Consider the following 108,969-nt stretch of genomic DNA (forward strand, 5'->3'; position numbering starts at 1 on the left):
CAAAGACCGCATCGACGCGGTGCAGTACAGCAACGACAGCGGAAAGACACCGAACCAGCCGAAAGCCCGACCATTCACGTCTGACCCGCCGCAACTCGCGCTTGAATTCCCCGAACTCGCCGCCCCGGCAAACCCCACCAAAAGTACGAGCCCCCGCGACCGCCCCGCCGCACCCCCACAGCAAAGACGCCATGACTCCGTTCATCACGCTGTCCATTGGTGCAGCGGCCGTTGCTGAGGCCAGAGGGAGCGGTTGTCTCGGGCTCAAAGGCTCCGACGGTTCTTGATCCCGATCAAGGTGCGCACTGACTTGGAGCCGACGACCCCGGCCAGAAGGGCCATCAAGGGGAGAACCACATCCGTCAAAGGGTCGCGTATGGGCCTGTAGACAGCCGTGCCATCTTTGATCTCGATGAAGCCGAGCGGGCGGGCCTCCGCTCCGCCCCCTCCTCCGCCGCCTTCGCCGGTCTTGGCGGCGCTGATCTCGCGTCCGGCGCCGCCGCCGAATCCGAAGCCGACACGGGCGACGGGGATGACGGTGATGCCGTCCCGGGTGATCGGTTCGCCGTACACCGCGGTCACGGAGGCCCGGCCGCCGAGCTTGTCGGCCAGGCGCTCCAGCAGTGTGACGGAGGCGTGGGCGGCGGTGAGGTCCCCGAGCGGGACGGAAGCGGGGGGATTTTCGGTGCTGCTCATCCCGGGCCTGCTTCCTGGGTGCGCTCGGCGGTGCCGAGGATGTGGGTGGCGGCCGGGGAGGGGAAGCGGGTGGGGGGAAAGGCGAACTTCTCCACCTGTGTGAGGGTGAACCCGGCTTCGGTGATGGCGTATTGGGTGTTGCGGCCGGTGTGGCAGCCGCCGCACAGCACCGGCCAGATGGTGGCGTCCACGATGCGCTGGGCGCGGCGCATGCCGGGCGTGTCAGCTTGTACGTGCTCGAAGAAGCGCAGGTGCCCGCCGGGCCGCAGGACGCGGTGGATCTCGGCGAGCGCGGCCGTCTGGTCGGCCACCGAGCACAGGGTCAGGCAGACGACGGCCGCGTCGAACGAGGCGTCGGGAGCGGGGAGTTGTTCGGCCCGGCCGTCCACGACCTCCACATCTGCTGGTGCGGTGCGCGCTGCTCCCTCGGCGAGGGCGCGCAGCCGCGGTTCCGGCTCGATCGCCAGGAGCCGTTTCACCTCGGGCGGATAGTGCGCGAAGTTCAGTCCGTTGCCCGCACCGATCTCGATGACCTGACCGGACAGGCCGGCCAGGAGGCGCCGTCGGTGCTGGGTGATGCCGGCCTTTGCCAGGCCGGGGCCTGCGACTTTGGCGTAGAAGCGGGCGAACAGGGGGTGGCGGACGCTCTGCGAGGCCATGACGGGTCACCGACTTCCTCTGAAGCAGTGCTGATAGATCGTCGCGGTACGATATTTAGCGGAGGTGCTACATAGTGAAGCCACTTCACGATATGCCAGACTCTGCTGCTTCTGCCAGCGTCTCGCTGGACCGGCTCTTTGAGCTTGCCGAGGTGCTCGGCGCGATGATGCAACGCGGCGTGGCGGAACGTGGCCTGACCACGGCGCGCGCGGGCGTGTTGTGGGCGCTGTTCCACGAAGGCCCGATGACGCAGCGAGACCTGGCCCGACAGCTGCAGGTCACTCCGCGCAACGTGACCGGTCTCTTGGACGCGCTGGAGAACGACGGTCTGGTCGCGCGGGGCTCCCATCCGACCGACCGGCGCGCGACCCTGGTCTCCCTGACCGAGGAGGGACGCTCGACCACGCGGGCGCTGCGCGGAGGGCGGGACGAGCTGGCCGTCGCCCTGTTCGGCGACATGCCGGAGTCGCAGTTGGACGTCGTCCGGCAGGGACTGGAGACGGTGATCGGGAGGCTGCGGGCCATCGATCCGACAGGCCGCTGACCCGGCAGCCGGCCCTCCCCCTCCACATGTCTATGCCGCGCGGCAGCACGGCTGATGACTCGTTTGACCGGACGGCGCGACCGCCGCTGTGCAGCTCACTCGCAGCAGGTGCAGCCCGGCGTGCAGCCGCCCTCGTCCGACTCGGCGCCGGCCGGGGCTGCGACTGCGGCGCCGACGGGTGCACAGCAGCCCTTGCCTTGCCAGGCGTCGCGGCCCTCCTTGGTCGCGACGGCGGCGATGGCGAGGGCTGCGATCGGGTCGGCCCAGGACCAGCCGAGTGTCGCGTTGAGGACCAGGCCGACCAGAAGGACGGCGGACAGGTAGGTGCACAGCAGGGTCTGCTTGGAGTCGGCGACCGCGGAGGCGGAGCCGAGTTCTCGTCCGGCCCTGCGCTGGGCAGCGGAGAGGAACGGCATGATCGCCAGTGAGAGGGCGGCGATGACGATGCCGGTAAGGGAGCGGTCGGCTTCGCCGGTGCCGGCAAGGGCGCGGGCGGCGTCGACGGTGACGTAGGCGGCGAGGGCGAAGAAGGAGACGGCGATGATCCGCAAGGTGGTCTTCTCGCGGGCCTCGCGTACGCCGTGCTCTGGGGCGGAGAACTGCCAGGCGACCGCCGCGGCGGAGGAGACCTCGATGATCGAGTCCAGGCCGAAGCCGACCAGGGCGGTGGAGGAGGCCAGGGTGCCGGCGGTGAGGGCGACGATCGCCTCGATGACGTTGTAGGTGATCGTCGCCGCGACGAGCAGTCGTATCCGGCGGGCCAGCACGTCGCGGCGGGCTGGAGAAGGCCCGAGGGATATCGCGGTCATCATCAGCAGCAGCCCTTCGCGGCGGCGTCCGGGCAGGTCTTGTCGGCCTCCACGGCGATCACTGCGGCCTTGAGATCGTCCAGGGCGTGTCCCAGACGTTCATCGGCCAGTTCGTAGCGGGTGCGGCGTCCGTCCGGGACGGTGATGACCAGACCGCAGTCCCGCAGGCACGCCAGGTGGTTCGACAGGCGGGTACGGGAGATCGCGAGCTGGTCGGCGAGATCGGCCGGGTAGGCCGGGCTCTGGCGCAGCGTGAGCAGGATCCGGCAGCGGATCGGGTCGGCGAGCGCGCGACCGAAACGGGTCAGTACGTCGATGTCGGAGGCGACGGTCAGCATGAAAAGGACAGTACAGGGTTTCCTGAATTCAGGAAACCCTGTACTGGTCGACCGGGTGCGGACTCAGTGGGCGTCGGGGCGGTGTTCGCTGATCCAGCGCGCGGCGAGCAGGCCGGAGGCGGCGGTGAGGACGGCGGCGGCGATGACGGTGGCGTTGAGTCCGAAGGCGTCGGCGAGGATGCCGGCCACCAGGGCGCCGGCGGCGTAGCCGATGTCGCGCCAGAAGCGGTAGGTGCCCAGGGCGTTGGCGCGCCAGGCGGGGTGGGCGTGGTCGGAGACGGAGGCGATCAGGGCGGGGTAGACCATGGCGGTGCCGAGGCCGAGGAACACTGCGGAGAGGATCCCGGCGAGCAGGGGGCGGTCGAGCAGCGTGAGGGCGAGGACGAACCCGGCGGCCTGGACGAGCATGCCGGTGACGATGAGGGGTTTGCGGCCGATGCGGTCGGCGAGGTGGCCGGTGGGGATCTGGCCGAGGCCCCACAGGATCGGGTAGAGGCCCTTGATCAGGCCGACGGCGGCGAGGCCGAGGCCGTGGTCGGTGAACAGCAGGGGGAAGACGCCCCAGGTCAGGCCGTCGTTGAGGTTGTTGACCAGTCCGGCCTGGCTGGCGCCGCGCAGGGAGCGGTTGCGCCAGGACGTGCGGGCGAAGGTGGCTTTGAGGCCGGTGTCCTCGCCGGTGGGCAGGGGCCTCGTGTGCTGGGCGAGTTCGAGGGCGACGTGGGCGGCGGTGTCGCGGACGACGAGGGACAGGGCGAGTCCGGCGGCGACGAAGACGACGCCGATGAGTTCGGGGGTGGGGCGCAGGCCGTGGGTGGTGGCGAGGTAGCCGGTGAGCAGGGCGGTGGCGCCCACGGCGGTGTAGCCGGCGGCTTCGTTGAGGCCGGTGGCCAGTCCCCGGCGGGCGGGGCCGACGAGGTCGATCTTCATGTTGACGGTCATCGACCAGGCCAGGCCCTGGTTGAGACCGAGCAGCACGTTCGCGGCGACGATCCAGCCCCAGGAGGGCGCCCAGGCGAGGGCGAAGGGGACGGGGATGCCGATCAGCCAGCCGGTGACGAGGAGTTGCTTGCGGCGGAAGCGGGATGTGAGGGCGCCAGCGGCGAGGTTGGTCAGGGCCTTGGTGACGCCGAAGGCAATGATGAAGGAGAAGACGGCCAGGTCGCTGGTGAGGCCGAAGACTTCGGTGCCGATCAGCGGGACCGTGGTGCGTTCCAGGCCGACCAGGCCGCCGACGCAGACGTTGACGACGACGAGCAGGGTGAACTGGAGCCAGTTCTCCCGCAGGCCCAGGCGGATGGGCCGCCCGGACGCGTCGGTCGGTGCGGTAGTTGCGGGAGTGGCGTTCACACGCTGATGCCCTCGGTGTCCTGGGTGAGCCGCCGGCCGTGGGCGGCTGCGTAGTCGGCCGGTCCGCCGTCGAGGACGGCGATGTCGGTGTGGCCCGCGCGTTCTAGCAGGCTGGCGGCGGTCATGGCGCGCTCGCCGTGTCCGCAGGCCACGACCGGCCCCTCGGGGGCATCGATGGCGTGAGCGGCAAGGCCGCCGAGCTCGATGTGCACGGCGCCGGGGACGTGCCCGGCCGCGTACTCCGCTCCCTGCCGTATGTCGAGGTAGGGGCGCATCCCGGCGCGGTCGGCGGTGACGAACGCGGTGGTGGCCTGCTGGTTGCCGTCGGCCAGCCAGGCGGGCATGCCGCCGGTGAGGCGTCCGGCGAGACGCTCGTAGCCGATCTTGTATGCCTGCCAGACGATCTCGTTCAGGTCCTGGTCATCGCCGGTGACGAAGGCGAGCGGGGCGGTGTCGGGCAGGAGCCAGCCCAGCCAGGTGGCGAACTGGTCGCGCAGCGGGATGGAGAGCGCGCCGGGGATGTGGCCGGCCGCGTAGTCGGCCGCCGGGCGCACGTCGATGATGTATCCGCCGTCGGCGAGCAGGGATTTGACCTGTCTGGCGTCGAGGGAGGGCAGCAGCGGGGCGGAGGCGAGGACGGCGGGGCCGCGCCGGTTAGCCTCGGCGAGCCGGTCGAAGTAGGCGGGATAGCTGCCCAGGCCGGCCACCAGCAGACGTACGAAGACGTCTTCGTCCGGGGCGGCCAGCAGCGCGTTGGTCTGCTTCTGCGCGCCGATGGTGGAGGTGCGCTCGCTGCCCGGCGGGGCCGAGCAGAAGGATCCGGCCCCGTGGGTGGGCCAGAGGGCGACCTCGTCCGGCAGCGCGGCGAGGCGCCGAAGTGAGCGGTACTGGGCGCGGGCGAGTTCCTCGGTGCGGGCGGCGCCGAGGAGGTCGGTGCGGGCGGCGGAATTCACGATCAGCGAGCCGCCGGTGAAGACGCCGAGTTCGCGGTTGCCGTCCAGGAGCAGGAAGGACAGGTGCTCGTCCGTGTGGCCGGGGGTGGCCAGGGCCCGCAGAGTCAGGCCGCCGAGGTCCGTCTCGTCGCCGTCTTCCAGCGGAGTGTGGGGGAAGGCCCGCCGCCCTGCGCCGGAGGCCAGCACAGTGGCCCCGTGGTCGTGACCGAGCTGCACGGCCCCGGAGAGGAAGTCCGCGTGCAGGTGCGTGTCCGCCGCGTACGCCACGCTCAGGCCGCGCCGCCCGGCGGCCTCCCGCAAGGCGCGCAGGTCGCGGCCCGCGTCCACGGCCAGGGCGCGGCCGTCGCCGAGGTCGACGAGGTAGGCACTGTTGCCCAGACCTTCGTCGACCAGCGGTATCAGGTGGTCGTCGGCGAAGCCCATCGGGTCCTCCAAGATTCGGATGCGAGAGGGCGGGTGGTCACCGCCCCCGCCATCACCTACACTATTCCATGGAATTATGGAGGATGTCATGGCGGGAAACACCACGACCGGTACGAAGGCGCGGCTGTACGACGCGTTCGCGGCCAGCGGCAAGGCGCTGGCCAGCGGAAAGCGCCTGGAACTGCTCGACCTGCTCGCCCAGGGCGAGCGCACGGTCGACGCCCTGGCCAAGGCGGCCGGGCTGAACCTGACGACGGCCTCGGCGCATCTGCAGACCCTCAGGCAGGCCGGATTCGTCGCCACCCGCCGCGAGGGCGTGCGCATCCACTACCGGCTCGCCGGCGACGACGTGGCCCAGCTGTTCGCGCTGCTGCGCAAGGTCGCCGAAAACCACCAGGCCGCCGTACCCGCGGCCCGGGACGCCTACCTCGGCGAGGACGGCGCAGCCGAGGTCACCCACGAGGAACTCCGCGCCCGTGTCGCGGCCGGGGACACGGTTCTGCTGGACGTGCGGCCGGTCGAGGAGTACCTCGCCGGGCACATTCCGGGCGCGGTCTGCATCCCGGTCGATGAACTGGCCGACCGGATCGGCGAGTTGCCCGAGGAGACGGAGATCGTCGTGTACTGCCGGGGCGAGTACTGCGTGCTCGCCTACGACGCCGTACGGCTGCTGACCGGCCACGGCCGCCGCGCGATCCGCCTCAACGACGGCATGCTGGAGTGGCGCCTGGCCGAACTCCCCGTCGCCGCCGGGGACCTGGCATGACCGGCAGCCTTCCGCCGGTACATCCGGGGCTTGCCGGCCGACCTGTCTACCTCGACTACAACGCCACCACGCCTGTCGACCCACGGGTAGCCGAGGCGATGCTGCCGCACCTGACGGACTTCTTCGGCAACCCCTCCAGCAGCCACCCCTACAGCGCCGAGCCCCGGCACGCGCTAGCCGAGGCCCGCGCACAAGTCGCCGCCCTGATCGGTGCCCGCGCCGACGAGATGGTGTTCACCGCCTCCGGCTCCGAAGCCGACCTGCTCGCCCTGCGCGCGGCGCTGTCCTCGCCTCCGGCCGTACGCACCCGCACGTGATCACGCAGGTCACCGAACATCCGGCGGTCCTGCAGACCTTCCGCGCGCTGGAGCGCCTGCACGGCGTGCGCGTGACGGTGCTGCCGGTCGACGGGGACGGGCTGGTCGACCCGGCCGCGCTTGCCGCCGCCCTCACGGAGGAGACGGTGCTGGTGTCGGTGATGGCCGCCAACAACGAGACCGGCGCGCTCCAGCCGGTCACCGAACTCGCCGCCCTCGCCCATGAGTACGGTGCGCTGTTCCACTGCGACGCCGCCCAGGCCACCGGGAAAATCCCCCTCGACGTCGCGGCCCTGGGGGTGGACCTGCTCACGGTGGTCGGGCACAAGATGTACGCCCCGAAGGGCGCCGCCGCGCTGTACGTGCGCGACGGGGTGCGACTGGAGCCGGTGGTCTACGGGGGCGGCCAGGAGCGCGGGCTGCGGGCGGGGACGGAGAACGTGGCCCTGGCCGTGACCCTCGGCACCGCCGCCCGGCTGGCCGCCGACGACCTGGCCGACGGTGCTCACGTCCGGATCGCGGCCCTGCGCGACGACCTCCATCGGCGGCTGGCGGCGGCGCTGGCGGGCCGCGTCCACCTCAACGGCCCCGAAAAGGCGCATCTGCCGAACACGCTGAACGTCTCCGTCGACGGCGTACTCGGCCATGAACTCCTCGCCGCCGCTCCGCAGATCGCGGCCTCGACCGGGTCGGCCTGCCACAGCGGCACCCACACCCCCTCGCCGGTCCTGACCGCAATGGGCCTCGATCCGGCCCGCGCGCTCGGAGCGGTGAGGTTGTCCCTCGGCCGCTGGAGCACGCCCGGGGACATCGAGACGGCGGCAGGCGCACTCATCAAGGCGGCTGCCGCGCACTGACCGGGCCCACCGGCCCGTCATCGATCCGACGAAGAGCAGGAGAGGCATGACCGACCCCACCGCGCAGGGACTGTCCACGCGCAGCGTGCACGCCGGCGAACACCGCGGCTCCGAAGGGGCCGTCCACACCCCGCTCTACAACCATTCGACGTTCGCGTTCGACTCCACCGCAGACCTCCTGGACGTCGTCGAGGGCCGCAAGCCGGGCAACCTCTACACCCGCTACGGCCTCAACCCCACCATCCGCTCGCTGGAGGCCAAGCTCGCCGACCTCGAAGGCGGCGAACAGGCGCTGGCGTTCTCCTCCGGCATGGCCGCCGAGGCCGCCACGTTCCTCGCCCACTGCCGCACCGGCGACCACATCGTGTGTATCGGCGAGGTCTCCGGCGGCACCTTCGAACTCCTCGGCGACAACCTGCCCCAGGTCGGTATCACCACCATCTTCCTGCGCGCCGACGAGCTCGGCCGGCTGCCCGAGGTGCTGACCGACCGCACCCGGATCGTGTTCTTCGAAACCCCGGCCAACCCCACCCTGACGGTCTTCGACATCCAGGCCATCGCCGAACAGGCCCGCACGGTCGGGGCGTTGACGGTGGTGGACAACACCTTCGCCACCCCGTCAACCAGAACCCCCTCCAGCACGGCGCGGACTTGGTCATCCACTCCGCGACCAAGTACCTCGGCGGGCACTCCGACCTGACCGCTGGCGCACTGATCGGCCCAGCCGAACACCTCGCCCTGGTGGCGGGGTGGCGCAAGAACCTCGGCCAGATCATCGCCCCCGAGACCGCGTTCCTGCTGGCCCGCTCCCTGCGCAGCCTCCCCGTCCGGGTCCGCGCGCAGAACGACACGGCCGCGGCCGTCGCCGCCTTCCTCCTCGCCCATCCACGCGTGGCCCGCGTCCACTACCCGGGCCTGGCCACCGGCGAGCAGAAGCGGATCGTGGACCTGCAGATGCGCGCAGGCGGCGGCATGCTCAGCGCCGTTCTCGACGCGGACGCAGCCACAACCGCGGCGGTGGTGGACCGGCTGACACTGTTCGCCATCGCTCCCAGCCTTGGCGGCGTGGAAAGTCTCGTCACCCAGCCGATCACTACCACCCACCACGGTCTGGACCCCGACGAGCGGGCAAAGCGCGGCATCGCCGACAGCATGATCCGCCTGTCTGTCGGCCTGGAAGATGCCGACGACCTCATCGCCGACCTCGCCCAGGCCCTCGACGCCACCTGACAGCCTGCCCCTTCCTGCCGCCGGTCCGGAGCTGGGACCGGCGGGAGGTCTGTACGCCCCGTCGCTCCTGCTGGGCACGACCAGCCGTTGCCCAGCCCACCCGCTGCCATCCGGAAGAGACATGACCAGTACCGCACCAGCCAGCACGACGGGCTCCATACCCGACGCCGAACAGGCACAACAGCGCATCCTGCGTGTCCTGGTCGCCTCCCAAGTCCTCAGCGACGCCGGTCTCGCCGCCGGCGTCACCGTCGGCGCCCTGCTCGCCCAGGACATGCTCGGCACCACCAGCCTCGCCGGGCTGCCCAGCGCCCTGTTCACCGCCGGATCCGCACTCGCCGCCGTCGCCGTCGGCCGCATCTCCCAGACCCGCGGCCGACGCCCCGGACTGGCCACCGGCTACCTCACCGGAGCCGTCGGCAGTGTTGGCGTCATCACCTCTGCCGCCCTGGACAACCCCGTCCTGCTCTTCCTCGCCCTGTTCGTCTACGGCGCCGGCACCGCCACCAACCTCCAGGCCCGCTACGCCGGAGCCGACCTCGCCCAACCCAACCGCCGCGCCCGCGCCGTCTCCACCGTCCTGGTCGCCACCACCCTCGGCGGCGTCGCAGGCCCCAACCTCGCCGCCCCCACCGGCGACCTCGCCGAGACGCTCGGCATCCCCAACCTGGCCGGCCCCTTCCTGCTCTCCGGAGCCGCCTACGCCCTCGCCGCCCTCGTCCTGGCCATCTGGCTACGCCCCGACCCGCTGGTCATGGCCCGCACCCTGGCCGCCGCGGAGCAGAAGAACACCACCACCACGGATACAACCGCACCTGCACACGCGCGCCGCGGAGGCGTCGTCATGGGCGCGCTCGTCATGGTCCTCACCCAGCTCGTCATGGTCGCGATCATGACGATGACCCCGGTCCACCTGCACGACCACGGCCACGGCACGGCCGCCTCCGGCCTCGTCATCGCCATCCACATCGGCGCGATGTACCTGCCCTCCCCGCTGACCGGTTGGCTCGTCGACCGCTACGGCCGCATGAAGATCGCCGACGCCTCCGGCCTCACCCTCTTGGCCGCCGGCATCCTCGCCGCCACCGCACCCGGCGACTCCGTCGCGCTCCTCGCGCTCGCCCTGGCCCTGCTGGGCCTCGGCTGGAACTTCGGCCTCGTGGCCGGTACGGCGATCATCACCGACACCGTGCCGCTCGCCACCCGCGCCAAGACCCAGGGCATGGTCGACGTCTCGATCGCCATCGCCGGCGCCACCGGAGGCATCACCTCCGGCATCGTCGTCGCCGCCACCAGCTATCCCGTCCTCGCCCTCACCGGCGGCGTTCTCGCCCTTGCCGTCCTGCCCGCCATCGCCGCCACCGCCTACCGCCGATGACCCACACGACCCCTGACCCGGGCGCCCCGGAACATCACTGTCGACGGCACCGGGCTGCTCTGCGTCACCCTCCTGCTCCGCCTCCGCAAGGAGATCGACGGTGCCGGGCCGGCCACTACCGTCCACGTCATCGCCACCGACCCGGCAGCCCCACTCGACCTGCCCGCCTGGTGCCACATGACCGGCCACACCTACCTCGGCACCGTCCCCGGCGACCGGCCGACGTACGCCTTCCGGCTCGCCGCCGGGGCACGCGCGACCCTCCCCGACGCGCCGTGGCACCCGGCCCAGCCCGACTCCTGAAGGGGTGCGGAGGATCAGAGGCGCTCAGTAAGGAGCGACAGGTCGGTCGGGCCCACGTCGGTGCGTATCCGCACGAAGCGAACCGGGTGGCGGTAGCGGCCTGCGTCGATGGCAGTGTCGGCGACAAACTCGGCCATCAGGTCCGGCTGGACGGGGTGGAATTCCAGCTCACCCCGGGTTCCCCATCCGGTGCTTTCTCTGTCAAGTTCAGCGTGTTGCGGTAGGGGATGCCCCAAGCCTGCAGAAGGCAAGACTGCCGCGCTGACATCCTCCGCTACTCGGTGATACTGTGTAGTGGTACTCGGTACTACGCAGTACCGCTAGACCGAGGAGGACTCGCGATGGACGACCTGACGGAGATGCTGAAGGGCACGCTCGAAGGGTGCGTGCTCGAAATCATCGGCAGCGAGGAAACCTACGGGTACGCCATCACCCGTCAGCTGAACGAGCTCGGCTTCGCCGACGTCGTCGAGGGGACCGTATACACCATCCTGCTGCGACTGGAGAGGAACAAGCTCGTCCAGGTGACGAAACGGCCATCCGGGGTCGGACCGCCGCGCAAGTTCTACGCGCTCAACGACGCCGGACGCGAAGAACTCGCGAAGTTCTGGACGAAATGGCAGTACGTCTCATCACGCATCGACAGGCTCAAGGAGGGCGGGAGATGAACTTCTGGGAGACCATCACAGGCAGCGATCTCACCAGGGATTGGAAGGCGTTCGAAGCCCGGGCCGAGGCCCTGCCGGACGACTACCGGGCGGCGTGGGATCAGATCAAAATCCACCTCCTTCCCCATGGGGACTTCACCGGCCGCAACCTGATGCCGATCCTCGACGCCGCCCTGGGGTTGCTCGAAGAAACAGCGGCGGAGGGGCAGAGCGTCCACGAGGTGCTCGGCGACGACATCCAAGGCTTTTGCACGGCGCTGGCCGGTGGGGAAGGGGCTCGAACCTATCGCGACCGGTGGCGCGAGCAGTTGAACAGGAACGTCGCAAGGAAATTGAGCCGGCTGGGAGGCTGACGTGGGCATCCAGGACATCATCGAGGGCAAGAAGCAGTGGCGGGCGCACATGGCCCGGGTCAAGGCACTCCCGCCGGACTACCAGATCGTCTACAAGGAGATGCAGAAGTACCTGTTCAAGGTCGGACCGGTCGACCTGCCTGATGGGCCCCTGCTCCCCGGGATCGTCGACTTCTTCGAGGAGGGTGTCGCCGCGGGCAAGGGGGTCTTGGAACTCATCGGCAACGATGTCGCCGCGTTCTGCGACGACCTGGTCAAGGACTCACGCACCTATGCGGACGTCTACCAGGAGTCCATCAGCAGCGAACCCGGTACGGCCGAAAAGTAGCACCCTCGCCTCATGCCAGTGGGCGTAGTAGCCCGCACGCGCGGTGCGTTCACCTCGGCGCAGCACGAACAGGCGCGGGCCGACCGGCCACCAGAAGCCGCCGTAAATCCTGTCCGCCGAGGTGGTCGAGCAGGCTGGTGCTGCCTGGCTCAGTCCTGCCATGCCCCCGGCGAGCAGGTCTCCGGCGGCGGGCCACTCGACACCATTCCCCAGGACGACACGACTGACGTGTAGCCACGGACAGTCACTCAATCCGGGTTCCGAAAGCTTCCACTCCTCCTGCGTCTCCAGCCTCCGAAAGGAAGCCATCATGCCTTCATCTGGCATGCCCACATCCAGGCAAGGTGACGGTCATCCGTCACCGACCGCCGTCTCCGCCGTCGGGCTACGCAAGTCCTACGGCGAAAAGCTCGTCCTCGACGGTATCGATCTGCGCATCTCGGCCGGGTCTGTGTTCGCGCTGCTCGGTCCGAACGGCGCCGGGAAGACCACCGCCGTCAAGATCTTGTCCACGCTCATCACCGCCGACGCCGGAGACCTGCACGTCGGCGGGCACAATCTGGCCGCCGACCCACAGGCGGTCCGTGCCGCGATCGGTGTCACCGGGCAGTTCTCCGCCGTCGACGGCCTGATCACCGGCGAGGAGAACATGCTCCTCATGGCGGACCTGCACCACCTGTCCAAGCGCGAGGGACGGCAGGTCACCGCCGAACTCCTGGAGCGCTTCGACCTGGTGGAGGCCGCGAAGAAGCCCGCCTCGACCTACTCCGGCGGCATGAAGCGCCGCCTCGACCTCGCCATGACGCTGGTCGGCAACCCGCGGATCATCTTCCTCGACGAGCCGACGACAGGGCTCGACCCACGCTCCCGCCACAACATGTGGGGCATCATCCGCGGCCTCGTCTCCGACGGCGTCACCGTCTTCCTCACCACCCAGTACCTGGATGAGGCCGACGAACTCGCCGACCACATAGCCGTGTTGAACGACGGCAAGATCGCCGCCGAGGGCACCGCCGAGGAGCTCAAGCGGCTCATCCCGGGCGGGCACATCCGGCTCCGCTTCACCGACCCGGTCGCGTATCAGTCCGCCGCTGACGCCCTGCGCGAGGTCACCCGGGACGACGAGGCACTGTCGCTGTCCATCCCCAGTGACGGCAGTCAGCGCGAACTGCGCTCCAATCTCGACTGGCTCGACTCCGCCGGCATCGAGGCGGACGAACTGACCGTCCATACCCCCGACCTCGACGACGTGTTCTTCGCCCTGACCGGCCCAGCCAATGTCCCCCACCAGCCCAAGGAGTCTGTCCGATGAGCTCCCTCGCTCTCGCTGTACGCGACTCGAGCACGATGCTGCGCCGCAACCTCCTGCACGCATGGCGCTACCCGTCCGGGACCCTGAACCTGCTGCTCACGCCGATCATGATGCTGTTGCTCTTCGTCTACATCTTCGGCGACGTGATGAGCGCCGGCATCGGTGGCGGCGGCGCGGACCGCTCCGACTACATCGCCTATATCGTCCCCGGCCTGCTGCTGATGACCGTCGGCAGCACCGTGATCGGGGCCGCGGTGTCCGTCTGCGTGGACATGACCCAGGGCCTCACCGCCCGCTTCCGCACGATGGCGGTCTACCGGGGCTCTCTGCTGGTTGGGCATGTCGTCGGCGGCGTGCTGCAGTGCGTGATGAGCGTGGTCCTCGTCGGCGCCGTCGGGGTGGCGATGGGCTTCCGGTCCACGGACGCCACGACACTGGAGTGGATCGCGGCGTTCGGGCTGATCACGCTGTTCGCCCTGGCACTCACCTGGATCGCGGTCGGCATGGGCGCGGCCAGTCCGAACCCCGAGGCGGCCGGCAATATGGCCATGCCGCTGATCCTCCTGCCGCTCATCTCCAGCGCATTCATCCCGGCCGGAACGATGCCGGGCTGGTTCCAACCGATCGCCGAGTACCAGCCCTTCACCCCCGCCATCGAAACCCTCCGTGGCCTCCTCCTCGGCACCGAAATCGGCAACAACGGCTGGATCGCGATCGCCTGGTGCGTCGGCCTGATCACGCTCGGCTACCGCTGGTCGACAGCGCAGTTCAACCGCGACCCGAAGTAGCCGAGACGACCGCGCTGGCCGCCTCCGTAAAGCCGCCGAAGGGGCCGTGTCGGAGGACGTGTGCGGTCACCCGTTCCGGTGGCTGAGGCTGAGTGGGAAGAAGGCCGACGACGGGTCCCGGTGCGGCCAGTTGCTGGCGGAGTTGGCGGTTTTCCAGGGTGAGTTGATTGACTACCCGAACGAGGTTCACGACGTCTGCTTCCAGCTGCACGAGCTGCTCATTGTCGGACGCGCGGAGCTCCTTCAGCTTGACGATTTGCTTGCGGAGCCGTCGTTCCGCGTCAGTGGGCTGACCTCGTTCCCTGACCTTGGCGTAGAAATCGTTCTTGAGATCGGGATGGCGCTGGGTGAGGGCGTTGCGCGGCACTTGGGCTTCTTGGGCCAGAGCGACGATCGTCAGTGCGCCGTTGGAATGCCGCGGGGTTCCGGCGAGTATGCGGTCCATCGCGGAGCGGATACGTGCGCGTTCATCGGGGGCCGGGGTCATCGGGTCGTCTCCGAGGTTGTGATGCTCTGGTCGTGGTGCCGTTGGGCGTGCGTGCGGAGTTTGCTGGCGTTGCGGCGAAGGCGCTCGGCCAGTGGGGGCGGCAGATGGGTGGCGCGTAGTTCGAGCTGGTGAGTCCCCGCCGGAACGCCCAGTCGTATAGCCGGGTCAGTGCCGCGAGTTCGCGGTTCCACTTCCCCGCGCCGACTCGTCCGGGGTTCTGTGCCGAACGCACGCGCCAGTCGTGGAAGTCGAGCAGATCGTCCGCCGAGGCCTGAGACCAGAGCTTTCCCCGGTTCCACAGAAAATCGAAGAAGATCCGGTAGTCGGACGTGTAGTTGCGCTTCGTCTCGTGTTCCAGGAGGACAAAGCTGGAGCGGCTCAGGTACTCAATCAGCAGCTCATCGACCCGGTAGTCAGGGGACAGCAAGATCGGATCGCCGAGGTGCATCCCTACCCGCTCCTCGCGGCCGGATAAGTCGTCCCACCCTTCCAACATCGAGAGCTGACCCGCGTCCACGAACCTCGTCGTGGGCACCCAGAACACACGCCACCCCGGCATTGCCCCGCCCCTCTTGCATCGGCTTCAACACGCCAATACAACAGGGAAGGTGCTGAAGTGCCGACCGTGCCAGGGGTGTTCGGGGCATGAGGGTGCCAGCTGCTGGCCCAGATCGCGACGGATCGCTGTGTCAGCGCGTACCCCGGCGACGAGGTTCGGCTGGACAGTGACGTACCGGAGCTTGTTCCCAGAGCCCCATCCAGCGCTGATCTGCATTCCCGTCCACGGATGCTCGGGCCCGCCGGGGGTCAGCGCGGCCCCCAGCTCGCGCCGGCGCCGCGCGGCGGGGCCCGGACGGTTGCGGCGAGGGCGAGCGGCACGGGGAACTAGCCCGCCAAGGGTGACCCGGCACCGTGAACTAATTGGGGAGGCGCAATGCTCAAGCGCGCACGCTGCGAATCGTCGAGGAAGCATTGAAATGCGGGGACGGCACGCTGCGGCTGATCGTCTTCATGGGAGCGGCCACCTGCGCCGCACTCACCCTCGGTGGTGGCGCCTGGCTCGCGGGTCTGCTGTAGCGGTGCTGAGGCGCGATCCAGATTTTTCGGAGTTCGGCGGTCTGAGGATGTCGAGAACGTGCCACCGGCTCCGTCCCAGGGACATCAGCGGCCACCACCGGCCGCACGAGGAAGAGGGAGAAACCAGCATGGCGATTCAGCGGATGGACAACGTCGGCATCGTCGTCGAGGACATGGATGCCGCCATCGCGTTCTTCGTGGAACTCGGTATGGAGCTGGAGGGCAGGGCGGAGGTCGAGGGCCTCTTCGCCGACCAGTGCACCGGACTCGACGGCGTCCGCTGTGACATCGCGATGGTCCGGACCCCAGACGGTCACAGCCGGCTCGAGCTGGCGAAGTACCGCAGCCCCGCGGTGATCAGCACCGGGCCGCGCAACCGGCCGCACAACATTCTGGGCACGCACCGCGTCATGTTCGCCGTCGACGACATCGAGGACACCGTTGCCCGCCTGCGCCCTCACGGCGCCGAACTCGTCGGCGAGATCGCCCGGTTCGAGGACAGCTATCTGCTCTGCTACCTCCGCGGCCCGGAGGGCATCATCGTCGGACTGGCCGAGCAACTGCGCTGAGAAGGAGGAACCGAACCATGCAGCCGAACGAGTTCATCGAGGTTCTGAACCGCCCGATGAGCCAGGAGCGGCTGGCCGGTGACGTGACCCGCCTGGCCTACGTCGCCAAGGACGGAACCCCGCGCAACGGCGTGGACCGCGGAGCTGATCGGATACGGTCGCAACGACGCCGGCGTCGCCGCATCCGGCCGGCAGGAAGGGGCGGATCCGATGACCGCCGATGCGGGGCTCCCCTCGGTCAGAGAGTCCCTCCAGCTCGCGCTCCTGGCGGAACCCGAGGGCAGCCCGCCGGTCGACGAACTCGCCGAAGCCGCAGCCGACCACTACCACCTGAACTACAGCAAGCACCCCGTCCCGATGCTGTTCAGGAAGGTCCGCGCGGCCCGCACCCTGCTGGCCGGGGTGCTCCCCGCCGGCACGGACGGCACCGAACTGCACCGTCAGCTCGGCCGGCTCTCAGGGCTGCTGGGCAACCTGGCCTTCCACCTCGACGATCCGGCCGGCGCACACACCCACCTGGGCACCGCCGTGTCGTACGCCAACCAGCGCGGTGACGCCGCGCTGGCGGCGTGGGCGTACGGGGCGCAGAGCATGGTGGCCCGCCACACCGGCAACCTGACGGCCGCCTTCTCCTACGCCGAGCGCGGCGCGGCCCCCGCCGGTTTGGTCCGTGCCCAGATCCACGCCTGGGCGCTGCTGCCCACCCTCGCCCAGCAGGGCCGCGACCGGGAGGCGAGCGCCGCCCTTGATGTCGCCTTGACCGAACTCGAAGCCGACCCGGCCGGCCAGGCCCCGGGCCGTTTCGGCTTCGACGAGCCCGAACTCGCTCTGCACCAGGCGGAGGCGCACCTCACGCTGGGCCGCAGCGAGCAGGCCCGCACCCGCGCCGAGGCCTCCACGGCCGCCTGTACCTCCGGCACCCCCGGATGGGCTGCCGCCACCCTCGTCCTCGCGCAGGCCGAAGCCTCCGACCAGCCGTCCGATGCTGCGCAGCGCGCCCTGGACGTCCTCGACCGGGTGCCGCCGAGCCGCCTGCGCGCCACCGCCTGCACCCGGCTGGAGCGCCTGAACGGCCTGCTCGCCGCCCGTCCCGCCGAGTACGTGGCCGATCTGCGCGAACGCCTGCGCACCCTGCCGCCTCCCGTTGACGCGTCCGGCGCCGCATCGGCGTGACGCCGTTGCTGGGCATCCGACGGCGGCCGCGGTCAGGGGTGGCGGAAGCCTCGGTCGGGGTCGCGGGCCTGATCCGGGTCAAAGTCTGCGAACCAGTCGTGCGGGGCGAGATTGACCATGCCCAGTGACTGATGGATCTCGTTATCAGGCTGCTCGATGCCGTCGAGGGAGTGGTCGAACAGCATCAGCACGTCGTGGTCCTGTTCTCCGAGCGGTGGAGTGTTCACGTCGTCCATGAGCTGGTGAGATGCGTAGCGTATGTGTCAGTGGCGGGGGAACATTCAAGGCTGACGTCGAGGTGGCATCAGCCGATCGGGCAAGTGGGTGCGCTGCCCCAGGCTCGCCCAGGAGTCGTCAAGTCCCTTGGGAGGAGAGCCAGTCGGGGTCGCACAAAAGGAGACCGTCATCGGGGGCAATGGGCAGCGCGTCGCCGGTCAGAGCCGCGTCGGCGAGGCGGGCGGGCAAGTCCCCGCAGGGCAGTTCGAAGAAGGAACTCGGCGTGCTCGGCCAGGGAGGGCGGGAGGCAGGGGCGGTGCGCAGGGCGTCGAGTGTCAGCAGGTGCGTCGTTTCCTTGAACGCCTCGTCGGTGAACACGCTGAAGATCCGTACCGGTTCGCCCAGATTCTCCCAGCCGACCAGGTCCAGGAGTCCGGGCGCGACCTGTAGCGCGGGTGTCTCATCGATTCGCAGACGCAAGGCGATCAGCCGCCTGGGCCCGTACGGAAAGGCGACCAGGATCAGGGATCGCTCACACACCGTATCGAGCAGCCACAGGGCTTCCTCTGAGCGGTCCTCGATCATAGAGCGTGAGCTCCTTGGCCATTCGGCCGCGCCACTGGAGACGAGAGCGTGCACCAGTTGCGGCTCGAGGAGGCGCAGGGCCAGGTCGCGGCCGAGAGTGACGGTGCTCGGGTCGGCTGCCGCGTTGTCCTCGGCCCGGTCTGGCAATCGGCCGATCACCAGCCGCGCGCGGGCGCTGTAGTCCACGGTGCGGCGCAGGAAGTCGTCGCGCAGCGGCCCGGTGGCGGTCGGGCGTGACAGGAGGGAGTCCGCGAGCCCGCGCAGCGCCCTGCCGTCGTCGTCCTGGAGGGGTTCGGGCTTATGGGCGTTGTCCAGGAGCGAGTCGACCTTGCCCTGGAGCACGCGGTGGGCGCTCTCCGTCGGCACCTGCGCCCGCGCCTACGGCACCGCCTGCACCCACGAGCACGCCTGCGTACGTTTGCGGCGTTCGAAAGGAGTCGGCCTTCTGGCGGATCGACGTGCCGCCGCTGAGCGTGGCCGAGTTCAGCGGCCGCGCCGGGCGTTGGAACGTGGCACTCGGCGGACCGCTCGGCCGAGCCGGCGACGGCTGAGAGCCCCCGTGCCATTCGTGCCCGCGTCAGCTGCCGCCCGCTCCGAGCGCCGCCAGCAGCACCAGCACCAGCGTCGCGGCGCCCAGGAGACCGTGGGCGGCCACCACGAAAACGGGCAGGTGTCGCTCCGCGGGCGTGGTCTCTTCCCCGGCCGCGGCCGAGGCGGCGGTCCGGTGCACGGGGATCCAGCGGGCGAACATGGTGAAGCCGAGCAGGGCGACGGCGACGAGGATGCCGAAGGACGTCCACGCCAGGGCTGCCCGGTCGGCGGCGAGGTAGATGATCCAGACGACCAGTCCGGCTGCCGCAAGCAGGAAGTGGCCGAAGACCATCGGCGCCGGGAAGCGGGTCGCCCCGGTCTGCTGTTGCCGCAGGCCGCCGCGGGAGATCCAGCGGGCCAGAAGGACGAATCCGCCGAGGGCGGTGACCACCCGGCGACGAGAGCGGCGATGTCCATGTCGTTCTCCAGTGGTTCCGATGTGCGGGTGTGGTTGGGGCCGTACCGGCCGGGCTGCCGTCAGGAGCGGTATCGGGTGCGGTAGCCCTCGGCCTGCACGGACTCCTCGGCCACGCGCACGCCGTAGCGGTAGGCGCGCTTGCCGCCGAGGTAGCCGGACAGGCCAAGGGCGGCGAGCGAGACGGCGGAGAGCGCCAGCTGCCCGTATCCAACGCCCTGCCCCTCGGGGTATCCGCCGCCCTGCCGCCAGGCGAAACCGGCCGCGTACGCGGCGGTGACCGTCAGGTTCAGCGCCATGTGCACCAGACCCGTACGGAAGGCCGGGGTGCCGCTGGGGATGGCGAACAGGTCGAGGAAGCCGACACACGCCGCCGCCAGCGCGCCCAGCACACCGATGGCGATCAGCCAGACCGATTCGTGGGCCAGGAAGGCGGGCCGGTTTCCGGCCGGCATTCGGTGCGGTCCTGGCCTCCGCCGGGTGACTCGGTCGTCTGGGGGTGAGGAGCGATCCTCCTATCCCGGTGGCCGGCAGTTTTCTTCGGTCGACGAGTCCGACCCGATGGCGAGTCACACAGACGGGGCGGGGCCCAAGGCTCCAGCAATCCGGGAGTCCTGGGCATTTAGGGCCCACCCGCGCCCCCTGCCGCAGGCGCGCCAATCGAACGATTCCGCGCTCAGCGCTCCTTCAGGACATCACCCACCTATTCCTCAATATTCAGGTGATTTCCTTCACCACACTAATTCATTGTTCAACTACATGTCGATGCGTAGCTTTGACAGCGCCTAAAGAAAGGCAGGTCCGCCGTCGCAGCCATGGAGCGGCGGACACTGCGAGGAGGAAAGACCATGAAGAAGCTCATGCGGCGTATCGCGACCGCGAGCGTTTCCGCGGCATTCGTCGGAGGCACGCTCCTCGCCACCAGCGGCTCCGCGGCGGCGGCCACTGTTCCCGATGGCGGGCTCACTCCTGCCCGGGTCGTGGTGACCGCGGACACGAAGACCATCAGCCTGGACGGCGGCCAGGTCGCGAAGCACCGCCTCGACCCCTGGGTACAGGGCCAGCTGCTGGCGTTCAACCCCTGGATCCAAGATCAGCTGGCGCTGTTCGCGCACTACGGCGACCTCGGTCATCGGTAATGCGCGATCGACTCGCCCGGGAGCGCGTGTACGTGGCGATATGTCCACAGGCTGCGGGCCTGAACCCGCGCGAGGAAGGGCGATGATCCGCTTCGAATCGGTGAGCAAGGGCTACCCCGACGGGGCCCTGGCTCTGAACGACCTCAGCTTCGAGGCCGGGTCAAGAGAGATCACGGTCCTGGTGGGCCCTCCGCGTTGCTACGCATGATCAACCGCAGGCTCGAGCCCGACGCGGGCCGGGTCCTGCTGAACGGTCGGGACACCGCCACCATCGCCGCGCACGAACTGCGCCGAGGCATCGGTTACGTCATCCAGCAGGCCGGGCTGTTCCCGCACAAGACGGACCTGGACAACATCGCCACGGTTCCGCTGCTGACCGGCCGTGCCCGGCGTCAGGCCCGGGCCCGCGCCGCGGACCTGCTGGAGCTCGAGGGGCTGCCGGCCGAACTCGGCCGTCGCTACCCCACATAGCTTTCCGGCGGGCAGGCCCAGCGCGTCGGGGTCGCCCGCGCCCTCGCCGCAGATCCGCCGGTGATGCTATGGACGAACCCTTCAGAGCCGTCGACCCGGTGGTCCGCGGACAGCTCCAGACCGAACTGCTGCGCCTACAGAGCAACCTCGGCAAGACCATCGTCTTCGTCACGCATGACATCGACGAAGCAGTCAGACTCGGCGACAAGGTCGCCGTGATACGCGCCGGCGGGATTGCGCTTCGCCATGCCGAAGATCCTAGTGCTGCCCCGCAGAAGCACGTGGAGAGATGTTGATTCGCAGGGTGGGGTCTGGTCCGAGAGGTAAATCATGATCATGGATCGGCTCACCTTCGGCGGCAACATCATCGAGACCGGCACGGACTCCTACCGCCTCGCGCACGCCAAGGCCCAGCAGGGCGGCGGCTGACTGATGACCGGCAGAGGGATCACCGGAGCGTGAACGACGCTCGCTGCTGCCACCTTTTCCCGTCGTGGACCACGAGATCGACCGACGACACGCGGGCAGTGACGGGAAGCCGGCTGCGAACAGCGGCCTCGGCCTCCTCCAGCACGGCATCGTCTTGCCCCTGGGCGATGGTCAGATGCGGGATGACGTCGTCGAACTGCCCGCCGAACGGCGGCGTCTCCGGCCACCGGTGCATGATCGCCTCGGTGAGCCGGCGGAACGGGATGTCCGGTTCGGGGACGAGATACAAGATCCCCGGGAATCGCCCGCAGTGTTCGAACCGGGCCTCGAAATGCCGGTGACGCCCGATCACTTCGCCGATGGCAGCGCAAGCATCGCTGTCGATGCGGCTCTCATCGAGGAATGGGAAGAGGACGGTGACATGGGCCGGGACACCCGCACGGGCTGTGGGGTCCAGCCGGTCACGCCACGCTTGAACAGCAGGTTCTGCCTCGGGGACCCTCACGATGAGTCCCGACTGCCCTGCCTGAGACTCACCGGAGTCGCCGCGTGCCATCGCACATGTGTATCAGCGAGCTCAGAACGGCAGCGACCCGATTACGACCGCGGCCGGTTGAACCCGCGGTCGACACCCACCGCGATCGTCGCTCAGGTGGGACGTTCAAAGAGCGTCATCAACGGAGTGCAGCGAGGGCACAGGCACGGTCCGCCACTCCACGGTGGTGCACCGCAACACGCCCACCGCGCGCAATGTGTCCCTGGTCGAGATGGCCGAGGGCTTCGTCGTACGTGGCCCGGTCATAGGCCCGCCCATCGGCATCCACAGCGGGGACCGGGTGCGGCTGTCCACCGCCAAGGACGCGGTCCGGGGCGAGCCGGTCTTCCAGCTCCTCGACGAGCCCTACCAGGCCTGGAGCTGACGATACGTCACCCGCTACGGGGCGAGCCGCACACGGATGCCCAGCGTCCCGTCCAGTCCCCGGCGCAGCCGGCTGTCGAAAATCATGAGGCGGCCGAGGATGCCGTACTTGCGGGCGATGAGTGAGCGGTAGCGGGCGCTGGTCGCCGCGTCGGCGATCTCGGCGGTGGCCGGGACCGGGTCGCCCGTCGGGTTGCCGCGCAGGTCGCAGGGGCCGATGAGGATGTCGCCGCGTGCCCGGATCCGCTTGACCTTCCAGGAGTCGGCGGGGGTCCGCACGCCCAGCGTGTCACCGTCGCGCACCACCCACACCGGGGTGGCGACCGGGGTGCCGTTCTTGCGGTAGCTGGTGACCAGCAGGTACTTGGCGGCGCCGAGCCGCTCCAGCAGCGTGTCGTCCATGATGCGTTTCTGCTCCTTGCTATTGCGTTCGAGGTCGTTGGCCACTTGGGCTGCGTACTGCGATGTCAGTTCGGAGGCAGCCGTCATGCTCTCGGCCTGAGGGAAGTACGAATGCAGCTCGATTTGATTGAGGACGGGCGTGCTGCCGGTCTCGTCGAGCAGCTGGGTCAGGGTGCGGCGGGTGAACTTGGAGACGCCGATGGCCGACCGGCACCACCCTCGAACTCGCGCATGGGGATGCTTTCTTCCGAAGGGTGCCGGACGGCGGCGCGCGTGAGGTCGCCAGGTGGAAATGCGCACCACAGCCCGGAGCCGGGATGGTTCAGTTCAGCGGGTCGTCGAGGACGGCCTTGCGGTGGCTGAACGTCTCGACGGAGTAGCGGCCGTGGTAGTTGCCCATGCCGCTCTCGCCGACACCGCCGAAGGGAAGCGTCGGCACGGCGAGGCGGTGCAGCGCCAGGCCGAAGTTGAGGCCGCCGGAGGAGGCCTCGGCGGCGAGGCGGCGCTTGGTGGTGTCGTTCTCGGTGAAGGGGTACAGGGCAAGCGGCTTGTCGCGCTCGGTGATGCACGCGATCGCCCCGTCCAGGTCCGCCACGGTCAGGATCGGCAGGATGGGGCCGAAGATCTCCTCCTGCATCACGGGCTCGTCGGGCCGGACATCGGCCAGCACGGTCGGGGCGATGTACGTGTCCGCGCGGTCGGTCTGCCCGCCGGTGACCGTACGACCGGAGCCCAGCAGCGCGGACAGCAGGTCGAAGTGGCGCTCGTTGATGACCCGTCCGTAGGCGTCGGACGTCTGCGGGTCCTCACCGAACAGCCCCTTGATGGCGACGACCAGGGCGGCCTGCAGTTCGGCCGCGGTGGCCGGGGAGCCGTCGAGAACCCGGGAACGCGTCGGCGTTGCCACTCGTCACCCGGCTGACTCAGCCACATCCACCTCACCCCGCCGGCGCGCTGATCTCCCTTTTGAGAATCTTGCCGCTGGGGCCGGTCGGCAGCGCGTCCACGAGCCACACCTCGCGCGGGTACTTGTACGCCGCCACCCGCTCCTTGACGAACTGCCGGAGCTCGTCGGGCGTGGCCTGCGCCTTCGGGCGAAGCACCACCGCGGCAGCGATCTCCTCGCCCAGATGTGCGTCGGCCACGCCCACCACCGCGGCCAGCGCAACGGCCGGGTGCTCGTGGAGCACCTCCTCGATCTCACGCGGGTAGACGTTGTAGCCGCCGCGGATGATCATGTCCTTCTTGCGGTCGACGATGTACAGGTAGCCGTCCTCGTCCTGGCGCGCGAGGTCGCCGCTGCGCAGCCAGCCGTCCGGGATGGCGGCCGCCGTCTCCTCCGGGCGGTTCCAGTACCCCTTCATCACGTTCGGCCCGCGGACGGCCAGTTCGCCGATCTCGCCCTGGGCCACGTCCTGGCCCTTGTCGTCGAGGAGCCGCACCTCCACGTCCTTGATCGGGGTGCCGATGGACCCGGCCTTGCGCGGCCGGTCGGGGTGGTTGAAGGTGACCACCGGACTGGTCTCGGACATGCCGAAGCCCTCCAGCACCACGCAGCCGAAGCGACGCTCGAAGCCGTGCAGGATCTCCACCGGCAGCGAGGCACCGCCGGAGACGCACATCCGCAGCGTCGACACGTCCGCCTCCGAGGGGTGCTGGAGCAGCGCCGCGTACATGGTCGGTACGCCCTCGAAGATCGTCGCCCGGTCGCGGGCGATGGCGTCCAGCACGGTCTGCGGGTCGAAGCGGGGGATCAGGGTGAGCGAGGCGCCGGCGCGGGCGGTTACGCTCATCGTGCAGATCTGGCCGAAGATGTGGAACAGCGGCAGACAGCCCACGACCACGTCCTCCGCCGTCATCCGCTGCACATGGACCGCGTTGACCTCGGTGTTGTGCCGCAGCCCGGCGTGGGTCAGCGTGGCGCCCTTGGGGCGGCCGGTGGTGCCGGAGGTGTACAGCAGCACAGCCGCGTCCTCGCCGTCCGGCTCGCTCACCTCCGGCAGCGGCTCGTGACCGTCCAGCAGTCCCGCGAAGGCGGCGGGCTCGACGGCCATGTGCCGCACTCCGGCAGCGGTCGCGCCCTGCGCGCCCTCGCCCGGCGCCTGGTGCCACTCGAAGAGCATCACCGCGCCGGAGTCGCGCAGGTGGTACTCGGTCTCCCGGGTCTTCAGCAGCGGGTTCATCGGCACGACGACCGCTCCGGCGCGCAGCACGCCGTAGTACAGGACGACGAACTCGGGAACGTTGGGCAGCATCAGAGCGACCCGCTCTCCCGGTCGTATGCCCTCGGCCCGCAGCAGCGCGGCGGTTCGGGCGCTGCGCTCGTCGAGCTCCGCGTAGCTGGTGACCTGGCCCCCCAGGCGCAGTGCGGGGCGTTCCGGCTGCCGTCGTGCCGTCTCCACCAGGAACTGAGCCAGATTGGCCATGACCGCCTCCACGAACGTCACCGTCGAAATCCGTTGTTCACGTTGACGACATCGTGCAGATTTCCGTGCCGACGGCCTATGTGCGGTATGACAGCGCGTGCCCTCCCAGATTGTTCCTGATGACAAAACATGGGCATTAAGCTGCTGGAATGGACATCTCGGGGGTGGTCTCGGCGCTTCATACGAGGCTGCCGGAACTGGGCGAGCGGATGGCGCAGCGCATCCGCTCGGACGTCGATGCCTACAAGGACGAGGCGCTGATCCCCTTCGACTCGCTGCGCCGCTCGTGCACCGCCAACGCGGACCTGCTCCTGAAGCAGCTCGGCCGCGCGGGCGCGCAGGACCCGAGCCCGGCCCGGGAGACCGGGCGCCTCCGCGCCGAGCAGGGCGTGCCGCTGGCGGACACCCTGCACGCGTACCGGATCGGCTTCGAGCTCCTGTGGACGGAGGTCCTCGCCGAGGCACGCACCCATCCCGAGGTCTCCGACGCCCAATTGGTGTCCCAGTCGGCGGAGATCTGGGCGCTGTTCGGCCGCTATGCGGAGGCGGTGGCGGCCGCCTACCGGGAGACGACCGCCGAGCTGACCTCGCGGCGTCAGGCGCGCCGCTCGGCACTGGTGGAGGCGCTGTTCACCGGCGTCATTGCCGACCGCACGCTGTGGGAGGCCGCCCGCGAGCTGGGTTTGCCCGACCGCGGGCCCTACGTGGTCGCCGCGGCGGCCGCCGACGCTCCCGGCGAGGAGCCGCTGGCGGGGACGGAAGCGGCGCTGCGTCAGGCCCAGGTCCACTTCGCCTGGCGGCTGCTGCCCGACCAGCAGATCGGTCTGGCCGCCCTGCCCACCGCGACCGCGGAGGACACCTGCCTGCGCATCCTGCGCCGCGCGGGCGCCCGCGTAGGTATCAGCCCGTGCTTTCACTCGCTGCGGGACACCCCCCAGGCTCTGCACTTCGCCCGTCTGGCACTGGCCGGCCTCCCCGGCACCGGCCCCGGCGTCGCGCGGTTCGACGACGACCCGCTGGCGATGGTCGTTGCCGCCGCCCCGGCCGAGGCGGCGCACCTGGTGGAGGTGGTCCTCCAGCCCCTGCTCGATCTCCCGGCCGCCGAGCGTGCCCGTCTCCTTCAGACCCTGGAGCACTGGTACGCCGCCGCCGGCTCCGTCACGGACGCGGCGCGGAGTCTCTTCGTCCACCCCAACACCGTCCGCTACCGGCTGCGCCGCGTCGAGGAGCTGGCGGGCCGCTCCCTGTCCGATCCGCGAGCGGCGGCGGACATCGGCGCGGCGCTCCTTGCGGTCCGCCGGGCGGCGCGTCATTGAGTGACGTCATTCAGTAACTCGACTGCGTACTTCTACTGGCACCCTCGCCCCAGTCGCCCCGTAGGGTTCGGCGGGCCGGGCGAGTGGCCCGCCGATTACCGAGGTGGTCGCAGGTCAGGACGACGAAGAGTGCCGTGCGAGCCGCACGCCCCAGTGCTCTCCCTCGGCCTTCTCTACGGTGTGCTTCACCTTGGATCGGTTGATGTCGACGGGCAGGACCGGTACGCCGCGGCGGCGGGCGTCGGAGACGAGAACGCGCTTGGGCCACATGCCGGGGTCGTGTTCGAGGCGGCCGACCAGAAAGAATGCCGGGTAGTGCGCCTTGAGCCAGGCGCTCTGCAGGGCCGGTACGCCCTCCAGTCCGCCTTCCTGAAAGCGCATCACCCCGCCGCCCCGTACGCCGGGCTGCTGGAGCACGATCCGGGCATGTGGCCGCGCCGGGTCATCGTCGCTGACGCCCGCCGCCACGGCGTTGCGGTGCTGAACGTCGACTCCCGTGCGCAGCACAGTGTCGAACAGACACCGCGGGGCTGGGGCGTGCGGCTGGCCCTGTCCACGGTCAAGGGCATCAGTGAAAATGAGGTCGCCCGCCTGGCGGCGGGTCAGTCCTATGCGTCGCTGCAAGATCTGTGGGGCGCGGCCCTCCCTTCCCATCGCGCAGCGGCTGATCCGGATCGGTGCCTTCGACGCCCTCGCCGCGGATCTGACCCGGCGGGACCTGCTGCTGCAGGCCACCGAGCTGCACCGGGAGTTCCGCGCCCGCGCCGCCACCGACGGGCAGCTCCCGCTCGGCGGCGAGCTCGTCACCGCCGACCCCAGCGGGCTGCCGGAGATGACCGTCCGCGACAAGCTTGGTGCCGAGCTGGACGCCCTGTCCATCGACGTCACCCACCACCTGATGGAGCACCATCACCGGCTGCTGCGGGAACTCGACGCCACCGACGCCGCCCACCTGCCTGCGCGCCCTGTATCCCGGGCAGAAGGTGCTGGTGGCCGGTGTGCGGGGGTCCACACAGACCCCGCCGTTCCCGTCCGGCAAGCGAGTCGTCCTCGTCACCCCCAAGGACGGCTCCGGCCTCGTCGACATCGCGTTCTTCGAAGACAGCCGACGCCTGTGCCACACCGTGTTCCACTCCGGGCTACTCCTGCTGCGCGGCAACGCGAAGGCCGGGACCGCGCCGCACCGTCGTCGGCGAAATGGCGTAGGACCTGGAAGAAGTCGCCGCCGCCCGACGCGACCACGGCCGCCAGGCCGCCCTGCACCTGCGACGGCGGCCGTCCTGCGGCTGGCAAACTTCGAGGAAGCCGGACTGACCGCGTCAGCGCGATGTGTCCCGGTCACCTCGATGGCGCAAGGTAGCCAACCGATGTCGCACTCCGTCGGCTCGTAACCAGCCGTAACCGGCGTCCTGGAGTAGCCTGAGCAATCCTCCGAAGTCGCCGTCTGTCCAGCCTGATGTATGCCGTGCCAAGAAGGCATTCAGGTAGGGAGCGGCGTCTTCGTCCCAGTCGGCTGGTTCGCGGGCGCGCAGGTCCCAGTCGAGTTCCCACAGCTGGAGGGTGCCGTCGCTGCTTCCGGACAGGGCGAATCGTCCGTCAGGCGTCCATGCGGCGTCACGGATCTGCTCGCGATGTCCGGCTTGCAGGGCACGCAGGGAGCGTCCGCTGTCGACGTCCCAGATGCGGACGGTGCCGTCTCGCCCAGCAGACATCGCGAAGCGGCCGTCCGCGCTGAATCTGACGACAGAAGAGGTGCCGGGCTGGTCGTCGAACGTCCGAATTAGCTCGCCGCTGGCTATGTCCCACAGCCGGATGGAGCGGTCCGTGGGCTTCACCCGATCGACGCAGCCATGGGCGGAGAGCAGTGACCGGCCGTCCGAGCTCACGCACACTGAGCTCACCGAGCCGTCGTGGCCGCCGATGATGCGGCTGGCCCGCGTCCATTCGGTCTCGGGGTATGCGCGCAGAACGCGCAGGCAGCGTCCGGTGTCGAGTTCCCACAACCGAATTTCCCCGTCGTTACCGCCGGACACAGCGAGGTGTCCGTCCGGTCCGATCCACACCGACTTAATCTCGCCCAGGTGTCCGTTCATCGTGCGCAGGCAGCACGATGTGTCCACATCCCATAACCGAACCGTGCCCCTCCCATGGCCAACCAGGGCCAGCCGTCCGTCGGGGCTGAAGCGGGCCGGGGCGGTTTGGTAGCCGCCGCCGAGCCCCTCGTACGCTTCCGGCGCCAGAAGGTGACCCAGGCGTTCACCTGTCTCGGCCGACAGCACTTCGACCGTTCCGTCCATGCTTGAGACCAGGATCCGATGACCGTCGGCGCTCAGCGCGATCGAGTGCGCCATAACCGATGAACGGGTCTTGATGACACGCTGGCACTCGCCCGCAGACAGGTCCCACACACGGACTGCCCGGTCGCCGCAGCTGGTCACCGCCGTCTGCCCGTCAGCGGACAGGTCGACTGCGCCGACGTAGCAGTGCTCGTTGAACAGTTTGGATGGCCATCCCCCACGGAAGCCGACGCGGATCGCCGACCGGCCGAAGGCCCGCCATGCGGCGACGGCGCGAGGCGCCCGCTCGTGGCCGGGAACAGACCGCATCTGTTTCAGCAGACCGAGCGCGACGGTAAATTGTCCATCGGCCTGGGCCAGGGATGCTTCGCGGATTGTGACGTCCACGGAGTCCGCCAACCGGTCCAACACCGTATGCCGGCGCGGCCGGCTCGGCTGGAGCCCGGCTTCGTAGCCGCTGGGCATGGTCCATCGTCGCAGGGTGTTGTCCTCGCTTGCGGAAACACCGTGTCGGCCGTCTGACGCGCAGTAAACGGCGACCACCTCGCCGCTGTGGTCGCGGAACGTTCGCAGGCACCGGCCGCTGGCCACATCCCAGAACCGCACACTCCCGATAGGACTGCCGGAGATCGCGAATCGGGCGTTGGCGCTCACGGCGACCATGTGGTCGCGATCTGCTCCGTCCACTTCGCTGACACGTTCCGCAAGTACGCGGGCTCGTTTGCGAGCCTTCCAAAGCTCCAAGGTCCGGTCGTCCGGCCCAGATGATCCCTGGTCGTTCAGGTTCCGACGGATTCCGGTCGCGACGTCCCAGAGTGTCTCACCGGCCAGGATCCAGCGACCGTCGCTGCTCACTTCGGTGAGCAACTCGTGGCGCTCGTTGAGCGTTGAGCGCCTACGCCCCGTATGCACATCCCAGATCTGGGCGCCCCCGGCCGTATCCACCACGAGCAGCCGGGTGTCCTCAGTGATGCGTGCTGTCCAGAAGCTCCGCTGGAAGTCGTCGATCGTCAGGGTCTGCAGGCACCGGTTGTTGGCGAGATCCCAGAGCCGAAGGGTGAACGTGCGATCCGCGATGACCGCGAACCGTCCGTCGACGCTGATGTCGAGGGAGGTCAGCTGCCCCAATCCGGGGCCCTTGGTTTCCCACCGCACTGCGCCGGTACGGAGGTCCCATAGCCGCACCTCACCTTCATACTCCGCGGTGAGCGCCAGCCGCTCGTCAGGCGTGAGATGGACCCGGAGCCTTCCGTGCCCTGACCTTCCAGGGCGTGAACACCAGGGAATCTGCCGCGTTTCGACGCACTCGGCGCTCACGAGGCGGCCAGATCGCAAGTCGTCCAGGGCGGCCGAGACGTCCGACTCCTCGGGCACCTCACGGTGAACGCCTTCAAGGATGCTTTCCGCCGTGTCGAGGTCGCCGCGCTCCATGTGCACCTGTGCGAGCAGGAAACGCGCCTCCCAGAGGTTGCCGGTGTCGGCGCGCACGGCATCGAGGTGGGCGACAAGTTCCTCGTCGGTGATCTCGCCGCTCCGCCATCGTGTCAGGCCGAAGTTGAAGGTGGCCCGCAGATGCTGGGGATCGGCTGCCAGCGCAGCTCGAAACGCCTCCTTGCCGTCTTTGGGGCGACCGAGGTCAAGGAGTGACAGTGCTCTGTTGTTCAGCTCGTCGGCGCGGAGATCGGACGGCTTCGGCGGCGTGCGTGGGTAGTCGCGACCCGTGACCTGACGGTAGATATCGGTTAGCTGGGCGGCTACATGAAGCATTGATTCCGGACGGTCCGCGGGATCCTTCTTCAGACACCGCGAGAGCAAGTCGCCGAGGTCCGGTGGCATGAGGGAAAACCACGGCTCGTCTGGACCTCCGGCCCGCAGCGCCGCCAGCGCCCGGCCTGCTCCTCCACCAGTTCTCCAGGTGCGTTTGCCGGTGAACATCTCCAGGACCGACACCGCGAAGCTGTAGACGTCGGTGCGTCGGTTCAGCCTCTCGCCCACTGCCTGCTCCGGCGACGCGTACGCCGGTGTCAAGCCGGCTCGGCTCACCAGAATGCTCATGGCGCTCGGTCCGTCGCTGCCTGAACTCCCGGTTGTCGGCGAGGCGGGCCTCTCACCCGTCGGGAGCCACGACATGTCGGACACCGTTTGCCTCGCCTGGTGTTCGAACGGGTCCTCAGGGTGCCCGTCCGGGCAGGCCAACGACGGGACGAACTCTGCCTGGAGTTGCGACTTGAGCGGCATGGGGCCCGTTTTGTTCGGTCCTGCGGGTCCGAGTACCGGCGGGGAAGCTGGTGAAACGGCCGCCCGGGCACGGGCCAGCCCGAAGTCGGTGACTTTGACTACGAGGTCGCCGCCGGCAGGATCGAGGAGAACATTGGCCGGTTTCACGTCCTGGTGTACAAGGCCCCGGCAGTGCGCGTAGTCCAGCCCCCAAGCGAACTGGATCGCCACGTCCAAGACGCGTAGTGCCGCCTCGGCAGGCAAGCCGTGATAGAGGTGGCGGTCTGCGATCCAGCGGTGCAGGCTGCCGCCGGGGACATACTCGGCGAACACCATCGGCGTGCCGTCGAGCTGCCGGACATAGTGGCAGCAGCAGACGTTGGGATGCAGGCCAAGCGATACCCAGGTCTCTGCTTCGTCGACGAACTGCTGTCGCTGCCCGGAGTCGAGCTGGGCGTCCGGACGGGGGAGCTTCAGTGCCAAGTCAATTCCCCACTGCAGGTGCCTGACTTGGTAGACCAGCCCCATCCCCCCTTTCCCCGCAAGCCGCACCACCTCGTACCGGCCGGCGACGATATCGCCCGGTTGCCACAGCGGACTGTCCGTGGCCGCGGGCATCTCAGTCCTCCTCGTCCAGGAGACACAGGTCGTCGGGTATCAGAGTGGCGTTCTTCAAGAGCGCCAGGATGAGGTTGTCGTTGAGTGTGTTTCCCACGGGTTCGCCGATACCGTCCTCACGGAGGAGCCCTGAGACTGGGTTCTTGCCGCCCGACAAGCGCTTACGGACCGCAGCGACTGTGTGCTCGGCGATCCTGGGCGTCCACGGCCGGAATGGGGCTACCCGGTTCAGGTCGTCGGACACCTGCTTCCACGACACCGGCTGCGGGCTTCGCTCATTGCGCAGATAGCGCTGGGCCAGCACAGTGATGACCAGCCGCTCGGCATGACTCAAGTCGTAGACATCGGAGGCGACGGTAGACAGTTGTGAATTGCCGTCCTGCTCGATGCCGAGGTACCCGACGATGTGGACCTCGAGAAGATGTGACCTGTACTTCGGCGTCTCGATCGTCAGCGGTGTGTAGCCCGGCACCAACTGCAATTCGTGCCCGCGCAGAACCATGTCCGCCCCTGGCAAGTGGATCGGCCTCCTACCCTCGTTGCGCAGCCACCACTGGTAGCCGTCACAGATGAAGACCCCATGCAGCCTGCTCACGAAGGGGTCCTCGGCTCCAACGGCAACATGGACATCGTGAGCTGCGCGCCCGAAGTGAAGCGTGAACTTACGCAGAGGCACCGCGAACCCGCCTTGCGCGGACTTCACAAAGATCGTTCCCGGCGGCGCCGCCGCCGGCACTCCACGGGCCAGGCTGGGCATCGAGTCTGGCAGTGCCTGCGGAATGAATCCCCTTGTCTCCAAGTCCGTCCCCGTTGCTGTAGTCGGATCGTCCTTGCTCCCACCGTACGATTTCGCCTTTGGGACCGGTCCCGCCGGAGACCGCTGTGCCTTGCTCGAAGCCAGGGTTCGACGTTACTTCGGTACCGGTCCCGGCCGACCGCCTTTCCAATGACCCCATGAAGAAGCGGAACAAGCTGTACACGGCAGTCGGCATCGTGGTCGGCATCGGGTTCAACGCGCTCGCGGTCAGTGATCTTTCAGCGATCGATACAGGGAACGCGACGCACGAACTCCTGAGTTCTCTCATGTGCTGGACCGCGAGCGGCATCCTGGCGTACTTGGACTCTCGAGATCACGACCGTAGCGACCCTGACAAGTGACCGAGCTACCAGCGGCGGCTTCGTGCCAGGCGAGGCTGCGGGTTGAGGTGCGCCAGGTCAAGGGCGGGCCTCTTCAGAGCAGCGCGACGCTTGTTCACTCAACGGTTGTCCGGTCGCAACCTGCACTGGTAAACGAGCGTGTCCGGGCCCTCGACCGACTGGGAGTTCTTCGACATGGACGTCCCAACTTCGGTCGGGGGTCCACCGGTTACGCCGTGATCCGGCCACGGTTACCGATCCGTCCGGCTGGTATAGCGACCCGCCGGGGCGCGGTGCAGCCAGCCTCGCTCTGCGAGCCGCTTCAGCTTCGCGCGCACCGCCTCGACCTGCCCAGTGGCCCGAGCGGAAGATTTGAAGCACCCGGCACAGCCGCTGGACGCCGAACTCGCCGGCATGTGCGGAGATGAAGTCCCAGCGGCGAGACCTCACTTCATCTCCTTGGCAAAATACTGGGCCGCCCGACGCAGGATCTCTCGCTCCAGCTGCCACTCCTTCTCCGCCTTCAGCAGCCGGGCGTTCTCCGCCCGCAACCGGGCCACCTCGGCCTCCTGGTACCCGGCCTGTCCCGAACCACCCGCTGCGGCCTGGCTGCCACCGCTACTGCCCTCGGCCGCTCGCACCCACAGCCTCAGTGTCTCCCGGGTGATGCCCAGGTCAGCGGCGACATCCTTCATCGTCCGCTGTCCCACCGAGGCCCTCCACAACGCCACCGCGTCCGCCCGGAACTCCGGGGTGTATATCCGCCCTGCCATGTGAACCATCTTCCCGGACCATCAAGATCCGCCATCAGAGTGTCCACACCACAGGGGTCACCTCATCACCCTTACACCCGCGATACTTCAGTAGCTCAAGCAACGGCATTGGCCGTTGTCGACCAGGTAGCGGACCGCGTCGACCATCTGCCGGTGGCAGTAGCCCTCCGGCTGCCCGCCCCTTCCCTCCAGCCATCCCGGCACGGGCAACAACGCACGCACCTCGGCCCACTCCGCGTGAGTCATGTCCGACGGATACCCGCGATCGCGCTCCGCTCGGTCGGACGCATTCCCGTACGCGTGAGCCAGACAGTCACACGTCCGGTGGGCCGCGTTGGACTCTGCCGGCGCGAGGGCGTACAACTGCGGCAACAGGGCCTCCTGGTGCTCGTGGCTTCGACAACCTCCGAGCTACCGAGAGGCCCTGCCTCTATGCACGAGACCCCCAGCGATCACCCGATCGAGACATCCGTTCGATCAGCAAGTCCCTTGATCGGTACGACAACGGCTTCTCACACTGACGCGACGTCGGCAAGCCTTTCCGAGTGACATGAGACCGGGCGCAGGCCGACAGCCATAGACGGAAGGCGAGTTGAGCTGCGGTGTCGGAGCATCCGTGAGCAGGCTCGCGTGCCGGGCGAGCCGTCGGCCTTCATCCAGCTCGTTCAGCTCCGCCAGCGACGGCGGTGGCCTCAAGCAGGCCGCCCTGCGGCCTGTCGGCGGTGGCCTCTGATGACCGTCTGAGCACTCATGCCCAACTGCCGCCCGAGGAAAGGGACGGCGTTCCGTTGTGTCCGGTGTGTGCTACGTCTCATCCGCGGGCTGTTACGGCAGAGGGGTGGCTGGTGTCTTGATGCCGAGTCCACGACATGGGGAGAGATGATGAGCGGGAACGCCGAGCGCGGTGGTTGCTGGCGGCGGGTACGGGGGCGTGACGGCGGGCCGGCAGCCTGGCTCGGCGCGATGGTGTGCCGGTGACCGTGGTCGATCCGCGTCCCGAGTTCGTCGAGCGGATCCGTCTGCACCAGCTTCTGACCGGTTCCGATGACACGGTCGAGGGCTTCGGAGACCGCTGGCAAACATCGGGGCGACGGCTCCGGCGAGGATGAATTGGCTGAGATGACGGCGTCTGAGAATCAGACCGATTCTCGGCAGGCTCTGGTGAAGCGCATCGAGAGCCGGGATGCCGATATCGGTACGTACCTTCAACGCGCCCGGCGCCGGCGCGACCGGTTTTCACTGGTGAGCATAGTTGCCGGTGCTGTGGATGACCTGGCTGGGCGTCAAGTACCGCGACTCGGCGGCTGCCCGGCCGATGGACGCGTCTGCGGAGGAGCTGCTGTTCACCGAGGTCGTACCGGACGCCGACCCCGGTCCGGGCACGGACCCGGTCCTGGGTGCGGGCGTCGGCACGCCGGTCGGGCCGGTGGTGTCATGAGCAGCGAGGCGGTCTTTGTCGCGGGATACGTCCTGGCACTGCTCGTGGTGGTGGGGCTGCTGGAGCTCTACGGCCGCCAGTCCACCTGCGCCTTGGCGTCCCGAGTGTTCACCGGGTACCGCCGTGCCGTCCCCGACGCACCCGAACCCGCGGACCCCACCGACTGGCCGTACTCCGAGGTGGGGCGCTTCCACCACGCCCTGGCACTGTGCGCCGCGGCGGTTGCGGTGGTCCTGGCAGCCGCCGAGACCGTCCGCCACCACCGTCCGGCCGAGGTCGCCGTACTGCTCGGCGCCATGCTTCCGCACGTCCTGCTCGGCACTTGGCTGCTTCGGCGGCTGCGGGGGGCGGCGGCAGCTGAACTCACCATCACAGGAGAATCAAAATGAACGCATGGAACCGCGTCCTCTGGCTGCTGGCAGCCGCCGCCGCAGTAGTGGGCCTCACCCTACCGCTGGCCGGGACAGCCGTCACGCTGCCGATTCTGCTGCTGTCGGTCCCGTTCGCGCTGATCGACGGGGTGCGGAGGTACGGGTGGCGGACGCTGCTGTTCTTTCTGATCGAGACCCTGGTGGTGAGCAACTTCTTTGAGGACCTCAGCATTTCCACCGGGTTCCCGTTCGGCCACTACCACTACACGGTCCATCCGCAGCTGATTCATGTGCCCATCTATATCGGACCGATCTACTTCGGTCTGGGCTACATCTGCTGGCAGGTGGCCAACACCTTGCTCGACGAGGCGGACAGCCGTCTGGGCGGCTCGTCCGGGTCGGTCGCCGGCCGGGTCGAGGTGGTGGCGCTGCCGATACTGGCTGCGGCACTGATGACCATGTTCGACCTCGGCAACGACTCGATCGCCTCCACCCTGAAGCGGATCTGGGTCTGGGAACGTGGGGGCGGGGTGTTCGGGGTGCCGTACACCAACTAATTGGGCTGGTGGTTTGTCACCTATGTCTTCTTCCAGATCTTCGCGCTGTATTTGGTGAAGCGTCAGCCGGCGTCGGCGTCGGTGTCGGTGCGGACCGAGGGGCGGGGGGTGTTGGCGCAGAACGTGCTCTTCTACGGGGCACTGGGGCTGAGCTCGGTTCCCTACTTCATCGGCGCCTCCGGTGACATGGTCAAGGACGGGGCCTCGGTCAGCTGGAGCGGGCATGCGATCAACGAGACCATGATGACGATCAACCTGTTCGGCATGGTGGTCGCTGCGTTTCTTGCCGCGGTCAAGCTGGCTCGCAACGACCTGGCCCTGCGACGCTGATTCCCACTGACGCAGAACGGCCGCCGGTCGGCTTTCCGGCGGCCGTTCGCGGTGTTTTCCAGCGAATGCGGTGAGTCCCTTTTCCGCCGCGACGGTGCTCGGTTGTGGCAGAGCCGGTCGGCGGCTGCGGCTGCGGCTTGTAGCAACCATGTGCCGGTGAACGGCCCGTGGCCCCCGGGCAGGTGGTGTCCTGCTCCGGGGGCCACGGTTTTCCGTCGCATTGGGCGACCACGCCCCACTGCTCGGGCGTCACCGACGCAAGCGGGGGGAGGTGGCGACGTGGCACTCCAGGGCGGCGATTCTGCCGTCCATACCTGCCGGATGTGGACCTCACGGGCGTCGAAGGCATGGCCCGTGGCCGGACAGTGCTCACACCGGGGCAGCTGATCCGCTGGGTGCGTCGCGCCCTGGGAATGACGCTTGAGGCTGGTCACCGCTGCGCCATTCCGACATGCCGAGCGATCGGACCACTCCAGATCGAGCACATCAACGACTGGGTCAAGACCCAGAAGCACGAGTTCGAAAACATGATTGTGCTGTGCGCCAACTGTCATGGGCGTAAGGGTGACAGAAGAGGTCAGATCGGTCGGAAGTCCCTACGTCAGCACAAAGCGAACCTTGCTGTCCTGCTGAGCCGGTACAGCGATCTTGAACGGAGAGTCCTGGAAGTCTTCGCGATTCAGCGGCAGTCGCTGCCGGACCAAAATCCCCGAGGCGGAGCGGTGCAGGTGCCCGGCACTCTACGGCTGATGATGACGTACCTCATCAAGGATGGGTACGTGGAGATAGCTCCTGCGGGCACGACGTACGTCGGTACGGTCGACGGCGAGAACATCTTCCGTTTCCTGTCGAGGTCAGGACCCGGGTCCCCGCGTGAACTGATGCCGGGGGTTGGAGTGTTACCGGCTGACCGACGCGGGGGTCGGGTTCTTGGACGCCTGCTTGGGTGCACAGCCGATTGCCCCCTGACGGCGCTTGACGGACTCCACGGAAACGAAATGTGACACCAAACTGCACCCTCCGCCCCGCTCCCACTCGACCGCCGACATCATTGCTGCGACGCCGATGCGGCCGACCAGCCATCCCGTGACAGCGGCCCCGGCGACGCCAGTGATGGCCACGGCCGTGTAACTGGCGGCGAGCAGGTGGAGCGTGTCAAGCCTCGTCGTGGTAGGAGGACTGCGGACGGGGCAGTTGAAGTCGACTCCCCCGGCACCGTTACCCAGACAGACCGTGAGGCAGTAGGTGCCAGTGATGGGGGAGGAGTCCAGCCAGCCGGAGCGTTCTCATACTCCCCGAAGGCCGTACTGTTCAGCGGGCTTGACGGGCCCCCGATGCTGGTCGGCTAGCGGTGCTGGCCAGCGTACGGGGATGGGGCACCGTGGACAGGGCGAAGTCGAGCCGCTTGTCCATCTCCAGCCGGAACGTGCCGCACGGGTTGATGTTCGACCAGAAATGCGCGGTCAGCCCGCGCCGGTCCTCATCCGAGAGCTTCTTGGCCCAGGCCGGTTCAGCAAGAACGCGCTGAAGCAGCAGGGTGTTGATGTGGACCAGGCTGGACTGGAGAAGGTGGAGCGCGAGCATCGAGGTCTCGGCGTGCTCCTTGTTCGGGTCGCCCCGGACTTGTTCCGCACCCGCTTCATGTCGTCTTCGAACAGCGTCCAGACCTCGATCAGGTGCTCCGGCTCCCAGTCCTGCCGCACCCGCACCCCTCCGCCCCGCCCGAGATCACTCCTTCAGTTCAACGAAACGCCCAGCAAGGGGAAACGACGACCACGGCAGTCACACAGCGCTACATGTCCGTTCGCCGTAGCGATACGAGAACAGGGCACTCGGTGGAACGCAGTCTGTTCCTCTTTGAGTGGCCTGACACGACCCCGCAGGAGAGACTGCCGGGCAGGTGACCGTGGCCGATGCCGGTCACGGCCACAACGCCGCCTTCCGGCTCAGGTTGAAGGAACGGGGCCGGCACCACGTCGTGCCCCTCGGCTCCATGAATGTCGCCCGCGCGGCCACCGCTGAGCCGTGTCAGGCCGAATACAGCGAGCTGGGCCCCACTCGCCCGCTACCGCGAGACTCCCCGCCCCTGCCCGACCTCGTCAGGGCCGCGTTACCCCATTCGCGGAGGGAGGGGCGGCGTTTCGCGGCGTTTGATGTGTGCTACGTCTCATCCGCGGGTTGTTACGCCGGACGGGCAGCTGGTGTCTCCATGCCGAGTCCACAACACGAGGAGACATGATGAACGGGAACGTCGAGGTAGTCGTCGTCGGCGGAGGGTACGGGGGCGTGACGGCGGCCAACAGCCTGGCTCGGCGCGATGGCGTGTCGGTGACCCTGGTCAATCCGCGTCCCGAGTTCGTCTCGCGGATCCGCCTGCACCAGCTCGTGACCGGCTCCGACGACGCGGTCGAGGGCTTCGGTGAGGTTCTGGGCGGGAATGTCCGGCTGGTGGTCGACACCGCGACCCGGATCGACGCTGCCGGGCGCCGGGTGTCGCTGGCGGGCGGTGGCACGCTCTCCTACGACTACCTCGTCTACGCGGTGGGCAGCGGCGCCGCCGATCCCGGCGTGCCCGGAGCGGCGGAGTTCGCTCATTGGGTGTCGGACTTCGAGGGGGCGGAACGACTGCGGTCGGCGCTGGATACGACGTCCGCGTCGGCTTCGGTGACCGTGGTCGGGTCCGGCCCGACCGGCCTGGAGACCGCCGCCGAGCTGGCGGAGGCGGGCCGCAAGGTCACCCTGGTCTGCGGCCGTGTGCTCGGCCCCTCCCTGCACGCCCGAGTCCGCCGCCCGGTCGCCCGCCGGCTCGCCAAGCTGGGTGTGACCGTCCTCGAAGGCCCCCGCGCGCGGGTGACGGGAGTGACGCAGGACGCCGTACAGCTCGACGACGGCCGCTCGCTGCCCAGCGCGGTGACCATCTGGACCGCGGGATTCCGCGTCCCGGACCTGGCCGCCCGCAGCGGGCTGCGCACCGACGCCGACGGCCGGCTGCTCACCGACACGACGCTGACCAGCGTGGACGACGAGCGCATCGTCGCCGCCGGGGACGCGGGAGTGATGCCGGACCACCCCTTCCGGATGAGCTGCCAGGCCGCCACGCAGCTGGGCCCGGCAGCCGCCGACACGATCCTGCGCCGGATCGCGGGGAAAACACCCGCTCCCGTCCGGATGTTCTTCGCCGGGCAGTGCCTCAGCCTCGGCCGAAACGAAGGCGTCACCCAGTTCTCCTACCCGAACGACAAGGTGAACGCGCTCCGCATCAGCGGGCGGACCGGTGCTGGCGTCAAGGAGATCGCCTGCCGGTTCACCCTCAATAAGTTGGTGTCCGGGGCACGCAAGGCCAGTTCCCGCGGATCCCACGGCGACAGCACCGACCGCCTGGAAGCGCCTCAGCCGGAACACCCCACGACGCCGCCCGGCACCCGACGCGCGGCCTAGCCGCCAAGTCCCCTTCTTGGGCCGGACCGACCGGTCCGGCCCGAGAAGGACCGAGCCGCAGTGACAAGCACCCAACGCCGCGGTCTCGTATGCCATGGCCGGGCGCCGGGGCGCTATCCCAACAGCCCCCCACCCCACGTGGCCTGATCAGTGGGGAGACTGCTGCCGACAACCCCGTCATCGGACCGGGTACATGTTCTTTGCGGCCTGCTTCCGGCACATGGGGCCAACCACGAGAGAGTGAAGCGCACGACATGAACGACCACGTCACCGACCCCGCGACCGAGGCCTTCGTCGCCCACCGCGACCTGCTGTTCACCGTCGCGTACGAGATGCTCGGATCGGCGGCGGACGCCGAGGACGTCCTCCAGGAGGCCTGGCTGCGGTGGGTCAAGGTCGACCTGGAGCAGGTGCAGGACCAGCGCGCCTACCTGGTACGGATCACGACCCGGCAAGCACTCAACCGGCTACGCACCCTCAAACGGCGCAAGGAGGCCTACATCGGCCCCTGGCTGCCCGAGCCCCTGCTCACCGCGCCGGACGTGGCCGAGGACGTCGAACTGTCCGAGAACCTGTCGCTGGCACTCATGTTCATCCTCGAAACCCTCTCACCGACCGAACGCGCCGTCTTCGTGCTGCGCGAAGTCTTCGACATCGGCTACGACGACATCGCGGCCGCAATCGACAAGAGCCCCGCCGCCACACGCCAGATCGCCTACCGCGCCCGCCAACACGTCGACGCCCGCCGGCCGCGCACATCGGTTTCCCCGGAAGAAACCCGGGCAGCGTTGAATTCGTTCCAGTCCGCGCTCGTGACCGGGGACCTGCACGGGCTGCTCGACGTACTCGCCCCGGATGTTGTTTTCGTCAGCGACGGCGGCGGCCTCAAGCTGGCGGCCTTGCGGCCGGTCGTCGGCGCCGACAAGGTGCTCCGTTACATGGCCGGCAGTGTCGAAAAGGCCGGCGGCACCTTCACCAGTGAGCCCACGACGGTCAACGGCAACCCCGGACTCATCCTGCGCGTGGACGGCGTGATCGACGGCGTGCTGGCCTTCCGCGTGGAGAACGCCCGCGTCACGGGTCTCTACTACGTCCGCAACCCCGAAAAGCTCACCCGCGTTGAGTCCGAAACCCCCCTCACCTCCCGCTGACCGTCTCCCCGCGACACGGCCGACCGAGGTGCGCGGTAGCGCAGGCGTCGCGGAACAAGCCGCTGACCGCCGCCGAGAAGCAAGCGAACCGGCTGGTCAGCCGGGAACGCGCGGCGAACGAGCACGGCTTCGCCGACCTGAAGAACTGGCGCGTACTCACCAAGCTCCGCCTGAACGCGAAGCACGCCACCATCCTCCTGCGTGCCCTCCTCGTCCTGACGAACGCGGAGACGAGCCGCTGACTCGACGCGCCAGACGATCACCCCAGCACGATCAGTCGGACGACCAGCACGAGCACCCCACCCCCGGCTCACACCAGCCCCACTGACCAGCACATTTCAAGATGGCAACGTCTCATTGGTCTCACTTCCGTGTCCCTTGGGCCAGACAAGGCACACGGAAACTGAGAAAGGGTCATTCGTTCTGGACCCTACAGTTCCCCCAGGTCCCGTCCGGGCGGCGGCACTTGACGGACAGCAGAGCGTGCTCGTGCAGGAGCGGCTGGCCAGAGCGGGATACGTAGTGGCGGAACACGGCGACGATCAGGCCCTCCAGGACAGGGGCCTGGTGACGGCCGCCACTCCCCTACCGCACCCGCGCCACCGCCTCCTCCACCCAGGCCAGTGTCTTGCCCCGGGCGATGGTCTGGCCGTCCTCCAGCACGCTGCGCGTGGCGTCGTCGGCCAGAGCCCACAGCACCTGCGCGGACGGCGGCGGCCGCAGCACCAACTCCCCGACGAGCAGCGGAGAGGCGATGTCGCCGACCGGGCGTGCGAGGACGGTCGCCCGCCGTGCGGCCTCCGGGCTCTCCCCCGCCGCCATCAGCCGCGCCTCAATGGCGTCGGCGTCCGGGTGCCGGCCTTCCCCCAGCAGCAGTTCGGCCTCCCGCTCGGTCACGAGGTCGCCGGGCGTGAGGCCGAGCGCGGCCAGGCCCCGGCCGGTCCACCGACCGGGCGGGACACCGGCCTCCTCCTGCGCGGCGGGCAGCGACTTTCCCACCGGGCGGTGGCCGTCGCCGACCATGGCGCCACGGAAGTAATAGCGCCAGCCCGAACCGAGTTGAACCTTCGCAATACTCAGCACCCGCCCCATAAGACACCCAATGTGACCTGCGGAAAAACGGAGAGCGGGGCCGTCCCGCAGAGCGGGAGAGTTCATCAACCCCTCACGTCAATGTCCCGCCAGGCGGGCTCCGGCGCTTGACCAGAGCCAGGCCTCCCGGCGCACCACGGCACAGACCGCGACCCGCGCAACCCTCCCCGCCCCGGAGCCGTGCAAATGCTGCGCTGGGTCTGCCCCTCACCAACGGTGAGGGGCAGACCCAGCGGGACGTCCGCGATGTGCCTCCCGGCAGACCGGTTGTACGGGGCGCCGCCGGTGCGGTGAGTAGGCAGTGCGGGAGCGGCACCTTCAGGAAGCGGTCCGTGAGCGGGCCGTGCCCAAGACGATCGGCGCCTCTCCAAGAGGCCCGTCCTCGATCCAGAACTCCTGGATGCTGAGGATCGTTCGCAGAGCCTGGGCTCATGGCGGCCTGCTGCTCCTGCCACCGCTCGGCAGGCATCCGCCCTTCGGCAGCCGGATCTTGCTGCCAGGCCACCCGTACCGCCGTGCTCCGGCCGGGCACCCGCGCCGGCGTGACACCCCTGGTGTTCTCGTCCGCCACGACCTCGATGTTGAACGGTGGCAGGCCGGCCCGCATCAGAAGCTGTGAAACAACCGCTGATCAGGCTGTCAGTGGTGAGGTGGGCGGGTTCGTGCACCGATGAGAGCGATGTGGGCCGGGTTCGAACGGTTGTGGGCGGACAGCGGTGACGCCTGCATGAGTTTTCGGACGTGCCTGGTGCCCTTCGAAGAGTGGGGCGGACGCTCGAGGCAGGGCGGGCCGAAGTCCTCGCGTTTCGGCAAGGGTTGCCGCGCTTCGGCCCGCGGAGCGCCGCCCCGCCTCTGCAGCCTCTTCAGGGAACGGCAGACTGTGCCACCCGCGGCACGGTGAAGGTCTTCGCCCGCACACGTCACCCGGGAAGCGCTCAGCCCACAACCTGGTGCAACATGCCTCAAACTGGTTCGGGTTGCGGTTCCGGTTGCTGCGCTGGCGCGGCCTTTGGATCCCACAGCTTGGTGGTCCGCACGTAGCCGTGGACCACTGAGGTCATCGCCAGAATGAGAAGTGGTCCAAACACCGACGGATGTTCGGCCATCTCCATCGGCAGATAGCGATATGACACCAAGAGCGCAGCGAAGACCGTCGCGCCGTAGGTGACCAGCTGGATTCCTGGCCGGTCCCAGCCACGGTCGAGCGAGCGCATCGCTGCCTCGATCGTCAGCGCAAAGACCACGCCGGCAACGAGATCCGCGCCGTAGTGGTAGCCGAAGCCCAGCGTTGCGCCGAGCGTCGCAATCAGCCAGAACGTGCCTGCGAATTGCAGAATCCGTGGGCCCTTGCGGGAATGAATGAAGATCGTGGTAGCCCACGCTGTGTGCAGGCTGGGCATGCAGTTGCGTGGGGTGATCTCGTCGAACGGAATCTGGTGCGGGGTATTGATCGGCGGCGGCGTGTCCGGCCACAGGTTGGCCACCGCCCAGTGCCCGCCGTCGGCGCCGTAGGCGAAGATCGGTCCGACCACCGGGAAGATCATGTAGATGCCCGGCCCGAGCAGGCCGATGACCAGAAAGGTGCGCACCAGATGATGGCCCGGGAAGCGGCGCTCGACCGCCACGTTACGCAACTGGTACAGCGCGAAGATGGCCGCTGCCAGCGGGAGCTGACCATAGACGTAGCCGAGAACATGGGTGCCGATCGGGCCGGTGGCCGTGACAATCCGGCCTACCAGCCACGACGGGTTGCCCAGCGCGTGATCGGTGATTGCCACGTACTGGTCGAGCACCGCCGGGCGGGTCTTCGACGTGATGAGCAGCCAGGTATCGCCAGTCTTGTGGCCGGCCACGAGCAGCAGGCCCAGCCCGACGCCCTTCAGCAGCAGGACACGTTCCCGGCCGGTGCGGCGCGTGATAGCGATGACCGCATAACCCAAAATCACCCACAACGCGCCGTTGCCGAAGTTCATCCTGGCGTCGACCGCCCACCGCACCAGCCAGAAGGCGACGTCGATGCCGATCGCGGCACCAGCCGCGATGAACCGTTGCCGCCAGGTGAGCACCACCATCATCAACGCCATACCGGCGTACAACAGCGGCCCCGAATGGGGGGCGAATATCACCTCTCGCGCCTGGTTGGTGATCGGCCCCGGTAGGCCGTGGCGACGCGCGGCGATCTCCAGCGTGATGAGGAATCCGAGGGCCGCCATACCCGCCGTGGCCCACAGCATCGCCCGCGGTTGACGCCACGCAGCGAAGGCAATTCTGCTATTTATTCGCGAAAAGACCCGCAATATTATAGGTATCAATTGTTTGGCCGATTTGTTAGATGTTAGTTAAATAGGTCACTCTTCGTGCCGAATAGCATGGTTTTCCGTGAAGGGCGGGCGATCAGGGCACTCGTCGTGAATTCGATCATGCTAGCGGAGGGGGGCGGGTGGGTTTCGCTGGTCACGGGTGGTGCGAAGGTCAGTCGATCCTGCGCTCGATGGTCCGGCGTCTCGGGAATGCCCATGAAACTCTCGGCGCCCGGCGGGCATCGAGGGCGTCACGGGTTACCCGGTGGCTCTAAGGCGTGTGCACAAGGCCGTGAACTGGCGGCCTGGGCGGGGATGTTGGCATACAGCCAGCACGCCGAGTACAGCGACCAATTCCCCCTTGGCGACGAAGTCTGGACAACGGTCACGTCGACTGGGCCGTCGCCATGTTCGTCGTCGGCCACAACGTCCAGCTGTCCGGACCCGACGGGCAGCGGCTGTGTGTCATTGACCGGCCACTGCATCACGGCCAGTTCCTCGTGGTCCCCCTCGCCCCGGACGAGGGCCTCAAGCCCCGGCCCCGGCAGGCACACACGGGAGCCATCACCCCTTGATCAGCGGTTGTTTCACAGCTTCTTAGCTTGTTCCTTAACCTCGGGCCTGGTCATTTGGTCACTCTTTGGAGTGATCGCAGGGTATGAGGGCGGCCTTCCTCGTGATCCTGAACTCTGCGACGAGATACGGGAGTTCACAAGGCAGGCCGTGGGGATGAGTGTGCTGGCGCAGGGCGGCGAGCGGGACGCGTTCGCGGAGCTGTCACGCTTTCGGACGGCCTTCTACGGGTGTCTGTCCGCGCGGGCCGATGCGTTCTTCGAGCTGACCGATGCGCTGCTGTGCGCGGACGGCCCGACACGGACGCCGGTGGAGCTGTCGCTGATCGCCGAGCACCAGCGCGGCTACGGCTCGCTGTACGGTGCGTTGAACCATGGCCGCCTGGACGTGGGCCGGCTGCGGGATCTCCTGGTGTCGATGCCACTACCGCGTTTCGACGGGCGGATCGTGCTCACCGTGGACGTCTCCCCGTGGCTACGCTCGGACGCCGCATGCTCGCCGGAGCGGCTGTTCTGCCACGTCCATGGCCGCTCCAAAGCGGCCGCGCAGATCATCCCCGGTTGGCCGTACTCCTTTGTCGCCGCGCTGACGCCGGACCGTACCTCGTGGACCGCGGTGCTGGACACGGTCCGCCTCGGGCCCACCGACGACGCGGCGGCCGTCACCGCCAGCCAGCTCCGGCAGGTGGTTGAGAGGCTGATCGCGGCCGGTCAATGGCAAGGCGGCGACCGGAACATGCTGGTGGTGATGGACGCTGGCTACGACGTGATGCGCCTGGCCTGGCTGCTGCGGGACCTGCCCGTCGAGCTGGTGGGGCGCCTGCGTTCGGACCGTGCCCTGCGGCTGCCTGCCCCACCTCGCGTCTACCAGCCCAAGGGCGGCCGGCCGCCCAAGCACGGCCCGGAGTTCAGCCTTGCGAGGCCGCAGACCTGGGCGGAACCGTCGGTGGTAACGGTGAACGACACGCCCCGCTACGGCAAGGCCGAGGCCCGCGCATGGGACCGGCTCCACCCGGAACTACAGCAGCGCTCCGCCTGGATCGACCACGACGGCGAACTCCCCATCATCGAGGGCACGTTGATACGGCTCAAGGTCGATCACCTGCCCGGCGACCGCGACGCGCCACCAGTCTGGCTGTGGTCCTCGACTACCGGCGCCAACCCGGCCGACGTCGACTTCGTCTGGTCCTGCTACCTGCGAAGATTCGACCTGGAGCACACGTTTCGCCTGTTCAAACAGTCTCTGGGCTGGACCCGGCCGCGGCTACGTGAACCGGAGGCGGCGGACCGTTGGACCTGGCTCGTGATCACCGCGCACACCCAACTCCGCCTTGCCGCCCCGCTCGCCACCGACCAGCGCAAGCCGTGGGAGAAGGCCACCCGCCCCGGCGTCGCTCTCACCCCGACTCGCGTCCGGCGCGGGTTCCGACACCTCCGCCCTCACCTGGCCTGCCCGGCCCGCGTGCCCAAACCCAGCCGCCCCGGCCCCGGACGCCCGCCAGGCTCCAAGAACCGGCACCCCGCCACCCGTCACGACGTGGGCAAAACCGTCAAACGCCCGAGCACCCTCTACGAACGAGACCAAGCCAGACGTTAAGGATCAAGCTCAGCGACCAGATGAAGGCGATCGAGTCGAACCTCGCGATGGCTGCCCGGCCACCGCGCTGACAACTCTTCGCGGCCGGAACGCTCACCGCAGAATCAGGAGACCGGGGCCCGGTCCACGCGTCCGCAGCGCTCCCCACACGGGCCGGGTCCCACCCCCTGATGCGCGAGCCCCGCTACCCCTCCGACATGACCGATGCCGAATGGGCCCTGATCGAGCCGCTTTTGCCCGTCCCCGCCTGCCAGAAACCGACCGGCGGACACCCCGAAGCCCACCCCCGGCGGGAGATCGTCGACGGCATCCGCTACCTGGTCGACAACGGCATCAAGTGGAGGTCCATGCCCGCCGACTACCCTCCATGGCGGACGATTTACGGCTTTGCCCGGCGCTGGGCCGCCGCCGGGATCATCGGCATCATCCGCGACCAGCTCCGCCGCAAGGTCCGCCTCGCCAGCGGAAAGACACCCCGCGCGGCCTCCGCGATCGTCGACTCGCAGAGCATCAAGGCCTCCGAGACCGCCGGCAAGGACACTCGGGGATGGGACGAAGCCAAAAAGATCAACGGCCGGAAGCGGCACCTGATCTGCGACAACAGGGGCCTGGTACTGCTGGTGATGGTCACCGCCGCCAACGTGACCGACCGCGACGCCGCGAAGGAGCTGCTGTTCCGGCTCGCTCTCATACACCCCGAGATCGCCATCGTCTGGGCCGACTCCGCATACGCAGGGAAGCTGGTGACCTGGGCCAAGACGTACCTCGACATCACCATCAAGACCGTCCGCCGCCCCCCGGACGCGAAGGGCTTCGTCGTACTTCCCCGCCGCTGGGTGGTCGAACGCTCATGGTCGTGGATCATGCGGGCCAGACGGCACTGCCGCGACCACGAACGCCTCCCCGAGATGAGCGAGTCGCTGATCACGTGGGCTGCCATCACGCTCATGACCCGCCGGCTCACCCGCCGCAAGGCCCGGCCCGCCCAACGGCGTGAGGTCACCCCGTACTACCTCGCGCAGGCAGCCTGAGAAGCGCGAGGACTCCCGGATCAGGAGTGCACAACTCCACCGCCAAGCAGCGGTCGCTCTCGCACTCGATCACGGCGCTTCTTGAATTCCCAATCTGTGCTCCGGGCGTTGGGGGACTTAATTCTTGACACTCCATTAGCCCTGTTTGACCCTTTCGCTCGTTTCATACCGTTTAAGTGCTGTTGCGCCTGTTTAGGTGTTCGCGGCGAAACAGTTCGTCAGCCGGCAAGCGGAAGTGAGGGGTTCTGGATGGTGTGGCGAGAGTGGGTCAAGAGAGGGCCGCGGAGAGTGGCTGCCCTCTCCGCGCTGGTGGCCGCGATGCTGGCTGGGCTTCTGTCCGGAGGGCCGTCCGCGGCGGTGCCCGCGCAGGGTGCTGCTGCGATGGGCGCTTATGTGGTGGTGCTTCATGACTCGGCGCGCGGACAGGTCGACGCGATCGTGCGGGAACACCGCAACCGCTACGGGGAGGTGCCGGGGTTCGTGTACCGGCACGCACTGGTCGGCTATTCGGCCCTGGTCCCGGTGTCCCAGGTGTCGCGACTGCGGAGGGACCCCAGGGTGGAGATGGTGGCACCTGACAGGCCGGTCCACGCCACCGAGCAGAGGCTCTCGATCGGCGTGGACCGCGTGGAGGGCGACAGGAGCAGCACGCGGTCCGGGAACGGGTCCGGGTCGGTGGATGCCGGTGTGGCGATCCTTGACAGTGGGATTGACCTCGACCACCCGGATCTGAACGTGGCCGGCGGGGTCAACTGTGTGAATCGTGGCAGGTCCCCTCAGGACGACGAGGGACATGGCACCTACGTCGCTGGCATCGTCGGGGCCAAGGACAACGACGCGGATACGGTGGGTGTCGCGCCCGGCGCACGGCTGTATGCGGTCAAGGTGCTCAACGCCCGCCTGGCCGGGAGTGACTCCAGGGTTGTGTGCGGGCTCGACTGGGTGGCCCAGCACGCCCAGAGCCTCAACATCAAGGTGGTGAACATGAGCCTCGCGGGAACCGGTCCCGACGACGGGAACTGCGGGCGCAGCAAGCGCGATGTGCTGCACCTGGCGGTCTGCGGGGTCAACGACGCCGGGGTGACGGTCGTGGTCGCGGCCGGCAACGACAGCACCGACTTCGCCAACACCGCCCCGGCCAACTACAACGAGGTCCTCACCGTTACCGCCATGCAGGATGGCGACGGAAAGCCCGGCGGCCGCACCCCTATCGCGTGCCGCCTGCCCAGTGAGGACGACACGTTCACGGACTTCTCCAACTTCACCACCATCGGCTCCCCCGATGCCGCCCACACCATCTCCGCCCCGGGCGTGTGCCTGCGGTCCACCGCCCTCACCAACGGCCCCGGCGGGGGCACCGTGATTATGTTTGGCGGGACCTCGTTCTCCTCACCCCACGTGGCCGGCACCGCCGCCCTCTGCATCACCACGCGCTGTGCCGGAATGACCCCCGCCCAGGTCATCGCCGAGCTCCGCGCCGACGCCGCAGCCCGGCCCGCGAGCTATGGCTTCACCGGCGACCCCCACACTCCGATCGACAACCGCTACTACGGCTACCTCGACTACGCAGGAGGGTACTGACCTGGGCAACCGCGCGGCTCGAAGAAAGGGGTAGGTCGGCCATGTGACCGACCTACCCCTGCCGACGCTTACGGGCCCTCTCTGGTGCGGGTCCACCCTGGTGGCTTCGTTCAACCCCGGCAGGACAGCGGCATGCCCGCATGGGCGTGAGCTGCCTCTGATCGGGCGGGACTTTTCGTGGCACCCGGCGCGCCGTGGCCGCCTGGAGCGCGTATCACGTAAATACCGAATAAGTGACAAATAGTCACTAAAGGTATGTGAAAACCTCAAGGAGACATATGCGCCTCTTCAAGGCCCTGAGGCTGGGCGCGGTCGCCGGTCTGGCCACCGTCCTCACCTGTGGCTCGATCGCTACGGCTGCCGCTTCGACACCCGCCGACTCCCAGACCGGAACGGGCGAGAAGATCATCAGGCTGGTCGCAACCATCAGAGGAGAATGCACCTCCATCGACCAGGACAACGACGGCGAGGACGAGCCAGGTGACGAGAATGTTTGCATCGACGACCTCGCCCGCGATGGCGTCAACGTCGGTCACGACGGCCGCGTCTGCACACTCCTCCGCATCGAACCGGACGGTTCGGGCGAGGAACAGTGCGTAATCACCCTCTCGCTGTCCAAGGGCCAGATCACAGTTCAGGGACTCGACGAATTTCCCGCCAGCGGCACCTTCGAGTACGACAACGCGATCACCGGAGGCACTGGTGAATACCGGGCGGCCCGTGGCTACATCCACGTGGTCGTCAGCGAATCGCAGGCCGATCTGACGATCCACCTCCTCTCCCGCTGACGTCGGGGAACGTCGTGAGCGGGCGGAGGCTTCGGAGCTTGAGAAGCCGCCGCCCGCCCGGGGGGATCAGGGGGCGTCGATGAGGCCGTACTTCGGCACAGTTACCGTGCGCACGCCCGCGCGCCGCCGGAAGCCCTCACAGGCTCGATCGCGGCCTCGCCGGACCGGGGCGGGTCGTGCGGCACGGTGTAGGAGCCCCACATCCAGAGACTCACGACATACCCGAGGGGCAGCCTGCCTGGCTGCCGGCTGGGGGGAGGGCGTGCTTTGCCCTCGTCCGCGTTGCCGAGGAAACACGGCATCGGGCCGTGCCCCCGGCCTCAGCCGATCACCACAAGCCCGGCAATCCCGTTCCACCGGCCGCCCGGCGCCCTCCGACACCACGCCAGCGTAGGGCTCAAGGCTACTCAGGACCCGGGTTCAGACACAGCTTCTCAGGACAGGACGATGGGCCGCTTCGGGACACGCCCTTCGGCGACGGCGGCAACCAGATCAGCGAGGCCTACGGGGTAGACAGTCTCATCCGTGGCCCGCAATTCGGTGATGGTCCACCAGCAATGCTCGCGGATGTTGTCGGGCTGCGTGGCCCGGGTCGGGTCAACGTCGTCCGCCGAGACCCGGATGAGGAAGTACTTCTCGACCTGGCGGACTTCGTGGCCGCCGACCAAGTGATTCTTGCTCCGCTCCGCGAGTTGGGGCCCGAGCTCGACTGCCTTCTCGTCGACGCCGAGCTCTTCTCCCACTTCGCGGAGCATCGCCTCGGTGTAGTCCTCCCCCTCCTCCAGCAAGCCGCCGGGCGTCGCCCAGAAGCCGCCGTTCTCGTCGTAGCGCAGTAGCAGGACGCGGTCGTCGGCGTCGAGGACGATGGCGCGGGCGGCTTCTCTCAGCGGCGGGGTGGAGGTCGTCATGCCCTCCAGTGTGGGTGCTCCGGGCGGGCTGTCAGGGACGGGTGGCGACGATGGCTTCCGTCCGTACGAGCTCGTCGAATGTGCCTGTCGGGCTGAATTCCGTCAGGGCGCGGCGCATGTCGCGCTCGAAGGCGTCCTTCTGATCACCGAGTTGGGCGGGGCTGGAGTAGCTGTAGGAGAACTGCAGGCCGACGACCTGGTCCAGGGTGCGGGTGACCGTGCGGTCCCAGCGGGCGGTATCGATGTTGGAGAACGGGGAGCGGGCCAGCACGTCCGTGGCGCTCCTTGGGGTGGGAGTAGGTGCCGGAGCCAGCCCGGCGCTCGGGGCCGAGGTAGTGGGCGCGGACGTCGGCGATGATCTGGAGCCAGGGGGCGGGCTCGACGTCGCCGGGTGCTCCGCCGGAGGCGAGGACGACGGCGCCGTCCGGGGCGATGAGCTGGTCGAGGTCGCGCAAGGTCTGGTCGCGGTCCATCCAGTGGAAGGCCGCGCCCATCACGGTCAGCAGCACCGGGTCCAGGTCCATGCCGGGCAGGGTGGTGGAGTCGCCTTCGCCCCAGTCGATGTTGGTGAGGTCCTGCTCGGCGGCGAGTTTGCGGCCCTCGTCGAGCATGCCGGGCTCGGGGTCGACGGCGGTGACGTGGCCGACGACCCGGGCCATGGGGAGGGCGAGCACGCCGGTGCCGGTGCCCAGGTCCAGGATGCGCTGGGTGCCGTCGAGAGCGAACCGCGCGGCGAGCATGTCGTACAGGGCGGGGTCGTAGCCGCGGCGGAAGCGCGCGTAATAGGGCGCGGTCGAGATGAACAGCTCGTGAGGGGTGCGGGCGGCGGTCATCGGGTGCGTCTCTCGCTTTCGGGTCGTGGGCGTATGGCGGTGTCATCCCGGCAAACGAGCAGGGTGCGGGGTGAGGTGCTCCCACCAGGTGCGCAGGGGTGCGGCGCCGGCACCTTCGTGCGCGATGGAGCGGTCCGGGTGCCGGTCCGGCCGGCCCAGAGCTGCGATTCGATTGGGCGGATGAGTCAGGCGACAAAGGCTGTGTAGGAGCCAACCGCGAGTCCCGAGAACGTTAGGAGCTGGCGCGGTTTGAGGAGGGTGAACGCCATGTGCATCCCTGAGCCGGCGGCGACGGCGTACGGCGTGGCCGCCGGGATGAGCAGCACGATGGGCAGGGCGATCTCGGCGGTGATGACGGTGACCGCGGTCAGGTGCCACAGGCGGATGTCGCGGGTGGTGAGGTTGCCTGTGTGTCGGTGGACGAAGCCGGGGATGGCGTGCTGGCGGCGGTAGGGGAGCTGGTCCTTGAGCTGGGTGTAGGCGTGCATCCACTGCGCGAGGAAGAGGCCGGTGCGGAACTGGCGGGAGCGGAGCTTCTGGAAGGCACTGTTCCAGTAGAGGTCGGTGGTGATGAGCACCAGGAGGGCCTGTGCCCAGGTGTTGGCCGTGCTGGGGTGGTGATTGATGGTCAGGCCGTGGCCGAGGTCTCCGGCGGCCAAGAGGCACGCGCCGGTCAGGAGCGTGAACCGTACGGCGCTGGGGCTCTTGAGGTAGAGCAGTTCCATGGCGGCCCCGGCCAGGACCATTAGGAGTGATAGCCGGGGTGTGAGGCCGGCAGCCAGGGTGACGGCGGCGGCCGTACGGAGGATCAGCATGGGGCGGTAGACGTCGGCGAGGAGGTGGCCGCGCCGGGGGCCGAAGCGCTGTTGCGCGAGGTTCAGGCTGAGTGATCCGGGTGCGAATCGCCTCCAGCCGCCCTGTCCCACGGAGAGGGCGAACCGCGCGGCGAGGACGGTTCCGTAGACGATGCGGAAGAGCTGGAGCCGTCCGGGATCCGTGGGGCTGCGGAAGCCGGACGCGAGGGCGTCAAAGAACCACACGGCTGTCCCTCACCTCGATCGGCTGCTCGCCCTTGACGGACAGGACACGGCCGTCCCCGTCGATTCGGTCGTACCGGCCGGTGCGGATCAGGTGGTTGATGACCGTCTGGAGCTGCGGCGGGGGGAGTAGGAATGTCCCCGGACTGAGGAACGCATACGGGTTGACAGGCTCGGTCTGGCCGTCCTTGGTGCCGGTGAGGGTGACGATCACGAAGGTGGCCCGGGAGAACAGGGGGTAGCGCATCCAGCGGCCGGGCCTGCGGGTGAAGCCGGTGATCATCCACGCCACCAGGGCCACGGTGCCGGTGAGTTGGGCAGCAGAAAGTACGTCTGCGGGCATGGCAGGGGAACCTCCGGGACGGGAGGGACAAAGTGGTGGCAGAGCCGTTACTCGGGCTTGGGCGGCCGTTGCATCAGTGCGGCGGCGGCCTCATCGAGCGGGGCCTTGCCCTGCAGCACTGCGGTGACCACGGTCGTGATCGGCATGTCGACGCCGTGGGCGCGAGCGAGGTCGAGGATGGCCTCCGCGCTCTTGACGCCCTCGGTGGTCTGCCGGGTCTCGGCGGCGGCCTCGTCGACGCTCAGGCCGTGGCCGAGGTGGGTGCCGAAGGTGCGGTTACGGGAGAGCGGGGAGGAGCAGGTGGCCACCAGGTCGCCCATGCCGGACAGCCCGGAGAGGGTGGTGGGCTGGGCGCCCATCGCGGTGGCCAGCCGCATGCTCTCCGCCAGGCCCCTCGTCATGATCAGGGCCGTGGCGTTGTGGCCCAGGCCCATACCCGTGGCGATGCCGACGGCGAGGGCGATGACGTTCTTCAGCGAGCCGCCCATCTCGCAGCCGATCAGGTCGGTGGAGGTGTAGGGCCGGAAGTACGGGGTGTGGCAGGCCGTTTGGAAGCGGCGGGCGTTGTCCTCATCGGGGCAAGCGATGGTGGCGGCCGCGGGCTGCCTGTCCATGATCTCCCGCGCCAGGTTCGGGCCGGAGAGCACCGCGACCCGCTCGGCGGGCACGCCGGTCACCTCGCGGATGATCTCGCTGGCCCGCAGATGGGTGTGTGTCTCGATGCCTTTCATGAGCGAGACGATGACCGTCTGGGGCTGGATGTGCGGCGTCCACGCCTTCAGGCACTGGCGCAGGGACTGCGCGGGGACGGAGAGCACGAGGAAGTCGGCGCCGTCCAGCGCGGCCGCCGGGTCGGTCGTGGCGGTGAGCGTGGCGGGCAGCTCCATGTCCGGGAAGTAGCCCGGGTTGCGATGGTGGGCGTTGATCGCGTCGGCGATCTCGCTGCGGCGGGCGTGCAGGAGGACGCTGGTGCCGGCGTCGGCGAGGATGGTCGCCGCGGCAGTGCCCCAGGAGCCGGCGGAGAACACCGCCGCACGGGCGGGGCGGTGCTCGCTCACTGCTGGGTCCTCTCGTCCGGTACGCGGCTGCCGTCGGGGTGGCCGGGCCCGGTCATCGTATCGGCCGCAGCACCTCCAGAGCGGTCTGTCGCGGGGCGCCGCAGCGTCAGCAGGACCGCGTGCCGTCCGGGCAGCAGAGGAAGCCTGTGGGTCGCGGTGGCCAGCATGTTCTGCGCTTCGACGTCACCGAAGCTCGCGCGTGAGGGTCTCCGTGTGGCGGATCCACAGCCGGAACACCCTCTCCCATGTTGCGGGTTCGTCCGGGCGTTCGTCGACGTGCTCCAGGACGAGCCCGGCGGCCCGGGCGTGGTGTTCGAAGTCCAGGTCGGCGTCGCGACGTACCGCTCGGGTGAGGGTGAGGCGGCCGCCGGGCGCCAGGAGGCGGCCGAGTTCGCGCAGCGCGCGGGCCCGGTCGGTGGCGAAGGAGAGGGCGTCCACGCACACCACTCCGTGGGCGCAGCCGTCGGGCAGGCCGGTGGCCTCCAGCTGGGCGACGCGGAAGACGGCACGGTCGTCGGGGACGAACCCGGTGGTGCGGGAAGTGGCCTGCGTGATGGCGGCGGCCGCCAGGTCGAAGCCCACCAGACGGACGGACAGGGCGCGGGCCAGCCACAGGCCGACCCCGCCTGTGCCGCAGCCCGCGTCGACCAGCAGCTGGCCGGGCGTCATCTGCAGGCGGGCGACCAGCCCTTGGCCTCGGCGGCCCGGAGCCCGGCGTAGGTCAGTTCGCGCTGGAGGTCGCGTTGGAGTTCGCCGGCGGCGGGAGACCCGGCGGGTGGCACGCTGGTGGACAAGGCGACACCGGCCGATGGCCTGGCGACGCTGGGGGACCTGATCGGCAGTCATCGCCGAAGGCCGACCACCCCACCGTGCTAACCGGCGGCGATCGGCCGGGGGCGAGTTCTGCTATCCGTTTCGGCCGTATCTCGGCTGACCCTCTACGTACATGCCCGGCCGGGCCGCCCCGGGCCGCGGGGCCCCTGAGTACCCTCCGCTCAGCCGGCGTTGAACGCCTCGGCGACGGTCAACGTGTCCTCGTATAGGTGCATGCGAACGATCCGGCCGCCCTCGACCACCAGGTGCATGGCCACCGGTGTGGTGAACTCCTTGCCGCTGGCCACGACGGTGTGCGTGAAGACCGCCAGCAGCACCACGTCACCACCGTCGACGATGACGCGCTCCAGCACGACCTTGCTCCTGCCCTGCGCGAAGTGCGGCCACATCGTGGTGAAGTACGGCGCGACCTCCTCCCGGCGGCTACGGCGCCCGGTCCAGGGCAGCGCGTCACTGCCCGGGACGTGCCAGTCGATCTCCTCGGCGAACAGTTCCTGGATGCCGTCGGGGTCCTGCCTGCCGAGGCGCTCCACAAACTTCTCGGCCACGGTCCGCGAGGTCTGAGTATCTGTTGCCATCGTCCTTGTCCTTTGTCTCTTCGTTTGCATCAGGTGTCGGTCGGGCCTGAGCCCTGGAACAGGAAGTGCTGGCCGCTCAGCGGCCCGCCGAGCCGCATGCGCGCCCCGCCTTCACGCAGCGCGCCAAGGTCGACCAGCGCGAACCCGAATTCGGCTCTTCATGACTCACTCCTTGCTGTGTCGTTGTGTCGAGCCGTTGCCCTGGCGACGGTCGCAAGTACGCGGCTCAGACGCCCTGGAGCGTCGAATGCGTCCCGCGTCGGCGATGTGCCGCCTAGAACTGTGTGGCGCCGCCGTCGACGAATAGTTCCGCGCCGGTGGTGAAACTGCTTTGATCGCCGGCCAAGTAGAGGGCGGTGGCGGCGACCTCGTCGGGACGGCCGGCGCGGCCGAGCGGGGTCGGCGGGGCGAGCTCGGCCGCGGTGGGCCGATCGCCGTGCGGGAAAGCGGCGAGGAGCTCGTCCAGGCACGGGGTCTCGACAGGGCCGGGGGTGAGGGCGTTGACGCGGATTCCGCGGCCGGCCAGCTCGGCGGCCCAGGTGCGGGCGAGGCTGCGGATCGCGGCCTTGGTGGCGGCGTAGACGCCCAGGCCCGGGGCGGCCCGCAGGGCCGAGCTGGAGGAGAGCAGCATCACCGAGGCGCCGGCCGTCAGCAGCGGCAGCGCCTTCTGGACAGTGAAGACCGTGCCCTTGAAATTGATCGAGGCAGTGCGGTCGTACTCCTCCTCGGTGATCGCGCCGAGCGGGCCGTAGTCCCCGACCCCGGCGTTGGCCACCACAATGTCCAGGCGGCCGCTGCGGTTCGCGATCTCGGTGAAGAGCCGGTCGAGGTCGCCGAGGTCCGAGGCATCGCCCTGGATGGCGATGCCGCGGGCGCCGACCTGCGCGACGGCGGCGTCCAGCGCGGCCTTGCGGCGCCCGGTCAGGTAGACGGACGCGCCCTCGGCGGCGAAACGGCGGGCGATCGCCAGGCCGATGCCGCTGGAGGCCCCGGTGACGAGGGCGTTCTTGTCGTCCAGCTGTCCCATGAGACTCTCCAATTCCTTGATGTAACCATTGTTGTTACATTTATGAGTGCAGAATGCAATCTCCCCCGGTCGGGGGAAGTTGACGGCCCGAGGTCAGGCGGCTTTCAGGACGTCCCGCAGCACGTCCTCCAGCGTGGTCTTGGCCAGTTCCCTGCGCAGGGTGGCCTCCACCTCGTCGTACACGGCGGTCATCGCCGGCCCAATGCCGTGGCCCACGACGCACTCGGGGTCCGGTGTCGCGCGGTGCAGGGCGAAGACCGGTCCCGGTTCGATCGCCTGGTAGACGTCGAGCAGGGTGATCGCCGCCAGGTCTCGCGCGAGCATCCAGCCCGCCCCCGCCCCCCGCCGTGAATCAGCCAGGCCGGCCTTGCGCATCTCGCCCAGCAGGCGGCGTATCACCACCGGGTTGGTGTTGACGCTCGTCGCGATCTGCTCGGAGGTGGCGACCTCGTGGCCGCGCCGCTGATACAGCCCGATCCATGTCAGGGCGTGCGCCGCAATGGTCAGTCTGCTGTTGGCGCTCACGTCGGACTCCGCCTCCCTCGCTCCTCCGGTTCCAGTCGTAACAGTAGTTATTACAATGACATGCGGCAAGTTCCGCGGTGCTGGCCGGACCGGCCTCGTCAAGGAGCACGCCACCCGCGAGCACACCATCGCCGAGTTCTTCTCCGTCAGCCGGGCCACCGTCCATCGAGTCCTACAACCGCACCCAGGGCCAGCACCCAAGCAGAAGCCGAACGGCCATAGGGCCCCGCCAACCTACCGCCGGGTCACGGGTCCCCTGGTGTCTGAGCCAGCAGGACTCCAGGGCCGACTTTCCTGATCATGCCGCCTGGCCTTGACTTGCTCCTCGGGTTGAAGCCCGAGGAGCAAGTCAACTAGCGGACGGCTGCCTTCAGTGCTGCCTCGGTGGCGGTAGTGAGTGTTTCCAGGTAGTCGTCGTCGCCGCGGTCCTGCATGAGCAGCATGCGGAAGACGAGCGGTGCGATGAGCAGGTCGGTGCCGAGTTCCAGATCCAACGTGGATGGAAGATCACCGTGGTCAATCGCGCCTTCCAGAATCGCGCGCGCCGCCGCCCGTCGCGGTGCGGTCACTTCCGTGTAGAGCATTTCCGCGAGGGCGCCGTCGCGGCTGGACTCGGCCAGCAGTTCGGTCCCGATCCGGGCAAGGAGCGGATTGGCGAGTTGTCTGCGGAAGGTCGCGAGCAGTTCGCGCAGGTCGGTGTACAAGTCGCCAGTGGCCGGCGTGTGTGGGAGTGTGCCGGTGACCTTGTCGCGGATCAGCTCGGTGATCATCGCCTGCTTCGAGGGCCATCGCCGGTAGAGCGCGGCCTTGCCCACACCGGCACGCCGGGCCACCGCCTCCATCGACAACCGTGCATACCCGGCCTCGGCGAGTTCGGTGAAGGCCGCCTCGGTGATCGCCTCGGTCACCCGCTGTCGCAGGACCGCCCCGCCGGTCGCCGGCCGGCCCTTCTTCTGCTCCGCTGTCATGCTCCCCAGCATAGCGAACGGAACGGTGGCGTTCCATGTGCTAGTCTTGCGAACAAGACGGAACGCATCCGTTCCGTTCCATTCTCGGAAGGGAGCCCACGATGAAATTCCTCTACGACGACGAGTCCTTCTCCTTCGAGGCACTGCGCGCCGCGGGCTACGCCGCCTACGCCGGCGCCGACCTGGGCGAGGTCCTGGTCACCTGCCGGCAGATCCCGGAGGGAGATGAGGAGGCCTGGTCGGCCCAGTGGGCCGCGACGGCGGCGCGCATCGAGCGCACCGGCCGGGACGCGCTGGCCGCCGGCCACCGGGTCAGCGCCCGGGAGGCGCTGCTGCGCGCGTCCAACTACTACCGGACCGCCGACTTCTACCGCCGCGAGGATCCCGCCGCTGACGCCGAGTCGGCGCGGCTGGCCAAGGCCTCCCAGCAGACGTTCGCCGACGCGGCCGCCCTGCTCGACACCCCGGCCCGCGCCCTGCGCATCCCGTACGAGGACACCACGCTTCCCGGCTACCTGTTCCTCGTCGACGACTCGGGCACCCCGCGCCCGACCCTCATCTACCACGGCGGGTACGACTCCACCCTCGAGGAGAACTACTTCGCACTGGCCGCGGGCGCGCTGCGGCGCGGCTACAACGTCATCGCGTTCGACGGCCCCGGCCAGGGCAGCACCGTCCGCGAGCAGGGCCTGCACTTCAGGCCGGACTGGGAGGCCGTGGTCACCCCGGTCGTCGACTTCGCGCTCACCGTGCCCGAGGTGGATGCCGAGCGGCTCGTGCTGGTCGGCACGAGCCTCGGCGGCTACCTCGCCGCGCGGGCGGCCGCCTTCGAGCACCGCCTCGCCGCGTGCGTGCTGCACGACGGCACCTGGGACTTCCACGAAGTCGTCGCCGCACTCGCCGACCGTGCAGCCTCGATGCCCGGCGGCATCGAGGTGTTGATGGCGCACAACACCCAGGTGCGGTGGATCGTGCGCAACGGCCGCTGGACCCTCGGCGTGTCCGGTCTCGACGAGATGGTCAAGGCGACCGAGGCGTACACCATGGCGGGTATCGCCGACCGCATCACCTGCCCGACGCTCGTTCTCGATGCCGAGAACGACCAGTTCTTCAAGGGGCAGCCGCAGCAGCTGTTCGCCGAGCTGACCTGCAAGAAGGAGCTGATCACCTTCCGTGAGGACGAAGGCGCAGGCGAGCACTGCCACGAGGGCGCGATGTTCCTGTTCCACCAGCGCACCTTCGACTGGCTCGACACCCTGCTCGCCGCCTGACCTCGATCCCGCGGGCCGCGCGGGCGGGCCTGCGCCCGGATCAGGTGGCGGCGCTGAGCGCCGACGCACGCCCGCCCGGCCGGCCTAAGCGAGGACGAACTGCTCGCCGCCGACGTCGCCCGGCTCGGCCAGCCGGGCTTCGACACCGTGGTGTTCATCGTCATCCACTACGTGGCGCTCGGCACCCTGCTCAACGCGTACGACGTCCCCGCGGGCCGTGCCGTCGCCTGACTCCTCCAAGGAGGAGGTCATGCCCGATAAGAACTGAGTGGATGTGGTCGGCGACTGCGGCGTGGCGGTCGGCCAGCAGCGGCAACCCACCGCGCGGACGACCATCTCCGCTGAAGAGAGCAAAGGAAATGACGGCTATGCAGCCTCCCCCCGCTACCCCCGTCCCTTCCTGGGTCGTGGGCGACCTCAATGTCCATCGCGTCGGCGAGATCCTCCTGCCGCCGGCGACCGGGCCATGGCTCCTGCCCGAGGCCACTCCTGAGGTTGTGGCCGGCCAGGACTGGCTGCGCCCCCACTTCGCCGACGACGAAGGCATCCTGCACATCGACAGCCACAGCTTCGCGTTTGTCGTCGGCGGGCTGCGCGTCCTCGTCGACACCGGTATCGGCAACGGCAAGCAGCGGGCCAACCCGGCCTGGCACAACCTACAGACCGACTTCCTGGAGCGCCTCACAGCCGGCGGCTTCCACCCGGACTCCGTCGACCTGGTGATCCTCACCCACCTCCACGCCGACCACGTCGGCTGGAACACCCAGGAGGTGGACGCCCGGTGGATCCCCACCTTTCCCCACGCCCGCTACATCACCTCCCGCAGCGAGCGGGAGTTCTGGGCCGGCTACGACATGGACGAGGCCCGCAAGGAGATGTTCCGCGACTCGGTCCTGCCGGTCGAGCAAGCGGGCCTGCTGGACCTCGTCGACGTCCCGCCCGAGGGTGCCGTGATCGCGCCCGGCCTGCGGCTGCTGCCCACCCCCGGTCACACCCCCGGCCATATCGCCGTCGAGCTCATCAGCCAGCGGGAAACGGCGCTGATCACCGGCGACTGCATCCACCACCCGGTCCAGCTCTCCCACCCCACCATCGGCTCCCGCGTCGACATCGACCCGCAGCAGGCCGAAGCCACGCGCCGCCGAGTGCTCGCCTCGCTCGCCGGCACCAACACCCTCGTCCTGGGCACTCACTTCGCGCCGCCCACCGCCGGCCGCGTAGTCACGTACCAGGACGCCTACCGCCTCCTGCCCGTCCCTGCACGCTGACACAGCTCCACCCCGACCCGGAAGACGCAATCATGAGCCAGCCCACCCACCTCGACGTCGAGTTCCCGGCCCCCGACGGCCTGATCCTGCGCGGAAGGCTCTCTCTTCCCGACGGACCTGGCCCGCATCCCGCGATCACCATGGCCCACGGGTACGGCGCAGTGAAAGAACAGACGCTCCTGCGCCTCGCCGACCTCTTCACCGGGGCCGGCTTCGCCGTCCTGGTCCACGACCACCGCACCTTCGGCGCCAGCGACGGCACCCCGCGCCAGGACATCGACCCCTGGCGGCAGATCGAGGACTGGCGGCGCGCCCTCACCTATCTGGAAGCCCGCCCCGAAGTCGACGCCGACCGCATCGGCCTGTGGGGATCCAGCTACGCCGGCGGACACGCCCTCGTGCTCGGCGCCACCGACCGCCGCCTGAAGGCCGTCGTCGCCCAGGTACCCACCATCAGCGGCTTCGAACAGTCCAGGCGCCGCGTCGCCCCCGACAACCTCCCCGCCCTGGAAGCCGCCCTCGACGCCGACGAACGCGCCCAACTGGCCGGTGAACCACCGCACACCCAGGCCCTGGTCAGCGCCGACCCAGCCGTCGCCGCCTCCTACCGGGCTCCGGACGCCGTCAATTACTACCTCCAGGAGCTCCCCGAGGGCACCCGCTGGGACAACTCCATCACCGTCCGCTCCACCCGCAAGGCGCGTATGTACGAGCCGGGCACGTTCGTCGACCGCGTCTCCCCCACCCCGCTGCTGATGATCGTCGGGAAGCAGGACACCGTCAGCCTCACCGACACCGCTCTCGCCGCCTACAACCGGGCGCTGCATCCCAAAGAGCTGGTGATGCTCTCCGGCGGGCACTTCAGCCCGTACACCACCGAGTTCGCTCAAGCCTCGGCCGCAGCCACCGACTTCTTCCGCAGCCACCTGGCACCGAACACGAGCCGACAGGCGGACGCGGCGGATCGCTGACCTCACGTCAGCGGCATGCCGCTGACGGCTGACAAGGTCAAACAAGGCACGCTGTCGCTGCAACGCCGGATAACAGATGGTCATACTCGGCATCCCGCATGCTGCCGGTGAAGCCGTAGGAGGCGGCGTTCAGCTCCTTCTCCTTGCCGGTGACCGACGTCGAGGGACGGATGCTGGAGGTATAGCCGCCCTTGCGGCAGATCGTCGACGCCAGGTTCGACTGGGTGACCGCCAGGGAGATCGCGCCCGGCGTGCACTTCGGGTCCTCCAGCGGTTCGCCCTTCTCATACCGGTAGTGACAGCTGCCTGCCGCAGGCTGCCTCTGCACGGTGTACGTCTTCTGCGGGCCCGCCCCCACCGCGATCGCCAGCCCCGAGCCTCCGCCCTGGGCGCTCGTGCCCGAAGGCCCCGGCGCCGGGGAGCTGCTTGAGGACGAGTCGGAGGTGCCGAGCGAGACGGATGAGCAGCCCGCCAGGAACACCGTGGCGAGCAGCACGGTCGACGCGGTACAGCGGACGGAACGCATGGTGACCCCTCAGGTCAGGCGGCAGCTGAGCAGATGCTGCCCTACCGGGCTGTCGCACTACCGCGCGGGGTGCAGGCGCGAAGGCGCACAGGCGTTACCACGGCCGCGTCACCGACGCGGGTTATCGCCTGCGTGCCATCGGCGCGCACGAGCCCGCCCGGGTGGTCACACAAGACTCAAGGTGCTGCTTGCCCAAGCAACAGCCCGGAAGCCGGCGGGACGTAGCTCTCCGCGTGTACGGCTCGGACCGCAGTGCCAAAGAGGCCCTTCGTCATGCCCTCGGTCGCTCTCCGCGGGTACGGCTCGGACAGCCGCAGCGGCATCAACGCCTCGACGGGGGCCGGTCGCTCTCCGCGGGTACGGCTCGGACACTGTTTGGCCTGCGACTCTATGGTCGGTTTGCCGTTTCGTGTCCGAGGTCGTTGAGTGTGAAGAGCGTCAGCGGCTCGCTCCGCTGAGGTGGCACCGGCCCGGGTGGGCCAGTGTCTTCCCGTTTCATCGCCTCCTGCCGCCCGGCCGGTGGGCTGGGCGGTCTTACGGGGGCTCCGCGGGCGTTTTGTGTCTCCCCTCTACCAGGGGCGACAGGCCGGTCGACGGGGACGGCGTGGCGGGCGATGTTCCGCGCGGCGTTGAGGTCCCGGTCGATCGTGAGGGTGCAGTTGGTGCAGTGGAACGTCCTGTCCGCGAGCGTGAGGCTTGGGTTTTGCCATCCGCAGGCGGAGCAGGTCTTGCTGGACGGCCACCAGCGGTCCAGGACCGCGAGGGTGGAGCCGTACCAGCGAGTCTTGTAGGTGAGCTGGCGGCGGAGCTCGCCGGGTGAGGCGTCCAGGATGGACCGGTTGAGGCCGGCCTTCTGCTTGACGCGGCGGCCGGGCTTGTCGAGGGTGCCACGTGCGGTGCGGGTCATCCCGGCGACGTTGAGGTCCTCGATGGCGATGTCGGCGAAGCGGGTGGCGAGCTGCTTGGTCAGGGCGTGCAGCACGGTGCTGCGGCGCACGGTCACCTCGTGGTGCAGCCGGCCCACCCTCCGCCGCGCTTTCTCCCGCCGCGCCGATCCCTTCTCAGTACGGGCCAGGGCCCGCTGGGCCTTGGAGACCCGGTGCTCGGCTTGGCGCACGTGCCGAGGGTTGGCGACGAACGCCGTGGTCGAGTCGCCGGATTCGAGGGGCTGGGAGAGGACTGCGAGGTGTTTGACGCCCAGGTCGACGCCGACGCGGCCGCGCTCCTGCTGCCGCCGCGTCGGCCGCTCCGGCAACTCCGCGGTGACCTTGCACAGCACCGAGGCGTACCAGCGGTGCCCGGCCCTGGAGACGGTCACTTGGTCGCGCAGCGTCTTCAGCAGGCCCGGGGCCCGGTCGGCGAGCAGGCCGGTGACGGTGGTGACGTAGGCGTGGGCGGTGCCGACGGATATCCCGAAGGCCGTGGCGATCCTCGCGAGGGTGTCGTGGCGGCGCAGGTACACGAGTGTGACCAACGCACGGGAATGCGGCGGGAGTTTGTACCGCCGGTCACCCTCATGGGTGACGATGAGCATCGTGACCCACTCGACCAAGGCGTGTGGGAGGTCGATTGCGGCAGGATGGGGAACCAACAGGGCTCCTGTGCTGCTGAGTTGAGACTTCGAACACCTCCCTCAACAGCACGGGAGCCCTTGCGCCCCGGCTCACGCCAGCTCCGTCCCCCCGATCGGTGGCCGCTCTGAAAAGGCGCCATCAACCGTTTGCTCAGACAGGAAGTTCGGTGATGCTGAGGGCGAAGTCCAAGTTCCCCACCCCATGGTTGGCGAGGCCTACCGTGACCACGCCCGCTCCTTCCAGCCAGTGCGCCATTTTCAGGCCGCCGACGTCCAGCGGGCGCAGCCCGAGGCTCTCGATGAACGCCTCCACACTTGCCTTGGCCTGCGCATTGTCGCCAGCGATGAAGACGTCGGGCCGGCCTTTCGCCAGGACATGGCGGAAGATGGTGTTGAACGCCTTCACCACGCTGGCGCTGGCCGGGGCCGCTTTGGCAACTTCCTGCGCGATCGAGGTCTCCTCGCGGTGGGCCAGCCCGTCGAACGCGGAATTGAAGGGATTGCTGATGTCGACGATGACCTTGCCCGCGAGAGCGTCTCCGTACTGGGCGACGGCCGGCACGACACCGTTGTACAACAGGGCCACGATGACGATGTCCCCGGCCGGGGCGGTGCCCCATTCTCCGGTCGTGACGCCGTCGCCGAGAGCCTTGGCCAGGTCAGCGGCCTTGGACTGATCGCGGCCCATGACCTCGACGGTGTTGCCGCCCGCTATCGCCCGCGCGCCGATGGTGCGGGCCATGTTTCCGGTGCCGATGATGCTGATGTTGCTCATGAGATGTCCTGCCCTGGTTGTGTGTTGTCCGGTTCAAATGGCGGTGGTGCCGCCGTCGGCGACCAGTTCCATGCCGTTGACGTAGCTGGAGTCGTCGGAGGCGAGGAAGAGGGCGGCGGTGGCGATTTCGTCGGGGCGGCCCATCTGGCCGCGAGGGATGAGGGACTCGAACTGGCGCTTGGTGGCCTCGTCGAAGAGTTCTTCCTGCTTGGCGGTGGCGACCTGGCCGGGGGTCAGGACGTTGACGCGGATGCGGCGGTCCTTGAGCTCGTTGAGCCAGATGCGGGCCCAGGCCTGCTGGACGGCCTTGCTGCCGGCGTAGACGCTCCAGCCGGGGAAGGCGCCGAGGGAGGCGTTGGAGCCGGTCATGAGGATGGAACCGCCGTCGTTGAAGAGCGGAAGGGCCTTCTGGACGGTGAACAGGGTGCCGCGGGCGTTGAGCCCGAACCAGGTGTCGAACTGGGCCTCGGTGATCTCGCCGAGCCGGGCAGGCTCGCCGCCGCCGGCGCTGGCCCACAGCACGTCAAGGCTGCCCTTCTCCCGCTTGACGGTGTCGTACAGGCGGTCCAGGTCGTCCAGGTCGGCGGCGTCGCCCTGGACGCCGGTGACGTTGCGGCCGATCTGCTTCACGGCCTCGTCCAGGGCGTCCTGGCGGCGGCCGGTGATGAAGACGTGCGCTCCCTCGTCGACGAACAGCTTCGCGCCGGCCAGCGCCATGCCGGTGGTGCCGCCGGTGATGACCGCTACCTTGCCGTCGAGCTTTCCCATAGTCGCTCCCTTGGGTCGGTGGTGCCGTGCGCACCTGGGACGACGGTGTTATGTACACCGCCCTGTGTACGTACCGTACGGGCCGGGCGACCGGGGCGCAAACTATGTACACCGGTCGTTACCCGGCCGGGGTACCATGGACCCATGACGGAGTTGGAGAAGGGCCCCACGGGCCGCCGCCGCGGCCGGGGCGCCCGCGAGCGCATCCTCAGCGCGTCCCAGCAGCTGTTCCGCGAGCAGGGCATCAACCGCACCGGCATGGACCAGCTCTGCGCGGCGGCCGAGGTGTCCAAGCGCACGGCCTACCAGCACTTCACCGGCAAGGACGAACTCGTCGCCGAGTACCTGCGCCGGTTCGACCCCTCCGTTCTGTCCGGCGTGTTCGACCGCACCGACCTCACGCCCCGCGAACGGCTCCTCGCCGCCTTCGACATCCCCCCCACCACTCCCCTGTGCCCCTACATCGCCGCCGCCGTCGAACTCCACGACCCCCAGCACCCCGCATCCCAGTACGCACGCGACTACAAGAAAGCCGTCGCCGCGCGGCTCGCCGACACCGCCCGCGAAGCCGGCGCCGCCGACCCTGAACAACTCGGCGAGCAGCTCGCGCTGCTCCTCGACGGCGCCGCGGCCCGCACCCGGGTCCTCAACGCCGACGCCTTCCCCACCGCCGCCGCCATCGCCGCCGTCCTCATCGACAACGCCATCCCCGCCACAGCCGGCGATGACCGGCGACGGGAGGAAGTGCCAAGCTGACTTGGCACTACGCGGCCGGGCTGGACGCGCTGCCGGTCGCGCGGCTGCACCCGCTGGTACGCGACATCAGCCGCCCGGCACCTGGCCCGGACCTGCCGGCTTTTACGGAACTGGCCGCCCGCCTGCTGAAGGCCGCAGCAGAAGCCGCCGGGGAGACCGGCGACACCCGAGGACCCACCGACGTGGTCGGCCTGGCAACTGCTGGCCCCGCACGCTGCCGTAGCGCTGAACACCCTCAGCGCTCTGCCGGACAGCTCAACGGCATGGAAGCCCTGTCCGTTGCGGACCTCGTTCTCACCCTGCCACCGTCACCCGATCAGTGGCCACGCTGAAAATGCTCAATGAACATCCATCATCTTGAATTCGCTGGTCACGGGGCTGGTGTGTGGGGTGGGTTGTGTACTCGCGCTGGTCGGGGGCGGTTGTCTGGCGTCAAGATCGTCTGTCAACGCGCGATCTCGATGTTGGTCAGTACGAGCAGGGCGCGAAGGAGCGTGGTGGCGTGACGGACGTGCAGGCGGAGCTTGGTGAGGATTCGCCAGTTCTTCAGGTGCGCGAAGGCGTGCTCGCAGACCGCGCGGACAGACGCGATCAGCTTATTGACCTGCTTCTTCGCAGGGATGAGTGGCTTGGTGCGGGCGGCTTTGTAGCCGGTGATGACCACGGGGTTGTCCGGGTCGTCGTCCAGGCCGACGAAGCCGAGGTCACCGATGGCACCCAGCTCGACGGCCCGCAGGCGCTCGACGATCTTGTTGTAACGGGCGGTGGTGATCTCCGAGGAGCGTCCCGGGCGGGCCGCGGACAGCCACAGCAGTCGGCCCTTGTCGTCGGTGAGGGCGAGGAAGAGCAGGCCGTGGGCCTTGTGTTTGCCGCTGTAGTTGCGGCGGTTGTCCGCTCCGGTGCGGCGCCGGGTGCGGATCAGCGTGCCGTCGATCAGGACGACGTGGCCACCCGTTCGGATGACTTTCTTCAGCGCGCGCTCCAGGCGCTGGGCCCGCGCGGCAAGCAGTTCGATCACCTCCAGGACCCAACGACGCACCGTCGTGGCGGAGATGTGGTTGCCGCCCGCCATGTCGGCAAGCCGCTGGTCATGGCGGAGAACTGCGAGGGCGATCGTGGCTATCTTCCCTGCCGGCAGCTTGCGCCACCGGGAGCGGATCTTCTTCAGATGGCCGCGGAGCAGGTCGCCGAGGAAGGTCAGGGTGGCCGTGGACAGCTGCAGACTGGACTGGTAGACAACCGTCTCAGTGCCCCCGGCGGGGCTGGTTTTCTTTGACATGATGTATCAACTGCCGCCGGGGGCATCGGCGTTACGGCCCGGGCTGTATGCCGTTGCTGGACCACCCTCACAGCGTGGCGGTGAACTTCCCGTCGGCCAGCTTGCGCAGCCAGCCCCGCTCGGCCAGCCGACGCGCGACCCGCTCGGCGACGGTGAGTTCCTCGAGCTCGTCGCGCACCTCTTGAAGCTGCTGGCTCAACTTCTCTGCCTGCAGTTCCAGTTCGGCCCTGCGGGCCGTGATCAGCCCATGAAGGTCCGGTTCCGCATCCCTGGCCACCTGACGCACCTCCCGCCCGGATCGTACGGACAGGTACCTCGCTCACGCCGGGAAATCCGCGGATCCCTGATCACCGAAACGGCAGACTCCGCGGGAGTTCTGCGCGGCGTTCGCCGGACTTGATCGGCGGTTGGAAGACTGGGCGTACCGGAGGCCAGACGTTCCTGATCAGCCCGGACGGCGAGTACGACGTCCTGTTGAGACGTGGGCGGGTCGGCCCGGAGCATCTGCTCTGGGCCGACCCGCCCACGCAATATCAGCTTGCCGCGGGGACCGGGTCGCGGGTTGGTTCGGGCATCGCCTCGGGTGCGGGCGTCTGCTTCGGATCGGGCTCGGCTGTCACCGCAGAAGGAGCGGGGGTGGGGGCGTAGGGGATCTCTCCGCGCAGGACGGCCTTGGCGCGGTCCTCGTCCAGCTCGCCCTCCCACCGGGCGACGGCCAGAGTGGCGACGCCGTTGCCGACCAGGCTGGTCAGGGCGCGGGCTTCGGACATGAACCGGTCGATGCCGAAGATCAGCGCGAGGGCGGCGACCGGGACGTGCGGGACAGCGCTGAGGGTGGCGGCCAGGGCGATGAAGCCGGAGCCGGTGACGCCTGCGGCGCCCTTGGAGGTGAGCAGCATGACGGCGAGCATGGCCAGCTGCTGGGTGAGGCTGAGGTCGATGCCGAGAGCCTGGGCGAGGAAGACCGAGCCCATGGTCAGGTAGATGGCGGTGCCGTCGAGGTTGAAGGAGTACCCGGCGGGCAGCGTGATGCCGACGACCGGTTTCGAGGCGCCCACGTGCTGGAGCTTGGCCATCATGCGCGGCAGGACGGGCTCGGTGGAGGAGGTGCCCAGGACGATCAGCAATTCTTCCTTGATGTAGCGCAGGAAGGGCAGCAGCCGCAGTCCGTTCAGGCGCATCACGCTCCCGAGGACGACCAGGACGAAGAAGAGGGCGGTCAGCCAGAACGAGCCGACCAGCAGGGCCAGATGGCGCAGGGTGCCCAGGCCGTAGTTGCCGATGGTGAAGGCCATTGAGCCGAACGCGCCGATGGGGGCGAGCCGCATGATCCAGCGGATGAGCGTGAACAGGACCGTGGAGAACTTCTCGATGCCCCGGGCGATGCTCAGGCCGGCCTCTCCGCTGGCGTGCAGGCCGAATCCGAACAGCACCGACACCAGCAGCACCGGCAGGATCTCGTTGCCGGTCAGGGCGCTGACCAGGGTGGCCGGGATGATGGCGAGGACGAAGGCGGCGAAGCCCTCGTGGGCCGCGGTCGCCTCCGGCGGCAGGCCCTTGGTGGACAGGGTCGAGAGGTCGACGTGCAGACCGCTGCCCGGCTTGACAACGTTGACGACGACCAGGCCGATCACCATGGCCACGGTGGTCAGCACCTCGAAGTAGACCAGAGCCTTCAGGCTCACGCGGCCGACCGCGCGGGCGTTGCCCATGGAGGCGATGCCGTGGACGACCGTGCAGAAGATGATCGGCGCGATGAACATCTTCACCAGCGCGATGAAGCCGTCGCCGAGCGGCTTGAGGTCAGCGCCGACGGACGGCCACAGCCCGCCCACGGCGGCGCCGAGGAGGACGGCGATCAGGCACTGGATGTAGAGGTGGGACAGCATCCGGCGGATGCGGCCCGGTGGTGCGGTGACGGTACCCGGGGCGGCGTCGTTGCGGCTCATGCGGGGCGTCCTTCCAGGACGGGAACGAGGAGTTCGGCTCGGGCGATACGCCGGGCGGCGCGGTGCAGGAGCACCGTGGGGGACGCGCCGTCCGGTGCGGGGACGGCTTGGGTGGTGACCACGCCGGCGGGGGTGCCCAGGCGCAGCGTGCCGTCGGCGGTCTGCCGGGCGACGCGGTGGGCGAGGGTGCCAGGGGTGGCGGCGGCCGTGGCCAGGGCCACGGCGGAGGTCAGGCCGATCGCCGGGTGCGGGGCGTGCATGGAGACCATGCGCACGGCCAGGTCGTACTCGTCCTGGTTGACGAGTATGCCCTGTGTGGTGCGATAAGGGGCGGGCCGGGCGACGATGCCCACCTTCGGCACCGCGTGGCTGACCGGATCGCCCTCGCGGGCCAGACCCATGGCCAGCGCTGCCTGGCGGCGCAGCAGTGTCAGCGCGGGCACTGCGGTGGCGAACGCGGTGAGGGATTCCGTGCCGTCGAGGCCGAACGCCTTGGCCTCGAACAGCGCGGCCGGCGCGCCGGCGTCCACCAGGGATGCCTCGACGGGACCGTCCGGGCCGGTCAGCTCGTCCAGTGCCCGGCCGGTCGGCAGTGCGCGGCCGGTCGTCGAGCCCGCCGGGTCCTGAAACCCGAGCAGGACCGGCACGCCCGGCGCCGAGGTACCCGGCACCACGGCCGTGCCCTCCTCCGGGGCCACGCCCGCGGGGGTGGGGATCGTGCCGGTGAGGCGGGCCCCGGTGTTGACGTTGAGCATGCGGACGGTGGTGGTGTCCGACGCGATCGGCACGAGATCGTGGTGGACGGCGTACAGGGCCACGGCGGTGGCGCAGTTGCCGCAGTTGCTGGCCCACTCCACGCGCTCGTCGCCGATCCCGACCTGCGCGAAGGCGTACTCGACATCCACGCCGGCCTGGGTCGACGCCTGTACGACGGCGGCCTTGGAGGTGGTGGAGGAAGCGCCGCCCACGCCGTCGATCTGGCGGGGGTCGGCGGCGTTGAAGGCGGCGAGCAGCAGGGCATCGACGTCCACGCCCGTGGCGGCCACGCCGCGGTGGTCGAAGATCCAGCACTTGCTGGTTCCTCCGCGGATCATCTCGCCCTGCAGACGCAGCACAACTGACTCCTCACAGACATGGAAGGGGAAGCCCACCGACGGTCTCGCCGTGCGTGGTGTCCTCCACGGTGGGTTACGGCAGCGTGAAGTACAATCTCGGAAATCTGCATGGCTATTAAGCTCAAGTGAACGCTGAAGGTGGCGGCATGCTCGACGTCCGGCGCATCCTGCTGTTCACGGAGGTCGCCCGGCGCGGCTCGGTGACCGCGACAGCCCGCGCCCTCAACTACACCCCGTCAGCGGTATCGCAGCAGATCAGCCGCCTGGAAGCAGAGGCAGGCCAGCCCCTGCTGGAACGCCACGCCCGGGGCGTCACCCTCACCGACGCCGGACGGGCGCTGGCCGAGCGAGGGCAACGGATCGCACGCGAACTGCAGGCCGCGGAAAACGAACTCGCCGACTACGCCGGCCTGCGCGCGGGCACCCTGCGCATCGGCACCTTCCCCACCGTCGGCGCCTCGCTCCTTCCGCAGGCCGTGATCGCCTTCCGGGACGCCCACCCCGACGTACGGCTGACCGTCCGCAGCGCCCGCATTGCCGGACTCTGGACGATGCTGGAGAACCGGGAGATCGAAATGTCGCTGATGTGGGACTACGACTGGAGCCGAATCGACAGGGAGGACATCGTCATCACCCCTCTCCTCGATGACCCGCCAGCCCTTCTCGTCAGCGACCACCATCCACTCGCCGGCCGCGACGCCGCCTCACTCGCCGACTTCGCACACGACCCCTGGATCACCCGCGCCGAACATCACCCGGTGGCCGAAGCCCTCGTCCGCGGCTGCCGCGCCGTCGGCTTCGAGCCCCACATCGCCTACGAGGCCCACGACTACCAGGAAGCCCAGGCCATGGTCGCCGCCGGCATCGGCGTCGCGCTCGCCCCCACCCTGGCCCTGGAGGGCATCCGACCCGGCGTCAACGTCCTGCCCCTGCAGCCGCCGGCCCCCATCCGCCGTATCCTCCTGGTTCGCATGGCCGACCACTCGCTCACCCCCGCCGCCCTGACCTTCGCCGGACTCCTCCGCGACGCCGCTGCGGCCCGAACCCTCTGACACCGAACCACGCCCACCGGTCATGGAACCGTCGCGCTCACCGCCGCCAATCCAGGCCCCGCTCTTCGGTGTTGGACGTGGGCAACGGGCGGCGGCAAGCAACCCTGGCCATACGTTGGGTTCGTGATCGGAAGGTGCACGGGGTCCGAGGTGGGCGCGGCGAGCGTCGGCTCCGGCAGTGACAGGCCGAAGGCATGGTCGATGTCTTCCACTGCGCCAGGATGGCAGTGGGCGGTCCGCCCAGTCAGCGGATCCGGGGCAGCGCCCTGTCCGGGTGCGCGGCTTGCACGTACTTGACGGCGATCTCGAGGTGGCCCACCTGAAGAACTAATCCCTTGCTAAGAACATCCCGAGCGAGCCTCGTGGTTCCTCGGGCGTTCGAGTCGAGTGCTGGATGGATGCCTTCTGAAGAACGGGCCTTGACGCCTCTCGCCAGACCGGTGACATCCAGCATCGACGTCACATCACCCCTGCCACTCGTTGGTGTTGGTGGGGCGAGCCCACTCCGCGGTGGCCTCTTGAGACGCCCGAGCCGTTCGAGCTCCCGCGCAGACCGAGGCCCGTGGAATGCGCTGGTGCCACAAACGGCTCGTGAGGTGGAGGCACGGCTGCACTGCGGCTGATGCCTGGGATTAGTGCGACGCGTGGCCCGCATGCGCTCGTGACCAGTGCAAACACCAACACATCGGGAAGGAACCATCGTGCTCTACTGCGGAATCGACTGGGCGGAACGCACGCACGACGTCGCCTTGGTCGACGACACCGGCGCGTTAGCCGCCAAGCGGCACATCACCGACGACGTCGCCGGCTACCAGGTACTGCTGGAACTGCTCGCCGAGCACGGCGACAGTGAGGAGAATCCGATCCCGATCGCGATCGAGACTTCCCGCGGCCTGCTGGTCGCGATGCTGCGGCAGGGCAAGCGGCAGGTGTTCGTGATCAATCCGCTGTCCGCAGCCCGGTATCGCGACCGGCACAGTGTCTCGCGCAAGAAGTCCGACCCCGGCGACGCCCTGGTCCTGGCGAACATTCTGCGCACCGACATGCACGCCCACCGGCCCCTACCCGCCGACTCCGACCTCGGCCGCGCAATCGCTGTCCTCGCCCGTGCCCAGCAGGACGCTTTGTGGAACCGCCAGCAGATCGCCAACCAGCTCCGGTCCCTGCTGCGTGAGTACTACCCGGCCGCCTTGGAAGCCGTCGCCGCCTGGACCAACGGTCTGTGCCGCCCCGAGGCTCGCGAGCTGTTGAGGGCCGCACCGACTCCGTCCCAGGCCGCTCGGCTGACCCGCGCCCAGCTGCAGGCCGTCCTCAAGCGCGCAGGCCGCAAGCGCGGCATCGCTGCCGAGGCCGAGCGTCTGCGCGATGTCCTGCGCGCCGAGTGGGCCCACCAGCCTCCCCTCGTCGCGGACGCGCTCGGCAAGCAGACGCTTGCCGTCCTGCTCCAGCTGGAGGCCGCCTGCACCGCCGCCGACCAGCTCGCCGAAGCGGTGGAAGAGGCGTTCCTTCAACACCCGGACGCGGAGATACTGCTGAGCTTCCCCGGGCTCGGCATCCAGCTCGCCGCCCGGATCCTGGCCGAGATCGGGGACGATCGCACCCGCTTCGCCGATGCCCGGGGGCTGAAGGCGTACGCCGACTCCTCGCCCATCACCCGCGCCTCCGGCAAGAGGTCGAGCATCACGCGCCGCTGGGTGAAGAACGACCGGCTCAACCACACCGGGTACCTGTGGGCCTTCGCCGCTCGAAACGGATCAACCGGGGCCAAGGCCCACTATCGCCGACGTCGCAACGAGCACGGTGACTGGCACGCGGCCGCCCTTCGGCACCTGTTCAATCGCATGCTCGGGCAGCTCTATCACTGCCTTCAGAGGCGAGACCTGTTCGATGAACGAACCGCCTTCCCCACTGAACTCGCCGCGGCAGCTTAACGCGTTGGCAACGTGAGGCGTCTGGCGCGTGCTCGGCAAGGTACGCACCAACCCGAAATGGGCGACCGCCCTGGTGAGGGCCCTGCTGGTCCTGACGAACCGGGAAGTCGCCCGCTGACCGATGACCTACGCGAGAGTCATCCGCCCTTGACCAGCCCGTGCACGCCGACGTCCACGTACACCAGACCCATGACCTGCAACACACCGCTTAATGAGACACGCCCTTCGGTGGCGCCGCACGCCCGGCCGCAGGTCACCACGGATCGGGCAGGCCCTCTCCCGTGGTGATCAGGCTGCGCAGGCTGCCGTTGACGTAGTGCAGCCAGGCCGTGGAGCACGCGCCGAAGCACTCGACGTCTGGCACCAGGCCGACGTGGGTGAACCGCAGCTCGGTGCCGCCGGCCGCGGGCACGATGTCGAACACGATCTCGCTGCCGGTCCACTCGCCCGGCTCCGAGACGAAGGCCAGGTGGCTGTCGGTGACCCGCCAGACCACGCGGCGGCCCGGCTCGAGCTCGACCACGCGCTGGAGGCTGTAGTGCTGGGGTGGATGCCGGTAGGTGAACTCGGCACCCAGCTCGTCGGCACGCCCCTCGATCTGGCCCGTCCACCAGGCGCGGACGTCCAGGATGGCGGCGAAGACCTCCTCCGGTGACTGCTCGACCGGGTACGACGTCGAGTAGCCGCGCTCGGTGCGCGCCGTGCTCATTTCGTGGCTGCCCGGTGTTTGTGTCGTCATGAGTGATCGGATCCTTGTCTCTTCGTGCCCATTGATGAGTGGTTGCGGGATCCAGTGCCAGGTGCTGACCCGGACGTCGCTCGGCACGGGCCGTCCCCTGCCGATCTCGACCAGCCGGGGCGCAACCGGTGCGGGATGTCCACCAGCTCGTTTCCTCTTCCTCGGTTTCCGGGTGTGCGCGCCCGCTTCAGGGTGCGGTCGCCCGTCGCCGCCACGGACGTGGCGGCGAGTTGCGAGTGTGGGGGTGCGGTCAGCCCGGCTTGCTGCTCTGGATCCGCTCGGCGATCCGCTTGATCCGCTGCAGCCGGGCGTCCCAGGTCGCGCCGACCGCGGACAGCTGCGCGACCGCACGGGCGAGCTGGGCCTCGTCCACCTCGTAGCGGCGCGCGCGCCCCGCCGGCGTCACGTGCACCAGGCCGACGCGGTCCAGCACACCGAGGTGCTTGGCGACCGCCTGCCGGGTGACGGGCAGCCGCTCGCTGAGCGTGGTCGCCGTACCGCCTCCGTCGGCGAGGAGCAGGTCGAGCATCCGTCGCCGGGTCGGGTCGCCGACCGCGGACCAGAGATCGTCATCGATCGCAGTACTCACGGCCGCGTGACCAGCCTGTCGGCATAGGTGACGAGGCGCGGGAGGAAGAGGTCCCAGCCGCGGACGTGGTCGAGGTAGGCCTCCTCCAGCACGGCGGTCTCCCACCCGCGCTCACGGAAGCCGGTCTCCGCAAAGCGCAGCAGTGTGCCGTCACCGGACGGAACGAGGTCGAAGGTGACGAGGAGGGAGTTGCCTGGCGCAGCCGACTCGCCCTCGTCGTACACCCAGCGGAACGCGAACCGGCGGGGCGGGTCAGCCTCCAGGACGGTGAGCGGCTCAACCTTTGCGTCCGGCGAGGCCGGGTCGCCGAAGGTGACTGCGCCGGTGGCGCCGGGGACCGGGTCGAGCTCGGCGTCGTCGGGCCACCACTCGCGCAGGTGCTCCGGAGAGCTGATCACCTCGTAGACCACCTCGGGGGTGGCGTCAATGCGGAGCTCCCGCTCGATGCTTCCGTACTCCATGTGACCCTCCTGACCTCAACGCAACTGACGGTTGCACGTCAGCGTATCCGGCGCACCCCATTAACGCAACCTTTCGTTGCGCAACCGGTTTCGCTCCCAGGCTCCGAATCGGCAAGGCGCCCCGGTGCAACATCGGTTGCAGCATTGAGCGGTGTGCTGGGCGACCGCGCCGGTCAGGGGCTTGGTGGCCCTGACGAACCGGGAAGTCGCCCGCTGTTAGTGGGTTTCGGCTCCACTTAGCGATCGTTCGGGCATGATCTGTCAGTGTGATTTGGCCCCACCCGTGCGTCGCGGTGTGTGGCTCTGGGGACGGTTGTGCCCGATGAGGGCATCGGTGACGGGGAGATGCGTGTGATCGTCTGGGTGAACGGCGCGTTCGGCAGCGGGAAGACCACGTTGGTCGACGAACTGCGTCCGCGTTGGCCCGAGGCGCTGGTCTATGACCCGGAGATGGTCGGCTATGCGCTGCGCGAGATCGTGGAGGTCCCCACTGGCGATTTCCAGGATCTGCGGTTGTGGCGACGGCAGGTCGCGAACCTGGCGGTGGGACTCGTCGAGGAATACCAGAGGCCCGTCCTCGTCCCCATGACGTTGGTCAACCCAGGGTATGTCGAAGAGATTTTCGGTGCGTTGAAGGACGCGGGGGCCGCGGTCCACCACTTCTTCCTCAAGGTCTCCGAGGAGGTCTTGGTGAAGCGGATCGACGGACGGAGCTTCACGCCGGACCATCCCGAGCAGGATGAGCGGGTCCGGCAGTGGTGCAAGGCCAGGATCGAGCCGTGCACGGCCGCGATGAACACGCTGCCCAGTGACACCGTGTTCCTGGACGGCGAGCTGACCCCGAAGGAGTTGGCCGACGACGTGCTGGCTCGCGTGGGTGGGAGCCCGGGCCGGTAGTTTCGGGTCCTGATGCGTAGGGTCAGCCTTTGCCCTGCTGGTTCTTGGTGTGGGCGAGGCGGTAGGAATCGGTGCCGGTCTCGATGATGTTGCCGCCGAAGGTGAGCCGGTCCACGATCGCCGCGCAGAGCCGGCGGATCAGTGAAGGTCTTCGTCCATCCAGGTGGGGTCGAAGCATGGGCAAGAGACAGCGGGACTGCGTCGGGTGCCGGGCCGAGAAGGTCAATCGCAGCCCTAAGCTCCGCTTTTATCCCTGCGCTCTGCCCGCGGACGGTTGGTTGGGCGAGGTGCGGGACATGGAACGGCCATCGCGGGACTCACCAGGTAGGTGAAGACCAGGGGCCCTGCAAGCTGACGCTGATACCGAGGGACGCATCGACTGTCCATGGTGAGCCTGGACTCCACCGTGTGCCGGGTTCATCAGCACGGGGCCGGTGCCCGCTTCGGACCGCCCCGGGTGACCGGCAGACGGTCCCACCCTGCCCAGCACCGGGAGGATGAGGCCCCGGGCCGCTCACGCGGTGGCCCGACAACCAAGATCCACCTCGTTGGAGAGGGCAGACGCCGCCCGCTGGCACTGCTGATCACACCGGGCCAGTGGGGCGACGCGCCCCAGATGATCCCGGTCCTGGACCGCATCCGCGCCCCCCACGGCAGCGGTGTACCGGCATGGAAAGGGAAGTCAGGGGTCTGGCGTGGCCGGTCGATCCGACGCTGGTGAGTCGCTCGCTGGAAGGTGGTCCTCCGCCCACACGAGCAAGGCGGCTAGGGGGATGAGGAAGGCGTTGCCGTGCGGAGAGAGTGCGAAATGGGTTCGCGACGACGGGCCGGGCTGGACGTTTCGGGCAACGAGGTCGACCGCGGTCAGTTCCTGGAGGCGCTGGGCGAGCATGCGGTCGCTGATGCCGGGGACGCGCTCGCGAACCTGGGCGAAGTCGGCCGGGCCTTTGGCCAGGGCTGCGATGATCAGGCCGTTCCAGCGTCTGCCCAGCAGGGCGAAGGCCCGAGTGACGGCCACAGGGGGCCCGGTCGGCTGCGGGGGTTCGGACCGGTGTGCCGGTTGAGAGTGTTGTGGGTTGGTCATGGTGTGTGTCCGCTCCGGTACGGCGCGAGGCATCGCGGTTCAACGCCTCGCGCCGTACGTCGTTGTCGTGGCTGTGTCGGGATTCGGCCCGTGTGGCTGTCTGCCGGGCCGCGACCCTAGGTAGCGGTGCGGCCCTTGTGGAAGGGGCCGCCTCCTTGGTGAGGTCAGCTCATGTGGACGGCCGCGCCCTTGGTGTGCTGCCGCCGGCGCGCGTTGGCGGCCAGTGCCGCGACCACCGTCCCGGACAGGAACATGGCGCCTGCGGCGACGAAGGCCAGGGTGTAGCCGTGCGTCATCGCCTCACCCGCCTTCGACGCCGGGCCGAAGTCCTTGGTGGCCAGCCCCGATTGCGCGCATGAAACGCTCGGTATCAGCCGTCAATGTCATCGCGACGTGCATGCGCGTGCGCGTGACGCCGATCCGGCGAAGCAGCACCGGACTGCTGATTTGGCATGGCCGGGAGCGACGCTCCGGAAGCCATCTCACCGGTCTCCGCACCGGGGGCTTTCCCAGTGATGCGGCGGCCGAACACGACTGCTGTGAGCCCGCAGACGCTCCACAGGGCGAGGACGGCAAGGTGGCCTGCGCCGCTGTTGCCGTCGAAGTACGCGGTGTCGCGAAGCAGGCTGGCTCCGGCGCCGGGGGGCAGCCACTGGCCCACGTAGTCCACTCCCTTGGGGAGCATCTCCGGAGCGGAGGTGGCGCCGGAGAAGGGGTTCCCGACGAAGACCATGAGCACGGCGCTGAGCCCAAGGCCGGCCGACCCGAGGAGTCGGATCAGCCCGGCAGCGGTGGCGCTGATGGAGAACAGGACGAGCGACAGGACCGCCCACGTGGCCACGTGATCGTGGGGCAGCGCCCCGAGGAAACCCTGGGCCACGAGATAGGCACCGAAGCCCGCGGCGGCGCATGCAACGAGGAGCGTCAGCACTCGGTCCAACGGGCGTCGCAGGCTGCGAGCCATCGCGACAAACGCCCCGATCAGGATGGCGCAGATCGTGAGCGGGAAGACCGCCGAGCTGAACACCACTCCCCTGGGGTCCTCTGCGGCGACGGGCACCAGGTCGAGTGTCCTCACGTGGATCTTCGCCGGGGACTGAGCACCGGCCGCCCCCTGCTGGGCGGCCCGATCGGCCAGCTGCTGTCCGACCTCGCCCAGAAGCTGGGCCACGGAGGTGCTGGCGGCAGAGGCCTCCAGCACGGTGATGCCGTGGCGTGAGATGACGAAGGCGCCGTAGACGTCCCGGTTCTCGATCGCCGACCGCGCGGCCTGCTGGTCGGGGTAAAGGTGGAAGTCGAACGCGGCCGGCCTCTCATGGACCAGTCCCTCCACCGCGTGCTGGCTGGCCGCCCCGGTGCCAACGATCCCGACCGGGACGTCGCGCGGCGCGAACCGTCCCGCCGGCCAGGCGAACACCATCACCGCCAGGGTGATCCCTAGGGGCAGCACCACGGCGGCAACGGCCACTTCCCGCCATGCCCGGTGTCCTGACAACGGGTTCCTCACGGTCAGCCCTCCCATAACAAATGAAATGATCGTTCTCTTAATTCCCCAGTCTGAACCTGATGCACAAGCAACGTCAACAAGAATGTTCGTTTTGTTTTGGTAGGATGACCCCATGCCCAAGGTCACCCAGCAGTACATGGACGCCCGCCGTGATCAGATCCTGGACGCCGCGCGCCGGTGTTTCCTCCGCGACGGTTTCCACTCCGCGTCCATGCAGGACCTGTTCGCGGAGGCGGGACTGTCTGCGGGCGCGGTGTACCGGCACTTCACGAGCAAGGACGAGATGATCCTCGCGATCGCCGAGGAGAACATGCGCGATGTCCTCGATATATCGCTCGCCGTCGCCACGAACCAGCAGGGCCAATCCATGGGGGCAGTCATGGCGAAACTGCTCGACGTGGTTCGGGCCAAGTCCGTCGAGGCAGACCTGGCCGGGCTCGCTGTTCTGGTCTGGGGAGAAGCCATGCGCAACCGCTCGCTGGCTCGCAAGCTCGACCAGCTCATGGCCCGCATGCGCACCAACCTGGTCATCTTGGTTCGCGACCATCAGGACCACGGCGACTTGCCCACAAGCGTGACGGCCGAGGCGATCGCTTCAACGATGATCTCCGTCCTCCCGGGCTACATCCTCCAACTGGCCTTGCTCGATCCGGCTGTTGTCGCCGAGGTGCCTGACGCGGTGCGGGCGTTGTGGCCGGAGCCGGCCGGTGAGCGCTGAGCGGTCTCGCCGCCTCTCGATCAGCGGCACCAGCCAGCCGACGGCCGCCATCGGAACGGGATTTGACGATCCGATAGGCAAGATCCGCAGCTGTGACGGCAGTCTCAGGCACGCCACCGCGGCGCAGGGGTGAGGACCTACGCCGCATCGAGGCTACCGAGACTCGGCAGCAGCAGCGGCACGGCCGACGCGGCAGTGATCCCCCGCGTAAGCGAGCAACGCCGTGGCCAGGGCAGGTGTCACCCCACCGCGTGGCACGCAGCGAACAGACACCCGAAGTCACCTGTCCAAGTGGGCACCGCCACGCCAAGACCGCTGGCCCACAAATGCGACCGACGGGTCCACGGCCACCAGTTCGTCAACCAATCGGGCGTCCGGGACCTGACCGCCGACCGTGGGCCGCAGACGCAGCCCCGTACCTACGATCTCGCGCATCGCGCCTGGGCTGCGCAGGACCAGCAGAGCCGCATCAGTAGGCCCACTGACGGCCAGAATCTGCAGGCCGGTGTGGGGGTGGGGCGCGACGTCCATACCACCGGTGGCTGCGACCTCGTCGGGGGCCGTAGTGGTCGGCGAAGCACCAGGAGCCGATCAGTGGGCCGGCCGGTGAGCAACACAGAAGCGCACGCCGTCAGAGGCCACGACCCACCCCGCAGACGGCGAGGCACAGAGTGCCGCCTACGTCCTCATCCGCTCCGTGCTGTCGGACGACGAGATCTCCGCCGCGATCTGGGTCGAATCACCCTGAACGCTTTCAACCGAGTCTCTGTCATGAGCACGCACCCCACGGACCACGAATCGGCCTGCTCGACCGTCAGCTCATCAGCACGCAGTCTCACCAACGGGCATCGACCCACCCCGTCACACCACATGCGATTGAAGTACTGATACTCCAGCGGGACACCTGGATTTTCCCTGGATGCCTAACCGCCAGCGGGATAGACAACCCGGGTCAGCAGATCCGTCAGCTGCGCGGGCTCGCTGGGCCCCAGTTCGACAAACAGACGCTCAGTCAGCGACTCCGCCGCCACATGGGCTGCATCGACAAGCTCGACGCCCTGAGGCGTGATCTCCACTGCCCGCACCCGCCGCTCCCCCGGAACGGGCTTGCGTACGGCCTGTCCGGACGGCACGCCGGCGGTGATCCGAGCGGCACGACAAGAGCTGGAGGAAGCTGATGCTTGAGCTGCGTGCTGCCGCGCTCGGGCGATCTGGCGGTCCTCCAACTCCTCGGCTCGGCATACGAAAACATGGTGCCGCTGCTTGACGCGCCTCCTCGGCGTGTGTCCGACGCATCCGCATCGGCCGACCGGCATCCGCTGCCGGCTGGTGACCCCGGATGCCGAACAGATGAGACCCACGTCATACCCGACTTCCTGTCACACATCGTCAGGCCACCCGGTCAGTAGTGCGTATCTGCAACACGGCAAGGAGATCACCGTGGAATCGCGTCTCAACTACTTCGGCCACCCCCTCGCGGGAAGGGTGCTGAAGCACATCAACTCGGCCAGCAAGATGGTTTCGGACTCAACGCTGCCGGCCGTGATCCAAGAGCTGGTGAAGATTCGCGCGAGCCAGATCAACGGCTGCGGCTTCTGCACCGACATGCACACCAAGGACGCCGCGCACGCCGGGGAGACGGCGCAGCGCCTCAACCTGGTCGCGGCCTGGCGGGAAGCCGCGGTGTTCACCGACGCCGAGCGCGCCGCGCTGGAGCTGGCGGAACAGGGCACCCGCATCGCCGACGCCGCCGGTGGTGTCACCGACGAGGCATGGGCTTACGCTGCCAAGCACTTCGATGAGGACCAGCTCGTCGCCCTGATTTCCCTCATCGCCGTCATCAACGCCTACAACCGCATCAACGTCATCAACCAGCAGCCCGCCGGGGACTACCAGCCTGGCCAGTTCGGCTAGCCGGAATCTGCCCGGCCAGGCACACACGGTCCGTCTCCGCGCCGCCCCGAAGGACGGCGAGGAGACGGACCACCGGCATCAACCAGGTGTGCTGAGCCCTTGGGATGGCTTTGCCGCCACAGCCCGGCCACCCTCAAGACCTGGCGACTCCTGCGCAAGCTGCGGTGCAGCACGAGTCGCATCACGAACCTGGTCAAGGCCGTGCCAGCCCTCCACCTTCAGCCTGAGATCAGGTAGATGGCTCAGTCTCCAGACCACCCCCAGAAGTAGGTCTCCTGTGGCGTCCCGTGGTCGTCGTGCAGTATTGCGCAGCGACCGTACCCGCGCTCGCGAGCAAGGTCTTGGATCGCTGGAACGTGCTTCCGGGTGAGCCGTTCCGTGCCGGTGGCCCTCCGGGCCTCTTCGGCGGTCACCGGCTGTACCGCACATATCTCGGGCTCCTCATCTGCCCGTTGAACGTGGAAGACATCGAGAATCGAGTGCGTGCCAGAGTGCTGCGTCCACTCGTCGGCCCACAGTTCCTCCAGAGTCAAAGGTCGCGGCTGGCGCTCCTCCTCAGGAAGCCAGTCCTCGCCGCGCACCCAGTAGTAGTCACCAGCAAGGAACGCTCGGTGCCGCAACTCCACCAGCGCGGCGCCAAGATCCTCCTGGTAAGGCACGTAGTAGTCCCAGGCCGAAGCACCCATACTGCACCCCTTCGAGTCAACCGCCAGCGCGGCATTACGTCACAAGAACGCTAGCGGTCGCCTCCGACAGGCCATGAAGACTGACAACAACCCTCCTGCATCGACTGCGGAGACGTACCGAAGAAGACGACCAGCCCATGCATGGTCGACGAGGGGCCGAGCCGAGTTGCCACACTGCACAAGGTCTGCCCGCCGCGACCAACGTGCCCGACCGACGCGCCGCGCCACCGCATGTCAGCAGCCCATGCAAACCGTCCAGTTTGCACAAGGCTCAATCACTTGATGGCACCAGGCGCCCCGCACGAGAACCACCTGTCGGACTTCCTGATGCGCAGCAAGGCCGTGATCGGGCGGACCGTTCTGACACTTGGTGAACCACCTTGTGCCTGCGGCTCGGTGATTGAGGTCCGCATGCGGGTGGTTGCCGGCGGCAGCCGCCGGCAACCACCCGCCCGCAACGACGATCGCCCGGTCCCCGCCGTGCGCCGACATCACTGCACCCGTGTCACTAGCAGGCTCCCCGGTGCGATCCCCGTGTTGCGCAAGGTGACATGGAACAGGAACTCTCCCGCACCGGGGCGGAGGACAGCCGACTGCCCGGGTGCGAGTGCTTGTTCTCTGCTTCTGTTCACGGAAGCCGTGCTGGCCCCCTTGACGACCGTCACCACCACGGCAGAGCCACTGCCACGACAGTGTGCATGAGACCGTCGATCCGCACGCGCCACACGGAGCTCCGTGGCAGGACACGGTGTCGCAGCTCGTGGATGGCTGCGGCCGCGAACAGCACTGTCAGCATGGAGCACACGACGTCAGTGGCGCTCATGCTTCTCGTGCCTTCCCACGGAGCGGTCCGCTTCGGCCGAAGCCGACCTGCTGCCTGAGCAGGAAGCCGCCGGTCAGTCCACGGGGCGCGGAGCACGCAGGTGGGCCCGCTGCGCCAGTTCCTCCTCGTCAACCAGCGTGAGCATCGGCTCACCGGGCGCACACAGCATGGTCACCGTGAACCGGCACCGCGCATCAGTTCGGGCGTTGCCGTCCTGGTAATGGATCACGTCGCCGCCCGGCTCCCAGAACGTCTCACCGGCCTTGACCACGCGTTCCGGCTCTCCCTCCAGCTCAAAGCGCACCTCGCCCTCGATCACGTACCCGAACGCCGGCCCCGAGTGGCGGTGCGGAGGAGTACCACGGTCACCGGGCGGCCATTCGACCAGGATGGTCATGCCCGAGGCACCCTCGGGAATGTGGGGCGGCTTGACGTCCTGCAGCATCGTCGCCGCGGTCTTCCATGTCTCGGGATGCGGCTTGTCGTTGGTCTCGCCCGCTGAGTCCTTGCTTGACACTGTGTTGCACCTCCGTAGATGTTGCCCTGCATGGGCAGGTGATGTGTGCCGCCAAGTGGCGAGGGTGGTGTACCAACATCTCTCACTCGACGGTAACAGCGTCCGTGCATTCCAGGCGGCTCACGCGGCTGCCTAGAAATGAAGTCCGAGTACACCGGGCTTCTGTGACAGAGGTAGGTCGCTGGTTTCGGAGCTCGCCCGAAGCCGCAGGCCTTGACCGCCGCGCGGCCCCACTTCGGCCACGGCGTTCAGTGGGCGCATCGTGACACTGCTCACTCAGTGTCACAACAGCGGTTCGAGTTCTGTCGTATGTAGTGCACGCGGCTGACGTCGCCGCCACCAGGACACAAACGGGGTCGCTGACCCCTCGAGGCGAAGGGACCCAATGGCGCGGACCGGCGCAGTCGACCCGGACACGGTTGTCCAAGCGCGCGACCGCTACGGCTGGCAGGGGTGAGCACCTTGTCGATGGCACGGCGCGCCGGCAGGGAACGTGCGCGCCGCAGGGCGTGCAACGGCCAAGGGTGCCCCGGCGCCCTGCCCATTCGTGAGGAGCAACCGACGTCATGACGGTTCCCGTAACCCTGCCGGCCCTTGGCGAGAGCATGACTGAGGGCACGGTCACCCGCTGGCTGGAGCAGGTCGGCGAGACGGCCGAGGCCGACGAGCCTCTGCTTGAGGTCTTCACCGACAAGGGTCGACACCGAGATCCCCTCCCCCGCCTCCGGCGTGCTGCTGGAGATCGTCGTAGGTTTGGAGGTGACCGCCGAGGTCGGCGCCAAGCCGGCCATGCTGGGAAGCCCAGTGGCAACTGCGGCACTGCGGGAGTAGGTGATGGGGCCGGTGAAGCCCTTCACGGCGGTGAGAGTGTGCCTGCCTCGGTCTCACTGTCACAGATGAGTTGCATGCTTTGTCATGCTGGATATACACCCGTCCATGTCAGATGCGTCCGTCGATTCCCTCGCTCGAGAGCAGCAGGACGCCTACGCGATCAGTGCCGAGTTCTACGACGTCGTGCAGGCCGCACGGGACGGGACACGCGTACACCAGCTGTATGGCGGCGATGTCGGCAACGCCCGACTCGGTGTGCTGGATGTCGGCGCAGCGCGTTTGCCTCTATGGCAGCTCTGGGCGTCTCCCAGCATTTTTGCTGCGTGACGGGACAGGACGCAGGGGTGAGTCCGAATGCATCAACGCTCTTCGCGTCCACGTGGTCCTGGACTCCCGCCTCCAGGCGCCAAGCTTCAGCCATCGACGTCGTGCCAGTGATCACAGTTGCAGCCGTATCAGGTATTGGCGCGGTGCCCCACCTTCAATTCACCTGTTGCCGCCTCCGGTTCGTAACAACAGACGGGAGAGGCACTGGATCTGTGACATGACTGTTTTTCCAACCGGATTCGTGCGGGCTCGTCCTCGTCTGAGGCAGAGGCAGAGGCGGGACAACCCGCGCATGGCGCCGCGCGTCCTGCTGTGACGGCTTGTAGCATGGTGATCAAGAGGTGGAGGACATCTATGCGCGCCGGGGATGACGCAGACTCGCTTGACCAGGCAACGAGGGATTTCATTGCAGCGCGCCCCCAGCTGTTTGGCATCGCCTACCGCGTGCTCGGCAGTGCTGTGGAAGCCGAGGACATCGTCCAGGAGGCGTGGCTGCGGTGGCAGAACACCGACCGCACCGACATCCACGAGCCGGCAGCGTTCCTGGCTACGGTCACCGCCCGTCTGGCGATCAACTTCGCCCAGTCCGCCAGGATGCGGCGTGAGTCGTACATCGGGCCCTGGCTTCCGGAGCCAGTCGATACAAGCGTGGATCCGCAGTTGGGAGCGGAACGGGCAGAGGCACTTGACCTGGCGGTTCTCTTCCTCCTGGAGAAGCTGAACCCCGTGGAACGGGCTGCTTACGTTCTGAGGGAAGCCTTCGACTACCCGTACAAGCAGATCGCGGACATCCTGGAGACGAGCGAAGCCAATGCGCGCCAGTTGGTGAGCCGCGCCCGGAAGCATCTGTCAGCAGAACGCAGGGAGCCAGTCAGCTCCACCGCTCACCGGCGCCTGCTGGAGGTGTTCCTCGCCGCGGCGCAGACCGGCAATCTGTCGGTGCTCGAGGATGTTCTCACGGCGGACGTGGCCAGCTACTCCGACGGCGGCGGGGTGCGCGGGGCATCCAGGATTCCGGTCGTCGGGCGTCCGCACGTCTCCAAGTACCTTGCCGCCTTCGCCCCACGATTCTGGCCTCAGGCAGACATTCGCTGGGTCGAGGCCAATGGCAGGCCGGCCGTCCTTGTCTCATCCGACGGCAACGCGGTGGCGTTGCTGTCCGTCGATGTGTCGGCACGAGGCATCGAACGCATCATGTGGGTAATGAATCCGGCCAAACTGGCTCCTTACGTGGCTTCGCTGAACAACTGAGGCACCCTTGCACCGACTCTGCGCCAGGGTGCCCCGAAACTGGCCGGCACAGGTCAGGATGTACTGGGCTGCCCGCACCTTCGGCATCGTCACCCAGCACAAGCAGACGTCGCCTTCCGTACCGGCCCCGCCCGCTCGACGAGGGCGGAGACACGGGGTAAGCGGGCTGCGTATCGGGGGCTGTTACAAGAGCGGTGACTTGTCGGTCAACTGACTGTCCGGAACCCGGGCCCCTCCACGACATGAAGCGCGTAGGCTCTGGCGCGCCATGACCGACCACCACACCTACGGCACCAGCAACCACACCACCGGCGAGCTGATCCGGCTCGTCAGTGACCGCCTCGGGCTGGTCTTCACCGAGCGCGACAGCGATTACCGGGGCGTCTACCACCTCGCCAGCAGTCCCAACGGCCGGATCGAGATCCAGCCCAACCCGCTCCCCGGCGACGACGGTAAAGACGACCTCTACGCTCCGGAACACCCCGCGGCCCAGCTGCTGTTGCTCACCGCCACACCGACCTCGGACCCCGCCCTGCAGGCCCGCCTCAGCTCCATCGAAGGGCTCATCCACCCGAACCATGAGACAACGTGAACTGCTCCTGATCCACAGGCTTTGGCAATTGCTCATGTACCGAGCCCGGGCGGGCAAGGAGCGTACGCACGTAGGAACGAGCACCACCCATCGCCCCGTGATACCGGCTCCACAGCGTGCGCACAGAGCACCTGCGATGCCTGGCCGCGGCACGTTCGACGTCGTCAGGTCCGAGACGGATGACTCGGGATTCGTCGCGCATGGCTCCCTGTTCCGCAGCCGTGCGCGTGAGACATCATGCGCGTTCGGTCTGACGTGTTCAGCTGTGGTGCTCGCGCTCGGTCTGTCTGTAAGACCAGGCAGCGCTGCACTGTGCGACAACTCTCTTTCCAGGGTTTTCCGGGAAATGTGTCACATGAGCGAGGGCCTTCCTGTCTTAGCAGTAAAGCGAGAAGTCACTGCATCCCGTCGCAGCTCGCCGCCCCGTTTGGTGATCACCGGCCACACAGCGGTGCACCTCGCCCGAGAGGAAGACTGATGAACGCACGCGTCGTGTCAGTAGGTGAAGGCCCGCGTCTGGCCCGCTCCATTGCAGTCGGTCCTCATACGCTGGCTGCGGACCAACCCCAGCCCATCAGCACCGATACCGGACCCACACCCGGAGAACTGCTGCTGGCCGCACTCGGATCGTGTACCTCCATGGCCGTCCGGGCCTTTGCGGACAGGCACAGCTGGCCGCTCGACCAAGTCGATGTAGCTGTGCGGTTCGATCCGCAAGGACAGATCGTCAAGAACATCTGGCTGGCCGGCGATCTGGAACCTGCCCACATCAAGCAACTGCTAACGGTTGCCGGGCGCTGTCCTGTGCAACGTCTCCTGACCAGGGAGACCTCCGTCGTCACCGTGCCCACTGTTCTGCCGAGGCCCCACTCGTCCCGCGGCCAGACACTGCCGCAATGACCCGACCCTGCGCGGTTCGGTCCCCCCTCCCCTTGGTACCGCAACCGCATCTGGGGTGTGTGGCCTCGGCCTTGCTAGTGGCAGCGGCCGGCTCGGGCCTGGCTGGTACGTCGGCAGCGTGACCAGTGCAGGCGGTACTCGTTGCTGGGGCAGTGGGGTGTGACGATAACGTGCCGGATCAACCGGCGGATCTCCGGAACGCCAAGGGGCATCAGGTCGTATTCCCCGCATCCGCCGCCCCTTTTCGGCTTCTTGGGCGCGGACGGCGGTAGGACAGGCCACCTGCTCGACTGTCAGCTCATCAGGACACAGTCACACCAACGAGCATCAACCCACCCCGTTACGCAATGCGAATGCAGTACTAACCCTCGACGAACGTGACCGTCTCGTCGAGCGGCGCCCGGCCCGTACGGGTGTAACCCACCGTGACGTCCTCGAACCCGATCGACATGCCGCAGAAGAGGACGAGCCCGTCCGGGGGCGACAGGACCTCAGCGACGGTCTTGCGATACACCGACCATGCCATCTGCGGGCAACTGTGCAGCCCTTCGGCGCGGAGCAGCAGCATGACGGTCTGCAGATACATGCCGACGTCGGACCATTGGGGCCGGCCCAGGCCGCGGTCGATGTAGCAGAACAGGGCGGCGGGCGCGCCGAAACAGTCCCAGTTCGCGGAAGCGGCCCTCTGGCGCGCCTCCCAGTCCTCGCGCGCAATGCCGAGTGCGCTGTAGCGCTCCTCGCCGAAGGCGGACCGGCGCTCGCGGTACGGGGACTTCAGTACGGCCGGGTACATCTCGTACTCCCGCTCGTCCCAGGGGTCGCCCGCGGCCACGCGCTCGCCGGCGCGCCTCTTGAGCTCGGCCAGCGGCTCGCCGGTCAGCACGTAGGCGTGCCACGGCTGGAGGTTCGATCCGGACGGCGCCCACGCCGCGGCGGACAGCACACGCTCCAGCACCTCCCTCGGGACACGCTGGTCGGTGAATCCGCGCACCGCCCGTCGGCTCTCGACCGCCTCATAGACGTCCAAGATCACCAACCTCCCTATCTGCTCGACTTTCTACCCAATTGACAGTAATAACCCGTAAAACGTGACAGAGCACCACCACACTTCATGAGCGACAGTCGTATCGGGACGCGCCCCACACGGGTGACCACGCGGGAGGCACCTCGCCCGGAAAGCGCGGTCAGTCCAGCGGCACCGGCGCGTGCAGCGTCAGGCGCCAGGCGCCAGGCGCCAGGCGCCAGCGGTAGACCGTCGAACGTCCACGGGTCCGTCGTACCTGGGGAGCCGCGCGCACCGCCGATGTGGAAGGCGTCGAGCTCAGTGGCGCACAGGTCGAGCCGCAGCCCGGTGCCCGCTGCCCACTGCCCACTGCCCACTGCCCACTGCCCACTGCCCACTGCCCACTGCCCACCATGATCCGGGCCCGGCAAATTCGCACGCTGCCTCGGCCACAGAACGGGAAGGTCGTCGTCCACCCCGGTGGCCGAACCGGCGGTCAGGCACGTATCCAGCCCGGGGAAATCCGCGAGCTGCTTGCGGAGCGCGTCGTGGTCGAGGGCCCGGTGAAAGGTCCACCGGCTCTCGTCGAGCCCGGCGCCCGCGCAGATGCCGTCGGTCGGCGCGCCGATCGCGGCCAGGCCCGCCTGCCCGTCGGCGGCCAGGGAGCCGAGGACGAACTCGTCCGCCCCTCGGCCCGCAGCGCCGCCGCCCGCGCGCACAGCGCGTCGAGCGCGGTCGCGTTACCTTCGGCAGCGCCACCGACCCAGACGCCGTGCGCCTCCCGCGTGGTTCCACGACGCTGTCCATCTGCCCGAGCGCTCCACCAACGAGGAGCGCAGCGCCCGGCTCGCCGAGCGGGTTCCCTTCTTCGGGGATCCGATGTCGTCTCCGATCAGCACTGCATGCTTGCTGCCGATGGCCTCCGCGACAGAGTCACGGACCGCGTTCTCGTCCCAGTCATAGGGTTGAGCAGGCACGGGACACCGTCCGGGCGGAGCTGGCCGACCTGCTCGGCCAGTGTCCAGCCGTCCTTCTTCGCCAGGGACGCGAGCAGCCCCCACAGGTAGTCCAGGGCCCACTCGCGCGGCTCGGACCTGTCAAAACAGCGGGCGAACCGGACATGCGGCGCGGCTACTTCGGACCACGAATCGATCTGCTCGACCGTCAGCTCATCAGCACACAGTCACACCAACGAGCATCAACCCACCGCGTCTAACAATGCGACTGCAGTACTAGGACGCGTATCCTGACAGGAGGGAACCACAAAGCTTCCCCTGCTGAAGGTGCTCGGGCGCGAAGCTGCTGAAGTGTTCGCTGCTCTCCTTGCTGATCACGGCGTCAGTCTGCTGACCAACGTGCAGGTGGAGTCCATCACCGGAACACACGGCCGTGGAGACTGGGTGCGGCTCACTGATGGCAGCCACTTTGCCGCGGACGCCGTGGTCGCGGGCGTCGGCATCACACCCAACGTCCAACTCGCCCAGGAGGCGGGCCTCGACGTGCGGAACGGCATCGTCACCGACGAGCATCTGCAGACTTCAGTGGCCCACATCTGCGCTGCAGGCGACGTCGCCAACGCTGACCACTCGCTGCTCGCCCGCCGCCTCCGGGTCGAACACTGGGACGATGCATTCCATCAGCCGGACCTGGCGGCGTTCAGCATGCTCGGCGAGGACGCTTTCTATGACCGGCTGCCGTACTTCTACACAGATCAGTACGACCTCGGAATGGAGTGCACGGGTTACGCGGAGCCAGGGGGCTGCGACCGCGTCGTCATCCGCCGTGAGCCGTCCGAACGACGGTTCACAGCGTTCTGGACACCGGGGAATCGCGTGCTGGCGGGCATGAGTGTCAGCGTGTGGGATGGCATGGCCCCGATCCGGACCCTGATCACATCCGGGTCTGACATCGACGACGTGCTTCTCTCCCACCTGGACGTGCCCCTGGACCGCATCTGCGGTGACGCGTCGGCTCGGGCGAGAGTGGGCCGGATTGCAGATCGTCTCTCGCCCTCGTGGCGTCAGTGGGCGCCACCCACTACGGGTTCGCGGGCCCACCAGCAGCGGAAGGGTGTCACAGATCCCGGGGCGGCCTGGTCGTAGTGAGTGACAACCCAGGCGATCGGAGTGGACCGTGGCTATCACCGAACAACGTCTTTCCACCATGGTGCTGGTGATCGGCACCGGAGGCGCTGGGCTGCGAGCAGCAATCGAATTGGCTGAGGCCGGTATCGACGTCCTCGCAGTCGGCAAGCGCCCCAAGGAGGACGCCCATACGGCCCTTGCTGCCGGGGGAATCAACGCGGCCCTGTCCACCATGGATCCCGAGGACAGCTGGCAGCAGCACGCAGCCGACACTCTCAAGGAGAGTTATCTGCTCGCCGACCCTCGCACCGCCCAGATCGTCACTGAGGGCGCTGCCCGAGGCATCGGCGACCTGGAACGCTACGGCATGGGCTTCGCCAGGGAAGAGGACGGCCGCATCTCCCAGCGCTTCTTCGGCGCGCACAAGTTCCGGCGGACCGCCTTCGCCGGTGACTACACCGGTCTGGAGATCCAGCGCACGCTCATCAGGCGCGCGGATCAGCTCAATATCCCCGTGCTCGACGGCGTCTACATCACTCGGCTCCTGGTGCATGACGGCGCCGTTTTCGGTGCCTACGGCTTCGACCTCACGAACGGAAGGCGCTACCTGATCCACGCCGATGCCGTCATTCTTGCCGCGGGTGGCCATACCCGTATCTGGCGGCGCACGTCCTCGCGGCGCGACGAGAACACGGGTGACTCCTTCCGCCTGGCCGTGGAGGCCGGAGCCCGCCTGCGCGACCCTGAGCTGGTCCAGTTCCACCCTTCCGGGATCATCGAGCCGGAGAACGCGGCCGGCACCCTGGTCAGCGAGGCCGCTCGGGGTGAGGGCGGGATCCTGCGCAACGCGCTCGGGGAACGGTTCATGAACCGCTACGACCCTGCCCGTATGGAGCTGTCTACCCGCGACCGCGTGGCCCTTGCCTCCTACACGGAGATCAAGGAAGGGCGAGGGACCCCCAAGGGTGGCGTGTGGCTCGACGTCTCCCACCTGCCACGGCAGACGATCATGACGCGGCTCCCCCGGGTCTACCAGACTCTTCTGGACCTGCAGATGCTGGACATCACCCGCGAACCGATCGAGATCGCGCCTACCGCGCACTACTCGATGGGCGGGGTGTGGGTGCGTCCCGAGGACCACAGCACTGACGTGCGTGGGCTGTACGCCATCGGTGAGGCGTCGAGCGGGCTGCACGGCGCCAATCGCCTCGGTGGGAACAGCCTCATAGAGCTGCTGGTCTTCGGCCGCATCACAGGCCAGGCGGCCGCCGCCTACTCACAGTCACTGACCGCGCAGCCGCGGTCGGCGTCGGCAATGGCGCAGGCTCGCGCAGAGATCGACGATCTCCTCGCGGCCGACGGTCCGGAGAACGTACGCGCTCTGCAGCGCGCCATCCGCAACACCATGACCGAGCATGCGGGCGTCGTACGCGACGAAGAGGGCCTGGGCGCCGGACTGGCAGAGCTCAGCGTCATCGAGAAGAGGATGGAGGACGTCGGCATCCATCCCGACATCGCCGGCTACCAGGATCTCGCGCACGCCTTCGACCTCAAGTCCGCCGCTCTGGCAGCTCGGGCCACGCTCGAAGCAGCGCTTGAGCGTCGTGAGACCCGGGGCTGTCACAACCGCAGCGACTATCCGGACATGGATCCCGCTCTGCAGGTCAATCTCGTGTGGTCCCCGACGACTGGGATCACCCGCGAGAGCATTCCGGCCATCCCGGACGAGATTGCCTCTCTGATGCAGGAGGTCTCTACCGATGGAAAGCTCGCCGAATGACCTTGTACAACCCTACGAGGCGCGCAATGGCGGCATGCCCGTGTGCTCTCCTTCGAGCACGCCAAGTAACCGCCGGCGGAGTCGTGACGCGAGCGAATGAACAGCCGCGCTGCCTCGTACAACCGAGCCGCTGAGGGCCGCATCGCGAAGTCTTTTCGATGTAGGCGAACCCCCTGTCACAAGTAGATCCGCTGTCCTGTCTGTTCTAGTGCAGACAGAATTTTTTCAGAACCTGTGAGCAGCACATCGCAGGATGCTCGCCACACCATGAAAACCTCCGAGAGGAATCCGTTATGAAGATCGTAGTGATCGGTGGAACCGGGCTCATCGGTTCGAAGCTGGTCGGCAAGCTCACCGAGCACGGTCACGAGGCGGTCGCGGCCTCGCCCAACACCGGGGTCAACACACTGACGGGCGAGGGTCTGGCCGAGGTTCTGCAGGGTGCGTCGGTCGTGGTCGACGTGTCGAACTCCCCCTCGTGGGCGGACGAGGACGTCATGAACTTCTTCCGCACCTCGACCACCAACCTCCTGAAGGCCGAGGCGGAGGCTGGTGTCACGCACCACGTGGCGCTGTCCGTGGTCGGCACCGACCGTCTCCTGGAGAGCGGGTACTTCCGCGCCAAGCAGGCGCAGGAAGAGCTGATCAAGGCGTCCAGCATCCCGTACTCCATCGTCCACGCCACGCAGTTCTTCGAGTTCATGAAGGGGATCGCGGACATTTCGACCGAGGGCGACACCGTGCGTCTGGCCCCCGTCAAGATCCAGCCCATCTACTCCGACGACGTGGCCGCAGCTGTCGGCCGCACTGCGGTCGGCGCCCCGGTCAACGGCGTGGTGGAGGTCGCCGGCCCCGACGTGTTCCAGCTCGACGAGCTTCTCCGTAAAGGACTCGCCGCCAAGAACGACCCCCGCACGGTCGTCACGGACCCGCACGCCCCGTACTCCGGTGCCGAGCTGAAGGAGACCACGCTCCTGCCCGGTCCTGACGCGCACATCGCCGAGACCCGGTTCGCCGACTGGGTCGCGCAGCAGCAGTAATCCCTGCGGGTGGCCCCTGCTTGCCGGCAGGGGCCACCCCCGCCCTCCGGCCGCAGGGTCACTCCACCGCGTACACAGCCACTGCCTTGGCCTTCCTTGGCGGGACGATCCGTTACTTCATCTCTCGTGGGTCCAGGCTTCGAAGTTCATGACCGGCAGCACTTCGCTCGAAAAGCGGCCCTGAATTCGACTGTACGGCCGCAGTGTGCCGGGATTCGCCCCTATCTGAGATCCCAAAGAACCGGCTCGCCATGCTCAACGACAAGGAACCCACTATTTCTCATACGGCCCCCTACGAAGGGCTGACCGGCGTCTACACCATTGACCCGGCCCACAGCACGATCAGTTTTTCTGTCCGGCACGCCACGATCACCAACGTGCGCGGGAAATTCACCGTCTTCGAAGGGCTCCTCAAGCTCGATGGAGCCCATCCCACCCAGTCCGAGGCCTACCTCAGTGCCCAGACCGGCAGTCTGGACACGGGTTTTCCGGAGCGGGACGCGCATGTCACCGGCCCGGACTTCCTCGACTCAGCGACGTTCCCTCTCATGAGCTTCCGCTCTGCCGGAATCCTCAATGCCCGTAACGGCCGGTTCCGCCTGGCGGGATACCTCCGGATCAAGGACGTCGAACTGCCCGTTCACATCGACCTCGAGTTCGCTGGAGCGAGCCGGGACGCCTACGGACAGAACCGCGTCGGCTTCGCGGGTACGGCCGCCCTGCAGCGCTCCAACTGGGGACTTGACGGGAACCCGGTCCCGGCGACAGGCGGGGGCCTGATCAGCGACAAGGTGAAGCTGATTCTCGACATCTCCGCTGTACAGCTGGATCAGGCCTTCCCGCACAGCAGATGACTCCGTGGGGTCATGGAGGCCACGTGCATCCGATCCCTGCCCCAGAAGGACACACGATGACCCAAACCACTGGGAACCGAATCGACATCGCGGCCACAGTCGTGTCACTGGCCGCTGAAGCTACCGACGACCCGTGTCAACGAGCTTCGCCAGAAACTCGCTGACCTCAACCAGCGGATGAAAGCCATCTCCAACGCTCTGCACCAGCTCCCCCAGTTGAGCGGCCGTAAGCAGCGCAGCCGCCGGTGACGGACTCTGAGACAGGGAACGCCCGCAGCAATGGGGACCTTTGGGCGGGACGTGCAACGGCTGCGGGTCCAGGCGCGCTGCCCGTCTCCAGCACGCCTGGTTTGCCCTGCTCCTGCAACTCCAGCAGCAATGCGGGCGGCACGCTGGTTCCTCCCGCGGCCACCAGGTCGCTGAGAGGTCCAGGAGCTGCCGGCTCGGCCTCCCCGCCCATGACCACGCTGGTCGGGCGGGCCAGACGGCCTGCCGGACGAGCCAGCGTACGCGCTCACCGGAGGTTGAGGTCGGGGAAAACAGGCCGCGCTCCAACTCACGCGCCAGTCGGGCAACCGAGCCCCATAGCGCTTCGGCGAGCCGGGCCGACTCCTCGCCAGACCACCGGGCTGGCCCCGGCTCGCGTCAGGGGCGGGGCCACCACTGTTCCGCCTCGCGGTACGCCCCGGAACGAACAGGGCTGTCATCCAGCGCGAGAGCCCTCCGGTTCTGCACACGTGCAGGTCTATCAACTTCGGTGCTTGCATCCGCATCACATTGCCCAGCGCTACGGTCTGTTCACGCTCATCGTGCTCGGTGAGTCCGTCACTGCTGTTAGCCAGCGCCGTGCGAACTGCAGGGGACACCGACGTGGATGCCGGCAGAGTCGCACTCCTCGCTCTGGGCGGTCTGCCCCCGGTTTTCTCCTTGTGGTGGCTGTACTTCAAGCAGAACGCACCACGGCGACTCGCCCCCTTCACCACCGCGATGCTGTGGGGCCACGGCCACTAACGCCGTCTTCGCCTCCGCGGCTGCCACCGGTGCCGGTCCTTGCCCTCAACGTCGCTCGCTCCGCAGGCCATGGAGCCACACGGCGAGCCGCACGAAGCCGTCCAGCCGCGTGGCCGGCGTAGCCGGTCTCCGGCTCGCCGGCCACGCGGCGGAGCTCGGGACCCGGATGAGGGGCCCGGGCTGCGCCTGCCCGTATCGAACTCGCGGGTCAGCCTGCGGAGGGGCGCGGGGCGCGCAGGTGGGCCCGCTTCTCCAGCTCCTCCTCGTCGACCATCGTGAGCATCGGCTGGCCTGGCGCGCACAGCATGGTCACGACGAACTTGGTCGGCGCGTCCGACAGGGCGTTGCCGTTCTGGTAGTGGATCACGTCACCGCCCGGCTCCCACAGCGTCTCACCGGCCTTGATCACGTGCTCCGGCTCACCCTCGAGCTCGAACCGGACCGCGCCCTCGATCACGTAGCCGAAACACGGCCCCGAGTGACGGTGGGGAGGAGTCCCGGGGTGGCCGGGAGGCCACTCGACGAGAACGGTCATCCCCGAAGCACCCTCGGGAATGAACGGTGGCTTGACGTCCGCCAGCATCTTGGGTCCGACCCCGTCCACTGAATCCATCTCGTGCACTGTGCTACACCTCCATGAGCCTGCCCGGAACGGACGATCTCGCGTCGGCCACCGCCTCTTGGGCCGGTGTACCGACCTCTCGTTCGACAGTGACCGTGTTCGTCAATTCCGGGCTCACATAACTTGCTTCGCAGTGAAGACAAAGCGCGGCCCGCATCTGTGACACGCCGTGCGCCTTCTCTCTCGCACAGAGAGTCCCAAGACCACCCTGCCTCCTGTCAGCGGCCTCCACAATCCAGGAGCCCGCGGCATCGAGAACGCATCACACCGTGGCAATCTCGGCGTCGAACGCTGTCACAACAGGATGGTGTCCGCACTCGTGGTGTAGCGGATCAAGGCTGGTGAGCGCGCGGTCATCTGCCCGGGGCGTACACCGGTGGCCGGTGGCCGCTCCCTGCGCAAGCGGCAGGCCACCATGCAACTCACCCTGGTGAACGGCTAGTTCAACCAGCGGGCGAGTGCAGTGGCCTTGTCCCGGTCCGACCTACTCCGGCTGCTGAAGTCACTACGTTCGTCCGACGGACTCGAATTCGTGCGGAGAGCGGCCGAACGGCTGCTGCAGGAGCTGATCGAGGCCACGGCTGGCATTGCCGCGCACGGGGGCGAACTCACCGACACCCGCACCACCTGGCGCAATGGCCCATGGGGAGAAGGTGCTCATCACCCGGGCCGAGGACCTGGAACTGGGCGTTCCCACGGTCCGCACCGGGAGCTCCTTCCCCAGCCTGCTTCAGCGCCGGCGTCGGATCGACCAGGCGTTGTACGCAGTCATCATGGAGGCATACGTGCAGGGTGTCTCCACTCGCTCGGCGGTCCGCACCGCGCGCGACGTCAAGACGCGCGACCACCGCTTTCGGCAGCTCTGCGACCGGATGCGGCTTCTGCCGGTCCCCGGCCTGGAGACGATCAAAGAAGCGGACCTGGTTCGCGCAGGGGTCGTCGACGACGTCAGGATGATCGTCAGAGGTGCTCAGACGGCTCTGCGTCGCCTCGGATCGACACCGGAGACCGAGCGTCTGAAAGACACCTGGGACATGACGGCCTTCGGGCACAGCGGCATCCTCAGTTGCCGACGCTGGCGTCGCGCCGGACGTCCTCAAGGATTTGATGGACCATCGCGAACTCTCCACTATTCAGTCGTACTACCGGGTCAGCCACGAGCGGCGGCGCGAAGCTGTCGCCCGGGTCACCGCCCTGCAGTTCGACCGCCATGGCACTCGTGTCTGGCGCAAGGCTCAGGGGCTACTCGACTCCGAGCACGTGCGCAGGGCGATCGAAGAGGTCGCGACGGCCTATGGCATCTGCTTGGAGCCCCACAACGTCGCGGCCGGCGGGCAGAGCTGCCCCATCCGTTTCCGCTGTGTCCGGTGCGATCACTTCCGCGCCGATGTCTCCTACCTCCCGGATCTCGAGCGATATCTCGATGACCTGCTCCGCAGCCGGGAACGGCTGATGTCGGCCTTCGAGGCTGATGACTGGGCCCGCAGCGAGGCCATGCCCTCCGAGGGGGAGATTCGTCGGGTTCGCCGCCTGATCAACCGGGTCAAAACCGACCTCGACGACCTCTCGTCCGAGGAGCGTTCCCAGATCGAGGAAGCCATCGCTGTGGTCCGTCGCGGCCGCACGGTCATGCTCGGCATGCCACGAATGGCCCAGCCCATGCCCGATGTCCGGCCCTGGAGACGGACATGACCTCCGCTGTGCGAGACGGCCGTGAGGCCAACTCCGAGCGTCGCCGCCAGCGAGTGACCGCCACGATCGAGAACGCCGCGAAGAGCGGCACACCGATCAGCGTCTCGGCCATCGCCCGGGAAGCCGGCGTGGACCGCACGTTTCTCTACCGCCACCGCGACCTGCTCGCCCTGGTCCACGCAGCCGAACTCGAACCGGCAGCCCAGGACCCGACCGCAGGATCGCCGGTGAGCCGGGCCTCGCTGCAGACCGACCTTGCCCATGCCCAGGCCCGCAACACCCGCCTGACAGACCGCATCCAGCAGTTGGAGAAACGGCTCTCCCAGGCCCTGGGCGCTCAGGTCTGGCAGTGAATCGGGGCTCGGAGCCCCAGCCGACAGCGACGAACTCCAGCGCAATATCACAAGGCTGGAGTAGCAGAACGTCGAGTTGATCTCCGCGCTGGAGGAGGCTCGGTCCGATCTCGACGCCGCGCGGGCAGCCAACCGGGACCTGACCAGGGCGCTCAATCAACGCGGCTGAATCACATCGGCTGCCCGTGCTCAACCATCGGTGGCCAAGTGCCATCGATGGTTGAGTGAGATCATGGACAGCTTCGAGATCGACAACAGCTTGGTGCGCTCCCTGGTGCGAGAGCAGCATCCAGACCTTGCGGGGTTGGGCCTGCGTGAGGTGGCCGGCGGTTGGGACAACCAACTGTGGCGCCTCGGGGACGAGTTGGCTGTGCGCATGCCGCGCACAGAGCGCGCGCCATCCCTCCTGTACAAAGAGCACCGGTGGCTGCCGACCCTGGCCCCGCGCCTTCCACTACCGGTCCCGACCCCCATGCGGATCGGTGAACCGTCCGCGCGCTTCCCGCGGCCATGGACCATCGCAACCTGGGTTCCCGGCGAACCAGCAGACCGCGCCCCAATCAGCCACGACCGCGCAGCCGACACTTTGGCGGGCTTCCTGGGGGCGCTCCATGTGAAGGCGCCCGCCGAGGCACCGGTCAGTCCGGATCGCGGCGTTTCCCTCAAAATGCTCACGGACGGTTTCGAAAAGATGCTCAAGGAAGTCGCCTCCGAAGGCGTTGCCTCTGACCTCCGGAACGTCCGGGACGTCTGGAACGAGGCCCTTGCGGCCCCCGATTGGCAAGGCGCGCCGGTATGGCTGCACGGCGATCTTCACCCGGCGAACGTCGTCGTCTCGAACGGGACGCTTTCGGGCGTGATCGACTTCGGTGACATGTGCGCAGGCGATCCGGCGGTCGATCTCGCAGCTGCGTGGGTGCTCCTTCCCGCGGGCGCGGCATCACGGTTCTTCGATGCGTACGCACACACGGACAAGGCGATGATCCAGCGCGCACGAGGGTTGGCTGCCGCGAAGAGCCTCTTCCTCATCCTCATGGGCCAAGCCGGGGAGCGGGGTCTTCCCGGTGGCAAGCCGGCATGGGGACCCGCAGGCCGGGCAGCGCTCGATCGCGTTCTGGCTTCAACTTAGGAGGCGAGCCGGTTCCGCGTGCGGTATGGCAGTGGTGCCACATGTGTTGCGAAGCGAAGGCCGTGTGTCGGCTTCTCTGGGGGTAACAGAAGCCTCCAGGGTTCTTGGTGATGGCGTAATTCGGCAGTAGACCCCGGAATTCGATCATGGACTTTCTCGTCCGTACGAAGAGTTGTCTGGGGCTGTCACATGAGACCGGGTAGCCGGCGTATGTGTGCCAGTCAGCCGAGTTCCGCGTGGCGCTGAAGGGGATGATCCGCAGAGGACCGTGTGGCCGGGGCACGGTCCCGGCATCGGGCTGCGGTCAAGACGGCGGCTGTTGGCGTGAAGCCTCCGCGAACTGGTGCGCAGTGGTGCTGCGGTCGCTGGGCGGAGTGGACACCGGCGTGCATCGACGGCGCAGACGGTGTTCTTGTGCGGCCTGCGGGCCGGGACGTGGCCAGCAGCGGCACAGGGCATCCGGTCGGCGGCCTGGTGCGACACCCCGAGCACGGGATGGGCGTGTGAGCGCAGGCGGCGTGCGCCAGGCCCTGCTGGGCCTCGCTCGGCTGCGCAGCCTCCTCTCACCAGCGAACCGCCCATTCCTTGCGGGACAGCCTGCGCCGACACAGTGCACGGTGAGGGCCCTTGGTAAAAGGACGGTGCCCAAGTCTTCGGGATCAGGTGTGGAAGCTCATGTCACAGGATGTATGCCTGCCCGGTCTAACTAGGTGAACCGAGAAATGAAAGAGGTGCGCCGTATGCAAGGACTCACACATCAACTACGGCAGCCGCCTCCCCGGGCACAGGGGCGTGCAAGGTGGCACCTGCCATCAGTACGCCGATACCGCTGAAGCCCTCCTGAACTGCGACAAGGGTGATGCGTGCGGTTGCGTTGTGTGGTGCCGTGCAAGAGGGAGGATGCCGTATGGACCATGCTGACGCAGTGCCGATCACGGAGCTGCTTGACGAGCGTCGGTGTCTGCTGGATGTCGCCTACTGGATGCTGGGCAGCACCGGTGAGGCGGAGAGCGTTGTCGATGAGACCTACCGCCGGTGGTACGGACTGTCCGAGGCGGCGCGTCAGCAGATCACGGCGCCCTGGTCCTGGCTTGCGAAGACCGCGGGCGCGATCTGTCTGGACTGCCTCGCCCGGCCCGACCGTGCTGATGACGCCGGCTGCGCAGCAACGGCCGTTGAACGGCGGGAGGCTGAACGTTCTGCTGCCACGCTGGGAGAGGAGGTCAGCCGGGTTCTGTTGAACGCTCTGAATGCTCTGCCGCCGGCCGAGCGGGCGGCGTTCGTGCTCAAGAACGCCGGGATGGCCCCCGATACGGTCGCCGACATCGTGGGACGCACCGAGCCGGAGTGCGCCCAACTCGCCGACCGGGCGCGCCACTACCTGCGGGTGAAGCGCTCACGTTCCACGACGCCGGAACAGCACGATGCCCTCGCCCGAGCCGTCCGCCAAGCCTGTCTGACGGAGGATGCCGGGCTGCTGGCGTCGCTTCTCTGCCCGGACGCCACGGCGTTCTTCGACGGCGGCGGCAAGGTCCGGGCACTGGTCAGACCCGTCCACGGCAGCCGGCAGGTCGCACACAGCCTGCTGACGCTCCTGGCCCGCCGCCCGCGCGCCACACTGACCGCCCAGTCCGTCAACGGCCGCACCGGCCTCGTCGCCCGCTGCGACCACCAGGTCGCCGCCGTCATCAGCCTCGACATCGCCGACCACCACATCGCACAAGTCTGGGTCGTACTCAACCCCGACAAACTGCACTCCTGGAACCAGGCCCCCAACCCCGACAGCCCCAGCTCGCAGCAGAGTCCTTCACAGCAGGGTGACGGCCGGTCCTGATCGCTCCTGAGCGGTGCAGGTACGCCGCCGGGCGGGCCTTGCTGCGGGAAGTGCCGCTCGCCGCTTGACTGCTCAGCAGAAATTCGGCGAAGGCAGCGCCGCCTGCAGCGGGAACGGTGCCCAAGAAGCTGTCGGCCATGGGGCTTTACGCTTCCTCGTCGACCCACGACATCAGCTGGCGCAGCTCCTTGCCGGTGGTCTCCAGCAGGGACTCGGCGTCCTGCTTCTTGTACTCGTTGTACTTCTTCAGACCGGAGTGGTACTCCTCCATCCAGTTACGGGCGAACGTGCCGTCCTGGATCTCGGCGAGGACCTTCTTCATCTCGGCCTTGGTGGCGTCGGTGATGATGCGCGGGCCGGTCACGTAGTCGCCCCACTCGGCCGTCTCGGAGACGGACCAGCGCATCTTCTCCAGGCCGCCCTCGTACATGAGGTCGACGATGAGCTTCAGCTCGTGGAGACACTCGAAGTACGCGATCTCCGGCCGATGACCGCGACCTTGCGGCCCTGGATGATGGACAGGTCGGCGTCGTCGTAGAACAGCTCGGCCATGGGAAACACCTTTCCCTCACGATGGAAGAGGTTCCCGGGGCAGCACCTGTGCCGGGACAAAGATGGATGAGCCGCTGCGCCCTCGGAAAGGGGGAAGAGAACAGGAAGCGACGGACAACAGAGCGTCTGTCCCCGCGTGATGCTGCTCTCGCGCGGGTGTATCGAGCGTCTGCGCGGCTGGCTATGTCCCGTCTGCCGGACACACTCCTGACGGGACCAACCCGGGGTGCGCCCGTGTTGGCCGACAGGGATAACACTATCTCACACTTTGCTGTGATGACCTGGTGAACAGTACAACCATGCGTGCGGTCGTGGCCCAAGGTGAGACACGGGCCAGCCGCTCAGCTCCGGACAGCAACCGTGTGACGTCAATTGAGCAGGCAGAGCCCCCGGGGCGGCCTACCTGCCGGTGCGCTGCCCCCACGGCAGGCGGCTGATCAACGTCGGCTCCCTGGGCCCGGAACGCCGCGGCGGCCGGATGCCGCGGCGCCGCGGGCGAGGGCGTTCGCCGGCCACGCCAGGCCCGTACGGGCGCGGTGTCCGGGTGCGCGCATGTCACAGCCCCCGCGGCTGTTCGGTCAATGCGGATGGTGGCTTGCGCGCCGCTCGCACAAGCCCTCGCAGCGAGGAAGGGAGCTTCCATGGCCTCGAGATCCAGGGCCCACCGACGTATCCACGCGACAACTGCTCATGCTTTCCCCGGCCGGCAGGGCTGGCCTCAGGGCGTCCGCATCTCCCGGTCCCAGCCGTCGCCCATGGCCGTTCGAAGGCCGCCGCCTGCGTGTCCCATCCGGCGCACGTGCAGGCCCCAGCGCCCCGGAGAGTGCTGATGCGGTGGCGCGCGGCCTGGTTGCGGTGCCGGTCGCACGCCGTCCCCGGCAGAGAACAGCTGCGCCGCACGATGCTCTTGTGCCTATGGGCACCCACTCCGGTTTCGTACGACTCCCGGCTTGAGCCGCAGAAAGACGCATGATGCCCCGACGAGACCCTGACCAGCCCTCCGACCCGGCCGCCGCCGGCGTGTCCCTGGCAACCGAGGCTGCCCTGCTCGAGGCCCGTATCCGCATGCTTCAGGAGGAAATTGACACTGTCGATACACGCATCAAGGCAGTCTCCGACGCGCTGCGCCTGCTACGCCGCGCACCGTCCGCCTCCGCCCAGCCCGCAGACTGTGAGGATCAGCGCACATCACCTGGTCAAAAGGAGGCCGACGGTCCCACGGACGAGGCGTCCCCGGAGTGGGCGGAAGGTTCCATGCCCTGCTGGCCGTGAGCGGACGGGCCGGTCGGCAGCAGGGCCCGGCCCGACGAAAGTGGTGGGCTGCATGGTCAGCCCACCGGTTCCGTCGGGCCTCGCCACCAAGACGGCGGGCAGAAGACTGTCGAATTGCTGACAGTAAGTGTTTCCATACCCATTGCGTCTGCCGTGAACAGTGGCAATAATTGGTGCGATATCGCTCAACACCTGCCGGACCATCCTCAGGATCCCCGGTACACGGCCGTTCGTGCCGCCTCCAGGGCAGCCTTCCGGCGGCTCGGTGACCTGCCCTGTTTCGTGCCCCGCCATCAGTGAAGGTCCGTCTCTTGCCGAAACCGTGGGGACCGTCTGGTGCATCTACATCCCGGTTGGGTCACTGCATATGATGTCGGAGGGCACCCGTTCCCGCGTCCGGACCGAGCGGCACCGTAGGGGGCCGGGGCACGGCACGAAGGGTTGAGGATGAGAGGAACACATGATCTCTGGAGCCCGCACGGCGCATAACATTGAGATCACCGCTGAGAGCCTTCAAGAGGACCTGGCTCGCCTGCAGGTCCAGAAGCAGGCGCTGGAAAGAGAACTGGCTGCGGTCGTGGCGCATCTCGGCTCGGTGCAGCGGGCCCTCAGTGCCCTCAAGACCCTGATGCTCAACCCGGCCGTTGCGGCCTCGACGGGCACGGCCCGTGCTGCAGCCACGGAGCAGGGCCAGGCTGCGGTGCCCGTCGAACCGCAGGCAGACAGTGCTTCTTCCGAGCCCGCGGACATCACAACGAAGTCCGCGCTGCGGGCTCACAAGCCGGAGAGTGGCAAGGGCACGAAACGTGCCGCCGCCGGCACCGAATCGGACGGGCAGAAGAGATACGGCAAGCTCACCGAGCAGATCATGGACTACTTCGCCGAAGTCGGAGACATCGACGTGCGGGCCCGTGATGTTGCCGCGGCTCTCGGTCGTGATTCCGACAGCGGAAGCATCAACGGGGTCCGCAGCACACTCGACCGTCTTGTCGGTACGTCCCGTGTCCAGCGAACCGGCCGAGGCCTCTACCGCGCCAAGCGTTCCTAGGGCTCACCCCTCTCGGTGCGGCCGGCGGTGCCGGAGGTCTGCCGCTGCACCCCGGCACAGGTGGTGCCCTTGTTGATGAATCCGGTGTCGTCGATCAAAACGCCGCTGTGCATCGTTGGTAGGCCCAGGCCCGCCTTATGCCGGCAGTGCGAGCCTAGCGCCGACGTGTTGGTCAGTACCACACTGTAGTAACCGTGGCCGTACGCACCTCGGCCATATCCTTGGGTGAGTAGTCCACGGTCCACGGCCGTTCCTTCGAGCGTGCGGGCTCACCGAGCGCGTCACCGGCATAGCGCTCGGGATCGTCACTTTTGAAGCACCCCCAGTTGACGCGCTTTTGCATCGCGGTGTCCGTTGCTCCTCCCGCGAAACTGCAGCGGAGGATGGTGGACTTGTGCCAGGGGTCGCGGATCTCAAGAGCCCAGGGAAGGTGATCCGCGGCAGTTGCAAGTGGTGTGGCGGTGATCTTCGGATTCTCGATCAGGATGGCGTCGTGGTCCCAGGGACTCGCGAGACAGGCCACAACCGTGCCATCGCCCCAGCAGGGATCCAGCAGTTCGTCACTTTTTGAGACACAGCGCAGGGCTTCCGGGTCGGCTGAGTAGTTGGAGTTGAGCGGGCACTCCCCCGTTGTCCGGACAGATGCCTTGTACGGACTTCTCAGGTTGCCGTCTTCGGCGAAGAGGCGGATGTACCGCTCATTCGTCAGCTCCGGGTTGTGGGGTCCATCCCCATCGAAGAGGCCGGAGACCAGAGCAACGACAACGCCGGTCACGACAGCGCCAACAAGGCCGACGAACCACACCCACAGATGCTTCCACCAGGGCGTGTTCGAGCCCGCCAGCAGCGGATCACCACCTGTTGGTGAGGGCGTATTCATGGCGCAAGCCTGCATCAATGCGATCCGCTATCACCGCATTTGAAGGGCTGCGTCGCAAAGAGGCGGAGAACGGCTGCTCGTCGACGCCTTCGATGGCCGAGGACCCGATGCGGTGGATTCGACGCTTGCCCAGCCGGGGTCTCGTACAGATGCCGCCCATGTCCTACCACGAACGGGCGTCCAGCCCACGCTGGAGGCACCTAGTGCCCCGCGTGTCAGAAGCCGTTGTCGTACCGAACGTGATCGCCGTGTTTTCGCTGGTCAAGCAAAATGTCGGCAGTCCTGCGACAGGGATGACACGTCGTGTTGTCTCGTCGGGGAGGTGTTCAGGTGACGTCGGTGATGGGGCTGTTGGAGGACCTTACGGCGGAACTCGGGCGGATAGCATCGGGGCATCACGGCCTCCGAAGGCTGCTGGATCGTCAATTGTCCAGCAACCCGACTCCATCGGAACCGGGGCATACCACTCTTGAATCTTTCCGCCGTAGGCGCCTGCTCTTGCCTGAAGTTGTTCTGACTTGACGCCGGATCAGTGCATGTGGTGCTCAGAGGAAAGCAAGCGTCGCACCACGGACTCGTTGAGTCGGTCGACGTAGGCCATGAGGCCTTCAAGGTCCTCGTCGGACCAGTCCGACAGAGCCGCCGCCAACAGCCGCAAGCGGTGCGCGGCGGCTTGGTCGAGATGGCGGCGTCCTGCTTCGCTCAACTGCACCCTGCGTATCCGCCGGTCCACGGGGTCCTGGACGCGGACCACGAGGTCGTCCGCGGCGAGCCGGTCCACTACGCGTACGGCGCGGGCGCGATCGGTCAGCAGCAGGGCGGCGATGTCGGACAGGGCCGGTGGGGGTGGCGAGCTGGCTTCGATGAAACGCAGCACGCGGTAGCCGGTCGCGGTGACCCCTCCCAGCGGTCCCTCCAGGAAGCGCTCCCGAACCAAGGGGCCGTACAACCCGAACCGCCCGTGCCGCAGCTCCTGCAGCGCGGAATCCAGTCCGCGCACCGTATCCGCTCGCTCGTCCACCCCGTCAGCCTGCTGTCTGGCGCCCCGCGCCGCAATCCGTCCAAGGCCACGGAGATAGTTGTCCAGGTTCCGCCACCGGTCGTTTCCCGGTAGCGCCGATTGTCGCGCTGTTCATGGCTTGCCGGTGTCGGACGGTGACAGGTGAGTGGGACGTTGCCTGCATGACGACGACATCAACAGGCAGTGGACGAGGCGCCGGCACGGCGGCAGGTGAGTCCGGTGCGGGAATGGCGACCACCGAACCGCGGGCGGATCACGGCGTGAGCCGACGGGGGCTGCTCGGCGCGGCCGGTGCCGTAGCCGCCGGGGTGGGGGCTCTGGCGGGGGCGCAACCGGCTGCCGCCTCACCGGTGTTGTGGGTCCGCCCGGAGGGATCCGGCATGCCGCCGGTGAGCGGACTCCACCTGCAGTTCGGCGCGGATGCCTCGCGGGAGGTCGTGGTGTCCTGGCAGACGCCGGTGCCGGTGCAGCGGCCACGCGTCCTGCTCGGCACACCGGCCGACGGCCTGGGCCGCCACATCGCGGCTCGGACCTCGTACTACAAGGACGCGAAGTCCGGGCAAACGATCTACGCACATCACGCCTGGCTGAGCCGACTGAGCCCCGGCACCGAGTACGTGTACGCCGCTGTACACGACGGGGCGACGCCCGAGCCGGGGTCGTTCCGGACAGGACCGAGCGGCAGGGCGCCGTTCACGTTCACCAGCTTCGGCGACCAGGGCACACCGACGGTGGGCAAGCTGGACGGTCCCATGCCGCCGAAGATCACCGCCAAGCTCACCTATCTCAACGACAATCTCGGTTCGCCGTACGCGGGTGATGTGACCACCGCGGTGGAGGGCGTCGCGCCGCTGTTCCACCTCATCAACGGCGACCTGTGTTACGCGAACCTGGCCGCCGACCGCATCCGCACCTGGTCGGACTGGTTCGACATGACCAGCCGGTCCTCCCGGTTCAGGCCCTGGATGCCTGCGGCCGGCAACCACGAGAACGAGCTTGGCAACGGGCCGATCGGTTTCGCTGCCTACCAGACGTACTTCGCACTGCCCGGCAACGGCGGCGATCCGGAGACCAGGGGCCTGTGGTACGCGTTCACCGTCGGATCCGTGCGTGTGCTCAGCCTGGCCAACGACGACGTTGCCTACCAGGACGGCGGCAATTCCTACATCCGGGGCTATTCCGGAGGTGCGCAGCGGCGGTGGCTGGAGGCAGAACTCGCACGCACCCGAGCGGACAGGGGCATCGACTGGATCGTCGTCGTCATGCACCAGGTCGTCGTCTCCACCGCTGACCACCCGGGCAATGGTGCCGACCTCGGTATACGTCAGGAATGGCTGCCGCTGTTCGACCAGTACGGTGTTGATGTGGTCGTCTGCGGTCACGAGCACCACTATGAGCGATCGCATCCGATCCGCGGCCACCAGCCCAACGACACGATGACACCTGATCCGGCGGCCACCCGCACCGACGTCGTAGACACCACCGCAGGAACCGTCCACATGGTCATCGGCGGAGGCGGCACCTCGATCCCGTCCATGGACGTGCTGTTCGACACCCCCCGGTGCAACGTCATTACCGGCGTCGGCCCCGTTGGAGCGGGCGGCAAGAAGACTCCCGTCTATGTGTCCGAAGAGGCACCGTGGTCGGCGGTCCGTGACCGCGTCAACCCCTACGGCTTCGTCGCCTTCTCCATCGATCCGGGCACCCATGCCGGCGGGCCCACGACGATGGCGGTGACCTATTACGCCGTCACCGGCCCGTACGGCCAGACCGAGCCGGTCGACACCTTCACGCTGCGCCGCACCCGCAACGACGGCCCAAAGCCGCGCTGATCCAACCCCTCACTCGGCCCTTGACCGTTGGCTTGACCCACGTCCCCGCGAGTCCGTGCTGCCATGTGACCCGACCGCTGGACGTCCTGCAGGAGCGTGGGGGCGTCAACAGCGCGACTCTGTTCGTGATCAAAGGCTTCGACAACCCTGCCTGTTCAGGGCCGAGGCCGCTGCCTGTTGTTTCCTGCCCCCTTTCCTGATCTTCACGTGCCGGAGCCACGGAAGTCGTAGCGGTTGTTTGGGATGGATCGCGCACACGGCCGCACGACATTGCCCCCACCGGCCATCATCGCGCCCCAGCTGTGAGGAAGCCATGGATCACAATGCCCTCGGCAGACCCGCCCGAGGTACAGCCCGCGTGCGCGCAGGCCTCGGCCTCGCTGCCGTGCTCACCGTCGCCGTTCCCTCCCTGATGCCGACCGCAGCGGCGGCCGACCGCGCGATCCCCGCGGCGACCACGCAGTGGTCGACCGAGACCCTCGCACCCGGCGTAAAGATACGTACCGGAACCATCCGGCACCCCGACGTCACGCACACCTGGACGGTCGCCGTTCAGTCCCCGGGCGTCAGCCGGCTGACCGGCGCCGCGACCTGGTCCGAAGTCAGCACCCGGAGCTGGGCCGACACCACGGCGCGGAAGCTGGGCGACGCGGGTTTCCAGCCGCGTGTGGAGAGCGTCCGGTGGCCCGCCTACTCCGACACCCCGCACGGAGTCATGGGGCTTCGGGTACGGGTCGGCTCCTTCTCCACCCAGGCCGCGGCCCAGTCCGCGGCGGCGACGATCACCTCGGCGGGGTTCCACACCTCAGTCGCCTGGACCGGCTACGACATCCAGCAGCCCGCCGATCGAGAGAACGTGCATGTCGCGGTGATCGACCCACGCGTCTTCAACGGCACCGTCGAGGGTACCCACGACGGCAATGTCGCACAGCGGAAGACCACCTCGTCGGTCGCCGCCCGGCTCAACTCGCTGGTTGCCGTCAACGGTGGATTCTTCGTGACCTCGGACGCCGACGGCGTCCAGGGCACCATGTCCGGTCTGGGCGCCTACGACGGCCAGTTGGGGTCGATGGCGGCCGGCTCGCGGGCCGCGCTGATCCTCGGTGACGGTGGCCGCCACATCCGTGTGGCCGATCTGACCACCACCATCACCGCCCGGGCCGGAAACTCCTCGTACCGGATCCAGGGCATCAACCGGGTGCCGGGACTGGTGCGCGACTGCGGCCGTCCCGGCGCCACACCCAGCGACCTGCCCTGGCAGGATGTCACCTGCCGACTGACCGACGACCTGGTCCAGTTCACCCCCGAGTTCGGCGCCGACCTGCCTACCGGACCCGGTGTCCAGGCGGTGCTCGACGCATCCGGCCGCGTGGTCTCGGTCGGTGCGCGCGACGGGCGGGTACCGGAGGGCGGGCGCATCCTGCAGGGCATCGGCGGTGCTGCCGACTGGCTGACCGCGAACGCCGAGCCCGGCAGCCGCATCCGTGTCGACGAGGTCGTCCGCGACACCAGCGGCCGGCGCGTCGAACTCGATGGTGACGACTCCATCGTGAGTGCCGCCCCCACCCTCATGAAGGACGGCCACATCGACATCGACGCGACCGCCGAGGGCGTGGTCGACCCGCAGGACCTGTCCTTCGGATACGCCTGGGCCAACGTCCGCCAGCCGCGCACCATGGCGGGTGTCGACGGGAAGGGCCGGCTGATCCTGGCTACGGTCGACGGGCGGCAGACCGGTGGCAGCGAGGGCTTCACCCTCTACGAGGCGGCGGAGTTCATGCGCTCGCTCGGCGCCGTGCAGGCGCTGAACCTCGATGGCGGCGGCTCCACCGCGATGGCCGTCCGCGGCGCCCTGGTCAACAGCCCCTCGGACGCGGCCGGTGAACGCGCGGTCGGGGACACGGTGCAGGTGCTTCCGCCACACGCCAACTGACAACGGCCACCGCCTTCGTCCGTACCGCGCTCCGGTATCGCCTGGGCGCGGTACGGCTGTCTCGCGTTGCTGCACCTTCCGGGAGCAGCGAAACACCCCGTCTACATGTAGCGGTTACGGGAGGGCTCGCGTCACCGCGTCAGGAGTTCTGGGACGGCGCGCGGCCGAGGGGAGATCCTCCTGCCCGATGTACCGCCGTACGCGGCGAGTCGCCGCTTCGCGAGGAGGCTGTCCGGCCACAGGAGACGACAAAAAAAGCAAAGGCAAGGAGATCC

General features: G+C 68.2%; 112 protein-coding genes and 17 pseudogenes. 64 read left to right on the forward strand and 65 right to left on the reverse strand.

Annotated features, from left to right (window positions below; all coding sequences use genetic code 11):
* From ACZ4RZ_RS39165 to ACZ4RZ_RS39175, 3 genes are all read right to left on the reverse strand, one after another.
* On the reverse strand, positions 1 to 217 hold a 217-nt coding region (locus tag ACZ4RZ_RS39165; RefSeq protein ID WP_467752015.1), incomplete at its 3' end, for a hypothetical protein.
* 47 nt (positions 218 to 264) lie between these two features.
* Positions 265 to 696, reverse strand: a complete 432-nt coding sequence (locus ACZ4RZ_RS39170; protein ID WP_467752016.1) for a spore germination protein GerW family protein — start codon at positions 694 to 696, stop codon at positions 265 to 267.
* Complete coding sequence (locus ACZ4RZ_RS39175; protein ID WP_467752018.1) at positions 693 to 1,355, reverse strand: class I SAM-dependent methyltransferase; 663 nt, start codon at positions 1,353 to 1,355, stop codon at positions 693 to 695. Before ACZ4RZ_RS39175 ends, ACZ4RZ_RS39170 begins: the two co-directional genes overlap by 4 nt.
* 92 nt (positions 1,356 to 1,447) lie before the next feature.
* Here ACZ4RZ_RS39175 and ACZ4RZ_RS39180 point away from each other — a divergent pair, with 92 nt between their 5' ends.
* Entirely contained in the window at positions 1,448 to 1,900 is a 453-nt protein-coding gene (locus ACZ4RZ_RS39180) for a MarR family winged helix-turn-helix transcriptional regulator (RefSeq protein WP_467752020.1), read from the forward strand.
* Between the two features lie 95 nt (positions 1,901 to 1,995).
* Here the strand turns inward: ACZ4RZ_RS39180 and ACZ4RZ_RS39185 are convergent, their stop codons facing one another.
* The 4 genes from ACZ4RZ_RS39185 to ACZ4RZ_RS39200 all read right to left on the reverse strand — a co-directional run bounded on the left by ACZ4RZ_RS39185 (position 1,996) and on the right by ACZ4RZ_RS39200 (position 5,782).
* Positions 1,996 to 2,709, reverse strand: coding sequence for a cation efflux transmembrane domain-containing protein (locus ACZ4RZ_RS39185; RefSeq protein WP_467752208.1), 714 nt, complete (start codon positions 2,707 to 2,709; stop codon positions 1,996 to 1,998).
* Between the two features lie 2 nt (positions 2,710 to 2,711).
* Entirely contained in the window at positions 2,712 to 3,047 is a 336-nt protein-coding gene (locus ACZ4RZ_RS39190; RefSeq protein ID WP_467752021.1) for an ArsR/SmtB family transcription factor, read from the reverse strand.
* Positions 3,048 to 3,110: 63 nt separating this feature from the next.
* On the reverse strand, positions 3,111 to 4,394 hold the full coding sequence (locus tag ACZ4RZ_RS39195; protein WP_467752022.1) for an MFS transporter: 1,284 nt from the start codon (positions 4,392 to 4,394) through the stop codon (positions 3,111 to 3,113).
* Positions 4,391 to 5,782, reverse strand: coding sequence for an MBL fold metallo-hydrolase (locus ACZ4RZ_RS39200; protein ID WP_467752024.1), 1,392 nt, complete (start codon positions 5,780 to 5,782; stop codon positions 4,391 to 4,393). The genes ACZ4RZ_RS39195 and ACZ4RZ_RS39200 overlap by 4 nt, the downstream gene beginning before the upstream one ends.
* A gap of 76 nt (positions 5,783 to 5,858) precedes the next feature.
* Here ACZ4RZ_RS39200 and ACZ4RZ_RS39205 point away from each other — a divergent pair, with 76 nt between their 5' ends.
* From ACZ4RZ_RS39205 to ACZ4RZ_RS39230, 6 genes and pseudogenes are all read left to right on the forward strand, one after another.
* On the forward strand, positions 5,859 to 6,536 hold the full coding sequence (locus ACZ4RZ_RS39205) for an ArsR/SmtB family transcription factor (protein WP_467752026.1): 678 nt from the start codon (positions 5,859 to 5,861) through the stop codon (positions 6,534 to 6,536).
* Entirely contained in the window at positions 6,533 to 6,853 is a 321-nt protein-coding gene (locus ACZ4RZ_RS39210) for an aminotransferase class V-fold PLP-dependent enzyme (protein ID WP_467752027.1), read from the forward strand. The genes ACZ4RZ_RS39205 and ACZ4RZ_RS39210 overlap by 4 nt, the downstream gene beginning before the upstream one ends.
* Positions 6,850 to 7,710: a cysteine desulfurase family protein gene (locus ACZ4RZ_RS39215; RefSeq protein ID WP_467752028.1), complete on the forward strand. Its 861-nt coding sequence runs from the start codon at positions 6,850 to 6,852 to the stop codon at positions 7,708 to 7,710. The genes ACZ4RZ_RS39210 and ACZ4RZ_RS39215 overlap by 4 nt, the downstream gene beginning before the upstream one ends.
* 46 nt (positions 7,711 to 7,756) lie before the next feature.
* Positions 7,757 to 8,940, forward strand: a pseudogene (locus ACZ4RZ_RS39220) (trans-sulfuration enzyme family protein).
* Positions 8,941 to 9,061: 121 nt separating this feature from the next.
* A complete protein-coding gene (locus ACZ4RZ_RS39225; protein ID WP_467752030.1) occupies positions 9,062 to 10,318 on the forward strand; it encodes an MFS transporter in 1,257 nt (418 codons plus the stop codon).
* A gap of 33 nt (positions 10,319 to 10,351) precedes the next feature.
* Positions 10,352 to 10,621, forward strand: coding sequence for a sulfurtransferase TusA family protein (locus ACZ4RZ_RS39230; protein ID WP_467752209.1), 270 nt, complete (start codon positions 10,352 to 10,354; stop codon positions 10,619 to 10,621).
* Positions 10,622 to 10,635: 14 nt separating this feature from the next.
* On the opposite strand, the gene ACZ4RZ_RS39235 is transcribed toward ACZ4RZ_RS39230, so the two are convergent.
* Positions 10,636 to 10,758, reverse strand: a complete 123-nt coding sequence (locus ACZ4RZ_RS39235; protein WP_467752031.1) for a hypothetical protein — start codon at positions 10,756 to 10,758, stop codon at positions 10,636 to 10,638.
* A 204-nt stretch (positions 10,759 to 10,962) separates the two neighbouring features.
* Between ACZ4RZ_RS39235 and ACZ4RZ_RS39240 the strand changes: the two genes are divergently transcribed.
* From ACZ4RZ_RS39240 to ACZ4RZ_RS39260, 5 genes are all read left to right on the forward strand, one after another.
* Positions 10,963 to 11,289, forward strand: a complete 327-nt coding sequence (locus ACZ4RZ_RS39240) for a PadR family transcriptional regulator (protein ID WP_189110929.1) — start codon at positions 10,963 to 10,965, stop codon at positions 11,287 to 11,289.
* Positions 11,286 to 11,642, forward strand: coding sequence for a DUF1048 domain-containing protein (locus tag ACZ4RZ_RS39245; protein WP_467752033.1), 357 nt, complete (start codon positions 11,286 to 11,288; stop codon positions 11,640 to 11,642). Before ACZ4RZ_RS39240 ends, ACZ4RZ_RS39245 begins: the two co-directional genes overlap by 4 nt.
* A 1-nt stretch (position 11,643) precedes the next feature.
* Positions 11,644 to 11,970: a DUF1048 domain-containing protein gene (locus ACZ4RZ_RS39250; RefSeq protein WP_467752034.1), complete on the forward strand. Its 327-nt coding sequence runs from the start codon at positions 11,644 to 11,646 to the stop codon at positions 11,968 to 11,970.
* Between the two features lie 310 nt (positions 11,971 to 12,280).
* A complete protein-coding gene (locus ACZ4RZ_RS39255; RefSeq protein WP_467752036.1) occupies positions 12,281 to 13,282 on the forward strand; it encodes an ATP-binding cassette domain-containing protein in 1,002 nt (333 codons plus the stop codon).
* On the forward strand, positions 13,279 to 14,070 hold the full coding sequence (locus ACZ4RZ_RS39260; protein ID WP_467752038.1) for an ABC transporter permease: 792 nt from the start codon (positions 13,279 to 13,281) through the stop codon (positions 14,068 to 14,070). Before ACZ4RZ_RS39255 ends, ACZ4RZ_RS39260 begins: the two co-directional genes overlap by 4 nt.
* Here the strand turns inward: ACZ4RZ_RS39260 and ACZ4RZ_RS39265 are convergent.
* Complete coding sequence (locus ACZ4RZ_RS39265) at positions 14,051 to 14,515, reverse strand: hypothetical protein (protein ID WP_467752040.1); 465 nt, start codon at positions 14,513 to 14,515, stop codon at positions 14,051 to 14,053. The genes ACZ4RZ_RS39260 and ACZ4RZ_RS39265 overlap by 20 nt on opposite strands.
* Positions 14,516 to 14,537: 22 nt before the next feature.
* Positions 14,538 to 15,074 carry a site-specific integrase gene (locus tag ACZ4RZ_RS39270; protein WP_467752042.1) on the reverse strand — a complete coding sequence of 179 codons (537 nt, stop codon included), beginning with the start codon at positions 15,072 to 15,074 and terminating at the stop codon, positions 14,538 to 14,540.
* A gap of 688 nt (positions 15,075 to 15,762) precedes the next feature.
* Between ACZ4RZ_RS39270 and ACZ4RZ_RS39275 the strand changes: the two genes are divergently transcribed.
* Both ACZ4RZ_RS39275 and ACZ4RZ_RS39280 read left to right on the forward strand, forming a co-directional pair.
* Positions 15,763 to 16,203, forward strand: coding sequence for a VOC family protein (locus tag ACZ4RZ_RS39275; protein WP_467752044.1), 441 nt, complete (start codon positions 15,763 to 15,765; stop codon positions 16,201 to 16,203).
* 210 nt (positions 16,204 to 16,413) lie between these two features.
* On the forward strand, positions 16,414 to 17,376 hold the full coding sequence (locus tag ACZ4RZ_RS39280) for a Twin-arginine translocation pathway signal (RefSeq protein ID WP_467752046.1): 963 nt from the start codon (positions 16,414 to 16,416) through the stop codon (positions 17,374 to 17,376).
* A gap of 32 nt (positions 17,377 to 17,408) precedes the next feature.
* On the opposite strand, the gene ACZ4RZ_RS39285 is transcribed toward ACZ4RZ_RS39280, so the two are convergent.
* The 4 genes from ACZ4RZ_RS39285 to ACZ4RZ_RS39300 form a co-directional block, all read right to left on the reverse strand.
* Positions 17,409 to 17,612, reverse strand: a complete 204-nt coding sequence (locus ACZ4RZ_RS39285) for a hypothetical protein (RefSeq protein WP_467752048.1) — start codon at positions 17,610 to 17,612, stop codon at positions 17,409 to 17,411.
* A gap of 118 nt (positions 17,613 to 17,730) precedes the next feature.
* On the reverse strand, positions 17,731 to 18,543 hold the full coding sequence (locus tag ACZ4RZ_RS39290; RefSeq protein ID WP_467752050.1) for a hypothetical protein: 813 nt from the start codon (positions 18,541 to 18,543) through the stop codon (positions 17,731 to 17,733).
* A gap of 211 nt (positions 18,544 to 18,754) precedes the next feature.
* Positions 18,755 to 19,159 (reverse strand): hypothetical protein, encoded by a 405-nt coding sequence (locus tag ACZ4RZ_RS39295; protein ID WP_467752052.1) that lies wholly within the window; start codon positions 19,157 to 19,159, stop codon positions 18,755 to 18,757.
* An 86-nt stretch (positions 19,160 to 19,245) separates the two neighbouring features.
* Positions 19,246 to 19,638 (reverse strand): DUF2231 domain-containing protein, encoded by a 393-nt coding sequence (locus ACZ4RZ_RS39300; protein WP_467752054.1) that lies wholly within the window; start codon positions 19,636 to 19,638, stop codon positions 19,246 to 19,248.
* Between the two features lie 393 nt (positions 19,639 to 20,031).
* Between ACZ4RZ_RS39300 and ACZ4RZ_RS39305 the strand changes: the two genes are divergently transcribed.
* The 3 genes and pseudogenes from ACZ4RZ_RS39305 to ACZ4RZ_RS39315 all read left to right on the forward strand — a co-directional run.
* The gene (locus ACZ4RZ_RS39305; protein ID WP_467752056.1) at positions 20,032 to 20,322 is read left to right on the forward strand and encodes a hypothetical protein; all 291 of its coding nucleotides are present in this window, start codon (positions 20,032 to 20,034) and stop codon (positions 20,320 to 20,322) included.
* Between the two features lie 82 nt (positions 20,323 to 20,404).
* Positions 20,405 to 21,026: pseudogene (locus ACZ4RZ_RS39310) on the forward strand (ATP-binding cassette domain-containing protein); the annotation flags it as partial.
* Between the two features lie 100 nt (positions 21,027 to 21,126).
* Positions 21,127 to 21,222, forward strand: a pseudogene (locus tag ACZ4RZ_RS39315) (IS21-like element helper ATPase IstB); the annotation flags it as partial.
* Positions 21,223 to 21,241: 19 nt separating this feature from the next.
* Here the strand turns inward: ACZ4RZ_RS39315 and ACZ4RZ_RS39320 are convergent.
* The gene (locus tag ACZ4RZ_RS39320; protein ID WP_467752057.1) at positions 21,242 to 21,778 is read right to left on the reverse strand and encodes a 2'-5' RNA ligase family protein; all 537 of its coding nucleotides are present in this window, start codon (positions 21,776 to 21,778) and stop codon (positions 21,242 to 21,244) included.
* 121 nt (positions 21,779 to 21,899) lie between these two features.
* Here ACZ4RZ_RS39320 and ACZ4RZ_RS39325 point away from each other — a divergent pair.
* A pseudogene (locus tag ACZ4RZ_RS39325) lies at positions 21,900 to 22,142 on the forward strand (PhlB family protein); the annotation flags it as partial.
* A gap of 14 nt (positions 22,143 to 22,156) precedes the next feature.
* On the opposite strand, the gene ACZ4RZ_RS39330 reads toward ACZ4RZ_RS39325, so the two are convergent.
* From ACZ4RZ_RS39330 to ACZ4RZ_RS39340, 3 genes and pseudogenes are all read right to left on the reverse strand, one after another.
* On the reverse strand, positions 22,157 to 22,543 hold the full coding sequence (locus ACZ4RZ_RS39330) for a PPOX class F420-dependent oxidoreductase (RefSeq protein ID WP_467752211.1): 387 nt from the start codon (positions 22,541 to 22,543) through the stop codon (positions 22,157 to 22,159).
* A gap of 322 nt (positions 22,544 to 22,865) precedes the next feature.
* Positions 22,866 to 23,411 (reverse strand): annotated as a pseudogene (locus ACZ4RZ_RS39335) (aldehyde dehydrogenase family protein); the annotation flags it as partial.
* A 70-nt stretch (positions 23,412 to 23,481) separates the two neighbouring features.
* Complete coding sequence (locus ACZ4RZ_RS39340; protein WP_467752059.1) at positions 23,482 to 24,969, reverse strand: long-chain-fatty-acid--CoA ligase; 1,488 nt, start codon at positions 24,967 to 24,969, stop codon at positions 23,482 to 23,484.
* Between the two features lie 149 nt (positions 24,970 to 25,118).
* On the opposite strand from ACZ4RZ_RS39340, the gene ACZ4RZ_RS39345 reads away from it, so the two are divergent.
* Positions 25,119 to 26,285: a PucR family transcriptional regulator gene (locus ACZ4RZ_RS39345; protein WP_467752061.1), complete on the forward strand. Its 1,167-nt coding sequence runs from the start codon at positions 25,119 to 25,121 to the stop codon at positions 26,283 to 26,285.
* 135 nt (positions 26,286 to 26,420) lie between these two features.
* On the opposite strand, the pseudogene ACZ4RZ_RS39350 reads toward ACZ4RZ_RS39345, so the two are convergent.
* A pseudogene (locus ACZ4RZ_RS39350) lies at positions 26,421 to 26,636 on the reverse strand (hypothetical protein); the annotation flags it as partial.
* Between ACZ4RZ_RS39350 and ACZ4RZ_RS39355 the strand changes: the two are divergent.
* Positions 26,637 to 27,560: pseudogene (locus tag ACZ4RZ_RS39355) on the forward strand (helix-hairpin-helix domain-containing protein); the annotation flags it as partial.
* A gap of 44 nt (positions 27,561 to 27,604) precedes the next feature.
* Here the strand turns inward: ACZ4RZ_RS39355 and ACZ4RZ_RS39360 are convergent.
* Both ACZ4RZ_RS39360 and ACZ4RZ_RS39365 read right to left on the reverse strand, forming a co-directional pair.
* Complete coding sequence (locus ACZ4RZ_RS39360; protein WP_467752063.1) at positions 27,605 to 31,417, reverse strand: WD40 repeat domain-containing serine/threonine protein kinase; 3,813 nt, start codon at positions 31,415 to 31,417, stop codon at positions 27,605 to 27,607.
* Position 31,418: 1 nt separating this feature from the next.
* A complete protein-coding gene (locus tag ACZ4RZ_RS39365) occupies positions 31,419 to 32,012 on the reverse strand; it encodes an FHA domain-containing protein (protein WP_467752065.1) in 594 nt (197 codons plus the stop codon).
* 359 nt (positions 32,013 to 32,371) lie between these two features.
* Between ACZ4RZ_RS39365 and ACZ4RZ_RS39370 the strand changes: the two genes are divergently transcribed.
* Positions 32,372 to 32,575: a hypothetical protein gene (locus ACZ4RZ_RS39370; RefSeq protein WP_467752067.1), complete on the forward strand. Its 204-nt coding sequence runs from the start codon at positions 32,372 to 32,374 to the stop codon at positions 32,573 to 32,575.
* Between the two features lie 425 nt (positions 32,576 to 33,000).
* Here ACZ4RZ_RS39370 and ACZ4RZ_RS39375 read toward each other — a convergent pair whose 3' ends face one another.
* Both ACZ4RZ_RS39375 and ACZ4RZ_RS39380 read right to left on the reverse strand, forming a co-directional pair.
* Entirely contained in the window at positions 33,001 to 33,327 is a 327-nt protein-coding gene (locus tag ACZ4RZ_RS39375) for a transposase (protein ID WP_467752069.1), read from the reverse strand.
* Positions 33,328 to 33,414: 87 nt separating this feature from the next.
* On the reverse strand, positions 33,415 to 33,573 hold the full coding sequence (locus tag ACZ4RZ_RS39380; protein ID WP_467752071.1) for a hypothetical protein: 159 nt from the start codon (positions 33,571 to 33,573) through the stop codon (positions 33,415 to 33,417).
* A 1,012-nt stretch (positions 33,574 to 34,585) separates the two neighbouring features.
* Between ACZ4RZ_RS39380 and ACZ4RZ_RS39385 the strand changes: the two genes are divergently transcribed.
* From ACZ4RZ_RS39385 to ACZ4RZ_RS39405, 5 genes are all read left to right on the forward strand, one after another.
* The gene (locus ACZ4RZ_RS39385; protein WP_467752072.1) at positions 34,586 to 34,765 is read left to right on the forward strand and encodes a hypothetical protein; all 180 of its coding nucleotides are present in this window, start codon (positions 34,586 to 34,588) and stop codon (positions 34,763 to 34,765) included.
* Complete coding sequence (locus ACZ4RZ_RS39390) at positions 34,762 to 35,154, forward strand: hypothetical protein (protein WP_467752073.1); 393 nt, start codon at positions 34,762 to 34,764, stop codon at positions 35,152 to 35,154. Before ACZ4RZ_RS39385 ends, ACZ4RZ_RS39390 begins: the two co-directional genes overlap by 4 nt.
* Complete coding sequence (locus ACZ4RZ_RS39395) at positions 35,151 to 35,693, forward strand: carotenoid biosynthesis protein (RefSeq protein ID WP_467752074.1); 543 nt, start codon at positions 35,151 to 35,153, stop codon at positions 35,691 to 35,693. The genes ACZ4RZ_RS39390 and ACZ4RZ_RS39395 overlap by 4 nt, the downstream gene beginning before the upstream one ends.
* Entirely contained in the window at positions 35,694 to 36,023 is a 330-nt protein-coding gene (locus ACZ4RZ_RS39400) for a hypothetical protein (RefSeq protein WP_467752076.1), read from the forward strand. It abuts the gene before it with no gap.
* 413 nt (positions 36,024 to 36,436) lie between these two features.
* Positions 36,437 to 37,027 (forward strand): HNH endonuclease signature motif containing protein, encoded by a 591-nt coding sequence (locus tag ACZ4RZ_RS39405; RefSeq protein ID WP_467752212.1) that lies wholly within the window; start codon positions 36,437 to 36,439, stop codon positions 37,025 to 37,027.
* A 307-nt stretch (positions 37,028 to 37,334) separates the two neighbouring features.
* Here ACZ4RZ_RS39405 and ACZ4RZ_RS39410 read toward each other — a convergent pair whose 3' ends face one another.
* The gene (locus ACZ4RZ_RS39410) at positions 37,335 to 37,715 is read right to left on the reverse strand and encodes a Tn3 family transposase (RefSeq protein ID WP_467752214.1); all 381 of its coding nucleotides are present in this window, start codon (positions 37,713 to 37,715) and stop codon (positions 37,335 to 37,337) included.
* A 214-nt stretch (positions 37,716 to 37,929) separates the two neighbouring features.
* On the opposite strand from ACZ4RZ_RS39410, the gene ACZ4RZ_RS39415 reads away from it, so the two are divergent.
* The 4 genes from ACZ4RZ_RS39415 (at position 37,930) to ACZ4RZ_RS39430 (ending at position 40,854) form a co-directional block, all read left to right on the forward strand.
* Positions 37,930 to 38,262, forward strand: coding sequence for a hypothetical protein (locus ACZ4RZ_RS39415; RefSeq protein WP_467752216.1), 333 nt, complete (start codon positions 37,930 to 37,932; stop codon positions 38,260 to 38,262).
* Complete coding sequence (locus tag ACZ4RZ_RS39420) at positions 38,262 to 39,461, forward strand: NAD(P)/FAD-dependent oxidoreductase (RefSeq protein WP_467752217.1); 1,200 nt, start codon at positions 38,262 to 38,264, stop codon at positions 39,459 to 39,461. Before ACZ4RZ_RS39415 ends, ACZ4RZ_RS39420 begins: the two co-directional genes overlap by 1 nt.
* A gap of 254 nt (positions 39,462 to 39,715) precedes the next feature.
* Entirely contained in the window at positions 39,716 to 40,612 is an 897-nt protein-coding gene (locus tag ACZ4RZ_RS39425; RefSeq protein ID WP_467752078.1) for an RNA polymerase sigma-70 factor, read from the forward strand.
* Positions 40,609 to 40,854, forward strand: coding sequence for a transposase family protein (locus tag ACZ4RZ_RS39430; protein ID WP_467752219.1), 246 nt, complete (start codon positions 40,609 to 40,611; stop codon positions 40,852 to 40,854). The genes ACZ4RZ_RS39425 and ACZ4RZ_RS39430 overlap by 4 nt, the downstream gene beginning before the upstream one ends.
* A gap of 172 nt (positions 40,855 to 41,026) precedes the next feature.
* On the opposite strand, the pseudogene mobF reads toward ACZ4RZ_RS39430, so the two are convergent.
* Positions 41,027 to 41,770 (reverse strand): annotated as a pseudogene (gene mobF, locus ACZ4RZ_RS39435) (MobF family relaxase).
* Between the two features lie 896 nt (positions 41,771 to 42,666).
* Positions 42,667 to 43,938 (reverse strand): phosphatase PAP2 family protein, encoded by a 1,272-nt coding sequence (locus tag ACZ4RZ_RS39440; protein ID WP_467752080.1) that lies wholly within the window; start codon positions 43,936 to 43,938, stop codon positions 42,667 to 42,669.
* Between the two features lie 473 nt (positions 43,939 to 44,411).
* On the opposite strand from ACZ4RZ_RS39440, the gene ACZ4RZ_RS39445 reads away from it, so the two are divergent.
* The 5 genes from ACZ4RZ_RS39445 to ACZ4RZ_RS39465 all read left to right on the forward strand — a co-directional run bounded on the left by ACZ4RZ_RS39445 (position 44,412) and on the right by ACZ4RZ_RS39465 (position 49,573).
* A complete protein-coding gene (locus ACZ4RZ_RS39445) occupies positions 44,412 to 44,579 on the forward strand; it encodes a hypothetical protein (protein WP_467752082.1) in 168 nt (55 codons plus the stop codon).
* A 154-nt stretch (positions 44,580 to 44,733) separates the two neighbouring features.
* Complete coding sequence (locus tag ACZ4RZ_RS39450; RefSeq protein WP_467752220.1) at positions 44,734 to 46,173, forward strand: NF041680 family putative transposase; 1,440 nt, start codon at positions 44,734 to 44,736, stop codon at positions 46,171 to 46,173.
* Positions 46,174 to 46,343: 170 nt separating this feature from the next.
* Positions 46,344 to 47,204, forward strand: coding sequence for an IS5 family transposase (locus ACZ4RZ_RS39455; protein ID WP_467752084.1), 861 nt, complete (start codon positions 46,344 to 46,346; stop codon positions 47,202 to 47,204).
* A 288-nt stretch (positions 47,205 to 47,492) separates the two neighbouring features.
* The gene (locus tag ACZ4RZ_RS39460; RefSeq protein WP_467752086.1) at positions 47,493 to 48,785 is read left to right on the forward strand and encodes a S8 family serine peptidase; all 1,293 of its coding nucleotides are present in this window, start codon (positions 47,493 to 47,495) and stop codon (positions 48,783 to 48,785) included.
* A gap of 278 nt (positions 48,786 to 49,063) precedes the next feature.
* Complete coding sequence (locus tag ACZ4RZ_RS39465) at positions 49,064 to 49,573, forward strand: allene oxide cyclase barrel-like domain-containing protein (protein WP_467752088.1); 510 nt, start codon at positions 49,064 to 49,066, stop codon at positions 49,571 to 49,573.
* 434 nt (positions 49,574 to 50,007) lie between these two features.
* Here the strand turns inward: ACZ4RZ_RS39465 and ACZ4RZ_RS39470 are convergent, their stop codons facing one another.
* The 11 genes from ACZ4RZ_RS39470 to ACZ4RZ_RS39520 form a co-directional block, all read right to left on the reverse strand.
* Positions 50,008 to 50,481, reverse strand: a complete 474-nt coding sequence (locus ACZ4RZ_RS39470) for an NUDIX hydrolase (RefSeq protein ID WP_467752090.1) — start codon at positions 50,479 to 50,481, stop codon at positions 50,008 to 50,010.
* A 143-nt stretch (positions 50,482 to 50,624) separates the two neighbouring features.
* Positions 50,625 to 51,314, reverse strand: coding sequence for a class I SAM-dependent methyltransferase (locus tag ACZ4RZ_RS39475; RefSeq protein ID WP_467752091.1), 690 nt, complete (start codon positions 51,312 to 51,314; stop codon positions 50,625 to 50,627).
* Between the two features lie 185 nt (positions 51,315 to 51,499).
* A complete protein-coding gene (locus ACZ4RZ_RS39480; RefSeq protein ID WP_467752093.1) occupies positions 51,500 to 52,354 on the reverse strand; it encodes a hypothetical protein in 855 nt (284 codons plus the stop codon).
* Positions 52,341 to 52,694: a hypothetical protein gene (locus ACZ4RZ_RS39485; RefSeq protein WP_467752095.1), complete on the reverse strand. Its 354-nt coding sequence runs from the start codon at positions 52,692 to 52,694 to the stop codon at positions 52,341 to 52,343. The genes ACZ4RZ_RS39480 and ACZ4RZ_RS39485 overlap by 14 nt, the downstream gene beginning before the upstream one ends.
* A gap of 47 nt (positions 52,695 to 52,741) precedes the next feature.
* Positions 52,742 to 53,752, reverse strand: a complete 1,011-nt coding sequence (locus ACZ4RZ_RS39490) for an NAD(P)H-dependent glycerol-3-phosphate dehydrogenase (RefSeq protein ID WP_467752097.1) — start codon at positions 53,750 to 53,752, stop codon at positions 52,742 to 52,744.
* Positions 53,753 to 53,935: 183 nt separating this feature from the next.
* Complete coding sequence (locus tag ACZ4RZ_RS39495) at positions 53,936 to 54,421, reverse strand: class I SAM-dependent methyltransferase (protein WP_467752099.1); 486 nt, start codon at positions 54,419 to 54,421, stop codon at positions 53,936 to 53,938.
* Complete coding sequence (locus ACZ4RZ_RS39500) at positions 54,418 to 54,546, reverse strand: hypothetical protein (RefSeq protein WP_467752100.1); 129 nt, start codon at positions 54,544 to 54,546, stop codon at positions 54,418 to 54,420. Before ACZ4RZ_RS39500 ends, ACZ4RZ_RS39495 begins: the two co-directional genes overlap by 4 nt.
* Before the next feature lie 201 nt (positions 54,547 to 54,747).
* Positions 54,748 to 55,164, reverse strand: coding sequence for a nuclear transport factor 2 family protein (locus ACZ4RZ_RS39505; RefSeq protein ID WP_467752102.1), 417 nt, complete (start codon positions 55,162 to 55,164; stop codon positions 54,748 to 54,750).
* Between the two features lie 274 nt (positions 55,165 to 55,438).
* A complete protein-coding gene (locus ACZ4RZ_RS39510) occupies positions 55,439 to 56,191 on the reverse strand; it encodes an SDR family NAD(P)-dependent oxidoreductase (protein WP_467752103.1) in 753 nt (250 codons plus the stop codon).
* Between the two features lie 93 nt (positions 56,192 to 56,284).
* Complete coding sequence (locus ACZ4RZ_RS39515; protein ID WP_467752105.1) at positions 56,285 to 56,716, reverse strand: Rrf2 family transcriptional regulator; 432 nt, start codon at positions 56,714 to 56,716, stop codon at positions 56,285 to 56,287.
* A gap of 353 nt (positions 56,717 to 57,069) precedes the next feature.
* Positions 57,070 to 57,684, reverse strand: a complete 615-nt coding sequence (locus ACZ4RZ_RS39520) for a TetR/AcrR family transcriptional regulator (RefSeq protein ID WP_467752106.1) — start codon at positions 57,682 to 57,684, stop codon at positions 57,070 to 57,072.
* 101 nt (positions 57,685 to 57,785) lie between these two features.
* Between ACZ4RZ_RS39520 and ACZ4RZ_RS39525 the strand changes: the two genes are divergently transcribed.
* On the forward strand, positions 57,786 to 58,955 hold the full coding sequence (locus ACZ4RZ_RS39525) for an alpha/beta hydrolase family protein (protein WP_467752108.1): 1,170 nt from the start codon (positions 57,786 to 57,788) through the stop codon (positions 58,953 to 58,955).
* A gap of 84 nt (positions 58,956 to 59,039) precedes the next feature.
* On the opposite strand, the gene ACZ4RZ_RS39530 is transcribed toward ACZ4RZ_RS39525, so the two are convergent.
* The gene (locus ACZ4RZ_RS39530; protein WP_467752110.1) at positions 59,040 to 59,207 is read right to left on the reverse strand and encodes a hypothetical protein; all 168 of its coding nucleotides are present in this window, start codon (positions 59,205 to 59,207) and stop codon (positions 59,040 to 59,042) included.
* 116 nt (positions 59,208 to 59,323) lie between these two features.
* Between ACZ4RZ_RS39530 and ACZ4RZ_RS39535 the strand changes: the two genes are divergently transcribed.
* Positions 59,324 to 60,223 carry an MBL fold metallo-hydrolase gene (locus tag ACZ4RZ_RS39535; protein WP_467752112.1) on the forward strand — a complete coding sequence of 300 codons (900 nt, stop codon included), beginning with the start codon at positions 59,324 to 59,326 and terminating at the stop codon, positions 60,221 to 60,223.
* A 32-nt stretch (positions 60,224 to 60,255) separates the two neighbouring features.
* On the forward strand, positions 60,256 to 61,194 hold the full coding sequence (locus ACZ4RZ_RS39540) for an alpha/beta hydrolase (RefSeq protein ID WP_467752114.1): 939 nt from the start codon (positions 60,256 to 60,258) through the stop codon (positions 61,192 to 61,194).
* A gap of 37 nt (positions 61,195 to 61,231) precedes the next feature.
* Here the strand turns inward: ACZ4RZ_RS39540 and ACZ4RZ_RS39545 are convergent, their stop codons facing one another.
* From ACZ4RZ_RS39545 to ACZ4RZ_RS39565, 5 genes and pseudogenes are all read right to left on the reverse strand, one after another.
* Positions 61,232 to 61,690: a hypothetical protein gene (locus ACZ4RZ_RS39545; protein ID WP_467752116.1), complete on the reverse strand. Its 459-nt coding sequence runs from the start codon at positions 61,688 to 61,690 to the stop codon at positions 61,232 to 61,234.
* A gap of 418 nt (positions 61,691 to 62,108) precedes the next feature.
* On the reverse strand, positions 62,109 to 63,038 hold the full coding sequence (locus ACZ4RZ_RS39550) for an RNA-guided endonuclease InsQ/TnpB family protein (protein ID WP_467752222.1): 930 nt from the start codon (positions 63,036 to 63,038) through the stop codon (positions 62,109 to 62,111).
* Positions 63,039 to 63,311, reverse strand: a pseudogene (locus ACZ4RZ_RS39555) (helix-turn-helix domain-containing protein); the annotation flags it as partial.
* 133 nt (positions 63,312 to 63,444) lie between these two features.
* Positions 63,445 to 64,068, reverse strand: coding sequence for an NADPH-dependent F420 reductase (locus ACZ4RZ_RS39560; RefSeq protein WP_467752118.1), 624 nt, complete (start codon positions 64,066 to 64,068; stop codon positions 63,445 to 63,447).
* A 33-nt stretch (positions 64,069 to 64,101) separates the two neighbouring features.
* A complete protein-coding gene (locus ACZ4RZ_RS39565) occupies positions 64,102 to 64,836 on the reverse strand; it encodes an SDR family NAD(P)-dependent oxidoreductase (RefSeq protein ID WP_467752120.1) in 735 nt (244 codons plus the stop codon).
* Positions 64,837 to 64,980: 144 nt separating this feature from the next.
* Between ACZ4RZ_RS39565 and ACZ4RZ_RS39570 the strand changes: the two genes are divergently transcribed.
* Complete coding sequence (locus ACZ4RZ_RS39570; protein ID WP_467696902.1) at positions 64,981 to 65,592, forward strand: TetR/AcrR family transcriptional regulator; 612 nt, start codon at positions 64,981 to 64,983, stop codon at positions 65,590 to 65,592.
* A 445-nt stretch (positions 65,593 to 66,037) separates the two neighbouring features.
* On the opposite strand, the gene ACZ4RZ_RS39575 is transcribed toward ACZ4RZ_RS39570, so the two are convergent.
* The 4 genes from ACZ4RZ_RS39575 to ACZ4RZ_RS39590 form a co-directional block, all read right to left on the reverse strand.
* Positions 66,038 to 66,871, reverse strand: coding sequence for a transposase family protein (locus ACZ4RZ_RS39575; protein WP_467752122.1), 834 nt, complete (start codon positions 66,869 to 66,871; stop codon positions 66,038 to 66,040).
* Between the two features lie 67 nt (positions 66,872 to 66,938).
* Complete coding sequence (locus ACZ4RZ_RS39580) at positions 66,939 to 67,148, reverse strand: hypothetical protein (RefSeq protein ID WP_467752124.1); 210 nt, start codon at positions 67,146 to 67,148, stop codon at positions 66,939 to 66,941.
* A 256-nt stretch (positions 67,149 to 67,404) separates the two neighbouring features.
* On the reverse strand, positions 67,405 to 68,820 hold the full coding sequence (gene dctA / locus ACZ4RZ_RS39585; protein ID WP_467752126.1) for a C4-dicarboxylate transporter DctA: 1,416 nt from the start codon (positions 68,818 to 68,820) through the stop codon (positions 67,405 to 67,407).
* Positions 68,817 to 69,935 carry a PrpF domain-containing protein gene (locus ACZ4RZ_RS39590; RefSeq protein WP_467752128.1) on the reverse strand — a complete coding sequence of 373 codons (1,119 nt, stop codon included), beginning with the start codon at positions 69,933 to 69,935 and terminating at the stop codon, positions 68,817 to 68,819. The genes dctA and ACZ4RZ_RS39590 overlap by 4 nt, the downstream gene beginning before the upstream one ends.
* 146 nt (positions 69,936 to 70,081) lie before the next feature.
* Here ACZ4RZ_RS39590 and ACZ4RZ_RS39595 point away from each other — a divergent pair, with 146 nt between their 5' ends.
* Complete coding sequence (locus ACZ4RZ_RS39595; protein WP_467752224.1) at positions 70,082 to 70,987, forward strand: LysR family transcriptional regulator; 906 nt, start codon at positions 70,082 to 70,084, stop codon at positions 70,985 to 70,987.
* A gap of 701 nt (positions 70,988 to 71,688) precedes the next feature.
* On the forward strand, positions 71,689 to 72,918 hold the full coding sequence (locus ACZ4RZ_RS39600; RefSeq protein WP_467752129.1) for an IS110 family RNA-guided transposase: 1,230 nt from the start codon (positions 71,689 to 71,691) through the stop codon (positions 72,916 to 72,918).
* Positions 72,919 to 73,171: 253 nt separating this feature from the next.
* Here ACZ4RZ_RS39600 and ACZ4RZ_RS39605 read toward each other — a convergent pair whose 3' ends face one another.
* The 3 genes from ACZ4RZ_RS39605 to ACZ4RZ_RS39615 all read right to left on the reverse strand — a co-directional run bounded on the left by ACZ4RZ_RS39605 (position 73,172) and on the right by ACZ4RZ_RS39615 (position 74,707).
* Entirely contained in the window at positions 73,172 to 73,657 is a 486-nt protein-coding gene (locus ACZ4RZ_RS39605; protein WP_467752130.1) for an SRPBCC family protein, read from the reverse strand.
* A gap of 250 nt (positions 73,658 to 73,907) precedes the next feature.
* Positions 73,908 to 74,246, reverse strand: coding sequence for an ArsR/SmtB family transcription factor (locus tag ACZ4RZ_RS39610; RefSeq protein ID WP_467752132.1), 339 nt, complete (start codon positions 74,244 to 74,246; stop codon positions 73,908 to 73,910).
* Complete coding sequence (locus ACZ4RZ_RS39615; RefSeq protein ID WP_467752134.1) at positions 74,243 to 74,707, reverse strand: SRPBCC family protein; 465 nt, start codon at positions 74,705 to 74,707, stop codon at positions 74,243 to 74,245. Before ACZ4RZ_RS39615 ends, ACZ4RZ_RS39610 begins: the two co-directional genes overlap by 4 nt.
* Before the next feature lie 351 nt (positions 74,708 to 75,058).
* On the opposite strand from ACZ4RZ_RS39615, the gene ACZ4RZ_RS39620 reads away from it, so the two are divergent.
* The gene (locus ACZ4RZ_RS39620) at positions 75,059 to 75,604 is read left to right on the forward strand and encodes a P-loop nucleotide/nucleoside kinase family protein (protein ID WP_467752136.1); all 546 of its coding nucleotides are present in this window, start codon (positions 75,059 to 75,061) and stop codon (positions 75,602 to 75,604) included.
* A gap of 22 nt (positions 75,605 to 75,626) precedes the next feature.
* On the opposite strand, the pseudogene ACZ4RZ_RS39625 reads toward ACZ4RZ_RS39620, so the two are convergent.
* Positions 75,627 to 75,768, reverse strand: a pseudogene (locus tag ACZ4RZ_RS39625) (ATP-binding protein); the annotation flags it as partial.
* Between the two features lie 177 nt (positions 75,769 to 75,945).
* Here ACZ4RZ_RS39625 and ACZ4RZ_RS39630 point away from each other — a divergent pair.
* Positions 75,946 to 76,265 (forward strand): annotated as a pseudogene (locus tag ACZ4RZ_RS39630) (IS5/IS1182 family transposase); the annotation flags it as partial.
* Positions 76,266 to 76,286: 21 nt separating this feature from the next.
* Here the strand turns inward: ACZ4RZ_RS39630 and ACZ4RZ_RS39635 are convergent.
* The 3 genes from ACZ4RZ_RS39635 to ACZ4RZ_RS39645 form a co-directional block, all read right to left on the reverse strand.
* The gene (locus tag ACZ4RZ_RS39635; protein WP_467752137.1) at positions 76,287 to 76,622 is read right to left on the reverse strand and encodes a winged helix-turn-helix transcriptional regulator; all 336 of its coding nucleotides are present in this window, start codon (positions 76,620 to 76,622) and stop codon (positions 76,287 to 76,289) included.
* A 230-nt stretch (positions 76,623 to 76,852) separates the two neighbouring features.
* Entirely contained in the window at positions 76,853 to 76,984 is a 132-nt protein-coding gene (locus ACZ4RZ_RS39640) for a hypothetical protein (RefSeq protein WP_467752139.1), read from the reverse strand.
* Positions 76,985 to 77,058: 74 nt separating this feature from the next.
* Entirely contained in the window at positions 77,059 to 78,195 is a 1,137-nt protein-coding gene (locus tag ACZ4RZ_RS39645) for an ABC transporter permease (RefSeq protein ID WP_467752141.1), read from the reverse strand.
* A 112-nt stretch (positions 78,196 to 78,307) separates the two neighbouring features.
* Here ACZ4RZ_RS39645 and ACZ4RZ_RS39650 point away from each other — a divergent pair, with 112 nt between their 5' ends.
* A complete protein-coding gene (locus ACZ4RZ_RS39650; RefSeq protein ID WP_467752142.1) occupies positions 78,308 to 78,913 on the forward strand; it encodes a TetR/AcrR family transcriptional regulator in 606 nt (201 codons plus the stop codon).
* Positions 78,914 to 79,399: 486 nt separating this feature from the next.
* On the opposite strand, the pseudogene ACZ4RZ_RS39655 reads toward ACZ4RZ_RS39650, so the two are convergent.
* Positions 79,400 to 79,517, reverse strand: a pseudogene (locus ACZ4RZ_RS39655) (pirin family protein); the annotation flags it as partial.
* A 27-nt stretch (positions 79,518 to 79,544) separates the two neighbouring features.
* Here ACZ4RZ_RS39655 and ACZ4RZ_RS39660 point away from each other — a divergent pair.
* Positions 79,545 to 79,699, forward strand: a pseudogene (locus ACZ4RZ_RS39660) (carboxymuconolactone decarboxylase family protein); the annotation flags it as partial.
* A 137-nt stretch (positions 79,700 to 79,836) separates the two neighbouring features.
* On the opposite strand, the gene ACZ4RZ_RS39665 reads toward ACZ4RZ_RS39660, so the two are convergent.
* Positions 79,837 to 79,989: a hypothetical protein gene (locus ACZ4RZ_RS39665; RefSeq protein ID WP_467752144.1), complete on the reverse strand. Its 153-nt coding sequence runs from the start codon at positions 79,987 to 79,989 to the stop codon at positions 79,837 to 79,839.
* A gap of 364 nt (positions 79,990 to 80,353) precedes the next feature.
* On the opposite strand from ACZ4RZ_RS39665, the gene ACZ4RZ_RS39670 reads away from it, so the two are divergent.
* Positions 80,354 to 80,827 (forward strand): carboxymuconolactone decarboxylase family protein, encoded by a 474-nt coding sequence (locus tag ACZ4RZ_RS39670; protein ID WP_467752146.1) that lies wholly within the window; start codon positions 80,354 to 80,356, stop codon positions 80,825 to 80,827.
* A gap of 242 nt (positions 80,828 to 81,069) precedes the next feature.
* On the opposite strand, the gene ACZ4RZ_RS39675 is transcribed toward ACZ4RZ_RS39670, so the two are convergent.
* From ACZ4RZ_RS39675 to ACZ4RZ_RS39685, 3 genes are all read right to left on the reverse strand, one after another.
* Complete coding sequence (locus ACZ4RZ_RS39675; RefSeq protein ID WP_467752148.1) at positions 81,070 to 81,513, reverse strand: hypothetical protein; 444 nt, start codon at positions 81,511 to 81,513, stop codon at positions 81,070 to 81,072.
* Positions 81,514 to 82,174: 661 nt separating this feature from the next.
* Positions 82,175 to 82,336: a hypothetical protein gene (locus tag ACZ4RZ_RS39680; protein WP_467752150.1), complete on the reverse strand. Its 162-nt coding sequence runs from the start codon at positions 82,334 to 82,336 to the stop codon at positions 82,175 to 82,177.
* Positions 82,337 to 82,409: 73 nt separating this feature from the next.
* A complete protein-coding gene (locus ACZ4RZ_RS39685; protein WP_467752226.1) occupies positions 82,410 to 82,781 on the reverse strand; it encodes a cupin domain-containing protein in 372 nt (123 codons plus the stop codon).
* A 650-nt stretch (positions 82,782 to 83,431) separates the two neighbouring features.
* Here ACZ4RZ_RS39685 and ACZ4RZ_RS39690 point away from each other — a divergent pair.
* The 5 genes and pseudogenes from ACZ4RZ_RS39690 to ACZ4RZ_RS39710 form a co-directional block, all read left to right on the forward strand.
* Positions 83,432 to 83,672 (forward strand): annotated as a pseudogene (locus ACZ4RZ_RS39690) (biotin/lipoyl-containing protein); the annotation flags it as partial.
* 117 nt (positions 83,673 to 83,789) lie between these two features.
* Positions 83,790 to 84,011, forward strand: a complete 222-nt coding sequence (locus ACZ4RZ_RS39695) for a hypothetical protein (RefSeq protein ID WP_467752151.1) — start codon at positions 83,790 to 83,792, stop codon at positions 84,009 to 84,011.
* A 354-nt stretch (positions 84,012 to 84,365) separates the two neighbouring features.
* Entirely contained in the window at positions 84,366 to 85,262 is an 897-nt protein-coding gene (locus tag ACZ4RZ_RS39700; RefSeq protein ID WP_467752153.1) for an RNA polymerase sigma-70 factor, read from the forward strand.
* Between the two features lie 268 nt (positions 85,263 to 85,530).
* Complete coding sequence (locus ACZ4RZ_RS39705) at positions 85,531 to 85,854, forward strand: hypothetical protein (RefSeq protein ID WP_467752155.1); 324 nt, start codon at positions 85,531 to 85,533, stop codon at positions 85,852 to 85,854.
* A gap of 477 nt (positions 85,855 to 86,331) precedes the next feature.
* The gene (locus ACZ4RZ_RS39710) at positions 86,332 to 86,754 is read left to right on the forward strand and encodes an OsmC family protein (RefSeq protein ID WP_467752156.1); all 423 of its coding nucleotides are present in this window, start codon (positions 86,332 to 86,334) and stop codon (positions 86,752 to 86,754) included.
* A gap of 361 nt (positions 86,755 to 87,115) precedes the next feature.
* On the opposite strand, the gene ACZ4RZ_RS39715 is transcribed toward ACZ4RZ_RS39710, so the two are convergent.
* On the reverse strand, positions 87,116 to 87,781 hold the full coding sequence (locus ACZ4RZ_RS39715) for a nitroreductase (RefSeq protein WP_467752158.1): 666 nt from the start codon (positions 87,779 to 87,781) through the stop codon (positions 87,116 to 87,118).
* Positions 87,782 to 88,605: 824 nt separating this feature from the next.
* A pseudogene (locus tag ACZ4RZ_RS39720) lies at positions 88,606 to 88,910 on the reverse strand (transposase); the annotation flags it as partial.
* A 130-nt stretch (positions 88,911 to 89,040) separates the two neighbouring features.
* Between ACZ4RZ_RS39720 and ACZ4RZ_RS39725 the strand changes: the two are divergent.
* The 5 genes from ACZ4RZ_RS39725 (at position 89,041) to ACZ4RZ_RS39745 (ending at position 94,526) form a co-directional block, all read left to right on the forward strand.
* The gene (locus tag ACZ4RZ_RS39725) at positions 89,041 to 89,859 is read left to right on the forward strand and encodes an NAD(P)/FAD-dependent oxidoreductase (protein ID WP_467752159.1); all 819 of its coding nucleotides are present in this window, start codon (positions 89,041 to 89,043) and stop codon (positions 89,857 to 89,859) included.
* Between the two features lie 61 nt (positions 89,860 to 89,920).
* Positions 89,921 to 91,621, forward strand: a complete 1,701-nt coding sequence (locus ACZ4RZ_RS39730; protein ID WP_467752228.1) for an L-aspartate oxidase — start codon at positions 89,921 to 89,923, stop codon at positions 91,619 to 91,621.
* A gap of 293 nt (positions 91,622 to 91,914) precedes the next feature.
* Positions 91,915 to 92,661, forward strand: coding sequence for an SDR family oxidoreductase (locus ACZ4RZ_RS39735; protein WP_467752161.1), 747 nt, complete (start codon positions 91,915 to 91,917; stop codon positions 92,659 to 92,661).
* 251 nt (positions 92,662 to 92,912) lie between these two features.
* On the forward strand, positions 92,913 to 93,515 hold the full coding sequence (locus ACZ4RZ_RS39740; protein ID WP_467752162.1) for a YceI family protein: 603 nt from the start codon (positions 92,913 to 92,915) through the stop codon (positions 93,513 to 93,515).
* An 870-nt stretch (positions 93,516 to 94,385) separates the two neighbouring features.
* Positions 94,386 to 94,526: a hypothetical protein gene (locus ACZ4RZ_RS39745; protein WP_467752164.1), complete on the forward strand. Its 141-nt coding sequence runs from the start codon at positions 94,386 to 94,388 to the stop codon at positions 94,524 to 94,526.
* 208 nt (positions 94,527 to 94,734) lie between these two features.
* Here the strand turns inward: ACZ4RZ_RS39745 and ACZ4RZ_RS39750 are convergent, their stop codons facing one another.
* Positions 94,735 to 95,139: a cupin domain-containing protein gene (locus tag ACZ4RZ_RS39750; RefSeq protein ID WP_467752165.1), complete on the reverse strand. Its 405-nt coding sequence runs from the start codon at positions 95,137 to 95,139 to the stop codon at positions 94,735 to 94,737.
* 472 nt (positions 95,140 to 95,611) lie between these two features.
* Here ACZ4RZ_RS39750 and ACZ4RZ_RS39755 point away from each other — a divergent pair.
* The 5 genes and pseudogenes from ACZ4RZ_RS39755 to ACZ4RZ_RS39775 form a co-directional block, all read left to right on the forward strand.
* Positions 95,612 to 95,957 (forward strand): annotated as a pseudogene (locus tag ACZ4RZ_RS39755) (transposase); the annotation flags it as partial.
* A gap of 298 nt (positions 95,958 to 96,255) precedes the next feature.
* Positions 96,256 to 96,840: a hypothetical protein gene (locus ACZ4RZ_RS39760; RefSeq protein WP_467752230.1), complete on the forward strand. Its 585-nt coding sequence runs from the start codon at positions 96,256 to 96,258 to the stop codon at positions 96,838 to 96,840.
* Positions 96,837 to 97,193 (forward strand): DUF6262 family protein, encoded by a 357-nt coding sequence (locus tag ACZ4RZ_RS39765; RefSeq protein ID WP_467752167.1) that lies wholly within the window; start codon positions 96,837 to 96,839, stop codon positions 97,191 to 97,193. The genes ACZ4RZ_RS39760 and ACZ4RZ_RS39765 overlap by 4 nt, the downstream gene beginning before the upstream one ends.
* 232 nt (positions 97,194 to 97,425) lie before the next feature.
* The gene (locus ACZ4RZ_RS39770) at positions 97,426 to 98,322 is read left to right on the forward strand and encodes an aminoglycoside phosphotransferase family protein (protein WP_467752168.1); all 897 of its coding nucleotides are present in this window, start codon (positions 97,426 to 97,428) and stop codon (positions 98,320 to 98,322) included.
* A gap of 907 nt (positions 98,323 to 99,229) precedes the next feature.
* Positions 99,230 to 100,156 (forward strand): sigma-70 family RNA polymerase sigma factor family protein, encoded by a 927-nt coding sequence (locus tag ACZ4RZ_RS39775; RefSeq protein WP_467752170.1) that lies wholly within the window; start codon positions 99,230 to 99,232, stop codon positions 100,154 to 100,156.
* Between the two features lie 145 nt (positions 100,157 to 100,301).
* On the opposite strand, the pseudogene ACZ4RZ_RS39780 reads toward ACZ4RZ_RS39775, so the two are convergent.
* Positions 100,302 to 100,649 (reverse strand): annotated as a pseudogene (locus tag ACZ4RZ_RS39780) (ketol-acid reductoisomerase); the annotation flags it as partial.
* Positions 100,650 to 102,440: 1,791 nt separating this feature from the next.
* Between ACZ4RZ_RS39780 and ACZ4RZ_RS39785 the strand changes: the two are divergent.
* Positions 102,441 to 103,028, forward strand: coding sequence for a hypothetical protein (locus ACZ4RZ_RS39785; RefSeq protein WP_467752171.1), 588 nt, complete (start codon positions 102,441 to 102,443; stop codon positions 103,026 to 103,028).
* A gap of 172 nt (positions 103,029 to 103,200) precedes the next feature.
* Here ACZ4RZ_RS39785 and ACZ4RZ_RS39790 read toward each other — a convergent pair whose 3' ends face one another.
* Both ACZ4RZ_RS39790 and ACZ4RZ_RS39795 read right to left on the reverse strand, forming a co-directional pair.
* Complete coding sequence (locus ACZ4RZ_RS39790; RefSeq protein WP_467752172.1) at positions 103,201 to 103,908, reverse strand: hypothetical protein; 708 nt, start codon at positions 103,906 to 103,908, stop codon at positions 103,201 to 103,203.
* Positions 103,909 to 104,437: 529 nt separating this feature from the next.
* The gene (locus ACZ4RZ_RS39795; RefSeq protein ID WP_467752174.1) at positions 104,438 to 104,929 is read right to left on the reverse strand and encodes a MarR family winged helix-turn-helix transcriptional regulator; all 492 of its coding nucleotides are present in this window, start codon (positions 104,927 to 104,929) and stop codon (positions 104,438 to 104,440) included.
* 227 nt (positions 104,930 to 105,156) lie between these two features.
* On the opposite strand from ACZ4RZ_RS39795, the gene ACZ4RZ_RS39800 reads away from it, so the two are divergent.
* Entirely contained in the window at positions 105,157 to 106,761 is a 1,605-nt protein-coding gene (locus ACZ4RZ_RS39800) for a purple acid phosphatase family protein (protein WP_467752175.1), read from the forward strand.
* Between the two features lie 358 nt (positions 106,762 to 107,119).
* Positions 107,120 to 108,694, forward strand: coding sequence for a phosphodiester glycosidase family protein (locus ACZ4RZ_RS39805; RefSeq protein ID WP_467752176.1), 1,575 nt, complete (start codon positions 107,120 to 107,122; stop codon positions 108,692 to 108,694).
* The last annotated feature ends 275 nt before the right edge of the window (positions 108,695 to 108,969 follow it).

The sequence above is a fragment of the Streptomyces sp. NPDC027189 genome (genome assembly GCF_055566975.1).

Bases quoted from the DNA above. Each gene is read 5' to 3' on its own strand.
- dctA (WP_467752126.1), bottom strand. From the start codon at position 68,820: ATGAGCCGCAACGACGCCGCCCCGGGTACCGTCACCGCACCACCGGGC.
- ACZ4RZ_RS39475 (WP_467752091.1), bottom strand. From the start codon at position 51,314: ATGACCGCCGCCCGCACCCCTCACGAGCTGTTCATCTCGACCGCGCCC.
- ACZ4RZ_RS39735 (WP_467752161.1), top strand. From the start codon at position 91,915: ATGAAGATCGTAGTGATCGGTGGAACCGGGCTCATCGGTTCGAAGCTG.
- ACZ4RZ_RS39445 (WP_467752082.1), top strand. From the start codon at position 44,412: ATGTTCGTCGTCGGCCACAACGTCCAGCTGTCCGGACCCGACGGGCAG.
- ACZ4RZ_RS39280 (WP_467752046.1), top strand. From the start codon at position 16,414: ATGACCGCCGATGCGGGGCTCCCCTCGGTCAGAGAGTCCCTCCAGCTC.
- ACZ4RZ_RS39390 (WP_467752073.1), top strand. From the start codon at position 34,762: ATGAGCAGCGAGGCGGTCTTTGTCGCGGGATACGTCCTGGCACTGCTC.
- ACZ4RZ_RS39205 (WP_467752026.1), top strand. From the start codon at position 5,859: ATGGCGGGAAACACCACGACCGGTACGAAGGCGCGGCTGTACGACGCG.
- ACZ4RZ_RS39320 (WP_467752057.1), bottom strand. From the start codon at position 21,778: ATGGCACGCGGCGACTCCGGTGAGTCTCAGGCAGGGCAGTCGGGACTC.
- ACZ4RZ_RS39775 (WP_467752170.1), top strand. From the start codon at position 99,230: ATGGACCATGCTGACGCAGTGCCGATCACGGAGCTGCTTGACGAGCGT.
- ACZ4RZ_RS39225 (WP_467752030.1), top strand. From the start codon at position 9,062: ATGACCAGTACCGCACCAGCCAGCACGACGGGCTCCATACCCGACGCC.
- ACZ4RZ_RS39305 (WP_467752056.1), top strand. From the start codon at position 20,032: ATGAAGAAGCTCATGCGGCGTATCGCGACCGCGAGCGTTTCCGCGGCA.
- ACZ4RZ_RS39800 (WP_467752175.1), top strand. From the start codon at position 105,157: ATGGCGACCACCGAACCGCGGGCGGATCACGGCGTGAGCCGACGGGGG.
- ACZ4RZ_RS39395 (WP_467752074.1), top strand. From the start codon at position 35,151: ATGAACGCATGGAACCGCGTCCTCTGGCTGCTGGCAGCCGCCGCCGCA.
- ACZ4RZ_RS39285 (WP_467752048.1), bottom strand. From the start codon at position 17,612: ATGGACGACGTGAACACTCCACCGCTCGGAGAACAGGACCACGACGTG.
- ACZ4RZ_RS39485 (WP_467752095.1), bottom strand. From the start codon at position 52,694: ATGCCCGCAGACGTACTTTCTGCTGCCCAACTCACCGGCACCGTGGCC.
- ACZ4RZ_RS39340 (WP_467752059.1), bottom strand. From the start codon at position 24,969: ATGGCCAATCTGGCTCAGTTCCTGGTGGAGACGGCACGACGGCAGCCG.
- ACZ4RZ_RS39185 (WP_467752208.1), bottom strand. From the start codon at position 2,709: ATGACCGCGATATCCCTCGGGCCTTCTCCAGCCCGCCGCGACGTGCTG.
- ACZ4RZ_RS39615 (WP_467752134.1), bottom strand. From the start codon at position 74,707: ATGGAGTACGGAAGCATCGAGCGGGAGCTCCGCATTGACGCCACCCCC.
- ACZ4RZ_RS39750 (WP_467752165.1), bottom strand. From the start codon at position 95,139: ATGGATTCAGTGGACGGGGTCGGACCCAAGATGCTGGCGGACGTCAAG.
- ACZ4RZ_RS39525 (WP_467752108.1), top strand. From the start codon at position 57,786: ATGAAATTCCTCTACGACGACGAGTCCTTCTCCTTCGAGGCACTGCGC.
- ACZ4RZ_RS39680 (WP_467752150.1), bottom strand. From the start codon at position 82,336: ATGAGCGCCACTGACGTCGTGTGCTCCATGCTGACAGTGCTGTTCGCG.
- ACZ4RZ_RS39265 (WP_467752040.1), bottom strand. From the start codon at position 14,515: ATGGACCGCATACTCGCCGGAACCCCGCGGCATTCCAACGGCGCACTG.
- ACZ4RZ_RS39695 (WP_467752151.1), top strand. From the start codon at position 83,790: ATGTCAGATGCGTCCGTCGATTCCCTCGCTCGAGAGCAGCAGGACGCC.
- ACZ4RZ_RS39360 (WP_467752063.1), bottom strand. From the start codon at position 31,417: ATGCCCGCGGCCACGGACAGTCCGCTGTGGCAACCGGGCGATATCGTC.
- ACZ4RZ_RS39210 (WP_467752027.1), top strand. From the start codon at position 6,533: ATGACCGGCAGCCTTCCGCCGGTACATCCGGGGCTTGCCGGCCGACCT.
- ACZ4RZ_RS39530 (WP_467752110.1), bottom strand. From the start codon at position 59,207: ATGACCTCCTCCTTGGAGGAGTCAGGCGACGGCACGGCCCGCGGGGAC.
- ACZ4RZ_RS39255 (WP_467752036.1), top strand. From the start codon at position 12,281: ATGCCTTCATCTGGCATGCCCACATCCAGGCAAGGTGACGGTCATCCG.
- ACZ4RZ_RS39375 (WP_467752069.1), bottom strand. From the start codon at position 33,327: ATGGCAGGGCGGATATACACCCCGGAGTTCCGGGCGGACGCGGTGGCG.
- ACZ4RZ_RS39700 (WP_467752153.1), top strand. From the start codon at position 84,366: ATGCGCGCCGGGGATGACGCAGACTCGCTTGACCAGGCAACGAGGGAT.
- ACZ4RZ_RS39275 (WP_467752044.1), top strand. From the start codon at position 15,763: ATGGCGATTCAGCGGATGGACAACGTCGGCATCGTCGTCGAGGACATG.
- ACZ4RZ_RS39440 (WP_467752080.1), bottom strand. From the start codon at position 43,938: ATGCTGTGGGCCACGGCGGGTATGGCGGCCCTCGGATTCCTCATCACG.
- ACZ4RZ_RS39240 (WP_189110929.1), top strand. From the start codon at position 10,963: ATGGACGACCTGACGGAGATGCTGAAGGGCACGCTCGAAGGGTGCGTG.
- ACZ4RZ_RS39175 (WP_467752018.1), bottom strand. From the start codon at position 1,355: ATGGCCTCGCAGAGCGTCCGCCACCCCCTGTTCGCCCGCTTCTACGCC.
- ACZ4RZ_RS39785 (WP_467752171.1), top strand. From the start codon at position 102,441: ATGATCTCTGGAGCCCGCACGGCGCATAACATTGAGATCACCGCTGAG.
- ACZ4RZ_RS39170 (WP_467752016.1), bottom strand. From the start codon at position 696: ATGAGCAGCACCGAAAATCCCCCCGCTTCCGTCCCGCTCGGGGACCTC.
- ACZ4RZ_RS39640 (WP_467752139.1), bottom strand. From the start codon at position 76,984: ATGACGCACGGCTACACCCTGGCCTTCGTCGCCGCAGGCGCCATGTTC.
- ACZ4RZ_RS39380 (WP_467752071.1), bottom strand. From the start codon at position 33,573: ATGACTCACGCGGAGTGGGCCGAGGTGCGTGCGTTGTTGCCCGTGCCG.
- ACZ4RZ_RS39505 (WP_467752102.1), bottom strand. From the start codon at position 55,164: ATGGCAACAGATACTCAGACCTCGCGGACCGTGGCCGAGAAGTTTGTG.
- ACZ4RZ_RS39245 (WP_467752033.1), top strand. From the start codon at position 11,286: ATGAACTTCTGGGAGACCATCACAGGCAGCGATCTCACCAGGGATTGG.
- ACZ4RZ_RS39650 (WP_467752142.1), top strand. From the start codon at position 78,308: ATGCCCAAGGTCACCCAGCAGTACATGGACGCCCGCCGTGATCAGATC.
- ACZ4RZ_RS39575 (WP_467752122.1), bottom strand. From the start codon at position 66,871: ATGTCAAAGAAAACCAGCCCCGCCGGGGGCACTGAGACGGTTGTCTAC.
- ACZ4RZ_RS39510 (WP_467752103.1), bottom strand. From the start codon at position 56,191: ATGGGACAGCTGGACGACAAGAACGCCCTCGTCACCGGGGCCTCCAGC.
- ACZ4RZ_RS39705 (WP_467752155.1), top strand. From the start codon at position 85,531: ATGACCGACCACCACACCTACGGCACCAGCAACCACACCACCGGCGAG.
- ACZ4RZ_RS39540 (WP_467752114.1), top strand. From the start codon at position 60,256: ATGAGCCAGCCCACCCACCTCGACGTCGAGTTCCCGGCCCCCGACGGC.
- ACZ4RZ_RS39180 (WP_467752020.1), top strand. From the start codon at position 1,448: ATGCCAGACTCTGCTGCTTCTGCCAGCGTCTCGCTGGACCGGCTCTTT.
- ACZ4RZ_RS39190 (WP_467752021.1), bottom strand. From the start codon at position 3,047: ATGCTGACCGTCGCCTCCGACATCGACGTACTGACCCGTTTCGGTCGC.
- ACZ4RZ_RS39470 (WP_467752090.1), bottom strand. From the start codon at position 50,481: ATGACGACCTCCACCCCGCCGCTGAGAGAAGCCGCCCGCGCCATCGTC.
- ACZ4RZ_RS39675 (WP_467752148.1), bottom strand. From the start codon at position 81,513: ATGGGTGCTTCGGCCTGGGACTACTACGTGCCTTACCAGGAGGATCTT.
- ACZ4RZ_RS39605 (WP_467752130.1), bottom strand. From the start codon at position 73,657: ATGACGACACAAACACCGGGCAGCCACGAAATGAGCACGGCGCGCACC.
- ACZ4RZ_RS39565 (WP_467752120.1), bottom strand. From the start codon at position 64,836: ATGGGAAAGCTCGACGGCAAGGTAGCGGTCATCACCGGCGGCACCACC.
- ACZ4RZ_RS39520 (WP_467752106.1), bottom strand. From the start codon at position 57,684: ATGACAGCGGAGCAGAAGAAGGGCCGGCCGGCGACCGGCGGGGCGGTC.
- ACZ4RZ_RS39760 (WP_467752230.1), top strand. From the start codon at position 96,256: ATGGACCATCGCGAACTCTCCACTATTCAGTCGTACTACCGGGTCAGC.
- ACZ4RZ_RS39260 (WP_467752038.1), top strand. From the start codon at position 13,279: ATGAGCTCCCTCGCTCTCGCTGTACGCGACTCGAGCACGATGCTGCGC.
- ACZ4RZ_RS39730 (WP_467752228.1), top strand. From the start codon at position 89,921: ATGGTGCTGGTGATCGGCACCGGAGGCGCTGGGCTGCGAGCAGCAATC.
- ACZ4RZ_RS39300 (WP_467752054.1), bottom strand. From the start codon at position 19,638: ATGCCGGCCGGAAACCGGCCCGCCTTCCTGGCCCACGAATCGGTCTGG.
- ACZ4RZ_RS39770 (WP_467752168.1), top strand. From the start codon at position 97,426: ATGGACAGCTTCGAGATCGACAACAGCTTGGTGCGCTCCCTGGTGCGA.
- ACZ4RZ_RS39570 (WP_467696902.1), top strand. From the start codon at position 64,981: ATGACGGAGTTGGAGAAGGGCCCCACGGGCCGCCGCCGCGGCCGGGGC.
- ACZ4RZ_RS39560 (WP_467752118.1), bottom strand. From the start codon at position 64,068: ATGAGCAACATCAGCATCATCGGCACCGGAAACATGGCCCGCACCATC.
- ACZ4RZ_RS39425 (WP_467752078.1), top strand. From the start codon at position 39,716: ATGAACGACCACGTCACCGACCCCGCGACCGAGGCCTTCGTCGCCCAC.
- ACZ4RZ_RS39535 (WP_467752112.1), top strand. From the start codon at position 59,324: ATGCAGCCTCCCCCCGCTACCCCCGTCCCTTCCTGGGTCGTGGGCGAC.
- ACZ4RZ_RS39710 (WP_467752156.1), top strand. From the start codon at position 86,332: ATGAACGCACGCGTCGTGTCAGTAGGTGAAGGCCCGCGTCTGGCCCGC.
- ACZ4RZ_RS39685 (WP_467752226.1), bottom strand. From the start codon at position 82,781: ATGCTGCAGGACGTCAAGCCGCCCCACATTCCCGAGGGTGCCTCGGGC.
- ACZ4RZ_RS39330 (WP_467752211.1), bottom strand. From the start codon at position 22,543: ATGGACGACACGCTGCTGGAGCGGCTCGGCGCCGCCAAGTACCTGCTG.
- ACZ4RZ_RS39370 (WP_467752067.1), top strand. From the start codon at position 32,372: ATGAAGAAGCGGAACAAGCTGTACACGGCAGTCGGCATCGTGGTCGGC.
- ACZ4RZ_RS39450 (WP_467752220.1), top strand. From the start codon at position 44,734: ATGAGTGTGCTGGCGCAGGGCGGCGAGCGGGACGCGTTCGCGGAGCTG.
- ACZ4RZ_RS39455 (WP_467752084.1), top strand. From the start codon at position 46,344: ATGCGCGAGCCCCGCTACCCCTCCGACATGACCGATGCCGAATGGGCC.
- ACZ4RZ_RS39420 (WP_467752217.1), top strand. From the start codon at position 38,262: ATGAACGGGAACGTCGAGGTAGTCGTCGTCGGCGGAGGGTACGGGGGC.
- ACZ4RZ_RS39765 (WP_467752167.1), top strand. From the start codon at position 96,837: ATGACCTCCGCTGTGCGAGACGGCCGTGAGGCCAACTCCGAGCGTCGC.
- ACZ4RZ_RS39465 (WP_467752088.1), top strand. From the start codon at position 49,064: ATGCGCCTCTTCAAGGCCCTGAGGCTGGGCGCGGTCGCCGGTCTGGCC.
- ACZ4RZ_RS39790 (WP_467752172.1), bottom strand. From the start codon at position 103,908: ATGAATACGCCCTCACCAACAGGTGGTGATCCGCTGCTGGCGGGCTCG.
- ACZ4RZ_RS39235 (WP_467752031.1), bottom strand. From the start codon at position 10,758: ATGGCCGAGTTTGTCGCCGACACTGCCATCGACGCAGGCCGCTACCGC.
- ACZ4RZ_RS39405 (WP_467752212.1), top strand. From the start codon at position 36,437: ATGACGCTTGAGGCTGGTCACCGCTGCGCCATTCCGACATGCCGAGCG.
- ACZ4RZ_RS39595 (WP_467752224.1), top strand. From the start codon at position 70,082: ATGCTCGACGTCCGGCGCATCCTGCTGTTCACGGAGGTCGCCCGGCGC.
- ACZ4RZ_RS39740 (WP_467752162.1), top strand. From the start codon at position 92,913: ATGCTCAACGACAAGGAACCCACTATTTCTCATACGGCCCCCTACGAA.
- ACZ4RZ_RS39345 (WP_467752061.1), top strand. From the start codon at position 25,119: ATGGACATCTCGGGGGTGGTCTCGGCGCTTCATACGAGGCTGCCGGAA.
- ACZ4RZ_RS39495 (WP_467752099.1), bottom strand. From the start codon at position 54,421: ATGACGCCCGGCCAGCTGCTGGTCGACGCGGGCTGCGGCACAGGCGGG.